Consider the following 113508-nt stretch of genomic DNA (forward strand, 5'->3'; position numbering starts at 1 on the left):
AGCACCTTGGTGATGGCGGCCGTCAGCGACGTCTTGCCGTGGTCCACGTGTCCGATCGTGCCGATGTTCACGTGGGGCTTGTTACGCTCGAACTTTTCCTTGGCCATGGCCTCTCCTCACGGGGTTGCCGGTCCAAAGCCCGGCACGTCTCGACTCGCGGAAAACAACTGCGAAGGTGCTGCGTCCTGCTCCAAACCTGCCACAACGTCAACTGAAATCGCCCGACCGGTCCACGGCCAGGCCGAAGCCACTCAGCGGTTGAGCGCCGTCTTGGGCGCGGGCGCGTAGTGACTGAACTGCATGGTGTAGGTCGCCCTTCCCTGACTGCGGCTGCGCAGGTCGGTCGAGTAGCCGAACATGGCCGCCAGGGGCACCTGCGCCTGGATGGCCTGCACACGACCGGGCCGGGGGGTCATCCCCTGCACCTTCCCGCGCCGCCCGTTCAGGTCGCCGATGACGTCGCCCATGAAGTCATCGGGCGTGACGATTTCGCAGTTCATGATGGGCTCGAGGAGCACGGGCGTGGCCGTGCGCACGGCGTCCTTGAAGGCCAGCGAGCCGGCGATCTTGAACGCCATCTCGCTGGAGTCCACGTCGTGCATGGAGCCGTCGAAGGCCTCCACCTTCACGTCCACCATGGGGTAGCCGGCCACCGGGCCGTTCTGCATGGCCTCGGCGCACCCTGCCTTCACCGCGTCGACGAACTCCTTGGAGACCACGCCGCCGGTGACCTTGTTCTCGAAGGAGAATCCCTTCCCCGGCTCATTGGGGGCCACGCGCAGCCAGATATGGCCGTACTGGCCTCGGCCACCCGTCTGGCGGATGTACTTCCCTTCCATCTCCACCTGCGTGGTGACGGTCTCGCGGTAGGCCACCTGGGGCTTGCCGATGTTCGCGTCGACCTTGAACTCACGCAGGAGGCGGTCGACGATGATTTCCAGGTGGAGTTCGCCCATGCCGGCGATGAGCGTCTGCCCCGTCTCCTCGTTGGTCCTCACGCGGAAGGACGGGTCCTCCATGGCCAGGCGCTGCAGCGACTGGAGGATCTTGTCCTGGTCCGCCGTCGACTTCGGCTCGATGGCGATGTCGATGACCGGCTCGGGGAAATCCATCCGCTCCAGGATGATGGGCTGCTTGTCGTCGCAGAGCGTGTCGCCCGTGCCGGCCAGCTTCAGGCCCACCACGGCGCAGATATCACCGGCATAGCACTCGGTGATTTCGTCCTTCTTGTCCGCGCGCATCTGCACGAGCCGGCTGATGCGCTCGCGCTTGCCCTTCACCGAGTTCCACACCGCGGAGCCCGCCTCCAGCTTGCCGGAGTACACGCGGAGAAAGGTCAGCGTCTGGGACTGGAACGCGGGGTCGTTCATGATCTTGAACGCCAGCGCGCTGAAGGGCGCGTCGTCCCGCGTCTCGCGCACGGCGTCCTCACCGTTGGGCGTCTTGCCGTGGATGGGCGGCACCTCCAGCGGGCTGGGCAGGTAGTCCACCACCGCGTCCAGCAGCGGCTGCACGCCCTTGTGCCGGAAGGCCGAACCGCAGAACACCGGGAACAGCTTCAAGCCCAGGCACCCCTTGCGGATGGCGCCACGCACCTCGTCCTCGGTCAGCTCCACGCCCTCGAGGAACTTCTCCGTCAGCGCGTCATCCTGCTCGGCCGCGGCCTCCAGCAGCTCGGCGCGGGCAGCGTCCGCCGCCTCCTTGAACTCCTCGGGGATGTCCGTCTCTTCGTAGTGGCTGCCCTGCTCCGAGTCCTGGAACACCAGGGCCTTCATCTTCAGCAGGTCGATGACGCCGCGGTGCTTGTCCTCCGCGCCCAGCGGCAGCTGCATGCGGACCGCACGCGCGCCCAGCTTCTCGCGGATGGTGCCCACGGACATCTCGAAGTCGGCGCCCACCCGGTCCATCTTGTTGATGAAGCAGATGCGGGGGACCTTGTACTTGTCCGCCTGGCGCCACACCGTCTCCGACTGCGGCTCCACGCCGTTCACGGCGTCGAACACCGTGATGGCGCCGTCCAGCACGCGCAGGCTGCGCTCCACCTCGATGGTGAAGTCCACGTGTCCCGGCGTGTCGATGATGTTGACGCGGTAGCGCTGGTCGTGCCGGGCCCAGAAGGCGGAGATGGCGGCGGACGTGATCGTGATGCCGCGCTCACGCTCCTGTACCATCCAGTCGGTGGTGGTGTTGCCTTCGTGCACCTCGCCCATCCGGTGGATGGCGCCGGTGTAGAAGAGAATGCGCTCCGTGGTCGTCGTCTTGCCGGCATCGATGTGCGCCATGATGCCGATGTTGCGGTAGCGATCGAGGGGGTACTCACGGGCCATGACTCAATACCTCTCCAGGGAGGAAGGGCGGGCCCGAGGCCTCGACACCTGCCGGCCGGACGGATTCAGAGAACCTGCTTCATCTAACAAAACCGCCCGGATGCATCCTCTGCACCCGGGCGGTAACCGCGAAGCCTCGAGGGCCTACCAGCGGTAGTGAGCGAAGGCCTTGTTGGCCTCCGCCATCTTGTGCGTGTCTTCACGCTTCTTCACCGCGTTGCCGCGGTTGTTGGCGGCGTCCATGATCTCACCGGCCAGCTTCTCCTGCATGGTCTTCTCACCACGCGCCTTGGAGTAGGTGATGATCCAACGCATGCCGAGCGCCACGCGGCGGTCCTGGCGGACCTCGACAGGCACCTGGTAGGTGGCGCCACCGACGCGGCGGCTCTTGACCTCGAGCACCGGCTTGACGTTGTCGAGGGCCTTCTTGAAGGTCTTGAGGGGATCTTCCTTCGCGCGCTCCTCGATGAGGGCGAAGGCACCGTAGCAAACGCCTTCCGCGATGGACTTCTTGCCCTTCCGCATCAGGTCGTTGACGAACTTGGTGACGAGCCGGTCCTGGAACTTCGGATCCGGAAGAATCTTGCGCTTGGCGACTACGCGACGGCGAGGCATCTCTTCTCTCTTCCCTTACGCCCCACTCCCATTGGGAGAAATCCACGGGGCTTCAAGTACTGCAGGAGGAACTTCACAAGGACGCTCCCCAGGGTGCGGGGCGATGCGTCCGGACTCTGCGCTACAGAAGGTGATCCGCGTGACGAGCGATCAGCTCGGACGCTTCGCGCCGTACTTGGAGCGGCTCTGCTTGCGACCCGCGACACCCACGGAGTCCAGCGTTCCACGGACGATGTGGTAGCGGACGCCCGGGAGGTCCTTCACACGGCCACCGCGAATCATCACCACCGAGTGCTCCTGGAGGTTGTGACCCACGCCGGGGATGTAGGACGTGACCTCGATCCCGTTCGTCAGACGAACACGGGCCACCTTGCGGAGGGCCGAGTTCGGCTTCTTCGGGGTCGTGGTGTACACGCGCGTGCAGACGCCACGCTTCTGAGGGGACTCCTTGAGCGCGGGGCTCTTGCCCTTGACGACGAGCTTCTCGCGGCCCTTGCGGACCAGCTGGCTAATGGTCGGCACTGATACCTCTTCTTCGGGTTCGTCGCCGCCAGAGACACCAGGCGGCGCATATCTACCTACAAGACAACGGAAAGGCGCGCGAGTATAGGAAGGGGCCTATCCGTGTCAAGCACGGCCTGTCCCTTGCCTACAACCGGCCAGGGCCCCAGGTCCCATTCCCCGCCTCGGCGCTTCCGCGCACGGCTGGTCTACGACGGGGCGGTCCTCTACTCCGCGTGCGGTTAGAAGTCGAGGACCATCACGACGGCGTCCTCACCCTCGTCGACGTAGTAGTTCGGCCGGATGCCGACGGGGCGGAAACCGAAGGCCCGGTAGAGCTGGAGCGCGGCCTCGTTGCTCTTGCGCACCTCCAGGGTGGCCAGGGTGCAGCGCTTGGCCCTCCCCCGCGCCAGGACCTCGTCCATGACGGCGCGCGCCACGCCCCGGCGCCGGTGCTTGGGCGCGGTGGCCACGTTCAGCACGTGCACCTCGTCATGGACGATCCAGAAGATGGCCAGGCCCAGCAGCTCCGGCCCGTCCGCCTCCCGCTCCTCCTCCACCAGGAGGATGGTGGACCATTCGTGCTGAAGCTCGCGCTTGAGCAGGTCCTGGGACCAGGGATTCTTGAACGAGGCCTGCTCCAGCAGCATGACCGCGGACAGATCCTCCGCCGTCATCTGCCGGATGATGTAGCCGTGCCGGGCCTCGGGCGCCGGCTCCTCGCGCATCCGCCTCATCGACTTGCCTCCCGGGCAAAGGGGGCCACGCGGCGCACCTGCGCCGAGGCCCGCACCTGCGCCAGCTCTTCCGCCGCCAGCGCCCCATACCGCTCCCGAACCAGCTTCTCCCGGATGGAGGCGCGCGCCGCCTCGTAGCCTTGCGGATATTCGTCCGCGTTCTGCTCGAAGTGGCGGCGGACCTCGGTCTCACCCACCTGCGCCCGGAGCCGGATGCGGCTGTCCAGGATGCGCTCGGCCCGAAGCCCCCGCGCCAACACCCGCTCCAGCCCCTGCACGTCCACGTCATGGCGGGACAGGAACCGCTTCAACGCCGCCTCCCCTCCCAGCAGCGCCTGGAATGCGTCCACCCGCGCCTGGACCTCCGCGGGCTCGGCAGGGAAGGCCTGCAGCCGGTCCGCATTCAGGACCTGGACCCGCTGGTTGATGATGAGCTCCAGGGCCCCCCGGAGCGTGTCCTCGTCGAGCGGGAGCTCCAGGGCCTGCACGCCGCCTCGCTGGAGGAGCGCGACCCGGGCCTCGAAGCGCAGCTCGCTCAGGGTGAGCACCTGGCCCTCGATGATGGCCACCACCCGGTCCGCGACCCGGCCCTCCACGGTGGCCGGCGGGGTGGCCGCAGTCCCCACGGCTGGCGCCAGCGAGAGCCAGCCCGCAAGCCACAGGGTATCCGCGCCGAGCCAGCGAGGCGGTGACATGGGCTCCCTCATCCTCCGGCGACTTTATACATCTCGCACGGTCCGGACAGTCCTTGCTGGCGCGTGCCTACCGGCTGGTTACGTTGAATCGGGTACACCACGGCGGGAACAAATGGCGGACGACTACTACCAGACCCTCGGCGTCGATCGGTCGGCCTCAGCGGAGGACGTCAAGAAGGCGTACCGCAAGCTGGCGCGCAAGTACCACCCGGACGTCAACCCGGGCAACAAGGCCGCCGAGGAGAAGTTCAAGCAGGTGAGCGCGGCGTTCGAGGTGCTTTCAGACACCCGGAAGCGCAAGCTCTACGACGAGTTCGGCCCGGACGCCGAGAAGATTGGCTTCGACGAAAAGAAGGCGGAGGCCTATCGGGCCTACAAAGCCTCGGCCGGGAGCGCCGGTGCCGGGGGCATTCCCTATGGCGCCGAAGGCTTCGACCTGGGTGACCTCTTCGGCGACCTGTTCGGAGGCCGTGGCGGTGGCGCTGCGGGCGGCGCCCCTGGGGGCTTCGACATTGGCGAGATGTTCGGGCGTCGGGCTCGCAACGCCGGGCCTGAGCGTGGAGAGGACCTGACGGTCCGCGTCCAGCTCACCCTGGCCGAAGCCGTCTCCGGCACCGAGCGCCCCCTGGCCTTCAACCGTCCAGGCCGGTGCTCCACGTGCAGTGGCCGGGGGACATCAGGACCGGTGTCCACCTGCAACGTTTGCAACGGCACCGGCCGCTCCCGGCGTTCCGGGAGCCTGTTCGGTGGCGCGGGCGCGTGCCCCAACTGCCATGGAACGGGCAAGGCCGCGCCGCCCTGCCCCCAGTGCGGGGGCTCGGGTGTCAAGGAGGAGCTGGCCCGGCTGACGGTGAAGATTCCCGCGGGCGTGCACACCGGCTCGAAGGTGCGGCTCTCCGGCCAGGGCGCGGCGGGGACACGAGGCGGCCCCCCAGGTGACCTCTATATCGAGACCGAGGTGGCCGAACATCCCCTCGTGCGTCGCGAAGGCGACGACCTGCACCTCGATCTTCCCGTGACGGTCTCCGAGGCCCTGCTGGGCGCCGACGTGCGCGTCCCCACGTTCCAGGGGGAAGTCACCGTGAAGGTGCTCCCCCACTCCCAATCCGGCCGCCGCATGCGGCTGAAGGGGCGCGGCGTTCCCTCGCTCAAGGGCGGAGCGCAGGGCGACCTGTACCTCCACCTCCAGGTGAAGGTTCCCGAGGAAACAACCGCCGAGGCTCGGGCCGCCGCCGAGGCGCTCGCCCGGGCCTACCAGGGCGACGTTCGCCGCGAGCTGACGCTCTAGCCTCTTGCCTCTTGTCCTGGGCGTCGCACCGTCATAGACGGACTGCGCCCCACCTTCTCACGCCGCCGAACCATACGGAGCACACGCGCACATGGGCCTCTTAGACATCTTCACGGGCGGATCGGGCCCCGAGAAAGCCCTCAAGCTCAAGCCCAAGGTCACCCAGAAGTACGGCGACCCCGCGACCCGGCAGAAGGCCATCCAGCAACTGGGGGAGATGAAGGTCCCCGAGGCTGTGTCCGTGCTGCTCAGCCGCTTCACCCTCACCGTGGACCCGCTCACCACGGACGCGGATGAGAAGGAGCACACGTTCGAGCTGGTGAAGAGCTTCGGCAAGGAGGTGGCCGTACCGCCCATCCTGGAGTTCCTGCGCACCAGCGAGCAGGCCGCCTCGTGGGCCCTGCGGCTGCTCGGTGAGCTGACCTCCGAAGAGGAGACCATCACCGCCTGCGTGAACGCGCTCCAGCACCTGTCCGCCCACTACACGCGCAACCCGGAGAAGAAGGTGGTGCTGCTGCACCACGTCGCCAGCAGCCAGGACCCCCGCATCCCCCCCGCGGTGGTGCCCTTCCTGGAGGACATGTCGGACGACGTGAAGATCGCCGCGCTCAAGGCGCTGGGCGTCTTCAAGTACGAGCCGGCGCGCGAGCCCATGCTGAAGCTGCTCACCGCTGACGAGACGGCTCGCCGGGTGCAGACGTCCGTACTCAGCGCGCTGGCGGAAGGTGGCTTCTCCGTGGAGGGCTACCAGGAGAAGGTGCAGCCGCTGCTGGTGGAGCCCTACGCCCTGGGCAACGACCAGCGCATCCAGCGCCGGGCCTGAGCCCTGGCTGTCGGCCAGCCGACACGGCCACTGTCCTCCGGAAGGCCTCGGAAGGCAGAGGCCGTTCACATGCGCGCGGAACTTGAGCAAGGATTCACCCCGTGCGCTCAAAGAAGAAGGGGACGCTGGCGGAAGTCGTACCGTTGCGTCCGGTTGCGAAGGCGGCCAAGAAGACTCCGAAGCGGCCCGCGAAGCCGCTCCCCTCGGTGGATGCGGATGTTGCTCACCGCGCCCTGCTGGAGATGTCTCGGCACCTGACGGACAACGCGGGGCCCACCGAAGCGCTCCGCTCCCACCTGCAGACCATCCACACGCTCCTCAAGCCGAAGGTCTGCTACGTGGCGCGCTACTTCCCATCCCGGGAGCAGCTCCACGTCGAGCACGTGCGAGGCCGCTACGACGACCGCGTCACCGCCGCCGTCCCCGGTGAGGGCGTGGTGGGCCGGGCCTTCTCCCAGAAGGCGCTGCTGCGTGATGGGGACACGGTCGCCGTGCCACTCGAGGGCCCGCAGGGCGTTGGCGGCGTCCTGGTGGTGCTGGGCTCCCGGCGCGAGCCGTCCGACACGCTGTTGCAGTCACTGGCCGCGCAGCTCACCGCCGCCTACGAGGTGGCTCGCCTGCGTGACGACAGCGCCCGCCGCAACAAGGACCTGCAGACGGCCATCGCTGGCCTCAAGAGCCTGGAGCAGAACCGCGAGGAGCTGCTGGGCAACGTCTCCCATGACTTGAAGAACCCCCTCACCACCATCAAGTCCTACCTGGCGATGATGGGCCGCGAGAAGCTGGGGCCCCTCACGGATGCCCAGCGCCGCGCGGTGCAGATCTGCGACCGGAACTCGGACCGGATGCTGCGCATGGTGAACGACCTGCTGCTCATGTCCCGGCTCCAGTCCGGGAAGATGCAGCTCAATCAGCGTCCCTTCGGCCTCAAGGCCGTGGCGGAGGAAGTGGTGCGCTCACTGGGGGCGCTCGCGGAGCACTGCAAGGTGCGCGTGGTGATTCCCCCCTGCCCCGAGGTGTTCGTCCGCGGCGACCGCGAGCGCATCGCCGAGGCCATCCACAACCTCGTGGAGAACGGCATCCACCACAGCGAGGCGGACGACACCGTCGAAGTGCGCGTCTCCGCCGAGGACGGCCTGGCGATGCTGACCGTGAAGGACAGCGGTCCGGGCATGTCCAGCGAGGCCCTGGAGCACGTTTTCGACGCCTTCTACCGCGCCACCCCGGGCATGCCCCGGCCGCCCGGTGCGGGGCTCGGGTTGCCCCTGGTGGGGAAGATTGTCGCCCTCCACGGCGGACGCATGGAGAGCGCCAGCGTCCTGGGCGAGGGCAGCACGTTCCAGATGGTGCTCCCGATGTTCGCCGGCGCCGTCAGCGCGCCGGAGATGACCCAGGCGGCGCCCAAGAGCGGCGGCATCCTGCTGGTGGAGGACGACGCCGACTGCCGCGAGGTGCTCCAGCAGGTGCTGGAGCAGGAGGGCTACCGGGTGATGGCCACGTCGGGCGCATCCGAGGCACGGTCCATTCTCTCCCACATCCGGCCAGCCATGGTCCTGCTCGACCTGCGGCTGAGCGAGGAAGATGGGCAGTCGGTGCTCCGCTACATCCGTGGCAACGAGTCGCTGGCGGACATCGTCGTGTACATCATCTCCGGAGCCACCGAGGTGGCGTCACTCACCTCGGGCCAGGGGCTGGAGCGCATCGACGGCTTCTTCGAAAAGCCCCTCAACCTGCCCAAGCTGCTGGACACCGTCTCCGCGGTGGTCCGGCCCAGCCGGCGAGCCCCCGCCGTGCCTTGATTGGGGGATTCGCCGCGGGCGCGAACAAGAGGTGGCCGGAAGCCACCTCGGTTTGTCTAGTATCCCCGCGGTCCCATGAGCACATCCGTCTACTCCCGTTACCGCGCCGCCTTCGCCCAGGCTCTTGCCACTGCCCTGGGCGTGCCGGCCGCCGACATCGAAGCCCAGGTCAAGCCCGCCGAGCCGGCGCACGGCGACCTCAGCTTCGCCACCTTCCCTCTCGCCAAGGCCCAGAAGAAGGCCCCGCCCGCCATCGCCGCCGGGCTGGCGCAGTCGCTCAGCGTCCCCGGGCTGGAAATCAAGGCCGTGGGTCCGTACGTCAACGCGCGCTTCCCCACCCTGCCCTTCACGGCGGAGGTCATCGACGCCGCGCGAGGCGCGGGCATCCGCTACGGCGGTGACGAGGACGCGGGCCGCGGCAAGACGGTGGCCATCGACTACTCGTCGCCGAACATCGCCAAGCCCATTGGCTTCCACCACATCCGCACGACGTTCCTCGGCCACTGCATCGCCAACATCTACCGGGCGCTGGGCTGGCGGGTGGAAGGCATCAACTACCTGGGCGACTGGGGCAAACAGTTCGGCCTGGTGGCCGTGGGCTTCCAGGAGTACGGCGACCCGGCCCGCATCGACGACATGGGCCACCTGGTGGAGGTGTACGTCAAGGCCAACAAGCGCGCCGAGGCCGAGCCCGAGTTCGACGAGAAGGCCCGCGCCTTCTTCCGCCGCATGGAGGCCGGTGACGCCGAGGCCCTCAAACTCTGGAACCAGTTCCGGGACACCAGCATCAAGGGCTTCAAGAAGATCTACGCGCGGATGGGCATCGAGTTCGAGCACATCGAGGGAGAGAGCCGCTACCAGGGGAAGATGGACGCGGTCATCGACCAGATTGCGAAGAAGCCCGGCGTGAAGGAGTCGCAGGGCGCGCTCATCGTCGACCTGCCCTACGCGGAGAACGAGCCGCCCATCCTGCTGAAGAAGAACGACGGCAGCACGCTGTACGCCACGCGTGACCTGGCCGCCGCCCAAGACCGGTACGAGCGCTTCCAGTTCGACAAGTCGCTCTACGTCGTCGCGCAGGACCAGGCGCTGCACTTCCGGCAGGTGTTCCGCACGCTGAAGGAGATGGACCTGCCCTGGGCGGACCGCGCCGTCCATGTCGCGTTCGGCCGCATCCACGGCATGAGCACGCGCAAGGGCCAGGTGGTTCAGCTCAACGACGTGCTGGACGAGGCGCGCGAGCGCGTCTCCGTCAAGGTGCGGGAGAACGTGGAGGCCGGCCGCATCCAGACGGATGACGCGGACGCCCTCTCCGAGCAGATCGCCCTGGGCGCCATTGCCTTCGGCGACCTCAAGCACAAGCGCGCCAGCGACTACACCTTCGACTGGGACGAGGTGCTCAGCTTCGAGGGCCACACCGGCCCCTATCTCCAGTACGCCCACGCGCGCGCCGTCAACGTGCTGCGCAAGGGCGGTGGCGCGCCGGCCAGCTACGACGCGGCCCTGCTGACGCTCCCCGAGGAGCAGGCCCTGCTGCGCGAAATCATGCGCCTGCCCGAGGTGGTCCGTGACGCGGCGGAGCAGTACGAGCCCAGCCTCGTGGCGAGACTGCTGCTCGACGTGGCCTCGGCGCTCAGCCGCTACTACACGCTGGGCAACCAGGAGCGCGACAAGCGCATCAACGTCGAAGGCAATGACGCGCTGCGTTCCGCGCGACTCGCCCTCATCGACGCCGCCCGGGTTACTCTGGCCGCGGGACTGACGCTGCTGGGCATTCCCACGCCCGACAACATGTAGCCGGGAGCATTCTTGGAGACCGCGCTGTCACCGACTGCGAATCAGGGGACGTCCACACTGAAGGACGAATTCGGCCCCATGGGCCGGGCGCTGGGAACGCGCTACCTGGAGAGCGTGCACTTCCCGCCGGAAGCGGAAACAGAGCTCCGGAATCTGCACGCCAAGGGCTTCGTGGTGCACGTCATGCGCACCACCGCCTGGGTGAACTTCCTCTACCTGACGTGGGCCATGGTGCGCCGGGCGCTGCCGCCCGTGCGCGCCGTGGTGAACCTGCGGCCATGGTTCACCAGACCCTGGCGACAGGCGAAACAGAGCGGTGACTTCACGCAGCGCTTCGAGCACGCCCGGCAGACGGGGGGCAGCGGTCTGGTCTTCCTGCGCCGCACCGCCCTGCTCCGTCCGTCAGGGAAGGAGACGCGCGAGGACCCCTTCCCCGCCCTGGTGGCCATGGCCCGCCAGTCCGACAAGCCCGTGTACCTGGTGCCGGAGTTGTTCGTCTGGGAGAAGCGCCCCGCGCGCCTGAAGCCCAACTGGGTGGACGTGGTGTTCGGCAGCCCCGAGGCACCGGGATTCCTGCACTCGATGCTGGCCTTCTTCCGCAACTACAAGCGCGCGCAGTTCCGCGTGGGCGAGCCCATCGACCTGCAGCGCTTCGTCGCGGAGAACCCTCGCGACTCGGACGAACTGCTCGCCCGCAAGGCGCGTAGCAGTCTCCACGTCCACCTCGCGCGCGAAACGCGGGCCGTGTTCGGTCCGCCGGTGAAGCCCGCCTCGCGCGTCATCGAGGAGACGCTGCGCGACAGGTCCCTGCGCAAGGTGGTGGAGGAGTGCGCGGCGGAATCCGGGCGCAAGCCGGAGAGCGTCCTGCGCGAGGCTCGCCGCAACCTGGAGGCCATCGCCGCCAAGCCCAGCCCCACCGCGCTGGCATTCACCTCCCCCGTGCTGGAGTGGGTGTTCAACCGCATCTACGACGGCATGCACGTGGACGAGGCCGGCCTCCACCGCGCGCTCAAGGCCGCGAGCCACGCGCCCATCGTCCTGTGCCCCAGCCACAAGAGCCATGTCGACTACCTGGTGATGAGCTGGGTGCTGTGGAACCGGGGCTACGCGGTGCCCCTGGTGGCCGCGGGCGCCAACCTCTCCTTCTGGCCCCTGGGCACGTTCTTCCGCCGCTGTGGCGCGTTCTTCCTCCGGCGCTCCTTCAAGGGCGACAAGGTCTACGCCGCGTCCTTCAAGGCCTACGTGCGCAAGCTGGTGCACGACGGCATCCACCAGGAGTTCTTCCCGGAAGGCGGCCGTTCGCGCACGGGCAAGCTGCTGTTGCCCAAGCTGGGCATGTTCACCTGGCAGGTGGAGTCCGTGCTGGAGGGCGCGCGCGATGACCTCATCTTCGTGCCGGTGGCCATCGACTACGAGAAGGTCGTCGAGTCCAGCAGCTACTCGAAGGAGCTGGCTGGCGGAGAGAAGAAGCCCGAGGACCTCAAGGCGCTCTTGAGCACGCCCAAGGTGCTGGCGGCGCGGTACGGCCGCATCCACCTGGGCTTCGATGAGCCCATCTCCCTGCGCGCGTTCATGCAGGCGCGTGGCATCAACCCGGACGAACCGGTGTCGGACGAGCAGAAGAAGGGGCTCGTCCGCGCGCTGGGCAACCGGGTGATGTACGGCATCAGCAAGGTGTCCACGGTGACGCCGCACGCGCTGGTCAGCACCGCCCTGCTCTCGCACCGGCGCCGCGGCCTGACGCAGCGGGAGATGGCGGACCGCATCAACATCCTGCGCCGCATCGCCGTGGAGGAGGGCTCGCCGCAGTCGGTGGAGATGCGCAACGCCCCCAGCAACCCGGAGACGATGGGCCCCATCCAGGACGCCATGCGCACGTTCATCTCCGACGAGATGGTGCGCACCCAGGAAGCGCGCGGCGAGGTCATCTACCAGGTGGAGGAGGCACGCCGCCCGGAGCTGTCCTTCTACAAGAACACGCTGATGAACCTGGTGGCCTCCCGGAGCCTCGTGGCCAACGCCATGCTGGCCAGCGGCAGCCCCGCGCCCTACGACACCGTGAAGGAGCGCGCGCTGTTCCTGTCCCGCCTCTTCAAGGTGGAGTTCATCTACCGGGTGGGCACCACGTTCGACTCCATCTTCGCGGAGACGGTGGAGCGGCTGGAGCGCATGGGCCTGGTGCTCGAGGAGAACGAGACGCTCCGCGTGGCCCCCGAGGCCCACGCGCGTCCGGACCTGGAGTTCCTGGCCGACATGCTGCGCGACTACCTGGAGGCCTACCTGTTGGCGGCCCTGACGCTCCAGGACGTGGCCACCGGCGCCGCGGAGGACCGGAAGTCCTTCGTGAAGATGGCCCTGGAAACGGGCCGCGCGGAGTACCACGCCGGCCGCATCACCGCCTCCGAGTCCCTGGCCAAGGTGACGCTGGAGAACGCGGTGGCGTTCCTCCTGGACCAGAAGCTGCTCATCGAGGCCGACAAGAAGCTGACGCTGGGCCCCGCCGCCACCGAGCAGCAGGCCCGCACACAGCTCGTGGACGACATCCGTGGGTACCTGAAGCGCGGCTGAGCGGCCCTCCTTGGCCCCGTCCGCGCCCGCCTCCGCACGGTTCGAGCCAGGCTGAAGGACATCAAGGTTCGAACACGAGAGGAATAGGAGAAAGCCCGTTGGAAGACGCCCCCCCCAGCGATGTTGCGCCCCCTCCACCAGGGCCGCCCTCTGGCACCCGCTTGAGCACGAGCCCCAAATGGCTCGCGGTGGTGAGCGCCGCGTTTGCACTCGGCGCATTCATCCTCGTGGGCGGCACCGTCCAGCTCGCGAACCCAGCCTTCGGCATCTGGTTCACCGAGCTGGTCGTGTTCCTGGGCCTGGGCTGGGTGATGCTGCGCAACGCGGGCTGGCGCCCTGTCCTCTACACGGGGCTGCGGCCGACCCCGCGAGCGGCCACCGTCTTCGGCTTCCTCCTGGGGGTGGCGAACTTCTTCGCGCTGGTGGTTCCCATCCAGTTCCTGGCCCAGTCGGTGGCGCCGGAGTGGCTGACGCGGATGTTCGACAGCTCGAAGCTGTTCGCGGATCAGACGCCGCTGGAGCTGGCCATCATCCTCACGGGTGTGTCGGTGGCCGCGCCCTTCTGCGAGGAGTTCTTCTTCCGCGGCATCTTCCAGCGAGGCCTCACCCCACCGGCACCCGCGCCCACCACCGCGCCCCTGATCATCTCCGCCGTGGTGTTCAGCGCCTTCCACCTGGACCCGGTGGGCTTCCTGGCTCGCACGGAGCTGGGCCTGCTCTTCGGGTGGCTCTACCTGCGGACCGGCTCGCTGTGGCCCGCCATTGGCGCCCACGCGGCCAACAACCTGGTGTCCTCGGTGCTCTTCCTGTCCGCCAAGGCACTGGGCACGGATGCCTCCGAAGCGACGTCTGAAGCGACAGACCCCCGCCTGGTGCTCGTGCTCGCCGCGGCGGGCTGGGCGGGCGTGAGCGCCCTGCTCACCTACGCGCGGCGGCAGCCTGGCGTCTGGGGTCCCGGCGCACGCGCCAGCGACGAGGAAGCCAAGGAGCCCGGCCCCACGCCTTCCCTGGTGCGACTGATGCTTCCCTGGGTGGTGGGGGCCACGGTGTCACTGGGTCTGCTGGTGGCCGTGGACTCGCGAGGGTTGGCCCTCAACTTCTACGACGCGCAGCACCCGCTGCCGACGCTGGAGTCCCCCCAGGCCCCCGCGCTGCATGCGGAGCGCAAGGCGCTGAGCGCGCTCCGCGCCTCGGCGCGGCGAGGGGAGCTGCCCATGGAGGCCTACTACGAGGAGCGGGAGCGGCAGATTCGCGCGCACCGCATCCAAACCGGGCCAGGGCTGAAGCCCTGACCCGCGCCATGCCGCTTCAGACGAAGCGGTACGTGCTGACGTGGAAGATGGGACCCACCATGGCGCTGGTGAGTGTGTCCCCGTCCACGCGGCCTTCGGCTTCGATGCGCTGACCGTCCTTCTTCAGCTTCCGGTCCCCGCCAGCGAGCTGGTACGTGGTGCCGTCGTCTCCCTCCAGCACCCAGACGCCCGTTTCGATGTCACGGAAGACGACGCGGCCCGTGAGCTTCATGCGTCCTCCTTCTGGAGCATCGCGCGGGCGATGACGAGGCAGATGACGGTGTTGAAGCCCAGCCAGGGCTTGGCGAGGAACGCGAAGGGCAGCCACGCCAACGCCGGCGCTCCGGCCCAGGCCGTGTAGGCCAGGAAGCCCGCGAAGCCGAGCGCCAGGCCCCCCATGGCCGACCGCAGCCCCCGCCACTTGATGGCGGGCAGCGACAGGAGCAGCGGGATGAGCGCGCTGTAGAACAGCGGGTTCACCGTCCGGCCCCGGCCGAAGATGATGCGCTCCCAGTCCGGCAGGGGCAGCGACGCCACCTGCACCACGTCTCCCGCGGCCCCCTCAGCGCCCCCGAACCAGCCGCGCAGGAAGAAGGCGCCCACCGTCGAGAGCAACAACGGGATGAGGAAGGCGGGCCGCACCAGCACGTTGAGGTAGCCCGGCCGCGCACGGCCTCGCAGCGTCAGCAGCACGAACGCCAGCAGCGCCAGCGCCCAGTACAGCGGCGGCCACTGCGCCAAGCCGCCGCCGCGCAGCGACGCGAGCGACGCCTCGGCGTTGAGCAGGCCGTGGCCGTACTGCTCGCTCCACGCCTGGTCCGCAGACTTCTTCGCGCCCGCGTAGAGGGCCTGCTCCACCTCGTCCGGTCCCTTGGCGCCGGCCGCGTAGAGCATCGCCGCCACCGCCGCGACGTGCGGCGTGGCCATGCTGGTGCCCTGGTAGGACGCGTAGACGAAGCGCGAGACGTCGCGCGGGTCGAGGGTGTTCTGGAGGATGCCCCCCTGGTCGCCCCGGCGCTTGTCACCGCCCGGCGCGGCGATGTCCAACTCCTTGCCGTAGGAGGAGTACGGCGCCAGCACACCGTCCGGCCCCACGGCCGACACCGCCACCGCGCCCGGGTACGCCGCGGGGAACTCCACCGTCGCACGCCCGCCATTGCCGGCCGCGGCCACCACGGTGACGCCCTTCTTGCGCGCGTACTCCACCGCGCTGGCCATCACCTGCGAGTACGCCCCGCCGCCCAGGGACAGGTTGATGACGTTCGCACCCTTGTCCGCCGCGAAGCGGATGGCGTCCGCGATGTCCGCCGTGTTCCCGCCACCGAAGTGGTTGAGCACCTTGACGGGCATCAGCGTCGCCTCGAAGGCCACTCCCGCCACGCCTTCGCCATTGTTGGTGGCCTGGGCGATGGTGCCCGCCACGTGCGTGCCGTGCCCGTGGTCGTCGTTGGCGTGCGCGTCGTCGTTGACGAAGTCGAAGCCCTTCACGAACTTCACGCCCTGGAGGTCCGGCGCCTGCTTGAAGTCGCCATGGTCCTCGTACGCAATGCCGGTGTCCAGCACCGCCACCACCACGCCCTTGCCCCGGTTGCGCTCCCAGGCCTTGGGCATGTCGATCATCCGCAGGTTCCACTGCTGCGCGAAGTGCGGGTCGTTCGGCGTGAAACTGGCGCGGACCTCCATCATCGGCTCGGCGGCCTCCACGGCCGGGTGCTGGCGGATGCGCTCGAGCACCCCGTCCACGTCGTCCACGCCCACCGCCACCGTGAGGGCCTCGTCGGCGCTCTCCACGGAGTTGAGCTCCAGGTCGACGCCCCAGTCGGCCTCCCAGGCGTCGAACTCCGCCTTCGTCGTGCCGTCCTTGAAGTCCACGACGATGGCGCCCGCCACCACGTCCCGCGCATCGAGCGCCCGCAGGTTCGCGGGGGGAGGCGTGTCCTGCTCACGAGAAGCGGACGCACAGGCGGCCGTCAGCGTCAGGGCCAGCGCCGCGCCACCCAGGGTCCATCGCACCTTCCGCATCAGGCCACTCCTTGAGAAACGAAACACGCGTCTGGAAGACCCCTACGAACGAACGTCACAACGATTGGGTCTGCACCGACAGTCTGGATGTCCCCTCTCCCTGCGTGCAAGGGTGGCAAGGAGGAGAAACGTGAAGAAGTACGATGGTTTGCGATACGACGGTCATCCGCCGGAGAGCCGCCGCAGCCAGGCCGCGACAGCTCGGCCGACCTGAGGAAGGTTCCGCTGGAAGGTAGGCCCGGCATCGTCGATGACCTCTAAATCGCCTCCCGTCCGAGCGACAGCGGCGGAGACGGCGGCCCGCGGCAGCCGGGTGTCCTCCTCCCCCTGTACCACCAGGAGCGGGCACGTCACCCGGGACAGGACTTCCGGCGCCACCAGGGCCGGGGCCACCAGACACAGGCCTCCCACGGCGGGGTGCTTCGCCTGGAGCGCCAGGGCCACCTGCGCGCCCCCGTGGAGTGACGCCACCGCCAGCGCGTTGGCCCCCGCGTTCTCCAGCAGCATCTGCATGGCGGCCTCCGCGTCCGCCAGCAGCTCCAGGTCCCGCCCCCGCTTGCCCTGGCTGGCCCCCACGCCCCGGTGATTGAACCGCAGCGTCGGAAAACCCGCGTTCGCCGCCGCCCAGACGAGCTCCGCCGCGATGACGTGGTCCATGCCGCCCCCTTCGTCCGGCCGGGGCGGAATCACGAGCAGCGGCGGCGCCCGGCTTCCCCGGTGCGTGGTGCCTTCCATGACCTCCGACCCCACCGGCACCAGCGTCGCGCGTTCGAGGAACTGACCTTTCTGGACCATGCCCCACCATAAACCCCTCCCCCCTCGCGCGGCCGCGCACACGCACCATCCGACAAGAACCCACACACGATTTCACATCGAATCTTCTCCAACCGGAAACTTCCTGCTGGATTCGAGGACAATGGGGAAACACCCCCAGATTCCGCAGGAGCCCCCACCCCATGACCACCATCCAGCGCGGACGGAACAGCATCGCGCAGACCTCCCTGAGCACCGCCGACCGCGTTCGTGGAAGTGGCTCGACCGCCACCAACACCGTGCAGCCTCCCGTGACGGGTGGCGCCGCTCAGCGGGGCGTCGTGGTGGATGGCTTCGACAGCCGCTCCGCGCAGACGCGCGCGGTGGGTGGCGTCTTCACCGCGCCCGCGGGCTCCAAGGACAAGGTCTTCGACGGCAAGCTGGTGGGCGCCGGCGGCCAGACGTTCGAACCGAATACGCCGCTCAACCAGGTCCCCGCCTTCGTTCCGGCGAACAACCCGAACGCCACGGCGACGGTCGTCTACGTCAACGGCATCAGCACCAACAAGGACGGTCAGGCGCGCGAGCTGCAGGCCCTCGCGAACAGCACCGGCATGCGCGCCATCGGCGTGCACAACGCCACGTCCGGAATGCTCGCCGACGTCATCCAGGCCGCGAAGGACAAGCTGAACAAGGGCAAGAACCCCGCGGTCGACTCGCTGTCGGACATCGTCTACTCCGAGCTGAAGGCGGGCCGAGACATCCACCTGATGGGCTACAGCCACGGCGGCCTCATCACCTCGCGCGCGCTGAAGGATGTCGGCAACCGGCTGCGCATCGAAGATGGGATGTCCAAGGCGCAGGTGGAGCAGCTGCTCAGCCGCGTCAACGTGGAGACCTTCGGCGCGGCGGCGACCACCTACCCGGACGGCCCCAACTACGTGCACTACGTCAACAACAAGGACGCCGTGCCTGTCATCTTCGGCCAGGGCAGCAAGGGCTGGACGCCGGGCGACCTGTTCCGCGACGCTGGCAAGGGCGCGCAGGTCCACCACTTCTCCGAGAAGGGCATGTTCAGCGGCGCCCACTCGCTGACGGAGACGTACCTGAACCACCGCGTCCCGTTCGAAGAGGGCCGCGCCGGCAACTTCTGAGTCACCCTCCCCTAACGGGAGACAGCGGAGGCCACGAGGTGATGAACCTCGTGGCCTCTTGCGTTTCAACCCGCGATTCGCGGCGGGCTACACGGACTGCAGCACGTAGAACTTGAGGTACTTCCCCTCCGGGAACTGCAAGCGCACCGGGTGGTCCGGCGGCTGATAGCGCTCCTCGACGAGCGCCAGGTCAACGCCCGCCTTGAACCCCGCCTCGCGCACCGCGCCCATGAAGTCGTCTGGGCTCACGCGCGCCGAGCACGACGCCGTCGCCAGCAGCCCACCCGGCCGGAGGATGGCGAGTGCCTGCCGGTTGAGGGAGGCGTACCCGTCAATGGCCGCCTGCACCGCGCGCTGGCTCTTCGCGAAGGCGGGCGGGTCCAGGATGATGAGGTCGAAGGTACGGCCCTCGTCCTTGAAGGACTGGATGATCTTGAAGACGTCCGCCGCCAGGAAGTCGTGCTTCTCCGCGGCAATGCCATTGCGCGTGAAGTTCTCCCGAGCCAGCGCGATGGCGTCCGGGTCCTGATCCACGGAGAAGACGCTGTTGGCCCCGCCCAGCGCCGCGTTGACGGAGAAGCCGCCGCTGAAGCTGAAGCAGTTGAGCACGTCGCGGCCCTTGCCCAGCCGCCGGATGAGGTAGCGGTTCTCCCGCTGATCCAGGAAGAACCCCGTCTTCTGCCCCTTCCAGGCGTCCACCAGGAAGGTGGCTCCGCGCTCGCGGATGGGAATCAGCTCTGGGGCCTCGTGGCCGTAGAGCATCTTCCCGGAGCCGCGTCCCTCGTCCTCGTCGACGTCGTCGCGGCCGACCTCATCACGGCCGATGATGCCCTTGAGCCCGGGCACGCCCGCCTTCAGCGCCTCGATGAGGAGCGGCCGGTACGGCGTGAGGCCCGCGGAGTACAGCTTCATCACCGCCCAGCCCGCGTACAGGTCCACCACCACGCCCGGCAGGCCGTCGCCCTCGCCATGAATCAGGCGGTAGCTGTCCGTGTCGGTGAGGTCGATGAGGGCCGTGCGCTCGGCCAGGGCCTGACGCACCCGCCGGGTGATGAAGCCCGCATCCACGGTGTCACGCGAGTCGCGCGTGAGCACCCGCACGGCGATGGCCGAGTGCGGGTCGTAATACCCGCGCGCCACGAACTTCCCGTTCTCCGTCAGGTCCACCACGCTGCCGGCCGGAATCTTCGGCACGTGCTCCAGCGCCTTGCGGAACACCCACGGGTGCCCCGCGCGCAGGTGGCGCCCCAGTCCACGCGCCAGCTCCAGCTTCACGACATTCACGGTGTCACTCCTCACGGGCCGCGCCGCGGCCCCTCCGGGCCAGGATGGCGCGAGCCAGTTCCTCGAAGCCCCGCCCCTCGGGCGCCCGGGTGATGAAAGCAGGTGGCGCCTCGATGCGGTCCAGGACGGCCCGCACGTTGGCCACGCCGACGCCCAGTCCAAAGGCGGCGAACATCGGGGCGTCGTTGAAAGAATCCCCCGCGTATACATAACGGCCGTCACGCGGGTCCAGCCGTTCGCCCCACGCCGTCCGCGCGAAGCGCCGCGTGGCGCTCAGCTTGTCGAAGCGGCCCAGCCAGCAGTTGATGTGGATCGACGAGCGCACGGCCGTCACGCCTCGCGCCACCAGCAGGGACTCGATGCGGTCCGCCCCCCCGTCCCCCAGGCGGGCCTCCTCGTTGTAGTCCACCGCCAGGTCCACTTCCGTGTACGCGCTGTCCATGGACAGCCGCGCGCCGGGCACCAGCTTGAGCACCCGGGCCACCTCGGACTGGAGCCGCCGCCGGTTCGCCCCCCGCTCCGCCGGCGCCTCCGCGTAGACCTTCCGCAGCCGGCCATGCGCGCCCTTCAGGAAGAACAGGCCACCGTTCTCCACGATGACGCCGTCCACGGGGAGCTGCCGCGCCCAGGCCTCTCCCCAGCCCGCCGGGCGGCCACTCACCAGCACCACGCGCAGACCCGCGGACGCCAGGCGCTCCAGCGCCCGCACCGTGTCCGAGCGCAGCTTGTGGCCCGTGGTCAGCGTGCCGTCCACGTCGGTGAAGACGCCCTCCACGCGGGACAGGTCGGCCTCGCGAAGCGGGCGCGGGACTCGCGCCTTCAGGAGCGCCTTCATCACATCACGTCCAGACCAGCGAGCAGGCCCTGGAAGGTGACGATGGTGGACCGCAGCTCATCGGGCGAGAGCTGGCCCACCTGGAGTTTGCGCGCCTTGCGCAGGAAGGCGTCCAGCTCCGTCGCGCGCCCGTAGAGGGACTGGCCGCTGCCGGCCGCCTCGGCCAGGGCCCGGGCCGCACCCACGGGGTCAGAGCCCACCAGCGACATGGCGCGCTCCAGCCGGACGCCGCACGACGCCCACACCTCGCGGTCATGGATGATGAGCAGCTGTCGCTGGTTCACCGCGGACAGGCCTTGGACGAAGGTGTCCAGGGCCTCCACCACCGTCACCAACTCCGCGCGGGAGGGGCTCGGGAGGATGGCCAGGCGGCCGACCTCGGCGCGCATCTCCACGATGTGCCGCTTGTCCTGCGCGCGCAGATTCCGGTAGGCGGCCGTGCGCCCGAAGGCGTCCATTTCCGTCTGGAGCTGCTGGGCATTCCACTGAACGTCCTGCGCCTCCGCATCGCGGACCTTCTTCAGGCGCGCGGTGAGGATGCGGCCCAGGTCGGCGGTGATGGCGCGGACCGTTACCGCGGCCTTCACCTCCGCCGCGTAGCCCGGCACCACCTGGGCCCGCGTTGCCTCGCCCAGGAGGCTCGCCGACTCGAACACCAGGTTGCTCATCTGCTCGCGGAACCGGGCGCGGATGCGCTGCACTTCCGCCAGCAGCGTCCACCGGTCGCTCATCACCGACGGGTTGCGCATGGCCTCGCCCAGTTGGGTGATGCCCTGGGCAATCTGGCTCATCGCCTCCTGGAGGATGCCGACGGGGGCCTGCGTGCTCGCGCCGCCCGGGGACGGCACGGGGAACTCTTCCCGGATGACGTTCAGCAGGCCGTTGACGTCCATCACCGTGTCGCGGATGACGGGCGCCATCTCTTCCCACAAGGAGAGGTCCGGCGAGGAATCCACGACGGGCGTTTCGTACCGCACCAGGTCGAGGTCGCTCAGCCGGGAGATGGCGTGCGCGGTGGCGACGTACACCTTGCGCAGGCGGCCGGCGAACGCCGGATCCGGATGGGACTGGAGGATTTCTTCGAGCCTCGCGGAGAGCGAGGCCTGGGGGGTCTCAGCGGCTTCGGACACGGGTGTCACACTCTAGCGCTCGACTTCCGCGCGGGGGAGTTCTAGCACTCGCATGCGGGCCATGCCGCTGGCTTGGGAGCGCTACGGGATGATTCAGGTCTGTCTTGTGAAGGACGGTCAACTTCTCACCGGTGGTGAAGAGCTGCTGGGCGAGGACGGCCGGAAGTGGATCGACGTCCTTCAGCCGACCGAGGAGGTGTTGGCCCGGCTGGCCGCGCAATTCGGTCTGCACAAGCTGGCCGTGGAGGACTGCCTCCACCTGGACCAACGGCCCAAGCTGGAGGAATACCCCAACCACCAATTCGTCGTCCTCCAGGGATTCACCGTCACGGGCAAGGACATCTGCGAACTGACGCTGCACGAGCACCACTTCTTCCTGGCGAAGGACTGGCTCATCAGCGTCCACGAGCTCCCCTTCGCAGGCCACGACACCGTGGTGCGCCGCGTGAAGGAGGACCCGCAGGCGACGCTCATCCGAGGGACGGACTTCGTCTTCTACATGCTCGCGGACGCGTTGGTGGATGCGCAGTTCCCCATCCTCGACGCGTTCAGTGACGAGCTCGAGGACCTGGAGATCGCCATCTTCGACAAGCCGGAGAAGTCCCACCTGCAACGCATCTTCGCCATGAAGCGGATGCTGGTGACGTTCCGGCGGGTGCTGTCGCCCCAGCGCGACGTGGTGGGCTTGCTGTCCCGGCGGGGCATCCCCCATGTCCACGAGAAGACGACGCTCTACTTCCGTGACGTGTACGACCACCTGGTACGGCTGTACGAGCAGATTGATGCCGGGCGCGACATCATCGGCAACGTGATTGACGGCTACCTGTCCATGGTGGCCAACAAGACGAACGATATCTCCAAGCAGCTCACCATCTTCGCCACCATCTTCCTGCCGCTGTCCTGCATCGTCGGCTTCTTCGGGCAGAACTTCGACCGGCTCTACACGAACGGCGCCTGGTACCTGATGTGGGCGTCGATTCTCGGGCTGCCGGTGGGGATGGTCTTCTGGTTCAAGCACAAAGAGTGGCTCTGACATTTCCGCGAGGAGAGGAAACATGCTGACCGTCACCGTGGATGGCGTCCCCCTGCACTACCGGGACGAGGGCAAGGGCCCACCCGTGCTGCTGCTGCATGCGTTTCCGCTGAATGGCAGCACCTTCGACAAACAGGTGAAGGCGCTGTCGGGGCGCTACCGCTTCATCATCCCGGACATCCGAGGCTTCGGTGAGAGCGCGCTGGGCGAAGGCCCCACGGAGATGTCCCGCATCGCGCGTGACGCGCTGTCACTGCTGGACGCGCTGAACCTGGACACCGTGGTGGTGGGTGGAGTGTCCATGGGGGGCTACGCCGCCATGGCCCTGCTGCGCGAGGACGCGGGGCGCGTCAGCGGGCTGGTGTTGATGGATACGCAGGCCACCGCGGACGACGCGGAGGGCAAGGCGCGCCGGGAGACCTCCGCGGCACAGGCGCTGGAGGTCGGCGTGGAGCCCATCATCCAAGCCATGCTTCCCAAGATGGTGGCCGCGGGACCGGACTCACCGGTGGCCCGGGAAGTGGCGGCACTGATGCGCGCGGCCGCTCCCGCGAGCGTCGCGGCCGCGCTGCGCGGCATGGCCCTGCGTCCGGACAGCAAGGACATGCTGGCGCGGTACGCGGGCCCGGCACTCGTCATCGTGGGCGAGCACGACGCCCTCACCCCGCCGGCCAAGGCGAAGGAAATCGCCGAACTCATCTCCGGAGCGAAGCTGGAGGTCATTCCGGATGCGGGGCACCTGGCCAACCAGGAACAGCCCGATCGGGTCAACGCCGTGCTGGATGCCTTCCTGTCGTCGCTTCAGGGGCCCAGCGCCTGAGTGCAGGCTGGTGGCACGCCGTGGCCCATGCGAGCATGCGGGCTGGACATTCCAGCCCGCTGCCGCCGAGGGTGCCGTGGACCGCATGCATCTGAAGGACGTCGAGGACCGCGAATCCGATGGCCACTACGGCCGGCTGATTCGCATGGCCCGAGAGGTAGGCGCTCCCGTCCCGCAAATCTGGCACCTGTTCGCGTACAAGCCGCGATTGGGCGAGGCCCTGTCCCGCTTCACCCATGAAGTCATGCGGGGCCCTTCCCCGCTGTCGCCCGGACTGCGAGAGCTGATTGCCGCGTACACGTCGCGCGGCAACCAATGCTTGTTTTGAACGGGCTCTCACGCCGCGGTCGCGGCGGAACTGCTGGGCAATCCCGACCTGGTGAAAGCGGTCCTGGAGGACGTGGCGACAGCCCCCATCTCCGAGGCCGAGAAGGCCCTCTTTGCCTTCGTGGACACCCTCAACCACCGTGCGGCGCAGGTGGGACGGGAGGACATCGCACACTTGAAGGACGCCGGGTGGACAGACGAAGCCCTCTTCGACACCGTGACGGTGTGCGCGCTCTTCAACTTCTACAATCGATGGATTGACGGCACCGGCGTGCAGGACATGCCCACGGAGATGTATCAGCGCAGCGGGCAGCGGATGGCCGCCACAGGCTATGCGCCGCCGCCACCCGCGAAGCCCGAGGAGTAACACCGCCGCGCGAGCGCTCAGCGGCGATGCTTCCGGTGGGCGGCTTCGAGGACGGAAGAGGCTCCCGGCCAAGAAACCGTGGAAGTCAGCCCAGTCCTGGCGCATGCGGAGCACCTCGTTGCGCAAGTCCTCCAAGCTGGACACCCGAGCGTCATCCAGGGTGAGCCCCAATTCGGGCGCGTCCCCCAGGAATCCATACTGGAGCAGCAGGTCGCCAGAGAAGTCCTCCACCAATGTCCTGTGGAGCGCGCGGTAGTCGTCCGGGTGCGCGACGACGAGGGGCCTGACACCCCGGCCAGCGCCAACCTCAGGGCTGGCACGTCACCTGGCTATTTTCCACCGTGCAGGCGGAGCAGGTTGCCGTCTCCGTCAACACGCCCTGGCGGCACTCCAACACGGCCTGGCCGTCCGCGCGGCACAGCCCCGTGCCCTCGGCGCTGGAGGCACAGGCGTCTCCCGCGACGTTGTTGGACGTGTCACACCGCACGGCCTCCGACGTTTCACTGCAGCCCAGAGGCCCCCGGCAGGGCAGCTCACGCCAGGTGCCGCCCCGGCACTCCAGCGCCAGCACCCGCTCCTGACAGACGAAGCCGCCTCCGTCGCAGTCGCCTCCCGCGCTCGGGCCACAACCAGCGAGGAGCAAAGAGCCAACCAACGGGACGAGTGCGAAAAGTGAGCGGTTCATGGGCACCAGCCAATATTTCGAGCGTCCCGCCGCCGGTCAACCACCCAATGTCTCCTGGAAGAAACGACGGAAGTTTCCACCCATGACGCGTTCCACCCAGGACGGTGGATGGCGGCGCAACAGCGCCTCGGTGAGCAAAGGCAACCCGGTGACATCCTTCATGCCACGGGGAAGCGGCACCATTCCGTCGTAGTCGGAGCCCAACCCCACCCCGCCCTCCCCCATGACGTCCACGGCGTGCTCGATGTGCCGGACCACGTCATCCACGGTGTCACCGCCCAGATAGACGGGGGCGAAGATGATGCCCACCACCCCGCCCCGGTCTGCGATGAAGCGCAGGGATTCGTCGGAGAGGTTGCGCCAGCCGCCGCCCGCCGCGCGAACGCCCGTGTGCGAGCAGAAGAACCGGACCGAGGGGTGGGTGAAGAGGTCCTTGAGGGTGGACTCCGAGGCATGCGCCACATCCACGCTCATGCCCAACCGGGCCATTTCCTCCATGACATCCCGGCCCAGCGGTGTGAGGCCCCGGTTGCCCATCATCGGAAAGGAAGAGCCACCGAGGTCGTTGTTGGACAGGTGGGTGAGGCCCATGAAGCGCACCCCACGCTGGTGAAGCTCCGACAGGCGCGCCACCTGGCCTTCGATGGCGTGTCCCCCTTCCACGCCCAGCACCGCGGACAGCCGCCCCTGCGCGAGGTTGTCCTCCAGCATGGCGCCGGTCGTGGTGATGCGGGCGGCATCCCCGGAGCGCGCACAGAAGGACGCCATCTGCTCAATCTGCCAGAGCGCCCGGGTCCACTCGCTCGCCCGGGCCTCCCGGGGCCACCCACGCCACGCTGCGAACACCGGGAAGCCTCCGATGAAAGGGAAGCCCCGGGTGACGATGGTGAAGCACTGGAGCTTCACCCCCGCCTCCCGCAGGCGGGGGAAGTCCACATGGCCATCTTCAGAGCGTTCACACAGGTCGCGGTTCCACATGAGGGAATCCGCATGGCCGTCCGCGATGCACCACCGCTGGTGGAACTCTTTCACGTCACCCATGCGCGCAAGTCTGCCCACCCGCGTGCGCGAAACAAGCACCACCCGCGTCCCGGTGCTCACTCAAGGTCCCTGCCCCGCCCCCGTTGCCCCGCCGTCACTCAAGGCCCCGACCCGGATGTCGTGCGCGGCGGGGCCTCTGGACGGACGGAGTCCTCCCAGCGCAGCACATCCGCCATCTGCCGGCGGCAGCGGGCATCGCGGCGGACCTGGGTGGCCTCCCGCATGGCTTCCGCCGGTCCGTAGGCGTACCCCTGACCGGCCAACACGGCGCGCAGGGCGTCCGCCAGTTCCTGCCCGGACTGGAAGCGCTCTGAGGGCTCCCGGCGCAAGAGCCGGCCGAGGATGGCCCGCATGGCCGGGGACAATCCCTGGGTGGCGCGTTCCACATGCGCCGGAGCCAGACACGCCATGCGCGCGGCCATCAAGGGCGCGGGCAGCCAGCTGGGCACCTCCGCCAGCAGCACCTCCGCGTCAGGCAGCGGCCCCGCGGCAAGCGCGGCCCGCTCCACGTCCTCCAGATCCAACAGGTGCAAGCCGGTGAGCACCTCCAGCAGCACCACGCCCAAGGAGAACAGGTCGGCGCGTCCGTCCACCGGCATTCGCGCCAGCGCTTCCGGTGAGGCGTAGGCCAGGTCGCCCCGGACGACATGGGTCTCCGTGACGATGCGCCCAGGCAGCTTCGCCCATGCCATGGCGAAGTCAGACAGCTTCACATGGCCCCGCGCGTCCAGACGCAGGCTCCGCGGCGACACATCCCGGTGGACGATGCCCAATGGACGGCCCCGGGCGTCTTCCAGCGTGTGGGCATGATGCAGCGCATCCGCCACTTCCGCGCCCACGTAGGCGGCGAACGCTTCCGAGAAGGGCCGGCGCCGCAGGGCCGCGTAGCTGATGAGCGTCTCCAGGGACTTTCCGTCCACGTGCTCCATGACCAGGTGGGGCAATCCTTCATGCACCCGCACCAGGAACACCTGCACGATGGCCGGGTGGCTGAGCCGCATCAGCAGCTTGACCTCTTCGCGCAGGCGCGCGCGACCCTGCGCGTCTCCGACGTCCTGCAAACGTTTGATGAGCACGAGGTCGCCGGGGACGCCCGCATAGTGCCGCCGGGCGAGCAACAGCTCACCGGCGCCCCGTGCCCCGAGGTAGCGGATCAACTCATACGCCGTGGCCCCGGTGGTGAAGAGAATGAATGGCTTTGAAGCGGGCGGCTCTGGGGGGTGAGTGGACATCTCGGGTGATGCCTCCTGGGCAGGAAGTCCTCCCCTGGGTTGGGAAGGCGTGAGAAAACCTCACGCATCCCTCCTACCACCCACGTCCGACACACCCTTCCAACCTCCCAGAACGGATTCAGGGAAAAAAGGAAACGGCCCCCGCCGAAGCGGAGGCCGTCTCTGAGCGGTCCGTGAGGAAACGAGCCGCCCGCTGCGCTCGACGCGTTGACGACTACTTCTTCTTCTGCACCGGCTGCGTCACGGTCAGCTCGCGCACCACCATGTCCTTACCGTCCCGGACATACGAGGCGCGGACCTGGGCACCCTCTTCGATGTCATCCAGCTTCAGCGGCTGGTTGTTGTGCAGGATGCGCGTCTGGTCGTTCGTCTTCAGCTCGAGCTGCTTGTTGTTGCTGGTGTCGACCACGGTCAGCTCATCGTTGCCAGTGGAGAGCACGCGGCCGCTGACGCTGCTCGCGGCAGCGGTGGCACCCGCCGCGCCGGAGCCACCCAGGGCCATGTCGTCATTCAGGTCCGTCCGGCGCTCAGCCTCGGCCTCGGCCAGGTCCTGGCGCTCGTCCTGGACGTCCTGCTGCGCGCTGGCGATCTCTTCGGCGGCCTCACGCTGCGTCCCAGCGATGTCCTCCTGGGCCTCCATTTGCGTGCTGGCGATGTCCTCCCGCGCGTCCTGACGAATCTCCGCCGTCTCCTGCTGCGCCTCCACCTGAGCCTCGGCGACGTCCTGGCGCTGCGACTCGACGTTGTCGCGCTTGCTGCAGCCAGTGACGACCAACGACATACCCGCAACCGCAGTGACCGCCATCATGAGCTTGCGCATTTGTTCCTGCTCCTTTCACGTGGAATCGGGAGAAGGTTTCCCCCTCACTCACTTGCGGCCGAGAGAGCGTTTCCCCCGGCGTTGGGCAGAAACTGGGTGCTTCCCCCTCCCTTGAACAGGGGTTGTCTGGCGCACACGGATGCCTTAGGGGCACACGGCGGACCACGGAACGCATGGCCGCCTGCCTGCCCTACCAGGGAACAAGGGCAGAAAACGGAGATACCGGGCCCAGCCGCAAGAACGGCTAGAGACCGCCGTCCACGCCACCGTCACCGGGCACCTCTTCGGTGCCAGCGTCCGCGCACAGCGGCGCGCCTTCTCGGGCCCACCGCGCGATGCGCTCGCGCTCCTGTGCCGTCGGCATGGGTACCGGACGCCACGGCGGCGGCATGTCCTGGAACACGTACGCGCGCGCCTGGATTCGCGCCGCCATCGCGTGCGCGCCTGGGATACCGCCATCCTCGGGCGCGTAGTAGTCCAGGCGGAACGACGTCACGCCGCTGTCGCTCGCATCGGCGCCGTGGCACGAACTCACGCAGCTCGCCGCCATGATGGCCTGGATGTCCTCGCACCACGTGGGCACGGGCCCCGCGTCACCGCCGTCCGGCACTCCCGGCAGTCCCAGCACTTCACAGGTGCGCCCTTCCCCTGGCCTCGCCGCGACACAGACGTACGGCCGCGGGCAATCCCGTGCGTCCTCGCACGTCTTGCCCGTGAAATCGATGGCGTCCGGCGTGCACGCCATGGCCACGCAGACGGACAAGGATGCGCTCGCGAGAAGTCTCTTCATGGGGCGTGTCGTCGGAATCTCAATTCCCTCCGTCCGTGCCGCACCACGCCCCCGTCATCCCGGGAGGCGCCGCCCACATCCGCCCCGCCGTCCAGCGAACGCGCACTCCCCCCGAGTATACCGGTGACGGTAGCGGGCGTACGGGCCAGCGAGCGCGTTGACAGCGCGGAGTCACCCTTGTAGTGCGTGCCCAGGTCCCGTCGTCGCAAGGAGCCGTGAGGCCATGCAGGTCTGGGTCAACGGAGAGACGCACGAGGTGCCGGAAGGCACCACCCTTTCGGCGCTGCTGGAGTCGCTTCAAGTGGGCGGCCCCGGCGTCGCCGTGGAAGTGAACGCGGAGGTGGTGCGCCGCGCCCGCCACCCCGAACACCACCTCCAGGCGGGAGACCGCGTGGAAATCGTCACCTTCGTCGGCGGCGGCTAGCCAGGAGTCCGCACATGAGCATCCAGGACAAGCCTTTCACCATCGCCGGAGTGACGTTCAGCTCCCGGCTCATCCTCGGCACGGGGAAGTATCCCAGCCACGACATCATGCAGCGCTGCCACGAATCCTCCGGCACGGAGATGGTGACCGTGGCGGTGCGCCGCCTGGACCTCAAGGCCACGGGCGAGGCGTCGCTGATGAACTGGATTGACCGCAACCGCCTGCGCCTGCTCCCCAACACGGCGCTCTGCTACACGGCGGATGACGCGGTCCGCACCTGCCGGCTCGCCGAGGAGCTGGGCATGAGCAAGTGGGTGAAGCTCGAGGTGCTCGGCGACGAGAAGACGCTGTACCCGGACGTCGAGGAGACGGTGAAGGCGGCCCGCATCCTGGTGAAGGAGGGCTTCACCGTGCTGCCCTACACCAGCGACGACCCCATCACCGCCCGCAAGCTGGAGGACGCGGGCTGCGCGGCCGTGATGCCGCTGGCGGCGCCCATCGGCAGCGGCCTGGGCATCCGCAATCCGCACAACATCCGCCTCATCCTGGAGACGGTGAAGGTCCCCGTCATCGTGGACGCGGGCGTGGGCACCGCGTCCGACGCGGCCATCGCCATGGAGCTGGGCGTGGAGGCGGTGCTGATGAACACCGCCATCGCCGGCGCGCAGGACCCGGTGCGCATGGCCGTGGCCATGAAGAAGGCGGTGGAGGCCGGCCGCGACGCGTACCTGGCGGGCCGCATCCCGCGAAAAGCCTACGGCTCCGCGTCCAGCCCGATTGACGGGCTCGTCCACCACTGACGGCCGGGGGCGCACGGTGGTGCCTTCCACCCTTCCCCGGCTCGTCGTCATCACCGACTGGCGCCTGCCGTCCGAACGGCTGAGGTGGGCGCTCGCCCGGGCGCTCGACGCCGGGCCCGAAGTGGCCGTCCAGCACCGCCACCCCGAGGCCACCGGGCGCCGCTTCCTCGACGAAGCGCGGGAGCTGGCCGCGTTGTGCCACCCACGTGGCAACCCGCTCTTCATCAATGGGCGTGTCGACGTGGCGCTGCTCGTCGGCGCCCATGTCCACCTTCCCGCCCATGGCCCTTCTCCCATGGACGTCCGCCCGCACCTTCCCGCCGGGAGGTGGATCAGCTCCGCCGTGCATGACGTGGCGGAGGCCCACGCGGCCCGAGGCGCGGACCTCGCCTTGGTGAGCCCGGTGTTCGCTCCCGGTTCCAAGCCGGGAGACACACGGCCTGCCCTCGGGCCGGAGGGGTTCAGCGCCCTGGCCGCGACGTTGCCCTGCCCCGCGCTGGCCCTGGGCGGAATCACCCCCGCGCGCGCGGTGACGCTGCCGGCCGCGGCGGGCTTCGCGGTCATCTCGTCCGTCCTGGAGGCCGACGACCCGACGGCGGCGGCACGGAGCCTGCTGGCCGCGTGCGCTGGGCGGGATATGCTGCGCACCCCGTGAGCTCCACTCCCGCTGCCGCCGCGCTGCGCCCCCTCGCCATGGGGGAGATGATTGACCGTGCCGCCACCTTCTGGCGCTCCCACCTGAAGCCCCTCTTCCTGCTGAGCTTCGGCTTCACGCTGGTGAACTACATCGCGACCAAGGCGACGTTGGTGATTGGCCAGCGGTTGGCGCCACTGCTCTACATGGGAGACGCGGAGTCGCGCGCCCAACTGGACCCGGCGGTCATGCTGCCGCAAGCGAGCATCACCATCGCGCTGTGGATGGGCCTGTTCCTGTTCCTCGTCTGGATGTACTGGCTGGCCACCCTGGCCGCGTCCCGCTACGTCCTCACCTCCCAGTTGGGAGAGCCGGTCCGTCCCGCGGATGCACTGCGCCGGAGCTTCTCGCGGCTGGGCACGCTGACCGGGGTGTACCTGCTGTCGCTCGGCTGGTCCACGCTGGTGACGATGGCGCTCATGCTGCCCGGGCTCATCCTCGCGGTCATCGGCATCGTCGTCGGAGTGACCTCGGGTTCCAACACCCTGGCCGTCGTGCTGGGCGTGGTCGGTGCGTTGCTCGCAAGCCTGGGACTGCTGGCCGCGGCGCTCTGGTACATGCTGCGCTTCCTGCTGGTGCCCCCGGTGCTGGCCATGGAGGACCTGGGCGCCTGGGAGACGTTCCGGCGCTCCGGCCAACTCCTGTCGGGCCGCGTGGAGCCGGGCTTCATGGGACGGGTGATGGTGCGGGCGATGATTCTCTTCACCGTGGTGAGCCTCATCCTCATCTCCGTTCAGCTCGTCTCCGGGTTGCCCTCGTGGCTGGCGATGATGCCCTACGGCAGCCCCTTCGACCCGGGAACCATGGCCCGCACGCCGCAGTTGCTGCTCGTCCCGGTGGAGCTGCTGCAGACGGTGGCGCAGTCCTTCTTCACGCCCATCAACTTCGTCTTCTGCGCGCTCTTCTACCTGGACATGCGCGTGCGCCGCGAAGCCCTGGACCTGGAGCACCAGCTCAACACGATGACGCCCGCCATTTGACGGCGCCCCCTGGACTCCACCGTGCCGAGCCTGCCCCTCCTCCTGCTGCTGGCCTCCCTGCCCTGCGCCGAGCGCGAGGACATCACGCTGGACCTGCGCGAGACGGCCGAACACCGCCCGGCCGGATTCGGCGATGAAGTGAGCACGCTGTCAGCACGCCTGGGCGGAGTCCCGCTGCCTCCGGCCCAGGACGGGGACACCGCCCCCGAGCGCGCGGAGCAGCTCGCGCGCTTCCTGAAGGAGGCCTGCGACGTCCAGACGTTGGCGAACAGCCCCAGCGCCGTCCCGCCCCCACCGACAGAACCCGAGCGGCTGGAGGCCATCCTCGACCGGCCCGAGTTCGCCCGCGCGCGCCAACGGCACGGCGATGCGTTGAAGCGCATCATGCGGGAGGTGACGGCGTGGCTGGAGGGCCTCTTCGAATCCCGGGAAGCCCAGGGCTTCGCGGTGGCCACGCGCGCGGTGATGCTGGGGCTGGCGCTCGCGCTCATCCTGTGGAGCGTGCTCCGGCTCCGCGCGCGGCGTGGACGCAAGGCGGCGCATGGCTCCGCCTCCTCCGGGGCGAACGCGGAGCCGTTGGTCCTGGACTCTCCGGCCGAACACCTGCGCAGGGCCCGGGCGGCGCTCTCCACGGATGCACGCGAAGCCATCCGGGAAGGGTTGTTGAGCCTGCTGTCCTCACTGGAGGAGCGGCGGCTGGCCCGGCCAGACCGTGTGCGAACCAACCGTGAGCTGGCGGCGGAGCTGCCCGGCCGCGGCGCGTCCGCGACGCTGGTGCGCGAGGTGGAGCGGCTGATGGGCTGGTACGACCGGACCTTCTATTCGCTCGCGCCAGTGGCGCCGGAGGAAGCCGCCCGCTTCGTCACCGAGGTCGAGTCGCTGAATGGAACCCTGGCCACGGAGGGCGCACGGTGACGAACACCCGGGCCGTCGTCTTCTTCGGAGTGCTCATCGCGCTGGCCCTGGCGGTGGGCCTGTCCACCCGCACGGACGCGCCTGACTCACCAGTGCCCACTGTGGAGAACACGGCGCCGCAGGGTGCTCGCGCGCTCTATCTGTACCTCCGCGAGGGGGGCCGGGCCGTGGGCACGCAGCTGACGCCGCTCGAAGCCATTCCCCCTGACACGCGCACCCTGGTGCTCGCGGCCCCCGAGGGCCGGCCCGTGACGACGGAAGAAGTCACCGCGCTGGAACGCTTCGTTCAGGAAGGCGGGACGCTCGTGTACCTGTCGCCCCGCGAGCTGGGGAAACATCAAGCGGCACTCGAAGGATGGCTGCATCTGGAGTCCGGGCTGATGCTACCCGCCAGCAGCCGCGGCCTGGACTCGACGCTGTCCGACGTGGGCGGGACCACCGTGGACGTATGGCTGCCGGTGGGTCCCCTCCACGGACTCTCCCAGCTTCGAGTCTCCCAGGACCGGGGCCTCCGCATGGGCCACGATGACGCCGTGCCCGTCGCCGGCATGGGCGGCGCGGTGGCGGTGTGGCGCAGGGCCCTGGGCAAGGGCGAGGTGTACGTGCTGGCCGGCTCGGACCTGCTGGAGAACCGGCGCCTGGAGCTGCTGGACAACCTGCGCTTCTGGGAAGCGCTAGCTGCCCGCGGGCCCCTGCTGTTCGACGAGTACCACCACCAGCTCGCGCCGCCGCCCCCCTTCTCCCGTGGAATCTGGGTCTTCACGGCGCAGGTGCTGGCGGTGGGTCTGCTCTACGTCGTGTCGCGAGGCACGCGCTTCGGAGCGCCGCGCCCGCTGCGCGTGGAGCGCCACCGGTCCGCGCTGGAGTACGTGCGCAGCATGGGCTGGCTGATGCGCCGCGCGAAGGTGGAGAAGGAGTTGCTACCCGAGCTGGACCAGGCCCTGCGCCAGCAGATGCAGGAGCGCCTGGGCATCCCCGTGGGCCTGTCGGACGAGGACGCCGCGCGCCTGATGGAACAGGACGGAGGCGTCTCCGCCACCGAGTACCTGGAGGCGAAGGCCGACCTTACGCGGACTCACGCGCAGCCCACCGTGGCACCGGCGGACTATGCGCGGGTGGCCCGCCGCTACGCCCACCTGGAGCGGGCGCTGGCGGGCCGCGAAGCCCGCGCCTAGGTAGGGTACGTCAGAGCGCCTTGCCGTCCGCCATGAGCGCCGCGCCCACGTGGTGGCGAATCTCATCCACGCGCGCGTCCCAGCTTTCACCAAAGATGCGCTCGGCGCGCTCGCGGTTCGGACCGGGTTTGTCCGCCAGACACTCGTCCACCTTGCGCACGAAGTCCTTGGTGTCCTTGGCAATCTTGCAGAGCCCCACCTTGCGGACCTCCGGCAGGTCCGTGGACACCACGGGCAGGCCGGACGCCAGGTACTCACGCACTTTGAGCGGATTGGCGTTGAGCGTCAGCTCGCTGACCTTGAACGGCATCAGCGCCACGTCGAATGCCTTGCTGTAGCCGGGCAGGTCCGCGTACGGCTTGCGGCCCAGCATGTGGATGTTCGGCTCGGCGCGCAGCGCGGAGTCGTCACAGTCCGGCGTCGTCTTGCCGATGATGACCACCGAGCCTTCCGGGTGGGCGCGGGCCGTGGCGATGATGGCCTCCTGGTCCACCCAGTCCGCCACCAGCCCGAAGAAGCCGATGATGGGCTTGGGCAGACGGGCGATGTCCGCGGGAATCGTCGTGGCCGGGTCGCACGCCTTCACGAAGTGGGTGAAGTCGGTGCCATGCCGCACCAGCACCGTGCGCGGATTGACGCGGGCCTTGTTCTCACGCAGCCGCTCGGCGGAGGTGATGCAAAGGTCGGCGCGCTTGAGTAGCCGCGCCTCCAGCTCCGCGATGTGGCGGCCATTGGTGTCGCTGAAGGCGGCGAACTCGTCCACACAGTGGTAGATGACGAACGCCTCGCCCAGCGTGCCGGACACCGGCGCGGACGCGGGCAGGAAGCTCCACGAGATGGGCTTCTGGAAGCCCAGCTTCTTCATCGCCCGCAGCACCTGGAGCCGCAGCAACTGCCGGTTGGCGCCGCGCACCAGCTCCGAGCCATAGAAGGGAATGGCCAGCGGCGACAGGACGTGGATGTTGGGCTCCACCTCGCGGACGCCTTCGGTGAAGCGGCCCAGCTTGTCGAAGATGCGCTTCACGTCATGCGCGTTGGCCTTCGGCGCGCGGTTGCCAATGCTGTTCACCCAGAGGATGCGGTTCTCCCGGGAGAGAATCCGCATGATGTGGACCTTCGACAGCGGGTCCCCATCCCAGTCGTTGGAGAACACCACCAGGTCACGTCCGCGCAATGCCCTGCGCGCGAGGTCCAGCTCATCACTGCGCCGCATGTCTCGTCTCCCCCAGGCCTGAACCTTGTTCGTGTGACGACTTCAAACCGTTGTTGGAGGACAGCTCCCCGTACAGCGAGAGCAGCTCCGGCCCTGCATCCACCTGCGGCACATGCATGGGCCCTGCCGCCACCGCCTCGCGAATCACCCGCGCCAGCTCCCCGGCATTGCCCGCAGCGAACACGCGGGTGGGCGCGGGCCGGGCGCAGACATCGCTGGCCACGCAGGGAACTCCCAGCGTCAGCGCCTCGCGCACGGAGATGGAGTCCCCGTCATGTGTGGTGGGCCGAACGAAAGCGTCGCTGCGCGCGATGAGCCCCAGCGCAGCGGAGTGCTCGAGCTCCCCCAGCACCTCCAGGTGGCCCGCCACGCGCGCTTCGCGGACGTCGCGGATGAACGCCTCGGATTCCAGGCCCGGACCGAAGAGCGCCAAGCCCACGTCCGGCCACGTCTGCGCCAGCTCGCGCAGGGCCCGGAACATCAGCGCGCGCCCGTAGACGGGCGATGGATGGTGCGCCATGGACAGCAGCACCCGCCGCCGGGAGCGCGCGGCCTCCGCCGCCGATGGAACGGGCCCCGGCCGCACCTGTGAGGCGCAGAAGGCCGGGAGCACGTCGATTTTCTCCGCGGGCACGCCGCAGCCCACCAGCGCGGACTTCACCGCGTCGGACACGGCGACCACCCGCGCGTAGCCCGCAAGCGCCACGCGCGCGAAGTTCCGACGCGCGTCGGACGCGGCGAGGTAGTCCGGCAACAGTCCGGAGTGGAGGGTGATGACCCGGGGAGACTTCGGCCCGGGCAGGCTTCCCACCATCCCCGCCAGCACCCAGGACTTCGGGTTGTTTCCGCTGGTGTGGACGTGGATCGTCCACCCGGTGGCAACGTGCCGCGCGAGCCACAGGGCGAACGGAGCGGCGCCGCGAGCCGGGATGACATCCGGAGCCGGCCGGCCCCCCTTCCCGATATCGAGCACCTTCACGTCGACCCCGCAGCCGCGCAGGTAGCCATGAAGCTGTTGAACATGAACCGCGACGCCACCATGCGGCGGCGGGTAATCCCCGACGAGGAGCACGCGCATCGATGTGACTCCCGCGGACTACTGGCGCAGCGTGGAAGACGACGGCACGGACACCAGCGACACACGGGGCGGCAGCTCCCCCATCTCGCGCTGGTACGTCCCGAGTGGATCCGGGTCCTGCCGGATGACCCGCGCGGGCACCCCGGCCACCACCGTGCCCGGAGCCACGTCCTTCACCACCACCGCGTTGGCGCCAATGACGGCGAAGTCACCGATGTGGATGTTGCCCAGGATCTTCGCGCCCGCGCCCATGCGCACGTAGTCACCAATGACGGGAGCGCCCTCGATGCCCGAGCGCCCGCCGATGGTCACCTGCTGCGAGATGAGGCAGTTGCGTCCAATCCGCGAGGCCTTGTGGATGACCACGCCAATGCCGCCGTAGCCCAGCTGTGTCCCCTCGCCGATCTCCGCGTCCTCGGGGATGTATGAACTGTGCAGATAGTAGATGGCCTTGCGCAGCACGGCTGGCAGCAGGGGCACGCCCCGCTTCTTCAGCCCGCGCGCGAGCCGGTAGAACGTCATCGCGTCGACACCCATCACGCCTCCCAATCCCCTTGTTCCAACCCGCACCAAACTAGGTACCGCCCCGCAGGGAGGGAAGTGCGCTACCCCACCCTTCGGGCTCGCAGCCCCGCGATCAGGCTGAGCGGGCGCACCCCCGTGAAGTGCAGCACCACCAGATATCCGATGAAGAACAGTGCCCCGGCCACCGCCAGAGGCAGCACGCGCCACAGGAAGCCCGTGGGCAGGTGCGCCCAGGCCCCGTGGGCCCCAGCCCGCAGGACGAACACCGCCGCCGCCGCCGCGCACGCCGCCAGCGTGGCCTTGCCCAGCGACTGCCAGGGAATCACGTCCGCCACGCCCAGCTTCCGCTCCGGCGTGGACAGCGCCGCGGGCACCCGGGCCAGCAGCATGGCCTTGCCCACCACCTCCGCCACCGCCCACGAGCCGATGCCGCCCATCAGCCCGAAGTGCTTCACCCCCAGCCACACCAGCGGCACTGTCACCGCCGCCTTCACCGCGTAGGACGCGAAGATGGCCCGCGTCTGCCCCCGGGCGCGCAGCGTCCCGTCCATGGGGAGGATGGAGAGCACCACGCCCAGCACGCTGATGCGGAAGACAGGCACCGCGGGCAGGAACTTCTCACCGAACATCGCCCCGATGAACTCCGGCGCCGCCGAGAAGAGGAACGCCGCGAAAGGCAGGAAGAAGTAGGCCAGCTTCCCGGCCGCTTCGCGGAAGGCCTCCACGCCCTCTTCCAGGCGGCCCTCGCGCTCCAGCTCGCCCAGCCGCACCATCAGCACCTCGCTGGTGGGCGTGTACAAGAGGTCCACCACCGGCAGCTGGAAGCAGCCGACGCGATAGAGCGCGTACAGCGCCGGCGCCACCGCGCCCGCCACCGCGTACAGGTGCGCGTTCTGCTGGGGAATGGCGAGCAGCATCGCCGCGCCGAAGGGCGCCGCGTAGGTCAGTTGCTCGCGGAAGCGCTGGCGGTCCACCAAGGGCCCGGTGGCGCCGCGCAGCGACACCACCCACGTCGCCAGGTAGCGAAGCGCCGCGAAGGCCGCCACCGCCATCATCATCCCGTAGAGCGAGGCGCCCAGGAGTGGCGGCACCACCATCACCGAGGCCCGCACCGCGTCCGATACCAGGTACACGACCGCGGACGCCTTCGTGCGGCCCTGCGAGGTGAGGGACACCTCCAGCGGGAAGCTCCCCAGGAGAAAGGCGGTGTACGCGGCCAGCGGCAGGCGGTACTCGGCCAGCGCGGGGTTGGAGAACCAGCCCGCCACATACCCGAGCAGCGCCCACACCGCTCCCGCGCCCACCAGGCCCATGGCGGACATGAACAGCAGCGTCTGCCCCAGGAAGGGCCGCTTCGCGTCCGCGCGAGGCAGGAAGTAGTAGAGGCTCTGCACCACGCCGAACGGCAGGACGTAGTAGAGCGTCGTGGCGATGAGGAACAGCTGGTAGTACGTCCCGTAGTCGTCCAGGTTCAGCACCCGGGCGAGCACGAGGGGAATGGACAGCGTCAGCCCGGCGGTGAACAGCCGGGCCAACACCAAGGGGCCGGCGCGCCCGAGGAACGAGCCCCCGGACGCGGCCGACGTGGAACCTCCGCTCACGGAGCCTCCTGGAGGGTCGTGGCGGTCTCCGGCCCCACCACGAGTTCGTTACTGGTCGCTGGCTTGGGGCTCACCCGCACCGGGGCACTGCTCAACTGGTTTCCCACGGTGGGGGCGCTGATGAAATGGGGGCGCTTCCCCGGCACCGGGCTGCTCATGCCCAGCACCCCGAAGCAGTCATCCAGCTGGCAGCCGGTGAGCGCCGACGAATAGTCGCCGAGCATGCCCAGGCTGAAGTTCTCCCACAGCACCTTGCGCTTGAGGGTGAACGGGTCACCGCCAATGCGGTTGGGCATGTCCTCCGTGGTGACACCGGAACGGAAGCCGTTGGCCGACAGCACGCGGATGACCTCGTCCGAGTACCAGCCGTTGCAGTAGGCGAAGTCGCGCACGGTGATGCCCACCTCGCGCTCGATGGCGCGCTTGGACTCCAGGATTTCGCGCTCCACCACGTCCTGCGGCTCCAGCGTCAGCACCGTGTGGCCCAGCGTGTGCGCGCCGAACTCGAAGCCGTCGCGCGCCATGCGGCGCACCTCGTCCCAGTTCATGATGTCGCCCTGCTCCGGCACCAGGTCCGCGCCGCCGCCGAGCTGCTGCTCCAACGCGTCGATGATCTCCGTCAACACACGCGTGGGGTGCTCGCCGATGAAGTCGTCCAGCGACGCCGACACCGTCTTCTGCCCGGAGAGGATGGGCCCCAGCAGTTGCAGCGCGGGCGCGGGCAGCGAGTCGTAGAACGGCCGGAAGCGGCGCTCCTGGACCCGGCGAAGCAGGTGGAACAGCCGGTCGTGGTTGAAGCGCTTGTCGGTGCTGATGAACGCCGTGGGCAGATAGGTGATGGCCGGAACGCCCATCTCCTTGAGCACCGGATAGGCGTACCGGTAGACGTCGCGGTAGCCGTCGTCGAACGTGACGACGCACAAGTCCTTCTTCGCCACCCGGCGGCCATTCATGACGTCCACCGCGTCACCGATGGAGGCCAGCTCGAAGCCCGCCGCGTGCGCCTCCTCCAGGTGCCGGCGGAAGGTCTCCTGGGAGATGAGCAGCCCGGGAATCGAGCGCTGCAGCTCCCCGGTGAAGTCGCTCACCACGCGGTGGTAGCTCACGATGAGGATGCGCCTCCCGCCAGACTGGGAGCGCCGATACGCGGCCATTGCCCGCCGCATCCCGCTGTAATGGATCATCCCCGCCGCCGCCGCCTTGACCGCTCTACGCAACACCTTGCCCGTCGCCATTCACGCCCTCCGCGCGGATCAGCTGAGTCCGCCTCGCATGCCCGCGCACCGTTGCAGGGGAGGTGCCAGGAGGGAGGTTGGGCACCCGGGACCGGGCAGTCGAGAGGGCCAGCCGTCCGAACGGGTCGCGTGGTGAGCAGTGGACGTTCCCCTCCGTGGAACCCCGGGGCCCCCCGGCGGGCACCTCCGACCACATGGGGAGGAAAACCTTTCCTCCCGACGGGCTCGCCCTTTCTCCGTCCAGGCCACCATCTTGGGTTTCACTGGTGGACGTTCTGGTTTCCGGATACGAACGCCCCCGCCGATGCTTCCCCTCTCCGCCGCCCCCGCGCTTGCCCTGCATGACGTCAGCAAGCGGTATGGCCGCCGGTGGGCCCTGGCGCGTCTCACGTACGCGCTCCCCGCCGGACGCTCGCTGCTGCTCACCGGCCACAATGGTTCCGGGAAGACGACCCTGTTGCGCCTGCTGGCCACCGCCCTGAGCCCCACCGCGGGCCGGGTGGAAGTGCTCGGCCGCGACGCGGTGGCGGAGCGCGACGCAGTGCGCCGTGACGTGGCGCTGCTGTCGCACGCCAGCTTCCTCTATGAGGACCTCACCGCGCACCAGAACCTCACGGTGCTGGCCCGGCTTCTGGGGCTGCCCTCGCCCGCGGACGCCGCAAGCGACGAACTGGCCCGGGTGGGGCTCAGCCGCCGCTCCGACAGCCCGGTCCGCAGCTTCAGCGCCGGCATGCGCAAGCGCCTGGCGATTGCCCGCCTGCTGCTCAAGGCGCCGTCCATCGCGCTGCTCGACGAGCCCTTCGGCGAGCTGGACCCCGCGGGCATCCGCGACATGGAGGCCATCATCGCGGAGCTCAAGGCCAGCGGCGTCACCGTCATCCTGGCCACCCACCTCATCGAGCAAGGCCTGACGCTGTGTGAAGAACGTCTTCACCTGCAGGAAGGCCGGGCGGTGGCGGCATGAGCACCTCGCGTCCCCGCCCCATCGGCCTCTTGACGGCGACCCTGGCGCTGCTGCGCAAGGACCTGCTCATCGAGTGGCGCACCCGCGCGCGCCTCAACGCCATCATCTTCTTCGCGCTGGCCACGCTGCTGATGTTCTCCTTCGCGCTGGGCCCCGACACGAAGCTGCTGGAGAAGAACGCCGGCGGTTACTTCTGGTTGGCCATCCTCTTCGCCAGCGTGCTCGCCCTGGGCGAGTCGTTCCGCGTCGAGTCAGAGAACGCGTGCATGGACGGCATCCGGCTGGCGCCCGCCGACGCCCGCGCCATCTTCCTGTCCAAGGCCCTGGGCAACACCCTGCTGCTGACGGCCCTGGGCGCCCTGCTGGTGCCCGTCATGGTGGCCCTGTACGGGGTGCGCATCGTCACCAGCGTGGTGGACCTGGGGCTCATCCTCCTGCTCGGCAGCCTGGCCTTGAGCGCCCCAGGAACCGTCTACGCTGCGATTTCAAGCAATGCCCGGGCACGGGATGTGCTCCTGCCGTTGCTATTGTTCCCGCTGGTCATCCCCGCCCTCCTCTCCGCGGCCAAGGCGACCACGCTCGTACTTCAGGGAGACCCCATGCGTCAGTTTGACTCATGGGCGGGGCTTTTGGGCGGATTCAATCTGATTTATTGGGGCGTAGGCTTCTTGCTGTTCCCGCGGATCATCGAGGACTGACGGATGGGTAAGTTCATCAAGTGGGGCCTGCCGGCGCTGGCGCTGGTCGTTCTCGCCGCGGGGTGGTGGCTGGGACTGGCGTGGGCGCCGCCGGACCGTGAGATGGGTGACGTGCAGCGCATCATGTACGTCCACGTCCCGCTCCAGTGGGTGGCCATGGTGGCCATGGCCATCAACTTCGTGGTGGCCATCAGCTACCTCATGAAGGCGAGCTGGAAGCTGGATGCCGCCGCCGAAGCGTCCGCGGAGATTGGCCTGGTGCTGGGCACCGCGGGGATGATTACCGGCGCCATCTGGGGCCGGCCGACCTGGGGCGTCTACTGGTCGTGGGACCCGCGCCTGACCTCGCAGGCCATCATGCTGGTGACGTACACCGGCTACCTGGTGCTGCGGCGCTTCGTGGAGGACCCGGAGAAGCGCGCCACGTGGAGTTCGGTGGTGGCCATCATCGGCGCCATCAACCTGCCCATCGTCTGGTTCTCCGTGCGCTGGTGGCGCAGCCTGCACCAGGTGCAGTCCACGCCGAAGACGGTGGACCCGGAGATGACGCTGGCCCTGCGCGTGTCGGCCTTCGGCATGCTGTTCCTCACCATCTGGTTCCTGGTGCTGCGCTACCGCCAGGCCCTGGCCGAGCGCCAGGCGGAGGTGGCCCTCCCGGATGCGCTGCCGTCGGACCTCGCCGCCGCGGGTGGCGCCAACTCCTCCAGGGTGGCCTGAACATGATGACGCTTTCCACGCAGATGCTGTGGATCCTCGCGGCGGCGCCCGGACAGGTGGGCAGCGGCCGCATCGTTGGCGGCTGGGGCTATGTCTGGGCCTGCTACGGCATTACAGTCGCGATGCTCGTTCTCTACGCTGTGTCCCTGTGGGTTCGTCGGCCCAAAGCCCCCACCGACGCCAAGGAGTGAGTTGCCATGTCCCCCGTCGCTCGCAACCGTCTGATTGCCCTCGGGGCCCTGCTCGTCGCGGGGGCCGGCCTGGGCTTCGTGGCCTTCGGCAACATCGGTGAGAACCTCGTCTACTACTGGAGCCCGTCGGAGATGCTGGGCCAGGGTGACAAGGCGTACTCGGCCACCATCCGCCTGGGTGGCGTGGTGGAGGCAGGCAGCATCCAGTGGAACGCCGAGCACACCACCCTGCAATTCCGCGTGGCGGATGACGTCAAGGAAGGCGCGCCCAGCGTGCTGGTGCGCGCCACGGAGACGCCGCCGCAGATGTTCCGCGACAAGATTGGCGTCGTCGTGGAAGGCACCTACGACAAGTCCGGCGTCTTCAGCTCCAACCGGCTGATGGTGAACCACTCCAACGAGTACCGCGCCCCCAAGGAGGGTGAGGATCCTCGTCAGTGGCGGGAGACGCTCTCCGACGCCACCGCCATGGGTGCGAAGTGAACGGAACCGTTGGCTACGGCCTCGTGCTCGGAGGGCTCGCGTTCGCGACCTTCGGCGCGCTCGTGGGCCTGGTGAGCGGCCTGCGTCGAAGTGACGCAGGCTTCCCGTGGGTGCTGCGCGCGGTGTGGGGCTTCGCCGCCTGCATGGTGGGCTCCAACCTGGTGATGGTCCACGCGCTCGTCACGCACGACTTCAGCGTGCGCTACGTGGCGCAGGTGGGCAGCCGGGCCACGCCGCTGGTCTACACCATCGTCTCGCTGTGGAGCGCCCTGGAGGGGTCCATCCTCTTCTGGGGCCTCATCATGGGCGGCTACATCGCCATCTTCGCCTACATCCACCGGCGCGAGCACGCGCGGTACATGCAGCTGGCGCTGGGCACCATGCTGGCGGTGGGCGTCTTCTTCGCCTTCCTCATCGCGGGCCCGGCCAACCCCTGGGGCGCGGTGTCCCCCGTGCCTGCGGACGGCCCCGGCCCCAACCCGCTGCTGCAGAACCACATCCTGATGGTCATCCACCCGCCCATGCTCTACCTGGGCTACGTCGGCATGACGGTGCCCTTCGGCGTCGCGGTGGCGGGCCTGCTGCGAGGCGAGATTGGCGAAGCGTGGATGGCGCCCCTCCGGCGCTGGACGCTGGTGGCGTGGCTCTTCCTGTCCATTGGCATCATCCTGGGCGCCTGGTGGGCCTATGCCGTGCTGGGCTGGGGCGGCTACTGGGCGTGGGATCCGGTGGAGAACGCGTCCTTCCTGCCCTGGCTGACGGCGACGGCGTTCATGCACTCCACCATGGTGCAGGAGCGCAAGCGGATGCTGAAGCTGTGGACGCTGAGCCTCGCGCTCGCGTCCTTCGTGCTCACCATCCTGGGCACGTTCATGACGCGCTCGGGCATCTTCAACTCGGTGCACTCGTTCACCCAGTCCGACATCGGGCCCACCTTCCTGGTGTTCCTGGGCTTCCTGCTGGTGCTGTGCGTGGGCCTGCTGGCGGTGCGCGGCCCGCTGCTGGTGCCGGAAGGCCAGCTGGCCTCGCCGCTGTCTCGCGAGGCGAGCATCCTGGTGAACAACCTGGTGTTCGTCGCCATCACCTTCACGGTGCTGCTGGGCACGCTGTACCCGCTCATCTCCGAGGCGGTCCGCGGCGTGCGCGTGAGCGTGGGCGAGCCGTACTTCAACAAGATGGCGGTGCCGGGCGGCATCGCGGTGCTCTTCCTGATGGGCGTGGGCCCGGTGCTTCCCTGGGGCAAGCCGGATCCGGCCACGCTGCGCCGGCAGTTCATCATCCCCTCCGTGGTGGGGCTGGTGGTGACGGCGGCGTGCTTCGCGGTGGGCCTGCGCGGCGTGTACCCGCTGATGACCTTCGGGCTGGCGGGCTTCGTCACCGTCATCACCGTGCGGGAGTTGGTGGCACCGGTGCGGGTGCGCATGTCCGAGCGCAAGGAAGGCTTCGTCGCCGCGCTGACCACCAGCGCGCTCAAGGCCCAGCGCCGCTTCGGCGGCTACGTGGTGCACCTGGGCATCGTGCTCATCATCGTCGCGGTGGCCGCGTCCTCCGCGTACGTGAAGCACACCTCCGGCACGCTGAAGAAGGGGCAGGTCATCGAGCTGGGCGGCTACCAGATGAAGTACCTGGGCCTGGTCAGCGGCGAGGAGCCCCACCGCACCTACGTGGCGGCGCGCATTGAAGTGACGTCCCCGGGCGGAAAGGTCTCTGAACTGAAGCCGCGGCTCAACTACTACGAGCGCAGCACGGACCCCATTGGCACCCCCGGTGTCCGGGAGACGCCGGCCGAGGACCTCTACGTGTCGCTGATGGCCTTCTCCGAGCAGGCCGGCACGGCGAGCATCAACATCTGGGTCTTCCCGCTCGTCGGGTGGATCTGGTGGAGCATCCCCCTGCTGGTGCTGGGCACCCTCATCGCGCTGTGGCCGCGCCGGAAGACCGCCGTGGCCATGGCGGGCGCGCCGGCCGTGGGCGCGTCCCCGCTCACGGGTGGTGACGCCGAGCGAGGGGCCGCCTAATGAAGGGCTGGCGCTACACGCTGGGCTTCGTGGTCCTCTGCGCGGGCCTGCTCTTCGTGTTGTTCAAGGGCTTCGGGCGCAATCCGCACGAAGTGCCCTTCATGATGAAGGGCAAGCCGGCCCCCGACTTCGCGCTGCGCGCGCTGGACAGCGGAGAGAAGGTGAGCCTGGCGGACCTGAAGGGCCGGCCGGTGGTCATCAATTTCTGGGCGTCCTGGTGCGGCCCGTGCCGCGTCGAACACCCCGTGCTGGAGTGGGGCGCGCGGCAGTATGGCTCGCAGGCGGTGTTCCTGGGCGTGGTGTTCCAGGACACCGACGACAACGCGCGCGGCTTCCTCCAGCAGTACGGCGCCAGCTTCCCGCAGCTGGTGGATCCACGCTCGCGGATGGCGCTGGACTACGGCGTGGCGGGCGTGCCGGAGACGTACTTCATCGACCCCAACGGCATCATCCGGGGCAAGCATGTGGGCCCTATCGACCCGCAGACGCTGGCCCTGCGCATCCAGGAGCTGTCCACGCCCTCCGCCCCCACCGAGGCGGCGCGGAAGTAGCCCCTGTCGTCCCAACGAGGTGGCGGTATGCGGTGCCTGGAGTGTGGTGAAGACTCCAATTCCCGGTTGCGGTACTGCGAGAACTGCGGGGCGACCATGCCCGAGCCGCCCAAGGGAACGAGCGCCCGGGCCGCGCTCCGCCCCTCGCGGCCTCAGCGCGACCTGGCGGAGCCCGCCTATGCGGCGGACATTCTCGAGGAGGCGGATGAGCACTCGCGGCCCTATGTCGTGGGTGACGCGCCCGAGCTTCCGCCCGAGGACAAGACGGACCCGGGCCAGTCCGCCCCGACCTACGACGGGCCGAAGTGGCTGGCGCACGTGCCGGCCCACTCGCCCACGGTGCTGGGCGTCATCGTGGTGGGCTGCGCCGTCTTCCTGTCCGCCCTGCTCTCCTCCGCTGGCGTGGGCCTCCTCGGGACGCTGCTGGCGGTGGTGAGTGGCACGGTGCTGGTCGCACGCGAGCTGCGCGCCGCGGAGCAGTCGCCTGGCTTCACCGAGCGGATGCCGGCGGTGCTGATGACGCCGGAGGCCGCCGCCGCCGCCACCGCGGTGATGGGGGCGCTGGCGCTGCGCTCACTCAGCCTGGGCGTGCTACCGCTCCTGATGGTGGCGGGCGTGGGGCTGGTGGCCCATGACCAGTACCGCAAGGTCATCGCGGGAGAGGACGGCGTGGGCGTGTACTTCGAGCCCCGGCAGCTCCTGGCGATGCCCCAGTTGGTGGGCCTGGGTGGCGTGGCGGTGTGCCTGCTGGCGCTGTTCGCGCCGTGGGGCACGGCGAAGCTGGACCTGGGCCTGCCGGACAACGCACCGGTGCCCCAGGGCCCGCCCGAGCTGCGCGTCATCGCCACGCAGCGGCCCACCGACGACATGCTCTACAGCTACGGTGGCGGCGTCACCCACCTGCGGGGCTGGGATTTGCCGGCGTCGGTAGTGGTGGAGCTGGCGCTGCTGGCCGTGCTCGCCCTGCTGGCGCTGCGGCCGGAGGTGGAGCGCCCGTCCTGGACGCGCTACCTGCCCGCGGGCGCGGTGGCCCTGTCGCTCGCGTTCGCGGGGCTCAACATGCGCCTGCTCCCCGGGCCCTTCGTCTTCGTCTTCGGCCTGGGTGCGGTGGGCTTCCTCGCGGTGCAGCACCTGCGCGCGGCTCGCGCCGCCGAGCTGCCCCTGCGGCAGTACGAAGAAGCCGTCGAAGAGGAAGGCTGAGCCGGGTCAGCCCGCGAAGGGCACCGGCGCTACGCCGCGGACATCTGGTGTCAGCTCGAAGAGCCCACCGGCCAGCGGCTGGGCCTCGAGCTCCTCCGCGCTGAGCCCCTCCCGCCCGGTGGTGACGAACAGCCGGTCCAACGCGGCCCCCGCGAAGGCGACACTGGTCGTCTTCGCCACGGGCAGCCGGTACTCGGCCAGCCACGCGCCGTCCGGAGAGAAGCGGCGCACGCAGCCCCCTCCGTAGAAGGCAATCCACAATCCGCCCTCCGCGTCGGCCGTCATTCCGTCGGGGAAGCCGTGCGCCTCCTCGAAGCGGAGGAACTCCCGGCGACCAGAGGCCGCGCCGTCCGGGCTCAGGTCGAAGGCGTAGGTGACGCGCCGGGGCGAGTCGTTCACATAGAGGGTCCGCCCATCGGGGCTGAAGGCGGGGCCGTTCGTCACGGTGTAGCCCCCATCGATTCGGGCGAGGTGCCCCTGCGCGTCGAACCGATAGAGGCCGCCGGTGGGCGCCTCCTCGTGGTCATCCATGGTGCCCACCCAGAAGCGGCCTTGCGGGTCCACCTTCCCGTCATTGCAGCGGTTGTGGGGGTGCTCAGGCTCCGGGTCCAGCAGCCGCTCCAGGCGCGCGCTCCGGGGCTCGTAGAAGGCCAGGCCCCGCTCCGTCCCCGCGATGAAGCCTCCACTCCGCCGGGGCGCGAGCGAGGCGATACGCAATGGGGTGTCCCAGCTCGCCTGGGCACCGCTCTGGAGGTCCAGCCGGTGCACCTTGCGGCCCGGGATGTCGAGCCAGTAGAGCGCGCCCTCGGTGGCCATCCAGAAGGGGCCCTCGCCGAGCACGGCTCGTGCGGGCCAGATGCACCTGGCTTCGTCGTGCCTGACAACGTCCGTGGTGCGCATGCGTGGCTCCTCCAAGAAAGCGAGACTCAACGTCCGTGGCCAAAATAGACACGCCGCACGCGCTGGGCATGCACGCGGCGGCGGACATGGCCTCGTCACACAGCGATCACTCCGGCTCGCCCGGCTGGCCATGCATGCGTCCTCTGACTGACCCACCAGGTTGAGGTCCGTTAACCCGACGCACAGAACAGGGTTATCCCAGAACTTCCGGTGATAGAGGGCGCTCCGGGTTCCCGTACCTTGGGCAGGCCTTCAACGATGCACAGACACCATCGCGAATCCAGGCACGGGGGGAGCGCGGCATGGTCAGTCCGAGGACGGCACCAATCCGGACAGGAAACACCAGTACCTTCATCTTGAAGCAGCGACGGCTGCACCTGGTCCTGTTGGATCCACAGGAAGTGCCCTACGCGGATACGGAGTATGTACTCACGGTCGGCCGCACCGAGCACTGCGGCAGGACGGCGGCGGATGGCTCGCTGAGCCACGAAGTCCCGGGCCTCGCCGCGGGTGAGTTGCTGGTGAAGCTGTCCAAGCCGCCAGCGCCGCCGCCCCGCCGGAGCGCGCCTCACGCCACCGCCAAGGGCACGCCACCGCCCTACCCACCCGCCGTCACCGATGAGGACTTTCCGGACGCCACGCCTGCCGCCGCGTCCGAGCCGGTGACGCTCCGCTGGGCGCTGCAACTCCAGTCGCTCCCGGGATTCGAGTCCGACGCCCTCCGGGCCGCGCAGGAGCGGTTGCACAACCTGGGTTACGCCATTGAAGGCGAGCGCGGGTCGCCCGGAGCCTCGACGAAGTCCGCCGTGCGAGCGTTCCAGCGCCGCCATGGCCTGCCGGAAACGGGACAGCTCGCGGACATCTCCCGCGAGCTCATCCGCCTGCACGACGCCTGAGGCCTCCACCCATGGCACGCATCTCACTGACGGCCAGTGTCGCCCTCGCTGCGCCCGGAGGACGCAACCGCAACCGCCTCCGTCCCGCCAGCCATGGCGTCGCGGACTTCCGGCTCCGCAGCCCTGGAGGCCCCCAATCCCGCTGCCACCGCCCCGCGCCCTTCCCCGCGCTGACAGGGGGTGATGATGGCTTCCACTTCGCGCCCGAAGTCGAGCCAGTGGAGTTGACGTGGCGCCTGCTCAACACAGGCGGGCTGGTGCGCGCCGGAAAGCTGGAGCTCTTCACGCGCTATCGCAAGGCTCCACTGTGGTCGCGCGAGCTGAGCCGCGAGGAGCTCCTCCAAGGCGAGCACCGGTGGGCATGGGATGGCCGCGTGCCCAAGTCGGAGACCTTCCCGGATGGCGTCGTCACGGTGGAGCACTCGCCGTACAAGCTGAAGCTGACGCTCCAAGGCAGTGGACTGGCGCAGGCGCCCGTGGCGTGGACGTTCTTCCACGTCCTGGTGGCGGGCGTTGACCTGGAGTTGGGTGAGCCCCGGGTGCTCTCGCGACCACGCGACCGTGAGCTGACCCAGTCCTTGAAGCGGCTCCCAGCCCCCGGCGAGAAGGCCGAAATCCGGCTGGTCGGGAACGTCTTCAAGACCAAGCCGTCGGAGATGTCCGATGACACGGACCACCAACTGCACCGCAAGCACTGGGGTAGCGGACCGGAGCTTCCGCTGTTCGCCCGAGCCTGGCTGAAGGACTCGCGCGGCAACCGGGTAGATGCGCCGAAGGCCCTGGGCCGCGTGCGCTTCCTCTGGGACTGGGAGGACGAGACAGAGGCCATCGAACACCATGCCCCCACGGCCCGGGCCTTCCTCAAACACGCGCTGGACCGTCACTGTTCGACGTCACAACCCAAGGGCGACAACGCGCACCGGGACGTGGGCGGCAAGCGCGGTGCGCCGTCGTTGGCGGTGTTTCCCAGACAGGCCGGCTACGCGCCGCAGGCCGAGCCCCGTGACGGCGCCTTCCCCTTCCGCGTCACGCCCTGCAACAAGCGCGGTTGGGCGGCCTACAGCCAGGCCTGGACCACAGGGGCTTTCGCGGGACGCACGGGCGTGGTGTTCCAGCCCTCCAGCATCGCGGGAGACGCATGGCGAGTCACCGTGCAGCTTGCCTATGACCGCCGCAGGGATGGCGGCGTGGTGCTGGATGTGGACGATGATGGACCGCTGCCCGCCGCCGTGCGCGCCGCCACCGGCATCTTCGAATCCTGGCGCGAGGTCCACATCTCCCGCCTCTTGTGCAAGGACACGGGCGCCTCCGGGTTCTCGCTCTCCACCGTGCAGGGCCATTTCAAACAGGCCTTTCTGAGCCTGGAGGACCGCACGGGTGGCGTCTCGGGATGGTGCGCTCGGGAATACAACGCGTGCATCGCCGCGGCCGTGGCGGAGTCCCGGCACTGGGAGCTCCGAGCGGCCATCGACCCTGCGGTGGACCAGTTCGCCGCAGGCGGCCACGCGCTCACCTTCCGCACCCACGCGGAGTTCCTGGCCGAGGTGAAGCGCGTGAAGCACTGCGGCGACGCGGACCTCGCCCGGTGGCTGGCGCCCACGCGAGAGCGCAGGCTGCCCCTGCTGGAGGCTCGCGAGTACCACCGGCAGTGCAAGGACTGGGCAAAGGCGCTGCTCACCCGGGCGCTGGACTCGGCGCTGGGAACGGCTGCGGGCATCGCGCTCTTCCAGTTCTCCGGGCTCTACAACCTGGAGACGACGGTCGGCGGCATTCGCGTGAACGGTTTCGCGTCGGAGTTCCCCTCGCGCAAGCGGGACCGCTGCGCCGTCATCCAGTGCGCCGCGCCAGGCAACTACCGAAACAGCTTCAACTCGCTGGAACAAACGCTGGCGCATGAAATCGGGCACCAGCTCTTCCTGCCGCATGCCCCCTTCCCCGCGCACCGCGAGATTGGCGGCGCCCAGGCGAACCGCCACGACGTCGACGGGAAGGACTGCCTGATGGGCTACGACTTCACGACGGAGCGGCGCTTCTGTGGGCTCTGTCTCCTGCGCCTGCGGGGATGGAACACCCACGCCCTGGACCGCGACGGTGCCCGGAACGCGCGGCCATGAGCGCCTCCGTCCTCTCCGGGCCGTGGCTGCTCGTGCTGACCCTGTCGGCGGCGAACCCCGTCCCGACGCCGTCCCAGGTCAAGACGGCACCGTCCCCACCCTCTGGAGGTGCGCCCATGCGCATCCAACTCAGATTGTCCAAGGCGCAGCTCGTCACTTCAGAAGACATGGACGTGCGCATCGCCCTGTCCAATGAGAGCGCCACACCCCTGGAGTTTCCAGACCCCTTCCGGCACTCGGACCAATCCCTGACGTACACCGTCACGGGCCCCGAGTACCCGAAGGGCCATGCCGTCAATCACTACACAGTCATCGAGCGTGAGGGCACGCAGCCGCTCGGTGGCGTCGTCGCGCCCCAGGTCCGGCTGGGCTCGGGACGCGTGCTCGAGTCCGTCGTGCCGCTCCAGGAATGGGCGCCCATCCGCCAGCCCGGCCGTTACCGGCTGACCGCGAGACTTCAGGCCGCGGGTATCGACACGGTGTCCGCGCCGGTCGAATTCGACGTCGTGACAGGACGGCCAGACTCCGCGTCGGCGGGTGTGATGATTGGAGGCGGGCCGTACTCCGGGGTTGGCACCGTGTGGCTCCAGCACCTGGAGGGGCAGACCCTGCTGATGCAGGCCGTCTTCGTGGACGAGACGGACGAGGCCGGACGCGGCGTCTCCCGGCGGACCTCGAAGGTCCTGGGAGCGGTGGCGCCAGATGCGTCCGACGCGCTGGCGCCGTGGACGAACGATGCGCCGGGCGGTGAGGCCGTGAGCTGGGTCCTGTGGCGCCAGGGCGCGTCGATTCTCGCCCTGGCTCCGCCCGCGACGCTCACAGCGCCCTTCCGCTTCGACCTGGAGGCCCCGCCAGAGAGGCTCATCCGTCCGCCCTTGGAGACACACGCTGGAGAACTCTTCGTCCCCATCGTGGAGGCTGGGGGAAGAGGGCTCCGACTCCTGCGATTTCAGTCGAGCATGGATGCCCCCAAAGTCACCCCCGGAAAGGAAGTGGGGCGCGTGAGACTCCCATCCGTGCCCCTGAGCGCTCGCGCCACGCTGCAGCCCGGGTCCGTGGGAAATGGCATCAGCATCGTGCTCGTGAGCGAGGCCGCAGGAGGGCTGGAAGTCCAGCACGTACGAGCCACAAGCGCTGGCCGCCTGAGCCGAGTGGCGAGCACGCTCCTCCGAGGGCTGAGCGCGCTTCCTGAGTCCGAGCCGGGCGTCTGGACTGATGATTCGGGCCACGTCCATGCGGCCCTGGTGGCGGCGTCACTGAAGAACCCTCGACAGCCCATGCTGGCGGAAGTCCGCTTCCGTTCCGACGGAAGGCTCGTAGCGCCCCCAAGCATGACGCCGCTGCCCGAGCTCCCCACGAGTGCACGCGCCGCGGTGGCGCGACACTGCCATCTCCCCCACTCCGACAGAGCAGGCGAAGTGCGCTGGGCCATTCTCCTGGAAGACGGGAGGTTGATGCATTCAGGGCAACGAGGTCCCCCCTCGTCACCGAAGCAGCCTGTGGCGAGCCCACTGGAGTTGATCGAAATGCTCCAGGGCACGTTCATCCTCACCACGGACCCCATTCGGGGCCCTGAGTTTGAATGGCTTTAGGGCGCGGGGGGCGATTCCTGCACCTGCCCGAAGAGGCAGCCACGATTGTCTGTCCTGACGTTCCTCACGTGAAACGTCTACTGTGAGCGTTTGCCTCAACGGCGCGCATCCACCGGTGAGTTCCTCCGGTACTTTTGGAATGGAAGCGACGGGGACTGTCCACACGCTCAAAGCATCTGACGCGACGAGCCCCGCCTCGACGTCACGCAACGGCGGCACCCGGGAAGGAGTCACGTGCCGTGAATGCACCAGAGCCCCCACCGGCTGGGCTACAGGATGTAATGCTCGATCCGCGAATGCGCTGGCGCATTGTCCGCAGCGCAAGACGAATCATTTCCACGAGCTCGGCGCTCTATCTGTTGGCGCTCGTGTTCATGACCACCAGCGCAGTCTGCGCCCGAGAGAGCGTCAGCCAAGTCTTCCAGAACCTGAAGGACATCAACTTCGAAATCGACAACCACCTTCGCTACCATCCAGACGTGGACAAGCATGAGCCGGATGACCCGGGGATCCTCTCATTCACCTTCGACGCCGCCCAAGTCTCCCCTGACAGAGAATCGACCGCCAGAGCCCGTGGTCTCGCCCGGCGTATTGAGGATGCCTTCAGTTCCGTGGTCCAAGACATGGTGGCCGCCGAAGACCCTGGCTGCTCAAACGGCTCCCCCCTTCCGAGATCAGTCAAGCTGCTCGGCAAGAGCCTTCCCGACACCATGAATCCGAAGCAATCAACACAGTGGGAAGAAGCTCTCTCAGAACAAATCTGCAACTACCGCAAATGTCCCTACGCCGATTCCATTCGGTACTGCCCAGAGGAGAAACACCCTCCTCGTCCGGACACATTCGCGTCCGACCCACTGGGCTGCGACTTGACCCCTGAACTGAAAACCCGCCTCTTCGTCCCCACGACGCTCGACAACTGCCTTTCCGAGCAAGTTTGCACGCCCCAGCACAAATGTTCGGACAAACGAAAATGCCAGAAAAAGCCCAAGTGCCCAGACATCCTCAACCCGAACGACAAGTGCGGCGCAAATTGCTTCTCTTGCAGGTCGCACGAGGCTGCCACGATCTCTCGTCCCCTCGACATCGTGATCCATGCCTTCGCGAACCAACAGTGCGAGTTCGCTGAAGATGAATCATCATTGACCTCTGTCTATTTCACGACCCCAGAGGGCATCATCCGACAATGGAGTTGCACACCCGCCCCGGGTCCACCCGCCATCCACTTCTCCGAGTTCGCGGCTCAGGCAAGCTATGTTCGCCGGCTGTTCAAGCCTACCACCATGAGCGACTACGAAACGGACATCTACCTCGACTCCAACGGCTTCGGGCCGATACGCACTCGCTGTGTCCGCATCGAAAAGCCCCATGCCCAACAACTGTTAGGCGTACTCTGCTTCGACTTCACGGTGTCGCTCAACCAGTTCCTTGAGCCGCTCATTCGGAGCAATGTCATCGCGATCGACGAGGCGCGGGTCATCATGCCTGATGCAGGAGACGACATCACCGTCACCGGCCACTGGACCTTTGTCGTCCCAGAGACACAACTCATCCCAATCCACATGGCGCGCAAGAAGGTTGCCTCGGACGAAGCCACACGAGGCTCTTTCGAGCAGGACCTGCAACACACTTTCGACCAAATCACTTCTCGAGAAGATAATGCCTCCACGACACTTCGACGGTTCGAACGTTCGGTTACTCAGCTTTCCAGCGTGGCCGACCCAGCGCGCCTCCATGATGGCCGTTATCTCATCCCGGGCGGATGGAGCGCCGACGGTCGCAGCCGCAAGCTCCTCATCGTGCGGCCCGCGGTGACGACACTGCGCGGTGCCAAGGTGTTTGGCGGTGTGGCGGTTGCATTTTTCCTGCTGACCCTTCTCACCGTATGGCGGGGAAGCTATTGGACTCGACGCATGTCGGAGAACGAACTCGTCGTCGAACTCCTCCGAAAGCTTGGCATCGGAATCATGTTGGTGGACGAAGACGGAATGGTCATGGCGGCGAACGACGCGGCTGAGGACATCGTGCGCCTGTTTCTTCCCCGGCTAAACACCTGGCGACTTCGAATCAACGAAGGGTTTCGGCAGAAGCGGCTGCCTTCCGACCCAGCGGTCAGGATGGCCGATTTCATCGACCCGGATGTCATACTGGCACAAGACATGAGCAAAGTTCCCTACAAGGATGTCTGGGAACAGCGACTTCGCGGACAGCCCGCTACCTTCTATGCCCGAATGAAGAAACACAACGGCAATCCCAACTGGGTAAAAGTCACTGCCGCTCCCGTCGTCATCAAGAGAGCCGGGAAAAAGACACGCACCACGTCCTTGTCCGTCGTCGAATCAATCCCCAGCATCAACGCCCCGCTCCTGGGCAAGCTGAACAACATCATGCCGCCAGTGAGACCCCAATGACATGGTCGGACGCCCTGAAACTCCTGATACCAGCAGTCCCCATACTTCTACTGCTACTATTGATTCAGTCAGTCATCCGGACACACATTCACATCCACATCAGTGGACACCCCAGCGAAAAGAAATACCGCATCCATCTCGAAAACATGGATGACGTCGCATCACTCGACGAAATCCGCCTGGAGCTTCGAATTCGAGGACAAGGCTCCTTCTCTGCCAAGTGCACTCAGCCTCTGGGGTTTGACCCGTGGCCAACGGCATTCACATCAAAATTCGATGAGCGCACCGCGGTGCTCACCGCGACGGGCCTGCGACGCGGCGAGCGCTGGCTTTTTGAAATCTTCACGGACGGGGACGAACAAGGCGTCGAAGTGAAGTGCGGTGTCGGGCGCAGAGAACTCCCGACCATCTCCAGTGACGCAGTGAATGAGTTCGCCGACAATCCAAGCACCTCCTCCCTCAATCGTTGGCTTGGAATTCCGCTCGCGGCCATGCTCTACCTGTTTTGCACGATAGGACTTCGACTGTGGCAAGAGCGGACGCCAATCTTTCGGTGGAAGGATGCCGGGATCAGCATCCTGGTCATGCTTGTCGGCCTGCTCATCCACTGGTTCATGCTGAAGCCACATCAAACCACCGTCGCATTTCCCACCAGCCGCCCAGCATTCCCTCGCAGTCCCCACCCTGCGCAACATTGCTCACCCACTTCGAAGATAGAATCTCCAGACTTCGAGCGCTCTGAAATCGAAGCAGGTCCATATTCGATTTAGATCGCGGCAGCATCGGATCAAAAACAGAACTTTCAGGGCGCGCCGGAAGCGGCGTAGGTCCCGAACGCGCTGGCAACTCCGCAGTTTTCTGAGAAGATCTCCTCGTTGACCAGTACGGTCCGACGCAGCTGACATCGAGGAGCGCGGCATCGAGGAGTTGCTCTTAAATGGACTCGACGGCCCGGCCCTTGAGAACTACCAGCGCCCACTCGAGCCACCGCCTGACGAACGCCCGCCGCTCGAAGAGCTACTCCCGCTGAATGAGCTCGACGACGTGGACCGCGTGAGCTTCGGCGTCGCGTGACGGGAAGTCGCGGTGTGGTGACAGTTCGTGCAACGCACCGTGACCTCGATTTCTCCGCCAGAGGCGTACGTCGCGCTGCGAATCGTCCGGCTCGTCTTATTCGCGGTCACATAACGGCACTTCTTGCACCGGACATGACGCGTGAAGAGCGTTCCATAGCGCTCCACCACCGCGTCCTGGCACGGCTCGCACCACCACACGTCGTAATCCACCGAGCCCAACTGCTCCTCACGAACCTGCCCCGGCATCAGGTGGGCATCGTCGGCATCCTCATCGAGCCGCGCTCTCGGGTTGCGGCACTTCTGGCACCGGCGCGGTCTGCGACGAAGCAGCGCCCGGCCCGCAACGCCCACGGCCCCCACGAACCCCGCCCCTCCCGCCAGGGCTGGAACATTCAGGTCACCTTCGGGCTCACTCGGTCCTTCAGACACGATGGTGACGGCGGAGTCCTCCGACCATGCGGACTCCTCGAGCCTGGGATCCCATGCCAATGCGGCCTCCTGGGCGTTGCGAGGCTGATTGAGCTCCGAGGTCACGATGAGCTGATGCAGCCCGCGTGCGCCTTCGAGCACCGCGTCGTCCGGACTGCCCCGTTTGAAGGCGGGAACCACGTCGTTCGCCATGATGGCGTCACTGCGCGCCTGCTCATTCGGGCCATCCACGCCATCACCCAGGATGATCTCCGCCGCGCGGTCGTCGAGCGCGATGAAGAGCAGCGCGCCGTCGTCACGACCGGCCGTGCCCAGCCCCCACCGATTGAAGAGCTCCAGCGCGAAGGCGCGCGGCGGCTGGCGTCCCGTCGTGTCGACCACCACCACCGCGAGCTGGCCTTGGCCATCACGGACCAAGGCATTGCCGAGCTGGTCCACCTCCGCCAGCGTCTGCGGCGTGAGTGTCCTGGTCGTGTCCACGGACCATGCGTTGACCGCGAGCCGTGGCACTTCCTTCACGGTGACCCCCAGGGCTGGAACGCCAAGGGCCCAACAAGCCAGGAACACCCAGCACATCCCAGTGCGCATGGGTGTCGACGCTAGCCCATTCAGGCTCTACGCGCCCGTGCCCGTCGCCGCCGTCTCAACCAGCATCGGCACGAAGCCGCCGTGGGACCTGCGGCCCTCGTCATAGGGCATGCTGCCCGGGTGCATGCGCGGATCGGCCATGGCCTTCCCCCACCCGGCGTCGCGCGCCTCCTTCGACGGCCACTCAATCCAAGCGAAGACGACCTGCTCATCCGCGGTGGCCTTCACCGCGCCCTTGAAGTCAGTGACCTTCCCGTCGGGGACGTCGTCTCCCCATGCGTCGACGACGCGCATGGCGCCATGCTCCAGCAGCACCGCCGCGAGACGGGACGCGATGGCATGGTAGGCCTCCTTGTTTCCAACCGGCACCGGCACGAGGGAGCCATCGACATAGCCGGGCCTGCCCGCTCCGCCCTCATGGATGCTGGGAACGAAGCCGCCGAAGATCATCCGCTTCCCATCGAAGGGCATGTTCGCGCCCATCTCCTCCATCCTTGGGTCACGCATGGCCTTCGCGTTCGCTTCGTCGCGCACCGCCTTGCTGGGATACTCAATCCAGGAGAAGACGATGACCTCATCCGGCTCGGCCTTCACCGCGCGCCGCAGGTCGGTGACCTTGCCTTCAGGGACATCGTCCCCCCAGTTCTCAACGAAGCGCGTCGCACCAAACTCCTTGAACAGCGGCGCGGCGGCGCTAGCGGCCTGCCGGTACGCCTCCTTGTTCGCCGAGGGGACTGCGCACACGAATCCATCGATGTAGGCCATGGCAACTCTCCAGCTGGGGTACTCTTGCTTTGACAAGAAAGGTTGATATCAACATAATCACCCTTGTCAATGTCCAGAGCCGTCTCATTCGCCACGACGCTTCACGTCCGTGACCACTGCCTGTGCCTGGTGGTCCAGCAGGCCGCGCGCGCCCTGGCGCGGCGCTTCGATGAAGCCCTGCGCCCCGTGGGCCTCACGCATGGACAGTTCTCACTGCTGATGTCGCTCAATCGCCCCCAGCCGCCGTCCATCGGCCCCGTCGCGGAGCTCCTGGCGATGGACCGGACCACGCTGACAGCCAACCTGAAGCCGCTCGAAAGGCGCGGGCTGGTGAAGACCACCGTCGACCCGGCCGACCGCCGCGGGCGATTGCTGACGCTGACGGACGCAGGGCTCCAACTCCTTCAATCCGCGCTGCCCCACTGGGAGAGGATGAACGAGGAGACGGAGCAACTGCTGGCGCAAACCGATGTCGACGCCCTTCGGGCTGGGCTGCGGGCGCTCTCCTGAGTCCTCTTCCAGCCTCCGGAACGATGATGCGCCCGGAGGCAGCGGCTCCAGACTCGTTCGCCTGCGCCAGGGTGCCCTGGCGCCGGCAGCGTGCGCCGCACGTTCTGCTATAGGGGGCCCGTGAGCATCGCGACCCACGAAGAAGGCCCGCTGCGAGGACCGAGCTTCTTTTTCAGCCGCACGGCGCTCCGCGCGCTCGCGCTGGCCCATCGCGCCAGCTACGGCGCGGCGCGGCCTCACCCCCACGCCGTCATCGATGGCTTCCTGGGGAAGCCGCTTGCGTCCGAACTGGCGGGGGTCTTCCCGGGCGCGACCGAGGCGAATTGGAAGCGACGCGACCACCCCGAACAGGCGGCTCGACTGGGACAGCTTCAGCGCAAGGCATTCGAAGACGTCCCCGGAGCGCTCCGGCACCTGCTTTCGGAGTTCTCCGGCATGGCGTTCATCGACTTCCTGGAGTCACTCACCGGGGTGCAAGGGCTCATCCCGGATCCGCATTTCCGAGGCGCCGGGCTGCACCTCACGTTGCGTGGGGGGCATCTGGCGCTGCACGCCGACTTCAACCGCGATCGCTTCCGCGCGCTCTCCCGCCGGCTCACCGTCCTCTACTACCTGAACCCCGGCTGGGAACCCGCCTGGGGAGGGGACCTCGAGCTGTGGAGCGCGGACCTCTCCCAGTGCGAGACGCGAATCGCCCCCCTCCTGGATCGCCTGGTTGTGATGGCCCACGGCGACGACCACTGGCACGGACACCCCACCGCGCTGGCGTGTCCCGAGGGACGAGGGCGCGCCGCGGTCGCGGCCTACTTCTACACCGCGGAGGAAGCCCCCAACGCGCCGGAGCCCCACAGCGCTATCTGGGCACCACCGCGCTCGTAGCTGGCACCTCATTCGCGGTACGGCGCTCGCCCGCGCTGGCGCCAGCCCTCAAGCCGTGGGAGCCACGGCCTTCCCCGCGGCTTCCGGATGCGTGAATCGGTCCTTGAGACGCAGCAAGGGCTTCTCGAAGAAGCGCCACGAAACGAGCGTGAGCGCCAGCAGCACCGCGTACTCGAACAGGATGCCCACCGCGGTAGCGACAAACGTCGAAGGAATGAAGCGGTAGAACAGCGGCCGCGTGTAATGGCCGCCGGCGGGGATGACGAGCGCATGGAACAGGTAGAGCCCGTAGCTCACCTGCCCGACGAAGCGCAGGGGCCGCCATTGCAACACAGCCTGGAGCACCCGCGCGCGCCCGGAGAGCACCCACCCCAGCAGGCTGGCGAAGCCCACCGCCCAAAGCGTGTACAGGCCCGCAACCAGCAGCACGCGGACCTGCGGGCCGCCCGGCCCCGTAAGCGCCGTTGCCATGTGAATGGCGGCGCCCTGGCCGAAGAAGACGAGGGACAACCCGCAGGCCACGAGCAACGCGGGCACCGCGAGCCGCGCGCCCCACCGTGACAGGCCGTCCGCCGTGGCGCGGCCATCCACCACGCCCAGCGCCAACAATCCACCGAGCGCCAATCCATCCAGACGGAACAGCGTGAAGGTGTAGACCTGGATGGGCGCCGCGCCCTCCCACAGGGCCGCGAGGCGCGCCACGGGGGACAGCAGCACGCACGCCCACAGGAGCGCGCGGAGCTGCCCGTTCCGGAGGAAGAACACGAGCAGCGGCCACACCAGGTAGAACTGCTCCTCGATGGCCAGGGACCACGTCACGTTGATGGGCGCGGGACCGAAGTCCGTCATCCAAAGGTTCTGGAGGTACAGCGCGTAGGTCACCCAGGGATAGCGCTGGGTATCGAAGGCCAGGGCCGGCAGCAGCCGCCCCATGACGCCAAAGGAGAAGGCCAGCACCAGGAAGTACAGGGGCCAGATGCGCAGCGCCCGCCGCGCGTAGAAGGTACGGAAGTAGCCTCCACGCTCACGCGTCTGCACGAGGATGCGCGTAATCAGGAAGCCAGAGAGGACGAAGAAGAGGTCCACGCCCGCCCAGCCCACCTGGAAGAGTGAGCCCAGCGACGCGCTGCGCAGCCCTGTCAGTGAGTGATAGGCAACCACCATCAGCACCGCCACGCCGCGCAGCCCGTCCAACGCGGGAAGGTACTCCGGCAGGTGCAGCGGCTCCGAGGGTTCGGTCGTCATCTCGGGGCGGACCATAGCCGGAAACGGTGGAGGCGCCCCACCGAGCCTTTCAGGACCTGTTCACCGAGGAAAATCCTCGCACGTCGCGGCAGGCAAGCACGTCAGGCCATGACCTTGCAGTCGTCGTGGCACTTCCCATATGAAGCGCGCGCTCATGCTCCGATTCGTGGCAATCATTGCCCTCCTGACCACCACTCCTACGCTCGCGAACGAAGAGGCGGAAAGCCCCGCCCCCATCGCCGAGAGCGGCCCAACCCTCAGCCGAGAAGAAGCGCTGGAGCAATATGAGCTCCGGCACATCGGGTTCGATGAATACATCGCCGTGACGCTGTCGTATTCGCCACTGGCCGTCAGGAGCCCGCCGAGCCGATGGACCGTCCCGTATGAGGGGAAATACAAGAAGCCACTGGAGGGCGAGGCGTTCTATCAGAAGCTCGGCCGAGACGACCTCGTTGCGGAGTATCAGTCGAGAAGCGCCACCAAGCTCGCCCTGAAGATCGTCGGGGGAGTCGTGATGGTTGGCGGGCTCGTCTACGGCATCGCCACACCAGGCGCTCAGTCCGAAGACTGCGAGCTCGGCCCCGACTTCTCGGCCTGCATCGACCGCAACTTCGCGGCTGGCGACCGGAAGCGGAACATGTTCCTCGTGGGAATGGGCGTGAGCCTGGTGGGAGCAGGGTTGCTGGGGTGGGGCATCTTCTACAACCCCCATCCCATCGCCTCCAGCGAGGCCCGCGAACTGGCGGATGGCCACAACAAACGCCTTCGCCAGGAATTGGGCCTGTCGGATGTCCCCGCGCCAGCCCCAGGCCCACGAAAGCGGCCATACGTCATCCAGGCCCGCCTGACGCCTGTCTTCGGCCCGAACTCCGGGGGACTGCTGGTGGACGGGCGCTTCTGATTCCCGGCCGCGATGTCAGGAAGCGTGCCCAGGCCGGGTCGGGGCGCCTCACGCATGGCTCGCCGGAGCCCGTCTCCCCGGCGGCCGTGCTCCCCCTCAAGTCGTGGCCCGCGCGGCCAGCGTGATGACCGTGCAGGCCTGAAAGGACGCCCTGGATGCCCTCCGCCCCGAACGATGCCCCCCAGCTTGTCGAGCTCGCCGGCAACCACGGACTGAAGCTCAAACCCGACACCCTGTCGGTCAACGAGGCCGGACTGGACTATCGCGTCGTGATGGCGCGCGACGTCGAAGACACTCCGTGGGTCCTCCGCATCCCCCGGCGTGAAGACGTCTCCGCGAAGCTCCCGGACGAGAAGAAGATTCTCGACTTCATCGGTCCTCGGCTCGGCGTGGCGGTGCCCAGGTGGCAGGTCGCCCACCGGGACCTCATCGCCTATCCGGCGCTACCGGGCAGGCCCGGGCTGACGCTGGACCCCGCCTCGGGTGAGCCCGTGTGGCACTTCGACCGCGAGTCCCCCGTCTATGCCCGCCAGTTCGGCCAGCTCCTGGCCCGGATGCATGCCATCGACGTCGAGGATGCCCGGCGAGCGGGCCTCATCGTCGAGACGCCCGACCAGGTCCGCGCCAACTGGGCCTCCGACATCGCCCGCATCAAGCAGGCCTTCGACGTGGCGCCCGCCCTCCTCCAGCGTTGGGAGCGCTGGTTGGGCGACGACTCCTACTGGCCCCGCTTCGTCACGCTGACGCATGGGGAGATGTACCCCGCCCATGTCCTGCTGGCGCCGGACGACACCATCACCGGCGTCCTCGATTGGACGACCGCGAAGGTAGGAGACCCGGCGCGCGACTTCGTCTTCCAGAAGATGCTCGGCGTGGACGCCGTGTTCGAGGCCACCGTGGACGCCTATGTGAAGGCGGGCGGGCAAGTCCCAGACCGCCTGGGCGACCACTGTGTGGAACTGCTCGCGGCTTCACCCGCCGGCTACGCCCTCTTCGCGCTGACCACCGGCCTGCCAGAGCACCGGGCAGCCGCCCAGGCGCAGTTGAACCCCAAAGCGGCCATGTAGGCACAGCGGGCCGGGCGGCGGGCCAGCCCCTCGCCGCTCAGGTTTCACTGTCCAATCACGGCCTGGGGCGCTAGGTAGGGACGGCTCGATGGAGCTTCGATGACCGCTGCCCTCCTGTCCCTGTCCCTCGCCTTCACGCTCGTCACCGGCCAGTTCGCGCCCCAGCAGGCGGGAAGTGACCCGCTCGCGCCGGAGCTGGAGGCGCGTGCCCAGACGCTGGGCAAGCAGCTCCGGTGCGCCGTGTGCCAGGGACTGTCCGTGGCGGACAGCCCGTCCTCCATGGCGCGTGCCCAGCTCGACATGATTCGCGAGCTCGTCTCCGAGGGGAAGAGCGACGCCGAAATCGTCGAGTACTTCGTCGCCCGCTACGGTGAGTGGGTGCTGCTGTCCCCCCGCGCGGAAGGCTTCAACTGGTTCGTGTGGCTGGGCCCGGTGGGGCTCGTCGCCGTGGGCGCCTTCGTCATCTGGCGGCAGCTCCAGCGCGGCGCGGGCACCCCGGAGCAGGCCCCGCCCGCGGCCACGACTTCGGAAGAAACGGCGGCCCCGGCCGCGCCCGCTGGAACGCCTCCAGTGGATGAAGAAGACCCGTACCTCCAGGCCGTGCGCCGGGAGCTCGAGCGCTAGGAGCGCCAGGCCATGCAGCCGCAGACGACGAATTGGTTGCCCGGAATCATCGTGCTCGCCGTCACCTTCGTGTTGGCGGCGGGCTGGATCCTCTTTCAGCGCCGCAAGGGCTCCCTGGCGTCGGCCGAGCCCCGCGACGGCGTGCTCGATGACCTGACCCAGCGCGCGCAGTCCCTCATCGACCAGCTCCGCGCGCTGGAAGCGGAGAAGCACAACCAGAGCGCCGAGCAGTATGCCGCCGAGAAGTCCCGCCTGGAGCGCGAAGCCGCCGGGGCGCTGCGCGCGAAGGACGAGCACCTCAAGCGCAAGGCCTCCAGCGAGGGCGTCCGCCCCCGCCCCCAGGCTCCGGTCCCCACCGGGTGGGCGTCTCGCAATCCGCAGTTGGTGGGCGCGCTGTGGGGCGCGGGCATCGTGGTGTTCTTTGGTGGGCTGGGCTACCTGCTCGTCTCCGAGCAGCAGACGCGCACCGACGGCATGGAGGCCACCGGCCGCATGCCCCCGGGCGGCGCCGCCGCGCAGCAGCAGGGCGCGGGCATGGACGAGCAGATGCAGGAAGGCCCGGAGATGCAGGAGGCTCGCGCGCGGCTGAACGCCAACGCCGGGGATGTGGACGCGGCGGCGCTGCTGAGCCACGAGCTCATCCGCCGTCAGCAGTTCGACGAGGCCGTGAAGGTCACCGCGAAGGGCCTGGCGGCGGACCCCTTCAACGTCGAGCTGAAGGTCCACCGCGGCGTGCTTCGCGCCACCCAGGGCGACATGGCCGGCGCCGAGGCGGAGCTGACGGAACTGGTGGACACCTGGCCGGACGCACAGGAGGCGCTCATCTTCCTGGGCAGCCTCGCCCTGCGCCGCGGCGACAAGGCCGCCGCGCTGGCCCACTTCGAGCGCTTCTCCGTGGAGGTGCCGCGCAACATGCAGCCGCCGCAGCTCGGCCCTGCGATTGCCCAGCTTCGCGCGGAGGTCGCTGGCGGCATGCCCTGACGCCCAGCCCCCTGCCCTCACCGGCGGCGCCGCCCCAACCACCCGGAGTGGTCGAGGCAGGCGCCGCTGGCGTTTTCGATGCTCAGTGCACCGCGGCCCGCCGACGGCGGAAGCGCCGTACCTTCTCCACCAGCGTGTCCGGCATCGCCGCCTTGGCGCCGTTGCGCAGCAGGCGCGCCAGGGATTCGGACTGGGAGAACCAGCGTCCCTCCCACGTCCCGGCATGGACCCGCACGGACAGCGTGCGCCGCTGCTTGGATACCCAATCGGACTTGTACGTCTCGGTGCCCCGGAGGAAGTCGTACTCCGTCAGGCCGGCCTCCATCGCGTCGCGGAACGTCTCGCCCACCAGCACCAGGCCCACGCTGCGATTGCGCCACGCCGGGTCATAACCGGACTGGAAGTACACGAAGGTGTCGCGGTGGAGGATGCCGTACACCGACGCCACGGCCTGGCCGCCCACCTTCATCGTGTAGAGGCGCAGCCGGCCCCGCTCCGCCAGGAACTGCGTGGCATCTCGGTGGAACGCCTCCACGCCCGAGCCCTTGATGCCCTGCGAGCCCCCATCCGCGGCCCACCGCGCCGAGTGCAGGCGGAAGAAGTCCGTCAGCGGCGCCGCCAGCTCGCCCGGGGCGTCCGTGCGCTCGATGCGGTAGCCCTCCTGCTTCGCCAGCCACTTGCGCCGCCGCAGGAAGTTGTCGCGGCGTCCGGTGCGCTTGAGGAACGCGTCGAAGGGCTCGCCCGGCGTCAGCGTGTCATACGGGCACACGTAGCGCGGCGCCACGCGGACGTCCGGCCTGGCGAAGGTCTCCCGGAGCACGTCCACGGTGGGCGAGTCCTCGCGCAGGTCCGACAAATCCAACACGTCCCATTCGTCGCGCAGCGCGTGCAGCATCCGCGCGAAGGCGCCGGCCACCTCGCGCTCACGGCCCCGCCGCGCCACGACGTCCAGGTAGTCGCTGCCGACGTGTGTCTCCCCCAGGAAGCTCAGCCGCCGCACCGGGATGCCAGTGACGCCCAGGTACTCGACGCCCAGCGGCATCAGGCCCACCAGCGTGCCCGCCGCGTCGCGCGCGGTCAGCACCAGCGGGCGCCGGCCCGTGGCGATGCGCCGGCACCACGGGTACACCCACTCCCAGGCGTTGAAGGGCCCCGCGTCGCTCGCATCCATCAGCGCGGCCCATTCCTCCCGCATCCCCGCCAGCGTGGAGAGGCTGCCCACGGCGCCTACCTCCAACGGGTGCGCGGCCCACGCTCCCTGCGACAGCTCATCCTCCCGAATCAACGCCCGTCCTCCCGGAGGGGCAGCCGCCCCTCCCTGTTCCCCGAATGAACTTCACCCCGCGCGCTTCTTCGACCGGTGGTCCGACTTCACGGCCTCGCGCACCGCCTGCGCCACGTCCGCCATGACCTCCGGCGTCAGGTCCTGGTGGCACGGAATCTCCACGATGGAGCGACGCAGCTGCGCCACCTCCGGGAAGGCCGATGCGTCACAGGCCGGGTGGAAGCGCTTCCAGAAGTCGATGGCGTCGATGCCCTGCACGCGCAGCCGCGCCAGCACCTCCGCCTTGTCCTGCACCACCAGCGGGTAGAATAGCGGGCACGCGCCCGGCGGAAGCTGGTTGAACAGCGGCGCGGAGATGTCGCGCAGCCGGCCCAGCAGGAAGAAGTAGTTGCGGCGCCGCTGCTCGACGATGGATTCCAGGTCCTGGGCCAGGGCAATCCGCTTCGTCAGCGGGCTCATGCCCAGGTCCACGTGCTTGCGGTCGAAGTGCTGCGTCCCCGTGGCCACGCGCTCGATGCTGGCCGCCTTCACGGTGCCATGCCCCAGCGCGCGCACGGCGCTGCGCAGGGCCCGGCCGGCCAGGCCGCCGCGCAGCTCCAGGTTCTGCAGCAGCGCGGACACCGTGTGGCTGAAGGTGGACACGGACGGCGGCGCGGGCGGCTCCGGAAGGCTGTACTGGCGCGGGCCGTTGACGACCAGCGCGCCCCCATTGGGAACCGGAAGCGTCTTGTAGAGGCAGAAAATGCCCACGTCTCCCGTCGTCCCCAGGGGCACCGTTCCGTCGGAGGACAGCAGCGACAGCGCGCAGTCCTCGATGAGGATGAGGCCGTGCTGGTCCGCCAGCTTGCGCATCTCCGCGACGGGGCCCGGGAAGCCCGCGTAGTGCGTCAGGTACAGGGCCCGCGTCTTCGGGCCGATGCGCCGGGCCACGTCGTCCAGGTCCACGTCCCAGCGGCTGCCCACGCGGTAGAAGCGCGGCGTGGCGCCGGCGTCCACCAGGGCCTCCACCTCCACGCCGTGGTGGTAGGCGGGCATCAACACCTCGCCCGAATCCAGCCCCAGCATCTTCACCGTCAGCCAGATGGCGTTGCGGGCGAAGTAGAAGTAGCGGACGTTGGGCGAGGAGAACGGCGGCAGCGCGCCGGGCTTCGGCCGAGACAGCAGCATGTGCGGCCACAGCGTGGGCAGTGACGGCACGAACAGCCGGCCAGAGTGCTTCATCGTCTCCATCGCGACACCACCTCTTTCACCGCGGGCCCCCACCGGAACTTGGCCGCACACAGCGCCTGGCCGAAGGGGGAGTCATTGAACACGTAGAGCCAGGTGTGGCGCCGGACCTCGTTCGTCCAGTCGCGCTTCCACACCATGTCGGGCCCCAGGAAGTCGAACTCGTGCAGGCCCCGGTCGATGCAGGCCCCGATGACCTCATCCACCAGGAGCTGGCCCGGGCTGCACTCACGCAGGCTTTCGTCGTAACCGGGCTTCAGCAGGAAGTAGCGCCCGCCGTATTCCAGGCCGTACTGGAACGCCACCGGCCGGCCGTCCAGCCGCAGGAAATACAGCGCCAGCCGCTGGCGATAGGCGGAGTCCCGCGCCAGCTCCGTGTAGAAGCCGCGCGTGCGCGCATCCTGCGCCATGGCCGTGCCGCGCGCGCCCTTCCAGCCGCTCTGCTCCAGCAGGAAGCCTTCCTCCAGCGCGCCCTCCAGGCCGAGCCCGCTGTCCACCCGCTCGAAGGTGAGCTGGCCCTTCTCCTCCAGCTTGCGGCGGCGGCGACGGCAGTTGGCCTTGAACTTCGACTGCAATGTCTTCTGCAAGGCATCGCGGGACGCCGGCAGCGGCACATACGGGGAGCGCAGGGACTCCCACTCGCCCACGGGCAGGCCGGACTCGCGCGCCACCGCATGCAGCCGCCAGGCGGCCCCACCGTCGGGGACATCCGTGAGCCGCAGCACATCCCAGCCGCCGGCCGAGCGCAGGTGGGACACGAAGGCCGCCGCGGCGACCTCCGGTTCCTTCGCCACCAGGTCGAATCGGCAGGAGTGGGCGTTGGCCGCCGCGGACAGCTGCCGCGCCGGTACACCCAGCAGTGTCGTGCGCTCCTCCCACAGCGGGAGCACCGCGCCAAGGCTCCCATCCGCGTCCCGCAGCGTCAGCACGCGCGGATTCACACCGGGTACGAAGTTGTCCATCCAGATGCGGATGAACTCATGCCGGTAGAACAGCTCGTTGGAGGTGGCCTCCACGAGCGCGTTCCACTCGGACTCCAGGGACATGAAGGCCGCGCGTCCCGTCACTTCGGTGACGCGCGGCGAGGCAGAAAGGTCTCTTGCTTCCATGAGGTGTCGGGTGCCCAAGGTGGTGATGGAGGTTCGCGGCTACAACCCGCTGCGGGCCATCTTCAGCAGGCAGGCGGCGACCTTGCGGCTGTCATGTCGAATCCTGGACCCTGCCTTGAGCAGGTCCGCCTGCACCGGCACCACGCCCGCGCCAATCAAGTCCCGCGGGTTGGCTGACACCACGAACGAGCCGCGACGGGCATAGCGCCGGTTCGCCTCTTCCGTGGGCAGCGTGCCGTTGACGAGCACCGCGTCCAGCACCGGCCCCACGTGGTCCGTGACGGCCTGCACGTGGTCCAGACAGGACATGCCGTCCGTCTCCCCCGGCTGAGTCATCAGGTTGGCCACCATGATTTTCAGCGCGCGCGTCTCCTTGAGCGCCTGGGCCACGCCGTCCACCAGCAGGTTGGGCAGCACGCTCGAGTACAGCGAGCCCGGGCCGATGGCGATGAGGTCCGCCGTGTAGATGGCCTCCAGCAGGCCCTCGGTGGGCGGCGGCGAGCGAGGACTCAGCGTGACGCGGCGCACCCGGCCGTGCGCGCGGCAGATGTTGCGCTCCCCCACCACCTCCGTGTCGTCATGCATCTGCGCCACCAGCTGCACGGACGCCAGCGTGGAAGGCAGCACGTGGCCCCGGGCGCCCAGCAGCTCCCCGGACATGCGCACCGCCTCCATGAAGTCCCCCTTCAGCTCCGCGAGCGCGGCGATGAGCAGGTTGCCCACCGCGTGGCCCGCCAGGCCGCGCGCTCCGCCGAAGCGGAACTGGAAGACGTCCTTGAGCGCGTTCTTTCCACCCGCCAGCGCCACCAGGCAGTTGCGGATGTCGCCCGGAGGCAGCGCGCCGTGTTGGCGCCGCAGACGGCCCGAACTGCCGCCGTCGTCGCTCATGGCCACCACCGCGGTGATGTCGATGCCCGGCTCCCGGGCCTTCGGTGTCGCGCGCCGGGCCAGGCCGCGCAGCACCATGGGCAACCCCGTGCCTCCGCCGATGGCGACGATGCGCGTCGGCCGGTCCACCTGCCCCTGCAGCACCTCGTTGCCCTGGCGCTCCAGCTCCAGCCTGCGACGGGCCTCCGCCCACTCCGCGGGCAGCGGCGCTTCCATGTCCATTCCCACCATGACGCTTACCCCCATCCACGACGCCCCAGCCCGCCTCCCCAGGCGAGCCCCCCTCCCGGCCTCCCACAGCGGAAGCCGGGAAAGCGAAATGCCCTACCGCGCCCCACGACCGAGAAGCACATGCCTCACGGTGTGGAAGATGATTCCCACGTCCAGGAACAGCGAACCGTTCTTCACGTAGTACAGGTCGAACTCCAGCTTGTTCCGCGCATCCTCCACCGACGCGCCGTAGGGGTAGCGAATCTGAGCCCACCCCGTCAGGCCTGGCTTGACGGCCTCCCGCAGGCCGTAGAACGGAATCTGCTGCTTCAACTGCTCGACGAACACTGGCCTCTCGGGGCGGGGCCCCACGAAACTCATGTCTCCCGTCAGGATGTTGAAGACCTGGGGAATCTCGTCGATGCGCGCGCGGCGGATGAAGCGGCCCACCCGCGTGACACGGTCATCGTTCGCCTTCGCCCACACCGCGCCATGCTTCTCCGCGTCCGTGCGCATGCTGCGGAACTTCCACAGGTGATACGTGCTCCCGAACAGCCCGGTCCTTTCCTGCCGGTAGAAGATGGGTCCCTTCGAATCCAGCTTGATGGCCACCGCGACCAGCAACAGGAAGGGCGCGGACAGGATTAGCAGGAGGGATGCCACCGCGATGTCGAAGCCCCGCTTCAGCGTGCGGCGCAGCGGGGACACGGTGAGCTCGTCCGCGAAGGCGAAGTCGCTCGCCCTCAGGAACTGCACCGGAATCCGGCGCAGCACCCGCTCGCAGAAGCCCGTGGCCTCATACACCCGCCGGCCCTGGAGCCGGCAGCGCAGCAGGCCGTCCACCCAGTTGGCCCCGCGCATGTCATCCGCGGCCTGCACCACATAGGCCGCGTTCAGCCGGGCCGCCGTCTGCTCCAGCGCCTCGCCCGAGGTGCGAGGGTCCGTCAGGCCCACGATGCGGTAGGTGCCCTCCCCGCCCGCTTCAATCGCGCTGGCCACCGCGCGCGCCTTGGGCCCTTCTCCGACGATGAGCACCGAGTGCGGCGCTCCCACCAGGGCGCGGATGGACACCCGCACCATCAACGTCCCGGCCAGGGCCCCCATGGCTCCGCCCAGCAGCGTGCCGGGCGGAAGCTGCATCGGCACCACCAGCGGGGTGACGAGCATGACGCCGCCCGCCACCATCGCCGTGACCCCCGCGGCCTTGAGGAACCGGTATCCCCGCACCCGGTCCTCCGCGGCCACACGGAGGTCATACAAATCCAACAGATACAGCGTGAACTGGAAGGTGATGACGAACGCCGCGCCCATCCACAGCAGCGTGGGCCACAGCTGCGACAGCGGCGTGTGTGTCCCTTCAGGCGCGAAGAGTGCCGCGCAGGCCGCCGCGCCCATCACGCAGGCCAACGCGATTGCCGAACTCTCGGCGAGGAAGAACGTCAGTTTCTTTGCAGAGAAATAATGGTGAAAAACGCGGAGCACGTGCCCCTCCAACCTACCCGCCCGACCCTCTTCCACCACCGGCCCCGCCCCCCTGTCACCCGGAGGCGGGAACCGGAACCAAAGCCCCCCGCCGCTACCGCTTCTCGTAGTTCTTCAGATACGGCGCCGAGTGGACCTCCGCGCCATTCAGCACACACCCGACGATGGGCGCGCCGCCCAGGCTCTCCACCGCCTGGTGCACCGCCTTGCCCGACGTCACGTTGGCGCGAATGACCATCAGCACGCCGTCCGCCTGATGGCCCAGGATGGCCGCGTCCGCGAAGGGCAGCGTGGGCGGCATGTCGACGTAGACCTCGTCGAAGCCCTCACGCACCGCCTTGAGGAACTGCTTCATCCGGCCGCTCGCCAGCACCTGCGCGGTGTCCTCGGGCGTGACGCCCGCGGGGATGAGGGCCAGGCGCGTGGAGTTGAACCGCCGCACCACGTCCCGCACCTCACAGTCCCCCGCCAGCAGCTCCGCCAGGCCCGTCTTGTTGCGCATGCCCAGCGTGGCCGCCACGCCGCCCCGGCGCAGGTCCGCATCCACCAGCAGGATGCGGCGCTCCGGGTTCGCCCGGGCCGCGGCGAGCGCCAGGTTGACGCTCGTCACCGTCTTGCCTTCCCCGGGCATCGCCGAGGTGAGCGCGACGACCTTCATCGGCCGCAGGTCCCGCATCCGCTCGAGCCTGTAATAAAGGCTCCGGTATTGCTCCGCCGCGGCCGATGCCGGCGCCGTCAGCGTCACCACCCGGCGGTCCACCGCGTTGCCGCCCGTCGGGTTGTCATCCACTCGGGGGAGGAAGTTGCCCGCCCGCTCCATCGTCTGATCCATGTCCGTCCTCCGTCCTTTTCCGGCGCGACTCAGTTCAACGACGTGGGGTTAGACACGCTGTTTCGAGCCCCCGAAGCCGGCATCAGAATCCGCCGCTCCGTCTTGCCCTGCATTTCCGGGACCACCGCGAGCACCGGCAGCGTCAGGCGCTGGCGAACCTCGGTGCCATCGCGAAGGCTGTCGTCGCGCATCTCCAGCACCGCCCCCGTCAGCACACCCAAGCCCAGGGCCAGGAGGAAGACGATGAGCATGCCCGCCATGCGGTCCGGCCGGGCCGGGGTCGCCGGCACGCCCGCCGGGGAGATGACGTTGAACAGGCTCTTGGCGCTCTTGGCCTCCAGCTCCTGCGCGATCTCCGCCTCCACCTTGCGGCTCACCACGCTCTGGTACTTGGTGCGCGCGATTTCGTAGTCGCGGTTCATCACCGCCAGCTCGTGCGCCCAGCGCGGGGTGTTGTTCAGCCGGCCCTGGTACGCCTCGGCCTGCTTCTGGAGGTCCTGAATCTCCTGCTGGATGTTGCCAATCAGCGTGGCCACGCGGGTGCGCTCGGCGCGCTCGGCCCACAGCCGCCCTTCGGCCTCCTTGCGGCGAGCCGTCATGCCGTCCAGCTCCGTCTGAAGTCGCTTCACCTCCGGGTGGTCCTCCGTCCAGGTGGTGCGAGCGTTGACCAGGGAACGGGTGAGCCCGTTCTCCGCGGCCTCGAGCCGGCCGGCCTCGCTGTCCACCGCGTTGCGCGCGCGGGCCAGGTCGGAGCGGCGGCCCTCGGCGACACGCAGCTCCTCCGACTTCGTCTGGAGCTGGTGCGACACGCGCTCCAGGCCGCGCATGTTCATCTCCATCTGCTCGGGCAGCTCGCCCAGGTGGTCCACCTTGAACTGGGAGATCTTCGCCTCCCAGTTGCTGACCGCCTTGCCCAGCTGAACCATCTCCTCGTTGAAGAGGTCGGTGGCGCGCGCCGCCTGCGCCTGACGAATCTTCAGCGTCTCATCGGAGAAGATGGTCGGCAGGCGGTTGGCCACCTGCGCCGCCACCTGCGGGTCGCGGTTGGCGTAGGTGAGCTCGAAGGCCGTCTCACCCTCCACGCGCACCGTGAGGTCCTTGCGCATCTGTGCGACGGCGGACTCCATGCCCTTCTCCGAAACGATGTCCGGATAGAGGTTCATCTCCTCGATGGCCTTCTGAAGCACCGGACGCGCCAGCAGCTCCTGGCGAACGGTGAGCAGCCGCTGCTCGATGATTTCGCTCACCGTGCGCTGCACCATCTCCTCACCCGGCCGCTGCGGCTCCACGCGGACCACCACTGAAGCCTCGTACATGCTCGGCCGGGTCATCACGATGGCTGCGCCCACCACGAAGACCACTGCTGCGATGGCACCGACCAGGGCCTTGCGCCGCCACAGGGCTCCCAGAAGCTGGTCTGCCGTCATCCCTCGCTCCATGTTCCGCTCCTCCTCCATCCCACGCGCTGTAGCTACCAAGGCGTCACCACCAATCGGACGGCGAACACATTGCGCGTCAGGTCCACCGCGCTCGCCGAATCCGCCAGCCCAACCTGAGCGATTCGATCCACCGCACCCTGCGCCGACAGGCGCCGGTCCATGCGGTACTCCACACCACCACTCACCGCGTAGCCCTGCGACACCCGCGGCGCTCCTCTGAACACGGCCCAGTCCAGCGACGGGGCCTGCCCGTTGCGGAAGAAGCTGGCCGCGCCAAAAAGCGAGAACTTCTGGGTGAACCGGCGCGCCAACATCACCGACGCGTAGTCCGCCCACAGCGCGTTGGTGAAGCCGTTCGCGCCCACCAGGTCGTGTCCCATCGACACGCCCACGTCGAACATCTCCCCTTCGCGCTGCAGCTCCACGTTCACGCGCGGAACCCAGCCACCCTGCTGGCCCACCGGCGCCAGGTACCGCACGGGGCCCGCCCGGACGGTGAAGGTGGTAGGCCGCGTCAGCCGATACCGCAACCCCAGCGCCGCGCCGTGCGACTGGCTCAGCGCCCCCTCATAGAGGAAGCCCTGGTACCGGTACTCCAAACCCAGGCTGAGCCGGCGCGTGGCGCGGTACCAGCCTTCGATGGAGGGCGTGTGCGCGTACCCCGCGCGCTGCCCCACGTCGATGATGCGCACCGCCTCGAAGCGGTAGCCCGCGCGCACGTCCAGCCGCTCCGCCACGCGGTTCGTCACGCCCAGCGTCGCCTGCGTGAAGAACGTGGGCAGCGTGGAGCGCGCCAGGCCGTCACGCGGCAGCGAGCTGGGGTCCGTGACGCGGAACACCCGAATCGCCGTGTCCAGCCGCAGGCGACGCGTCACCTGGTGCCGGGCCTCCAGACCGCCCCGGTGGTCCAGCGTCGTCCTGCCCGACCCATGCCGCATCAGCAGGTCGGCCGCGTAGAAGCTGTCCAGCGTGAGCCGCGCGTCCTTCGCCTCCAGCCCCAGCCGCGGCGTCACCTTCGTCATCAGCTGGCCGGCGCCGCCACCGCCCAGTCGCAGGTCATCGTCGAACCGCTCCTCGGCCGTCAGCCGAAGCCGGGGCTCCCATACCGTCGCGGCCTGCGCGGCAGGCGCACCGAACAGGAGGCCCGCGAGTAGCCACTTCTTCCAGTTGCCCTTCACCGTCGCCCTCCGTCCCGCACGCCCACCACCGCCCACGTCCACGACGCCCACTGCGTCACCACCCCTCACGGAACGACGACGGTGTCACCCGGCCGGAGCATGACCTCGTGTCCACCATCCGGAGAGATGAGGTCGCTGTAGCGCACCGGAATCTGTCCGCCCTTGCTGTCGGTGCGGATGACCACGATGCCGTCCGAGTTGGCGAAGTCCGTGAAGCCGCCCGCCAGCGCGATGGCCTGCAGCAGTGACACGCGGCCGCGCAGCGGATAGGCGCCCGGGTGGGCCACTTCGCCGGTGACGAACACGCGGCTGCTGTTCACCTCGCGGACAATCACCGTCACGCGCGGCTCCTGCACATACGGCTGGAAGGCCTCCTTCAGGGATTCGGCCAGCTCCGTGGGCGTCTTGCCCGCGGCGTGGACCTCGCCCACCATGGGCATGGAGATGTAGCCATCCGGACGAACCGGCAGCGTCCGGGACAGCTCCGCGTCACGCCACACCGCGATGTCCAGCACGTCCTCGCGGCCAATCCGGTAGGGCTGCTCCGTGTTGTCCACCGTCACCTTCGGCTGGTGCGCGCAGCCCCCCAGGAGCATCACGCCCAACACCGTCCAGAACCCCGCGCTCGTCTTGCCCATCGTCAGCTCTCCCTCAAAAGCGTGTGTCGCGCTCCCGGCCCTACCGCAGCCGGACGTTGCTTCCGGCGGCGTTGCCTTAGCAGCGCGTGTGCCACGTACTGGAGGGAGGGAAAGCCCTTGGATCGCAGTGGGTTACGAAGTGCCCTCCTGGGAGACCCCATGGGGTTCAGGAAATTTTTCCGGCATCGTACCCGCGTCGCACCCGGTGCTTTCTTCAGGCATTGCTCTGAACAGGGAACGACTTTGCCCTCCGCGGCCCCTCCCGCTTCCCACTTCCCGGGGCTGGAGGCTGGCACGCGTCTTGGATTGAAGTTCGCGCGAGGCAATGAATTCCACAACGCGTGATGTGTTCGCGAGAACGGGGGAGGGTCGGATGAGGAAGGCGGCTGGGGCGGTGGCGGCGTCGTTCGCGATGGGCACGGGCGCCATGACCCTGATGGGCGTGGCCTTCGCAACGCAGATGGAGGCCGCGGTGGTCGCGGTGGTGGGCCTTGCGTTGTACGCGAGCAGCGCGCTGCTCACGAACAAGGCGCCGGCGACGGCGGCCACCAGCGTCGCGAAGCAGGCGTAGTCCGGATGTAACGAAAGAGGCCGGGCGCCCGCGCGTGGCGCCGGCCTCTTTCCTTTGGCGCGCGCGGTTTCGGACAATAAGGTGCGCCGCCATGGCCAAGCCACAGTACTGGCTCATCAAGAGCGAGCCCTCCGTCTACGCCTACGCCCAACTGGAGAAGGACGGGAAGACGGAGTGGACCGGCGTGCGCAACTTCGAGGCGCGCAACAACATCCGGGCGATGAAGCCCGGGGACCTCTGCCTCTACTACCACTCCAATGAGGACAAGGCCGTGGTGGGTGTGGCCCAGGTGCTCACGCCGCCGGGACCAGACTCCACCGTGCCCGATGAGGACTGGGCCGCCACCTTCATGGGGCCTGTCGTCCCCTTCACGCAGCCGGTGGACCTGGCCACCATCAAGGCCACCGCCGCACTGAAGGATTTTCCGCTCGTCACCCGCGGCCGGCTGAGCGTGGCCCCCGTCACCGCCACGCACTTCAAGCAGGTGTTGAAGATGGGGAAGACAGTGCTACCGAAGTAGTACGGTGACGCTGGTGGGGCGCCACCCCCGAAGGCATACTCCGGCGCCGTGAGTGCCACTGACATCCGCAAGATTCCGGCTCAGGAGACGCGCGGCCTCCGCCACGCCATCCTCCGTCCCAACCAGCCTCTGGAGATGGCCGTCTATCCCGGGGATGACGACGCGGACACGCTCCACCTGGGCGTCTATACGGAGGGCCGCCTGGTGGGCGTGGCCTCCCTGTATCGGGAGCCGCCGCCGGACGCGCTGCGCGCCACCACGGCCTGGCGCCTGCGAGGCATGGCGGTGGACGCCACCCTGCGTGGGCACGGCCATGGCGCCGCCCTCCTGCAGGCCTGCATGGAGCATGCGGCGCGGCAGGGCGGTTCCCAGGTGTGGTGCAACGCGCGGATGACGGCCTCCGGATTCTACCGCGCGCAGGGCTTCGCGCAGCGAGGCGAGCCCTTCGACCTGCCCGGCATCGGCCCGCACCACCTCATGTGGCGCAACCTCGGAACCTCCTGATGACCACCCTCCCCGACCTCGACCTCATCCGGACCTCCATCGAGCGCATCGACGAGGAGATCCTCGATGCCCTCCGCCGCCGGATGGCGCTGGCGGACGACGTCGCCCGGGCGAAGCTGGCCGCCGCCGCGCCCTTCCGGGACCAGCGCCGCGAGGACCTGCTCCTGCGCCGCATCCGCACCCGCGCCGCGGAGCACGGCCTGGACCCGCACGAGGTGGAGCGCATCTGGCGGCTCTTCATCGACATGTCCGTGGCCCGGCAGCACGAGCTCGTCACCCGCCTGGACACCACGCCCCTGCGCGTGGCCTACCCTGGCGTGGAGGGCTCCTACAGCCACCTGGCCGCGCGCCGCCGCTATGGGGACCGCGCGGGCGGCGTGCTGCTGTCCGGCTTCGACCATGCGCGCGAGGCCGTGGAGGCGCTCCGCCGCGGCGAGCAGGACCTGGTGCTGCTGCCCATCGAGAACACCACCGCGGGCAGCATGAACGAGACGTATGACCTGCTCGCCGAGGGCGGCGTGGTCATCACCGCGGAGCTGGTCAGCCAGGTGGACCACCGCCTGCTGGGCCTGCCGGGTGCGAAGCTGGAAGGCCTGCGGGAGGTGCTGTCCCATCCGCAGGCGCTGGCGCAGTGCGAGACGTTCCTCCGGGAGAAGGTGCCCTGGGCCCGCGCGGTGCCGGACGTGGACACCGGCGGCGCGGCGCAGAAGGTCCGCGAGCGCAACGACGCGTCGGTGGCGGCCATCGCCAGCGAGACGGCGGCGCAGCGCTTCGGCCTGGAGGTGCTCGCGAGCGATTTGCAGCCGGCCTTCGACTACACGCGCTTCGTGGAGGTGGGCCGAGAGGCCACGCCCCTGGCGCCCGGCGTGCCGTGCAAGACGTCCCTGCTGGTGGTGCTGGAGCACAAGCCCGGTACGTTGGGAGAGATGCTCCAGCGGCTCACCCTGCGCGGCGTGAACCTGAGCAAGCTGGAGTCGCGTCCCATCCCAGGGCAGCCGTGGCAGTACCGCTTCTACCTGGACGTGGAGGGCCACGCCGCCTCCGCGGCGGTGACGGCGGCGCTGGACGACATCCGTCCGCTCACCTCGTCGCTGCGCGTGCTGGGCACGTATGCGCGCGCGGAGGCGCCTCATGCCTGAGTCGCCGCGTCGCATCGCCTTCCAGGGCGAGCCTGGCGCCTACGGAGAAGAGGCCCTGCGCGCGCTGCATGGCGCCGACGTGGATGCCGTCCCCTGCCTCACCTTCCGCGCCGTCTTCGAAGCCGTGGCCGAAGGCCGCGTGCACGGCGGCGTCGTGCCGGTGGAAAGCTCGCTGGGCGGACCCGTGGCGGAGACGGTGGACCTGCTGCTGGAGCATGACGTACCGGCGTCGGGCGAACTGTCCCTGCGCATCCGCCACTGCCTGCTGGCCCCACCGGGCCTGGCACTGGACGACGTCCAGCAGGCCCTCTCCCACCCGCAGGCCCTGGCGCAGTGCGCGGGCTACCTGCGCCGGCGGGGCATCACACCGCTGCCGGAGGCGAACACCGCCATCGCCGCGCGGAAGGTGGCGGAGGAGAGGCCTCCACACACGGCTGCCATCGCCAGCCGCATGTCCGCGGACCTGTACGGCCTGGCCGTGCTGGAGGAAGGCGTGGAGGACTCGCCGGACAACTTCACGCGCTTCATCGCCCTGGGGCCCGCGCCCGAACGGACGTGGACGCGGCGGAAGACGGCGCTGGCCTTCACCGTGGAGAACGGGCCGGGCGCGCTGTTCCGCGTGATGAGCGCCTTCTCCTCGCGCGGCCTCAACGTGGCGCGGCTGGAGTCCCGTCCGCAGCGCCGCGCCTGGGAGTACGTGTGGTGCCTGGACGTGGACGGCGCGCTGGAGGACCCGCGGGTACGCGAGGCGGTGGCCGCGGCCCAGGCCGCCTGCGTCACCCTGCGGGTGCTCGGAAGCTACGGCGTGGTGTGAGGCTCGCTCAGGCGCTGGTGCCCTGGAGCCCGTCGCCGCTCTGCACGGCCGTCTCGTACGCGGAGCGCACCAGTTGGACGTAGCGCTGCAACGCGGGGAGCTGCTCCATGCGCAGGGCCTGGGGGCCGTCACACAGGGCGGCCTCCGGGTGCGGGTGGAAGTCCACCAGCACCATGGACGCGCCCGCGATGAGCCCCTGGCCAATGGCGTGGAAGATGTCCGGCAGTCCGTCCGGCGGCGGCGCGGCCTGGCCAATGGCATGCGAAGGGTCCACGCACACCGGCAGGCGCGTCAGCCGGCGCACCACGGGCACGTGGGCGAAGTCCACCATGTTGCGGTGCGGGTCACCCAGGTGCGTCTTCACGCCGCGGAGGCAGAAGATGATTTTCGGGTTGCCCTCGCTCGCCACGTACTCACACGCGTTGAGCGACTCCTCCAGGGTGATGCCCATGCCGCGCTTGAAGAGCACCGGGAAGACACGCTGCTGGCCAATGCTCTTGAGCAGCTCGAAGTTCTGCGCGTTGCGCGTGCCCACCTGGAGCATGACGCCCGTGGCGTTGCCGGAGCGCTCCAGCGCGTCGCGAATCTCGTCGATGTGACGCGGATGCGTCACCTCCATCGCGATGACCTTGATGCCGTGCTTGCCCGCTGACTCGAACACCCAGGGCAGGCAGGCGGCGCCCAGGCCCTGGAACTCGTAGGGGTTGGTGCGGGGCTTGTAGGCGCCCATGCGCGTGGTGCGGATGCCCAAGCGGGCAAGCGCCGCCATCATCGTGTCCACGTTCTCCGGGTTGTCCACGGCACACAGGCCGGCGAACACATTCACGGAGCGCTCGTCGAAGGTGACGCCGTTGTATTCGAAGCCGGCGGACGTCCGCTGGCCCTTGTGCCGGCCGATGACGCGGTACTTCTGCGACACGCGCACCACCTGCCGCACGCCGGGAATCTGTTCGAAGGGCTCCACGGGCACCTGCGCGGTGGAACCCAGCAGGTAGACCTCCGTAATCGTGTACTCGGAGCCACCGATGACGTGCGTCCGCGGCGTCACTCCCTTGTACTGGGAAGCAACCTGGAGGACGGCGGACACCACGGACTCAGGCGAGTCCGGCTCGAGCATGACGATCATCTTCAGTTCTCCCGGGCGGCGTTGTCGTACTACACGCGAATTGCGTGAAGCGTTGCGGAAAATGGCCGCGGCAGATGTAACACTTCGAACCGCTTTGCCGCGTCCGGACTTGAAACCGGAAGGGGGCTGCGTCCCGTCCAGGCCCCGGCGGGCCGCCTGCTAGGCCGGCACGGGGCGGAGCCGGGTGGCGAGCTGGGCGTAGTGATCTCTCTGAGCGGGGTCGCCCAGGTGCTCCCACACGTCTGCCAGGGCCCGGGCGCACTCGGCGAAGCCAGGAGACAGCGTCAGCGCCAGTTCGAAGACGTGGCGGGCCTGGCGGTAGCGGGCCTTGTCCGGGCGACGGGAGCCCCGCGTCAGCAGCGCGTTGCCCAGGGCGTAGATTTGAACGGCGGCGGACTCGCGGTAGCCCGGCGTGGGGTTGAGCTGCGTGGCGCGCTGGAGCAGCTGCGCGGCGGCCTCCGGCTCCCCCAGCTCCAGCTGGCAGAGTGCCGCGTCGCGGTGGGCCTCGGCCTCGGTGGGGTCCACTTCGATGGCGCGCTCGAAGCAGCGCAGCGCCTCCTCGAAGCGCTCCAGCGTGGCCAGTGACGCGCCCTTCGCGGTGAGCGCCGGGACGTGCTTGGGGTCCACGGCGAGCACCTTGTCGAAAGCGAGGATGGCCGCCTCGTGGTTGCCCGCCATGGACAGGCTCACGCCGTCATTGAAGGCCGCGAACAGCAACTTGGACATCTCTCCCCCTGCTCAAGGGTGACACCGGCCACGCTCCTGGGCCGGAGGGTCAGCCTCTCACCGGAGAAGTCCCCATGGAAAGACGTCATTCCTGGGCGCGCTTTCGTCCCGCTGATGGGAGCCATTGGTCCCTACTTCAGATGCGCAGGCCCACCTGTACACCGGGCCACAGGAGCACGCCCCCCGCGTCCAGGTTCGACAGACGGCTCAGGTTCGATACGGGCTCGCCGTTGGAGTCATGCAACACGTTGAGCGTGGGCCCGCCGATGATGGCCAGGTTCCGCGCCACCTGGACCCCCGCCACCAGCCGGAGCTGGTGCAGGCGGCGGTCGCCTTCGAAGGACAGGTTCCAGCCGTAGAGGGTGTTCGTCACCGCGTCCACGTCCAGGAAGAAGCGCTCGGAGATGGGGATGTGCGCGCCGAGCCCCAGGCCCAGCGACCAGTGGCTGGGGCCACGCGCGCCCTCCATGGTGCCCATGCCCAACACGAGCGTCGTGTAGAGGTAGCGGCTGCCCACCTTGATGGCGGTGTTGGCGTAGTTGAAGTCATTACCGAAGGCCTCGACGTGGAACTGGCCGTTGCGCGCGATGCTCACCAGGCCCACCGGAACACCGGACTCCAGCTCCCGCGACACGTTCACGAGCCCCAGCTGGAGGCCGCTCATCCGCCCCGCCACGTTGACGATGCCCACCTGCGCGCCCTTCACGTCACCGCCCACATTGACGAGGGACAGCTGCGCGCCCCGGGCCTCCGCCGCCCAGTTCAGGCCCACGGCCACCTGGAGGCCCGTCACCCGGTCCCGCGCATGGTTGAACGCCACCGCGCCCTGCACACCGTCGACGTTCCCCGCCGTCCAGTTGCCGCCCACGGCCAGCTGCGCCCCCACCAGCGACGTGCCGGACACGTTGGCGCCTACCGCGAGCTGCCCGAGCGAGCCGCTGGACCGCGCCACATTGAGCCCGATCGCGGCCTGGATGCCCTCCGCCTTTCCGTGCGCCCAGTTGCCGCCCACGGCCAGTTGCGTGCCCGACATGTCGCCCCGCACCACGTTGGCGCCCAGGGCCAACTGCAACCCGTCCACCTTGTCCGTGGCCACGTTCGCGCCCAGGGCCATCGCCACGCCGTCCAGCCGCGCCATGCGGGACACGCCCATGGACACGGAGAGATGGTTGTCCACCGGCTCGCCGGCGTTCATCAGGTCATTCGTCTGGAGGCCGGGGAACAAGCCCACGTTGAAGAAGCGCGAGCGGTGCCCGCTGCCCGCCGCTGCGACGTCCGCCACGCCGGCGCCGGCGCCCGACGAAAGACTCGCCGGCAGGGGCCCACCGCCGCGCATGGCCGTCAGCTCCCCCTGCACCGCGCGGAAGGCGGAGGCCGCCAGCACGGTCCGGCCGCCCTCCCCCAGCTCGAACTCCGCCTGCGAGGTCTGGTCCAGCACCTTGCGCATCACCGAGTAACGGCCCTTCTGCAGCCCCAGCTCGGTGGTGCGGCCCGCGTACTTCTTCAGCTCCACCACCAGGCGTCCCTGGGAATCACGGACGTAGAGCCGCCCGTCCACCAGGTCCCCCAGGACGAGCACCGCGGCGGTGGAGCGCAGGTCCGTCATCACCAGGTCGCCCGTGCCCGCCAGCTCGATGTCATACGCGGGGTGCTGCGCCCCGGCCCGCGTCTCTTCCGTGCGGGCCAGCGTCTCGTGGAAGGCGAACTGGTAGGCCTCGTGCAGCGTCACCCGGCCGTCCCCTGAGACGTCCGCCGCGCCGCGCAGGCCGGACACCAGGTTGTGGGTGAAGAACGAGCCGCCGATGCGGTCGGACTCCTGGGACACCTCATCCTCGGAAGACGACGTGAGGATGGCATGGCCTCGCACCGCGGAGGACGCATCCACCATGAAGGCCGGACGCCGCACTCCGCCCTTCTGGCGGGCCAACGTGCCGGACGCGCACGAGTCCAGGATGGCGATGCGCACGTCGGCGGGAAGCGACTCCAGCGCCTTGCGCAGCTCGCGGTAGCCGAAGCGGTCCTTCTGGAGGAGCAGCCCCTGCTCGTCGGAGTGGCCCGAATAGTAGACGAGCGCCTCGATGCGCGTGCCCGGCGTGGTCGCCGCCGCCAGCATCGCCTTGAAGCGGACCAGGGCGGCCTCCAGCGCCGCGCGGTCGCCCTCCATCAGCAGCAGCTTGTCCTTCGGCTGCACCCCTCCGAGTTCCTCCAGCACGTCGCCGAACGAGCGCGCATCGGTGACGGCGTACCGGAGCCGGGCACGGCCCTCGCCCCCGTCGTTGACGCCCACCAGCAGCGCGAAGCGGCGCACCGACGCCTGCGGCGCCGAGGCCGAGGGCGCCGCGGCGGCCAGGGCGGGCACGAGCAGGAGCGAAAACAGGAGGGACCGCGTCATCACCGCACCTTTTCCAACGTGAAGGACGTCTGGCCCAGGGTATCCGGAAGTGGCAGCGGCAGGGTGCGCGCGTCGGTGGGCCGCCGGGCAAGCGCGCGCGCCGCCTCCAGGACCGACGCCACCTCCAGGGGGGCATCGGACGTCACGAAGAGGAAGCGCTCGAAGTCCGGCGCGTCATCGAGCTCGTAGGCATGGGTCAGCGGCACCGCCTCGCCGGGGCCCAGCTCCGTGCTTCCCGACAGCGTCGAGGGATGGTGCAGCGTCACGGCGCCGCGCCCATCCACCGACACCACGACACCATGGCGGCTTCCACCCGACACGTAGCTGAGTTGCAGGACGTCACCGCTGCGCGCCCGCGCCTGTTCACCGAGCAACTCCGGCTCGCCCGCGCCCTGCCGGTGGACCCGCAGGCGCGGCCCACCCTTGATGCGCACGGTGTCCAGCATCACGATGAGCGGCACCGGTGAATTGGACGGCTCCGGCTGCTCCTCCGGCGCGGACATGAAGAGCAGCGCCAGCGAGGCGGCCACGGGGACGCTGAGTGACAGCCCATGCCACCCTTGCGAGTTGCCGCGCCGCACCGTCTCCGTGCGGCCCTGGGACTCGCGCTCGCGCCGGGCCACCTCGGCGGCGACTTCGGCGGGCGGATGACGCGCCAGCGTCTGGCGGGAGTCCGCTTCCAGCCGAGCCAGCCTCGCGGCGCCACCGGGCTCGCGCTCGAGCCGGGCTCGCGCGGCGGACAGCGCCTCTGGCGGCAGTTCGCGCAGGATGATTCGCTCCAGAAGCCAGTCAGGGGTGCCAGGGGCCATGCGCAGTGCGTCTCCAGCGCGGCGAAAAGCCCTCGGTCCCGTGTCCTGCCGCCTCCGGCCTCGCGCGTCTCCTGGAACACCAGCCCCTCAAGAATCTGTCACCCGCCTCCGCTCACAGGGTGAGGACCATCAACTCCTCATCGAGGAACGTCTCCCCCACCTTCAGCGCGTTGGGCTCCACGCCATAGGTCCGGAACCCCAGTGAGCGGTACAGGGCGTGCGCGGGCGCGTTCCCCACCGAGACTGCGAGCAGCAGGCACTTGAGGCCGCCCATCTTCCGCGCCTCGTCGATGAGCGAGGTCAGCAACCGCCGGCCCACGCCTCGCGAGCGGACCTCCGGCGCCACGTACATGCCCCACACCACCGCCTTGTGCGCCAGCCGGGCCCGGGACTCGCGCTTCAGCCCCAACGCGCCCACGAGCTGCCCACCGTCGAAGGCGCCCAGGACACACTGAGACGCCCCCACCAGCCAGCCACGCACGGTCTCCAAGGACAGCGCCGCCTCCTCCTCCACCGAGGCCGCGAAGGACTCCGGGTTGTCCCGCAGCCCCCGCAGCCGCAGCGCCTTGAACGCCTCCGCGTCCTCCGCCACCAGCCTGCGGATGACGAGCTGCGTCGGTCCGGCGCCGTGGCCCTCCGCCTTCAGGAGCGCCGTGTACCCCGAGATGAAGTCCGGGTAGCGCGGCGCCCAGCCCAGCGATTTCAGGCGCGCGTTGGAGATGTCGCGGTCACCTCTCACCGTCTCGTTGAGCTGCTCCAGGGGAATGCGGGGCGGCATCGGCACGCCCAGGCGCTGGCTGAGCCAGGCCACTGGCTCCTCGGTGGGCGCGGAGCGGTCATCCGCGACGCAGTACAAGGCGCCGGGCTCGCCGCGCGTCAGCACCACGCGAATGGACTCCACCAGGTCATCGACGTAGATGCGGGAGATGCGTCCGCCGCCGCCTTCCGGCAGCCGGAGCGACCCCGACAGCAGGCGCGTGTGAATGCCGCGCCCGGGCCCGTAGATGCCGGCGATGCGCATCACCATGGCGCCCAGCGGCAGGTAACGCGACTCCGCCTCGATGCGCTCGCGCGACGACGGCGTGGACAGCTCCACCGGGGTTTCCTCGTCCACGTGGCCCCGCGCACGGCCATAGACGCCGGTGGAGGACAAGTAGACGAGCCGCGCTGGAACCTGGTCGGCCAGCGCCGAGGCGATGCGCGTGTCCAACCCCGCGTCGGGCGGCACCGAGACGACGACGTGAGCCCCCGCCGTGCGCGTCAGCGCATCTTCCAGGTCGGTGACGCGGGCCCCGGCGCGCTCCAGCTCGGCGCGGCGCGCGGCGTCGCGCGTGGCCGCCAACACGTCGCGCCCTGCGCGGGCCTCCGCCACGGCGAGCCGCGTGAGCGTGTACCCAGACCCCAGGAGGACGAGAGGAGGCATCATGTCCCCGCGATAGCGAGACCGCGGGGACAGTGCAAGCGACGGTTACGGCGCGCCTACAGCTCCGCGCTCGCGCGCGGGTCGATGATGCCGCACTCCTTGATTTTGTAGAGGAGCGCCTTGTAGCTGATGCGCAGCTTGGTGGCCGCGCGCCGCTTGTTCCACGCCGTGCGTTGGAGCATGGCGAGAATCGCCTCGCGCTCGGCCAGCATCGCCGCCCGCTTGCCGATGTCCTTCAGCGACAGCTCCCCGGTGGGCGCGGGCGGCGGCGGCGGCTGCGGCACGTCGAAGGGATTGACGTAGCGCGGCGCGGGCACCACCGCGTTCGCGGACTCCATCACCATGGGCGCGTGCGCGGGCGGAGCCAGCGGCGCGACGGACGCCAGGCCGAAGGCGGCGCCGCGCGACGGCATCTCCAGCACCTGCACGGCGGGCGGCGGCGTGCGGAAGCCCTCGTCGTGCGCGCGGCCAAAGGGGCCACCGTCGTCACCCGCGTAGGACGTGGGCAGGGACGGCGCGCTCGCGGGAGCGCGGACCGCGGCCCGCAGCTCGTCGAGCACCAGCGTCGGGTCCTTCAGCACGCACAACCGGCGGACCATGTTCTCCAGCTCGCGCACGTTGCCCGGCCAGTCGTAGTCCGCGAAGGCGTGCAGCACCTCCGTGGGCAGCTCGGACACGCCGCTGAGGTAGCCGCGGCCGTACTTCTTGAGGAAGTGGTCCGTCAGCGGAACCACGTCCTCGCGGCGCTCGCGCAGCGCCGGCAGGCGGATGGCCACCACGTTGAGGCGATAGAAGAGGTCCTCGCGGAAGTTGCCCAGCGCGATTTCCTTCTCCAGGTCGCGGTTGGTGGCCACGACGACGCGGCTGTCCACGCGCACGCTCTTCTTGCCACCGACGCGGAAGAACTCCTCGTCCTGGAGCACCTGGAGCAGCTTGGCCTGGAGCCGGATGGCCATTTCGCCAATCTCGTCCAGGAAGATGGTGCCCTGGTCGGCCAGCTCGAACTTGCCGGGCTTCTCCGCGGTGGCGCCGGTGAAGGCGCCGCGCTCGTGGCCGAACAGCTCGCTCTCCAGCAGCTCGCCGGGCAGCGCCGCGCAGTTCACCTTGATGAACGGACGGTTGCGCCGCTGGCTGCGCGCGTGGATCTCCCGCGCGATGACCTCCTTGCCCGTGCCGGACTCCCCCAGCAGCAACACGGGGACGTCCGTGTCGGCGATGCGCTCCACCAGCGCACGCGCGCGGCGCATGGCCGGCGAGGTGGAGATGAGGACGCGCTGCTCCTGCGCCGAATCCACCACCGGAATCACCGTGCGCGAGGGCAAGATGGGCGCCACGGCCTGACGCTCCGGCGCCCGCGTCCCCAGGGCCCGGGCCAGCGCGTCCTGGAGCTCGTCGTTGCCGAACGGCTTGGCCAGGTAGTCGCTGGCGCCCATCTTCATCGCCCGAACGGCGTCGTCCGCCCCCGCCAGCGCGCTGAGCACGATGACGGGCGCGCCGCCGCCCATGGACTGGTAACGGCGCAGCACTTCCAGGCCGCTCATCTCGGGCATCACCACGTCCAGCAACACCGCGTCGAAGGAGCCCCCTGAGAGCATCTCCAGCGCCTGGGTGCCACTCGCGGCACAGCGCACCTGGTACCCCGCACTTCCGAGCAGCTCGGACAGAAACGTGCGCACCGCCTCTTCGTCATCCACCACCAGCACCGCGATCCGGTCCATCCCCTCGCCTCCACTCGCCCGCTGCATCGAAGTCCTACCCACCCTCACACCGACAGCCGGGACGTGCTCCCGACCATCCGGCGATACTCACGCGCGCGTCGCATGTCCTGCTGCGCCGCGCTCAACAGCTGCGTGGGCGTGCCCACCGAATCCGGGAAGCTCACCGTTCCCAGCTCCAGTGACGTGCGCACCACCTTCCCCTCCACCTGGAAGCGGGCCGTGTCGAAGCGCGCCGCCACGCGGGATACCACCTCCTGAACCGACTCCGCGGGCGTTCCCGGGAGCATCAGCGCGAATTGACAGTCACCCACCCGTGCCACCGCGTCCGCGTCGCGCACCGTCTGCCCCAACACCACCGCGCTGTACACCAGCAGACGCTCCGCCATGCCGCGTCCAAACTCCTTGCGAAAGGCCGACCAGCCCCCCACTTCCGCCGCCACCACGGAGAATCCACCGCCGTAGCGCTCCGCCCGCCGCGCTTCCAGGCTGATGAGCTCCAGCAGGAAGGGCCGGTTGTAGAGCCCCGTCACCGGGTCATGAAGCGCCTGGGCCGTGCCGGCCTCCTCCCCCGCGGCGGCCCGCAGCACCGCGTCCTTCAGCTTCAGTTGCGCGTGAAGCTTCGTCGCCAGCTCCGAGCCACTGCCCGAACGAGGCACCAGGTCCACGCACTGCCCCCGCTCCAGGCAGTACCGCCGGGCCTCGGCGTCCCGCTCATCCACCAGGTAGAGCAGCGGCACCGCGCCATGGCTGAGCTGCCGCAACCGGCGCGCGACCTGGACGGCCGCGAAGTCAGGCGCCTGCGCGGCCAGCAGCACCGCGGCTGGTCGGATGACCTCGAAGAGTGGCACCGCCGCGTCGAAGCGCGTCACGGGCACCACCCGGAAGCCGGCCTCCGCCAGGAGCAGCCGGGTCTGTTCCAGGTCTGCCGCTCGTGGCTCGACGACGAGCACGGTGGGCGGCTGTCCGGCCTTGCCCACTCGCTTCCTTCGCACACCCACCGTTCCACCTTCCCGCGTGAACTTTTCTCCGCCGCTTTTCGAGGCCCACCCCGGATTTACAGCCTCGAACCCCATCCTGACTTCCACATCCCCTCGAATTTACTAGAGAAGGGAAGCGGGCTACCCATTCTGGGCAGCGGATTTAGCAATGGTTGTGCCACCTTTGACCTCATGCAGCCGCGCCTCGAACTCCGCGGCGTCCACGCGGTGCTTGAAGGCAGGCACCCCTTCGATGACGACCACGGGGATGTCGTAACGCCAGGCGGTGAAGGCCTCCGCATCCTCCAGGATGGAGATGATCCGCAGCTCGAAGGGGATGCGAGCGCGCACGGACTCCACGACGGCGGCCGCCTTGTCACAGAGGGAGCAATTGGGTTTCGAGTAGATATCGACGCGCATGCGGGGCAGGATGAACGGTTAATGCGTGGCTTGTCTGGCGACTTCTCGACGATGCCTCTCAAGGACCTCGTCGTCTATCTTGGGAACCGGCGAGCGACGGGGTCCCTGAAGGTGGAGCGTGGGGACGTGCGCAAGCAACTCGAACTGCGCGAAGGCCATGTGGTCAGCGCCAGTTCCAACCAGCCGCGCGAGTTCTTCGGTCAGTTCCTCATCAATATGGGGCACCTGACCGAGGACCAGCTGGAGAAGGCGTTTTCGACCCAGGCGCAGACGCGCATCTTCCTGGGGAAGATCCTGGTGATGACGGGGCTGGTGCCGGAAGCCACCGTTCGCGGCACGCTCAGCCACAAGTTCCGGGAGATGATTCTCGACGCCTTCCATTGGGAGGACGGCGACTTCCTCTTCGAGGCGGCGGACACGGCGCCAGAGGTCGCGGGACTGGAAGTCAGCGTGGACCTGCTGGACGTCCACCGCGAGGGCGAGTTCCGGGAGACGGCCTGGCAGGCCATCCACGCCGTCTTCCCCTCCGGCGCGGTCCGGCTCTCGGTGGACGAGCGCAAGCTGCCCGAGCGAAAGCCCGGGAGCATGGACGAGCGCATCGTCCAGCTCATCAAGGAAGGCCTCACCATCGACGGCATCGCGCTGGCGCTGCACGCCACGGACTTCTTCCTCTACCAGCGGCTGTATGCGCTCTATCGCCTGGACGCGGTGAAGGTGTCCGACGAGCCGCCCGAGTCCGAGATGTCCGTGGTGGAGGAGGAGAACGGAGAGCGGGGCATCATCGGCTCGGAGACGTCGTCGGACGAGGTGCTCCAGGCCGCGCAGCTCTTCCTCGACGCGGGCAACGCGCGGGACGGCGAGGCGCTGGCGCGGCGAGCGCACGAGATGTCGCCCTCCCCTCGCACGGCGGAGTTCGTCAAGGCGGCCCAGGAGAAGCTCCTGGAGCACCTGCGCCGGGAGCTGGCCGACCCGCCCAGGGTCCCCACGCTTCAGGTCGCGCCCGGGCACCTGAAGACGCTCCAGCTCTCCGCGCCGGAGCGCTACCTGCTGTCACGCATCGATGGACGGCGCGACGTGGCCGCCATCGTCCACGTGTCGCCGCTGCAGGAGCTGGATGCGCTGAAGTACTTCGCCGGCTTCGTGGACGCGGCGCTGGTGAAGCTGGCGCCGCGCTGACGGCAGCGTCAGTGCTTGCCAGCGGCGGAGGCCGGGGCCGTCATCTCCACCGGCGCGGGCATCCGCTCCAAGCCCAGGCGGAGCGCCTCGCGGCCCAGCCAGGTGCCCCGGATGCGCCACTTCGGGTCATTGACGATGATGGCGGCCACGGCGACACGCGGGTTGTCCTTGGGCGCGAAGCCCACGAACCACGAGTAGTCGCGGAAGGGCTCGCGATCCGCCAGTGAGCCCGTCTTGCCCACGGCGTCATCCACGCGGAAGCCACGCTCGCGGAACACGGCGCGCGCGGTGCCGCTGGTGACAGTCTCTTCCAGCATCGCCGTGAGGTCCTTCGCGACCTCCGGCGTGAGGACGGGCTCGCCTTCCACCGGGAGCAGCGGCGCCGGGCCCTCGGGCTCGAAGAGGATGGGGTCCACCCAGCGGCCCTCGTTGGCGGCCACCGCGGCGACGAGCGCGCCGTGCAGCGGGGACAGGTACACGTCCCCGAAACCCGCGCCCGTGTTGGCCAGGCTGAACGTCTCCTCGGGGATGGCGGCGAGCGACACATCCGTCGGCACGGGGAACTCAATCTCACGGTTGAAACGGAAGCGGGCCGCCATGCGGCGCAGCGAGTCCACCGTGAGGTGCTTGTTCGTCAGCTTGGCGAAGATGACGTTGGCGCTCTTGCCCATGGCCAGCGCCAGCGAATAGCAGGAGCTGTCCCGCTCGCTGTCCTGCAGGTGCTTCTCGGAGATGCGCCGCTTGCCGCCGTGGAAGCACTCTTCGGTATCCGGCGTGACGCCGGCCTCCAGCAGCGCGCCGCCGGTGATGACCTTGAAGATGCTGGCCGCGGGGAACACCGCGCGAACCGGCAGCCCTCGCAGCTCCGGCCTCGCCGCCGAATGCTCCGCCAACGCCAGCACCCGTCCGGTGGACGGCTCCAGCACCACGGCCGCGCCGTAGGGCGTCTCGTAGTTGCGGAGGATCTGCGTCAGCGACGCTTGCAGCACCGGGTCGATGGTGAGCTGCTTCTTCTTGCCGCCCTTCTCCTTCACCACCAGCTTCCCGCCCTCCAGCGTCGCGCGCCCCATGAGGTCCGCGGACTTGGGAAGCGGCTTCACCGTGGCGATGGGCGGCGCCTTCTCGCGCGAGGGCACGGGCACGGGGGGCACCATCCCCGGCTCCGCGGCGAGCGCCGCCAGTCCGCCGTCCGGCGACTCGCCCCCGAGCACCGCTGCGGCGGAGACGGCGGCGGATCCGGAAGTCCCCGCATCAGGCTGGGCGCCCTGGGACGCCGTGGCGGCCCCGGACGTCCCCGCGTCCGCCTGGGCGGCCTGCGACGCCGTGCCAGGGGCGGCGACCACCACCCCACCGTCTTCGGAGACACCGGCGGACGCGGGCTGCTCCGGCTCGGTCGCTCCAATGACGAGGACCAGGGGGAGCAGCGCGGCGGCGGACAGGAGACGGCGGTGGAAGCGCATTGCTACGAGGGGCTCCGGGGGGTGAGCGACGGCTGGATCCTACCGGCTGGGGGCGCGCTGTCCACGGATGCCTCCCTGGTCGCTTCCGTCCCTCGGTGAAATCAGAAACTTGGCGGAGGGGTGTGCAACTCCGCTAGGTTCGCCCACACTTTGGACGGATTGAAAGAAACGGTGGTCATCTGGAGCGCCGAGCTCCGCCGGGCCGTGCGCAGTGGCCGGACGGTGGTGCTGCTCGGCCTCTACAGCATGTTCTCCGCGTTGGTGCTGCTGGTGGTCGGCTGGCTCGCGGGCGAAGTCCGCAGCGCCGTCGCCAAGCAGTTGGAAGGCGCGGGCGCGGATGCGAGCGCCTCCGTGCAGCTCAACGAGGAGATGCGCAAGGGCGTGCTGGGATTCCTCACCAGCAACGACTCCGCGATGATCGAGGCCCTGGCGCAGGTGCCGCTGGAGGTGTTGATCGTCTTCAAGATCACCCTCTTCTTCCTGCCCGCGTACATCGCGCTGATGGGCTTCGATCAGATCAGCGGTGAAGTGGGCCCACGCTCCATGCGCTACCTCACGGTGCGCGCGCGACGCTCGTCGGTGCTGCTGGGCAAGTTCCTGACGCAGGCGACGCTGCTGCTCGGCCTGGTGCTCATCATCGACCTGGCCATCTTCATCTACGCCCGCGTGGCCAACCCGGACTTCAGCTTCCCCGCCGTGGCGCTCAACCTGCTGAAGTTCTGGCTGGCGGCCATCGTCTTCTCGCTGGCCTACGTGGCCCTCACGACGCTGTGCTCCAGCCTGTTCCGCTCGCCAGCGGTGAGCCTGGTCTTCAACTTCATCCTGCTGTTCGTCTTCTGGCTGATGGACACCATCGGCCGGGCCTCGGGTGACACGGGCAACCTGCGCTTCCTGCGCTACCTGTCCCCGTCGTACTACGCCGGCGACCTGCTGCATCCGGGCCTGGCGCAGTTCGGCGCGAGCGGAGCCGCCTACGCGGTCTTCGCGTTCGTCTTCCTGATGGCGGCCTACGGCATCCTGCGCGCGAGGGACCTGTGAGCGACGTGGCCATTGAACTGTTCGGCGTCTCCAAGCGCTTCGGCCCCAAGGTCGCCGTCAACGGCGTCAGCTTCTCCGTGCCCAAGGGCGCGGTGTACGGGCTCATCGGCCCCAACGGCGCCGGCAAGACGACCACCTTCTCCATGATGTGCGGCTACCTCTACCCGTCCGAGGGCTCGCTCAAGGTCATGGATGTGGACCCCACCACCCCGGGCGCCCTCAAGGGCCGCCTGGGCGCGCTGCCGCAGGACGCGGTGCTGCCGCCCGGCTGGGAAGTGGGCGCGCTGCTGACGTACTGGGCGCGGCTGTCCGCCCTGGCCGAGCCGGAGCGTGAGGCGCGCGAGGCCCTGGACAAGGTGGGCCTCATGGAGGCCTGGAACGTCCAGACGCAGGCGCTCAGCCACGGCATGGCCAAGCGCGCCGCCATGGCCCAGGCCCTCATGGGCAGCCCGCCGTTGGTGCTGCTGGACGAGCCCACCGCCGGGTTGGATCCGCGCGTCGCCGCCCAGGTGCGCCAGGTCATCCGCGACATGAAGGGCCGGCAGACGGTGGTGGTCTCCAGCCACAACCTCCAGGAGCTGGAGGAGCTGTGTGACGCGGCCGCCATCCTCGACAAGGGCACGCTCGCCCAGGCGGGGAGCATGAATGAGCTCACCGGCCAGGGCGCCGAGTTCCGCGTCCAGATTGCTCGCGGCAGCGTCATCATCCCGGAGCTCACGGTGATGCCCCACGTCACGGACGCGCGCATGGAGAGCGACACCGTGCTGCGCGTGCGCTTCAGCGGCGGCGTGGCGCCCGAAGAGGTCATCAGCCAGGTGGTGCGTCACCTGCTGCAGCACGACGTGCTCATCCTGGGCGTCAGCCGCGGCCAGCGCCTGGAAGATCGCGTCCTGCAGATGCTCTGAAGCAAGGCGTGGGCTGGCGGCAGGCGGCTCAACCCGCCTTGCGCACCCAGCCCACGTAGAGGCGCTCCCGGCGCTCCATGCGGACCAGTGGATTCCCCGTAGCCTCGCACCATGCGGGAAGGTCCGCCTCCAACCCGCGATCCGTGGAGACGAGCTCCACGAGCGTCCCTGGCGCCAGGGCTCTCATGGCCTTGGCGAGCTCCAGGATGGGCATGGGGCACAAGGCCCCTCGAGTGTCGATGCGCACGGCGGCGTCCATGATCGGGACTCTGACGGAATTTTTCCGAAGTCTCCCGAGTTTTGGGGCCCCTGAGGGGGCGCGGCTCCCTGGAAGGCCAGAGCGGCTTGCTTGCGCGTCTGGAATTCCCTCTGTTAAGACCGCCGCCCTCTGCCCTCGTTGAAAACCCGCTCGGGCCCACAATGCCGGCCCCATGGCGAAGGAGCAAGACCCACTCATGAAGCCCAATGTCATCGTGGCCCTGCTGGTCGGCCTGGTGCTCGGGTTCGTTGGCGGCCGCGTCACCACTGGCCCGTCCACGAAGTCCGAAGTCGCCAAGGCCGCACCGAACTCTCCCGCCGCCCCGGCGCCGGGTGGACGCCGTCCGGTGGATCCCACCGTGTTCAAGGTGCCCATCGAGAACTCGCCGACCCACGGCAGCGCCGACGCGCTCGTCACCGTGGTGGAGTTCTCCGACTACGAGTGCCCCTTCTGCAGCCGGGCGAACGTCACCATCGAGAAGCTCCAGGAGCAGTACGGCAAGAAGCTCCGCGTGGTGATGAAGCAGAACCCCCTCTCCTTCCACCCGCGCGCCAAGCCCGCGGCCATCGCCGCGATGGCGGCTGGCGAGCAGGGCAAGTACTGGGAGTACCACGCCAAGCTCTTCGCCAATCAGAAGAAGCTGGATGACGCGTCCCTGGAGCAGTACGCCAAGGAGCTGGGCCTGAACCTGGACAAGTGGAAGGCCGAGCTGAACAACCCCAAGTTCCAGGACATCATCACCCGCGACCAGGCCCTGGCCGGCCAGCTGGGCGCCAGCGGTACCCCGGCCTTCTTCATCAACGGCCGCTTCCTGTCGGGCGCGCAGCCCATCGCCAACTTCCAGGCCCTCATCGACGAGGAGCTGGTCAAGGCGGAGAACCTGGTGAAGAGCGGCGTGCCCGCCTCGCAGGTGTACGCGAAGATCATCGAGAAGGGCTCCGAGCGTGCCGCGCCCAAGGCGCAGCCGCAGCAGCCCGCCGCCGCGGTCCGCAAGGTGGAGATCCCCTCGGACTCGCCCTCCTTCGGCCCGGCCACCGCCAAGGTGACCATCGTCGAGTGGTCTGACTTCGAGTGCCCCTTCTGCAGCCGCGTGGGCCCCACCCTGTCGAAGATCAAGGAGAGCTACGCCAAGGACGTGCGCGTGGTGTTCCGTCACCAGCCGCTGCCCTTCCACCCGAACGCGAAGCTGGCCGCCGAGGCCTCGCACGCCGCGCACGAGCAGGGCAAGTTCTGGGAGTACCACGACAAGCTCTTCGCCAATCAGAAGGCCATGGATCGCGCCTCGCTGGAGAAGTACGCGCAGGAGCTGGGCCTGAACCTCGCCAAGTTCAAGGCCGCCCTGGATTCGGGCAAGTTCAAGGCGAAGGTCGAGGCCGACATGGCCGCCGGCAACGCCCTGGGCGCCAACGGCACCCCGACCTTCTTCATCAACGGCCGTGAGTTCGTCGGCGCGCAGCCCTTCGAGGCCTTCAAGCGCGTCATCGACGAGGAGATTGGCAAGGCGGACAAGCTGCTCGCCGCCGGCACCAAGCCCGAGGAGCTCTACGCCAAGCTGAACGCGGAGAACGTCGCCAACGCCCCGACGGCGCCCGCCGCGGCCCCTGGCGCTCCGGCCGAGCCCCCGGTCCAGAAGGTGGACGTGGGCAACGCCCCGGTGAAGGGCGACAAGAACGCGCCCGTCACCATCGTCGCCTTCTCCGACTTCGAGTGCCCCTTCTGCAGCCGCGTGGTGCCCACGCTGAAGCAGTTGGAGGACCAGTACGGAGGGAAGATCAAGGTCGCCTTCAAGAACCAGCCGCTGCCCTTCCACGCCAACGCCAAGCTGGCCGCCGCCGCCGCGCTGGCCGCGCACGAGCAGGGCAAGTTCTGGGAGTACCACGACAAGCTCTTCGCCAATCAGCGCGCGCTGGACCGCGCCTCGCTGGAGAAGTACGCGCAGGAGCTGGGCCTGAACGTGGACAAGTTCAAGGCCGCGCTGGACCAGGGCAAGTTCAACGCGCAGATCGAGGCCGACATGGCGCAGGCCAGCCAGCTGGGCGCCAACGGCACCCCGACGTTCTTCATCAATGGCCGCACGCTCGTGGGCGCCGTGCCCGTGGACGCGTTCAAGCGCGTCATCGACGAGGAGCTGAAGAAGCTCGGCGGCGCGGTGGCCGACTCGAAGTAGTTCCCGCCGGGGCCCGGGTGCCCTGACGCGACAAAGGCCGTCGGACTCCTCTGAGTCCGGCGGCCTTCGTCTTTCCAGCCCTGGCTTCAGGAGACGGCGATGGCGTCAATCTCCACCTTGGAGCCACGCGGCAGCGCGGACACCTGCACGGTGGCGCGGGCCGGCGGCGCGCCGGTGAAGTAGCGGCCATAGACTTCGTTCACCCGGGCGAAGTCGCCCAGATCGGTGAGGAAGATGGTGCAGCGCACGACGTGGGAGAAGTCCAGCCCGCTGGCGGCGAGCACGGCCTTCAGATTCTCCATCACCCGCTCCGCCTGCACGACGACGTCGCCCTGCACCATCTCCATGGTGGCGGGGTCGAGCGGAATCTGGCCGGAGAGGAAGGTCATCTTCCCGGCGTCCACCTGCACCGCCTGGGAATACGGGCCAATGGCCTTGGGGGCCTGGTCGGAGTGGATTGCCTTGCGAGCCATGCGGCGCACCTCGGGGTGAGAGCGGCCCGAATCGGGCCGCCGGGGTTTCCGGGCGCTCTACCACGAAAGGCGAAGGCGGTTAGATGCGCTCGACCGAGTAGACGCCCTGGAGCCGCTCGATGGTTCGCATCAGGTCGGTGAGCTGCTTGAGGTCGGAGATGATGACCTCGAAAGTGTTCACCGCCCGGTCATCTCCGGTGGCCCGGCAGTTGGCCTGGGAGATGTTGACGCCCTTCTTGGAGAAGGTGTTGGTGATGTCCGCCAGCAGGCCCGGCCGGTCCGCGGTGAGGACGCGCAGGGTGACGGGGCGCTTGAAGTCGCCCCGGACGTCCCACGACACGTCCACGCGCCGCTCGGGGTCCGTGGCCAGTGCCTTTTCACAGCCGACCGTGTGCACCGTGACGCCCCGCCCCCGGGTGATGAAGCCCGCGATGGGATCTCCGGGGACGGGGTTGCAACACCGCCCGAAGCGCACGAGGACATCGTCCACGCCGCCAATCTGCACGCCGCTGCGGTTGCTGCGGCCCACCAGCCGCTTCGCCAGGTCGGTGACCCGGGACAGGCCCGGCAGCACCGAGTTGCCGGTTCCACCCGAGGTTGTCGCGGCGGCGGGGTTGGCGTCCCCACGCCCCCCGGCCTCCGCGGCGTTGAGCTTCTCCTGGGGAACGAGCCGGTGCGACAGCTGCTGCGGCGTCACCTTGCCGTAGCCAATGGCCACCAGCATGTCGTCTTCCACGCGGAAGCCCAGGTCCACGGCGGCCTTCTTCATCTCGCCGGACTTGACCAACCGGTTGAAGTTGAGCTGGAAGCGCTTGAGCTCGCGGTCCGCCAGCTCGCGCCCCAGTTGGAGGCTCTTCTCGCGCTGCTGCTGCTTGATGAAGCCGCGGATGCGCTGCTGCGCCCGGCTCGTCTTGACGAAGGTGAGCCAGTCCTTGGACGGGTGCTGCTGGGGGCTGGTGAGCACCTCCACCGTGTCCCCGTTCTTCATCTTGTAGCGGAGCGGGACGATCTTCCCGTTCACCTTGGCGCCCACGCACCGGTTGCCCACGTCCGAATGGATGGCGTAGGCGAAGTCCACCGGCGTGGCGCCGCGAGGCAGCGAGCGCACGTCGCCCTTGGGCGTGAAGACGAAGACCTCATCGGTGAAGAGGTCCACCTTCACCGTCTCCAGGAACTCCTTCGGGTCCTTCAGGTCCTGCTGCCACTCCATCAGCTGCCGCAGCCAGGCGAACTTCTCGTCATCCTTGGAGATGACGGCCTTGCCCTCCTTGTACTTCCAGTGCGCGGCGATGCCTTCCTCGGCGATCTTGTGCATCTCCAAGGTGCGGATCTGCACCTCCACGCGCTCGCTGAGCGGACCGATGATGGTCGTGTGCAGCGACTGGTACATGTTGGGCTTCGGAATCGCGATGAAGTCCTTGAAGCGCCCCGGCACCGGCTTCCACATCTCGTGCACGAGCCCCAGCGCCTCGTAACAGGAGGGCGCGGTGGGCGCGATGATGCGAAAGGCGATGATGTCGTGGATCTGATCGAAGTCGATGCCCTGTGACTTGATCTTCTTGTAGATGCTGTAGACGTGCTTGAAGCGGCCGCTCACCTCGCCCTTCAGCCCGCGCTCGGCCAGCTTGGAGCGGATGACGTCGCACGTGTCCTCGATGTACTTCTCCCGCTCCTTCTTGCGCTTGTTCAGCTTCGCCTGGAGCGCGAAGAACTCCTGCGGTTTGACGTAGCGGAAGCTCAGGTCCTCCAGCTCCGTCTTGATCCACGAAATGCCCAGCCGGTTGGCCAGCGGCGCGTAGATGTCGAGCGTCTCCTGCGCGATGCGGGCCTGCTTCTCCTCCGACATGTGGTCCAACGTCCGCATGTTGTGCGTGCGGTCCGCCAGCTTCACCAGGATGACGCGGATGTCCTGCGCCATCGCGATGATCATCTTCCGGAAGTTCTCCGCCTGCTTCTCCTCCTGCGACAGGCTGGCGGATGCGGAGAACTTGGACAGCTTGGTGACGCCGTCTACCAGGTGGGCCACTTCCGAACCGAAGAGCTCCGTCAGCTCCTCCTCGGTGGCCAGCGTGTCCTCAATGGTGTCGTGAAGGAGTCCGGTGACGATGGACGCCTCGTCCAGCTTGAGCTCGCCCAGGATGCCGGCGACCTCGAGCGGATGGACGAGGTAGGGCTCGCCTGACTTCCGGAGTTGACCCTGATGGACCTTGGCCGAATAGACGTAGGCCTTCTTGATGATGTCCAGGTCGGGGTCGGGGTGGTACTGGGAAACCCGTTGGAGGATGTCGTTCAGGCGAATCATCGAATGAGGAGCAATCGTAACTTTGCACCAACGGAGGGGCAACGTTGCCCCACACCTGGACGTCACCTCCCTCTGGGACACCCCAGTTGGTGCGTTCGCTTTCGTTGACCCGGTGTTTTACGGCCCCGTAGATTCGCCTCCGCACATGTCACAGCTCCTGCTGTCCTCCCTCGCCGTGGTCTGCCCGAACTGTGACGGGTACAACTCGCCTCGCTCGGCTGCATGTGTGCTCTGCGGCCAGGCGCTGGGCGAGCCCGCTGCCGCGCCCCGCCCCGCCGCCACGAAGCCGCCCCTCGCCGTCCCCCGGCCTGGTACGCCGCCCGGCAGCCGGCCGGTCGCGGTGTCCAATTTCCCCGGCGGCAAGGTGGCGGAGCCGGTGATTCCACCCGCTCCCAGCGCCATTCCACCGGGCCTGCGCCCCTCTGCCCGGACGCCGCCCCCCACCGCCGCGGGCCTGACCGTGGAACGGCCGCAGCAGCGCACCCCCACGGCGCCCCCGGGCATCATGGCCCGCACGGGCGGCGCCTCAGGCCCGGCCACCACCCGTCCGCCCCCGCCAGTTCCGGACAGCGCGATGCCCAGCCGGGCCGGCGTGGCGACCACGGCGCCGCGCCCCGCCCCTCCGGCCGCCTCCCGGTTCGGGCTCGCGGTCATCGCGGGCTCCGCCCGGGGCCAGCGCTACAAGCTGCCTGTCACCGGTTGCGTCGTGGGCCGCCAGCGCGGCGCCATCCTGTTCGCGGACGACGCCTTCGTGTCGCCCCTACACGCCACCTTCCTGGTGAAGGATGGCGCGCTGTACGTGCGGGACGAGTCCAGCGCCTCGGGCGTCTTCGTCACGGTGGGGGGCACGGAAGCCCTCACCCCGCGCACCCACTTCAGCGCGGGCCAGCGCCTGTTCCGTTTCACGGGCCGACTGGAGCCCCAGCCCCCCGTGACGGGACGGCCCGCCATCTACGGCGCCCCGGTGCCACTGGGGCAGGCCGTCTACGGTGTGGAGGAGATGCTCGTCGGTGGCCGGGCGGGACGCGCGGTGGTGACGGCGGCGCCGCTGCTCACCATCGGCCTGGCCCACTGTGACTTGAGCTTCCCAGGCGACGAGGGCCTCGCGGGCCGCCACTGCGAGCTGTCCCCAACGCCCACCGGTGCCCTGCTGAGGGACTTGTCCGGGGGCCTGGGCACCTATGTGCGCCTCGCGAGCGGCGTCGAGCGTCCGCTGCGCCCGGGAGACCGCGTCCGCCTGGGACAGCATGTGCTTCAGGTGGAGACGCTGGGCTGACGCGAGGCAGGCTGTGCCGTGGGGCATGCGCCCCGGTGCCCCTGAAGCTTCGTGTCCCGGGGCGGCAAGCCGACACCGCCCCTCGTGACGCCCCCCTCAGGGCGACGCGGGCTGCGCCACGGTGCCGCTCAGGCGCTGCTCGATGAGGGCACGCGCCTTGGAGGCGGGCTGCTCGCGCAGGTGACGATTCCACCAGCCCCGGGCCTCTTCCTTGTCCGGGTTCTGCCGGTGCCAGTAGACCTCGCCCAGCTTCAGGGCCAGCTCCGGGTCACCACTGCGGCTGAAGGCCTCGCGGTACTTCGTCGCCGCCAGCCCCACGTCCGCGCGCTGCAGTGCCTTGTCACCCTCTCGCGCCAGCTCCAGCGCGCGCTCGACGTTGCGCGCGCCCGAGACAATGGCCCGGTCGTAGAGCGGCACGTCGGGGCTCGCGCCCACGGCGGAGTTGTTGGCCCCCGCCGGCACCGGCGCATTCGTGGGCAGCGCATAGGGCAGGTCCTGCGCGCCCCCGCTGCCCGCGCCCATGAAGAAGTAGTAGGCGAAGAAGCCCAGCGCGGCGACCACCAGCAGGATGGTCAGCGACTTGAAGAAGAACGCCACCCCGCTGCTGCCGCCGGCCCCCGGCTGCGTGTGGACCAGCGAGTCCGTGTGCTCACGCGTGGCGGCCATCGCGTCGGCGTTCGCGGGCAACGGCTCCAGCACACCCGGCAGGGCGCGCACCGTGGCCTCCATGGTCACTTCGTTGCCCCACCCGGGGAGTGTGGCATCCCGGACATCACTCTGCGGACTGGCGGCGGACTTGCGCGGCAACGGCGCCAGTACCGCCGACGAGGCGGCCGAGCGCCGCGGCGCCGACTCCATGCGGCGGCGTTCCTTGTCCACGGCCTGCAGTTCGGCCTTGAAGGCCTCGGCGCTGGCGGGCCGGTCCGCCGGGTTCTTGGACAGCGCCCGGAGGATGAGCCGCTCCATGGCCGGAGAGATGCGCGCATCCGGCCGGCGGCGCGTGGGCGGCGGCGGCTCCTCGGTCAGGTGCTTGGTGGCGAAGCCCACCGCCGAGTCCGACTCGAAGGGCAGCAGGCCCGTCATCAACTGGTAGAGGATGACGCCCACCGCGTACAGGTCCGAGCGGTGGTCGAGCTGTGAGCCCCGCGCCTGCTCGGGCGACATGTATTCGGGGGTGCCGCACACGAAGCCCGCGCGGGTGAGCGCCGGACCGTCGTCCGTGGAGTCGGTGATCTTCGCGATGCCGAAGTCCAGCACCTTGACGAAGTCGGGCTCGTTGCGTCGCGGCTCCACCATGATGTTCTCTGGCTTGAGGTCGCGGTGGATGACGCCGGCGCCGTGCGCGTCCGACAGCGCGCTCAGCACCTGACTGACGATGCGGACCACGCGCCCCTCGTTCAGGGGCCACTCGCGGCTGAGAATCTGGTGCAGGTCCTGCCCCGCCACGTACTCCATGGCGATGAACAAGGCCCCGTCCTCGGCCTGGCCGAAGTCGAGCACGCTGATGGAGTTGGGGTGGTTGAGGCGGCTGGCGGCCTTGGCCTCGCGCTGGAAGCGCGCCACGGTGCGCTCGTCCGACAGGAGCGTATGCCGCAGCACCTTCAGCACCACCACCTTGTCCAGGGAGAGCTGCCGGGCGCGGAACACCTTGCCCATGCCGCCCTCGCCAATGAGGGCTTCGACCCGGTACTTGTAGGCAATCGTCTTGCCGACGTACTCGTCCGTATCGGGCGTGCGCACGAGGGTCGCGCCACAGGCGGGACAGAAACGGGAAGATTCTTGGGCGTCAGCGCCGCAGGAGGGGCAGTGCAAGGAAACGATCCCCAAAGGGGTGGGACACCGACTTCATCACGTCGCTCGGGTGGGGGGCAAGCCGCGTGCAACGCAAGTCGAGCAACCGAGCCCCGGCCCTGGTACAACCCCTAGCCCTCCATGGACGCGATGGAATACTGCCCCCGCTGTGACACCGAAAATCCTCGGGACGCCTCCGTCTGCCGCGCTTGCGGCTCGCCGCTGCGCTCCGGAACGATGGTGATGGCCGTCGCCAGCGTCGCTTCGCGCCCGCAGGTCTCCATCCGCGTGGTGCGCGCCGATGGCGGCCCCGAGTCCGTCGTCCGCATGCAGCGAGACACCCTCACCTGCGGCCAGCAGGCGGACATCTCGCTCACGGACGACCCCTTCATCATGCCGCTCCAGGTCCGCTTCTTCTTCTCCGGCGTCCGGCTGGCCGTGGAAGACGTGGGCGGCGCCAACGGCGTCTTCGTCCGCCTGCGCCAGGAGCGAGAGCTGCCCCCCGGCGGCGAGCTGCGCCTGGGGCGCCAGCGGTTGGTGCTGGAGCCCATTCCCACCGCGGCCACGGGACCGGGTGGAACCCAGGTCTGGGGTTCACAGGATCCCGGCTACCGGCTGCGGCTGGTGCAGCTGCTGGAGGGAGGCCTGCGAGGCGGCGCCTTCCCCCTGCGCGAAGGCGACAATCTCCTGGGCCGCGAGCAAGGTGACCTCACCTTCCCCACGGACGGCTTCGTGTCCGGGCGGCACGCCGTGCTGCAGGTGCGGCAGGACCGGCTGCAGGTCCGGGACGTGGGCTCGTCCAACGGCACCTTCATCCGCCTGTCGGGCCCGACCTTCGTGGACAACGGGGACCACTTCCTCATTGGCCGTCAGCTGCTGCGCGTGGAAATCCAAGCGCCCACGTCCTGAAATGCCAAGGGCCGCACGGGGGTATCCCCCGCGCGGCCCTCACTGCCTCGGTGCTCAGCCGTAGGATTTCTCCTTCTTCTCCTGCTCTTCCTTGCAGCGGATGCAAAGCGTCGTCACCGGGCGCGCATCCAGGCGCTTGGGCGAGATGTCCTCTTCACACCGCTCGCAGACGCCGAAGGTGCCGTCCTCGATGCGGACCAGCGCCTTTTCGATCTTCTGCAACAGGAACTTCTCCCGGTCCCGCAGACGGAAGACCATTGACTGCGCATACTCGGAAGACGCCAGGTCGATCTCATCGGGAAGGTCGTCCGTGTCGAAACTGGACTCCTCCACCAGGGTCTTCTTGGCGCTCTCGAGCAGGCTCGCCTTGCTGTCCTCGAGCATCTTCTTGTAACGCTTGAGATCTTTCTGGTTCACAGCCTTCGCTCCAGTTCAGCGAGGTTTTGGGGCCCTGCACCCCAAAAAAAGGGCCCGAAAGCTTCATTCATGAGGTCTTCAGTGTCAAGCTGACGTGGGTATGACCAAGGGTGAAGGGAGGGGCGTTTGACCGAGAACACGAAGTTTGATCGGGAGTTCCTGCGCTCGGCTCTCTCGTTGGCCGGCAAGAACGAAGTCGATCACTTCCTATATATCTGCGACACGCCCATTCCCGCCGAAGAGTTTCGCGGCCGGCCTGCGCGCAAGAAGCTCGTCTACGCCGTCACGATGCCCAAGCTCGCGGAGGAGCACCTCGCCAAGAAGGTCCGCGCGCTCGTCATCCCCGCGTACGACTACTCCCGCACCGAGCGCGTCAAAGTGGCGCTCGTGTCCGCGCTGTCCCAGGGAGCGTTCAAGGAAGGTGACCTGGTCCTGTGCATGACGGGCAAGGTGGGCCGCGCGCCGGACACGCTGATGCAGATGCGCATCGGCGGCTCGCTCGATGACCGCGTCGCCATCGAAGGTGTGAAGCTGGGCGATGAGTTCAACTCCCAGGTGGTGGACGCCCTCATCCAACTGGCGCTGCAGATTGGCCAGGAAGGTTTCGAGGGCCACCCCATTGGCACCATCATCACCATTGGCGCCCACAACACCGTGATGGAGAAGAGCCGGCAGATGACCATCAACCCGTTCCAGGGCCTCTCCGAGGCGGAACGGAACGTGCTCGACCCGAAGATTCGCGAGGCCATCAAGAACTTCTCCGTGCTCGACGGCGCCTTCGTCATCCGCGAGGACGGTGTCGTCCTGGCCGCGGGGCGCTACCTGTCCGCGGCGGATGAGGCCGTGAAGATTCCGCTCGGTCTGGGCGCGCGGCACGCTGCCGCCGCCGGCATGACGTCCACCACGGGCTGCATCGCCCTGGTCGTGAGCCAGACGTCCGGCGCGGTGCGGCTCTTCAAGGGCGGCAACATCGTCCTGGAGCTGCACCAGACAGCGCGCCGGACCTGAAGGCCGCGCTCATTCCTCCTGCGACTTCTCCTCGCGGTAGATGTCCGCCAGTGCGTGCGCGCGCTCGATTTCATCCCGAGCCGCGTCCACCACCAGCGCCTGGTCGAAACGGGCCACGCGCTCGCGCAGGGACTCGGTGACGAGCCCGCCCATGGTGAGCCGCGCGGACGCGCTCTCCCGCTCGTGGCGCAGCTCCGCCACGCGATCGCCCAGCTCGCTCGCGGCCTCCAGCAACAACCGCCCGTCCGACTCGGCCCGCTCCAGCGAATCACGCGTGCTGGCCAGGAGGTCCTCCGCCTGCGCCTGGTCCTTCTCCAGCACGCGCACCGCCCGAGCGTCACCGCGCTCCTTCGCGGTGGCACGCCGCGAGGTGAGCTCCAGCAACCGGCGCGCGTAGCGCTCCTCCGCGCGCACCAGGTCCGCCTTGAGCGCCAGCAGCGTGGCCGCGGACTTGCGGACCTCGGCGGCCTGTCGCTCCAGGTTTTCGATGAGCTGGTCGAAAGCAGCCAGCGGGTCCGCTGGGCGCGACGGCTCCTTCTTTCGTCTCCTCAGCAGGCCGAAGAACATGGGCGTGGGCGCAGCCTACCCGAAGGGCCGGCACAACAGCCGCACGCGCTGCAATGCCTCCTGCGTGGCCTGCCCACCCGCGGACAACGCGGACAGGTAGCGCGCCGGGGTCAATCCGTACACACCCAGCAGGTGTTGAAGCAGCAGCAAGCTCTCCGCCGCGCGCCGGTCCGCGGGGGCCAGCGACGCCGCCTCCACCAGCGCGCCCAGGATGTCCGCGACACGGTGCGTGACGTCCTTGCCAGTCGGCTCGGCTCCGGGGGGCAGCGTGGGCTTCTCCGGGAAGAGCGCATCGAACGAAGCGTCCACCGCCACGGTCCGCGGAGCGGCCCGCCCTGCGGCGACCGCCTCCAGCGCCTCCAGGTGCGGCGTGAGCTGCTCCAGCGCATCACCGGACGCCGGCACGTCACGCGGCAGCAACGTGCGCCAGGGCGTGTCGAACTCCGTGCGCGCCCACAGAATCTCCTCGTCGGAGAGGTGGTGGTAGAAGGCGCGGCCTCCGGCGGCCCGCTGCTCCCGGACGAGGAGGCGGAGGTCCGGGTTCTCCTCGCCCAGGGACACGAAGCTCAACGCGATGTCCAGCGCGTCCATGGGTGCGCGGGTGCGGCGGATGAGCTCCAGGTCCACGCGGTCCTCGCCGTCAGTGACGAGCACCACGGTGGCCCGAGCGAGGTACGGGTCCCTCCCCTGCGCGGCGCGGATGGAGTCGAACGCGGACATCAGCGCGAGCGTGATGTCCGTCTGCCCCTCCGCGGGTGACTCGCGGAAGAGCTTCTCCAACTGCCGGGTGGCCTCCAGCGCGGAGTCCACTCGCGCCAGCTCGGTGGGCACGTCATTGAAGAAGCTGAAGTACAGCGGGTCGAAGTGCTCGCCCCGGCGGGCCTTGACGCGCAGGTTGTTGAGCTCCGCGATGACAATGGCGTCCCGGAAACGGGCTCGCGCGCCGTGCATGGAGCCCGACGCGTCGCAGACGTAGACCCGCACCGCGGTGCGCTTCACCTTCCGGGGCCGCGGGGGCGGCTCGTCGTCCAGGTACGCGCGCACCAACTGGTGACTGGCGGCCAGGTCGCGCAGCAGCATCCGCGGGTCCGTCAGGACGAAGTTGTTCACCTCGTGGAGGCTGCCCGTCGTCTCGTAGGTCATCGTCTGCGTCGGGTACGGGACACGCCGGGACACCGCCCGCGCGGTGCGCGTATCCGCCAGGACGATTTCCTCCGACAACGCGTCCTCCACGTCGAAGTAGCGGGCACAGCCCGCCGCCAGCTCGAACGTGGAGAGCTGCTCGGGATCCAGGGAGAAGGCCAGGTCCGTCAGCAGCTCATCGGCCTTCGGAGGGCCCGGAACTTCGTCAGGCGCCGTGGGCGCTTCGCCGAACCAGTGCGACAGGCCATCGAGCTCCGCGCGCTCCATCAGCGACGACAGCTGAGAAGGTGCCGGCAACATCGGTGTCAGCGCCGCCCGGGCCGCGTCCGCCAGCGCCGCGTCCCCTGCCTCCAAGGCCCGCTCGTAGAGCCCCTTCAACGAGCGGTAGGCCACCTGGGGCTCGCGCCGGGCCGTGTGACGCACGTGCCGCAGCAACTCCTCCATGGAGCGCACGGCTGGAACGGCCCGCACCCGCTCGCGGGCCTCGGCCACCTGGCGCCGCAGCACCATGCCTCGCTCGCGGTCGTGGTCCGCGCCCAGGCGGATGAGCAGCTCGTGCGCCAGGTCCAGGTCCCGGCGCTTCTGCATGACGTCCGTGGGGTTGGCCCGGGCCCGCTCCGCGAAGAACTCCGCCACCGCCAGACGCGCACTGGTGGGCGCAAGACGCGGGGTGCTCCCATCGATGCGCCCGTAGATTTCCAGCGCCGCGTCGTCCTCCTCCGGCTCCGACGGAGGACGGGCGAAGAGGTCCGCCACCTTCACCACGCGCGCCAGCTGGATGAAGCCCTTCTCCAACACCGCGACCGCGCCGGGAAGCGACTCTCCCTTGCGCCAGGCCCGCTCCACGAGCACCAGGCACTCCTCCACCTCCTCGAGTGCTTGATGGGCCCTGTCGAGCAGCCCCTGCGCCAGTGCCCCCGCCCTGCCCTTCCGCAGACCCAGCTCCTTGAGGAGCCGTGCGTCCGCCGACGTGTGCACGCCCACCCGGTCCAGGTCCCGGTCCAGCGAGGCCAGCATTGGCAGCGCGACATCCTCGGGCCCGCGAGCACGTCGCCCCAGCAGCGTCCACGCCCGCCAACCGCCGCGAGCAGGCGCGGGCTGGTGGAGCGCATCCAGCCGCTGCCGGAGATCCGCGAGGCGCCGGGCCAACACGCTCAGCGCCCCCTCTCCGCTTCAACCAGTCGCCCGCGGGAGCGCCGGGTCATGGTGTGGACCGCCGCGCCAGCACCTGCCTGCTGAAGCGCCCGAAGTCCTCGTCGATGCCGCGCAGCTGCCCCTCCAGACGCCGAGCCCCCTCGCCCAGGTCACCGGGCATGGTCCCCAGCAACGCGAGGACACCCCGCAGCCGAACCAGCTCGCCTTCCTTCAACGCGAGCATCGGGAAGCGGCTGCGCACCAGCCGGTCCACGGTGCGTTCGGCATCCGTGCGCTCCGTCATGGATTCAGGCGGTGGGAGCGACGTGAGCAGCTGGGTCAGCCAGCTCCGCAGGTATTTGACGCGCGTCTGGACGAACCCGAGCTCTGCCTGGGCCACCGCCGAACGCACGGCCTCCGACAGGAAGCCGGGCGAGGCAGCGCCGTGGTTCGCGGCCAGCTGTCCATCCAACCCCAGCAGCGCGGCCAGCTCTCCATCAGGCGCCTTCGCCGCGAAGTCGCCCCGGTAGAAGACGTAGGCGTCCCCGTTGAGCACCGACGTGGACGCGGGCGGCGGGCTGGGCACATCGCGCGTGAGGAGATGGGCATGCTCGCGCAGCCGGGACTCGATAATCTCCCGGCACTCGGCGAACACCGCGTCGACGGACACCCCCTCACGCCGGAGGTTCTCCGCCACCGACTGCACCGCGCGACCGTACTGCTCGATGCGTTCGAAGGGCGTGGAGGACAGCACCTCCCGGGCGTAGGCAATGCCCAGTGGGAGCAGCAGCTCCTGTTTGAGGCCCTGTTGCGTGGGGTCCAGGACAGCCAGGGCGTTCTCCAGCTGCGTCAGGCGGCGCGAATCTCCCGCCAGCGCTTCGAGCGGCTCCCGACGTCCCCGGGCCAGGTTGCCCTGGAACGAGAACACAGCGCGCCGGCGCAGCGCGGACACGACCCGGCTCCGGACCTCAGCCTCGGCCGTGAGCAGGCGCTCCGATGCGGCGGGCGCGCCGTCCGACAGCTGTCCCGCCAGCTCTCCCGTCTGGGAAAGCTCCTCCTCCAGGTTGTCCGCCAGCCCGACCAGGCCCTCCAGCTTGAGCCCGTCCTCGAAGTCCACGCTCTCCGCGGACAGGGCGATCATCTCCTGGGCACCTTCCAGAAAGCGGGCCGTTGCCTCGCACAACGCCCCGTAGCCCGGCCGCAGCTCGGGGACGCCGCGACAGAGCGTCAGCACGTCGCCGAACGACACCAGCAGTGCGATGCCGCCCCGCCCCTCACCGTGCCCCGCCATGCCACGCGCCAGCCGCTGCTCCTGCGCCGCCACCAGGGCCCGCGCCGCCGCCACCAACGGGATCCGGTTCTGCGCGTGGCGCGGCCCGGGCACCAGCTTGGTCAACAAGGCCCGCGCCGTGGTGGAGACAACGCCCGGCTGCCAGTTGCGGCTCACGGACTCGACGGAGCTCACCTCTTCGGAGGACCCGAGCGCTTGCGCCTCGCGCTCCACGCCGCCCCCCAGCTCCCGCTGTATCTTGGCCAGCGCTTCGTCGAAGGCGCGCTGTTCCAGGCGGACGATTTCGAGCTGCGCCCGCTCCCGAGGGTCCACCACGGACTTGAGCAGCGCCTCCGTCTCCTCCGCTGGCGGTCCTCCCAGGAGGAAGAACCAGCGCAGCGAATCCAGGTCCTCGACGGTGGCCTCCAACGCCCGCTCGGGGCGCCGGTAGATTTGATCCCGCACCACCGCGGCCTTCAGCGCCCACAGCGCCTTCACCACGGAGCGCTGGGAGAAGTACTTCGTCGGCACGTAGTCCGGCAGCTTCGCCACCTGGGCCGCGAGCGCGCGCTCTAGCGCATCCGCCAGCAACTCCACGCCTTCCATGACGTGGCTGGGCACCACCACCTTCGTCACGGCGTCCTGCAGCAGGTCCACCTGCTGCAACGACAGCTGCGCGCGCAGGTCCGGCCGGGCGAAATGGGAGAAGCGTTGCAGCATGGCCGCCCGGCTCTCCCGGCGCGCGAACGACTTGGGCACGAAGCAGATGAAGCTCAGCCGGTCCGCGAAGGCCAAGAGCAGCTCCGGCGAGCGCGCCAGCACCTCGGAGAGATACCGGTTGCTCGTCATGACGACGCACTCGATACGCCCCGTCGTCACCCGGCGGCCGTGCTTGAGCTCCCGCTCATGCAGCACGTTGAGGATGGAGCGCAGCAGCATGTCCCGGCCGTCGAAGATCTCGTCCAGGAAGGCGTGCTCGGAGCCCAGCATGCCTTCGTCGGTGAGGTACTCGGTGCGTCCCGTCTCCGTGAGCACCTTGAAGTCCACCGGGCCGATGAGGTCCGTCTGCACGGTGGACTCGGCCAGCTGCTTGGAGAAGAGCGACGGCAAGCCCGTGCGCTCGTCAATGATGCGCCCCAGGACGGCGCTGGCGATGGCGCTCTTGGCCGTTCCAGGGGGGCCCACCACCAGCACGTGCTCGCGCCCCAGGAGCGCCAGCTCCAGCTGCGTGAAGAGTGTCTCTCGCTCCAGGTAGGCATCCCGGAGCTCGGTGAAGAAGTGCCGGAAGGCGCGCGCGGCCTGGAGGTATGTGGACGGTGGAGATTGCACGGACGAACCCGAGGTGGCGGGGAACCGCCATGCTATCCGCCACGCGCGTCCTATTTGAAGTGGACCACGCACGCTCCGTCTGGGCATTGACGTCCCGCGATGCGGAAGCGATGGCGGGCCACGACGCGGTAGAGCGCATCCAGGAGCTGCCGCAGGCCCGGCACGTAGTACACACGGAGCAGCCGTCCCAGCGGCCGTCGGCCCAGCGCCAGGACAATGGCCTCCAGCCCCTCCACCACGGCCCCATCCGGGAGGACCAGTTGCAGGGCCCGCTCACAGCGGTCCGCCGTGACACCCGGGAAGGATGCCAGCACCCCGTCCTCTCGAAACGAGCGCAGGCGCGTCCCCGTCCCGCCCAGCAGCCGCTGGAGCTGCCGGGCCGCCCCACCGCACAGGCGGCAGTGCCCGTCATAGAGAATCACGTCATGCCCGGGAGGTGTCGTCCGCAGCACGGGCGCCATCAGCGAGGCCTCAGCGTGTCATGCAGGTGCGCATGCACCGCGCGCCAGATGTCGTGCTGCCGCTCGATGGGGTCCATCAGCGTCATGCCCACCGACGTCGCGGGCGAGCTGCCCTGGAAGGCCGAGTACTGACGCACCTGCGTGCCCCCCGCGCCGTCCTCGGCGAAGACGAAGCGATTCGTGCCGCGCAGCGGGTGCCCATCCAGCGTGGTGATGTGCAGCGTGTTCGCGCCCGGCTCCAGGCGCACGGTGATGGGCGCCCACACGGGCGGAAATCCCGTCTCCTCCAGGAACAATTTCGCGCCATCCACCAGCGCCGCCGTCGCCGGCCGGACGCGGATGCCGGCGGCCTCGAACACCGCCGATGGGTGACGGACGAAGTAGGCGTAGGCCTGGGCGGGCGCCACGTCCGGAATGCTGCTGGTGTAGTCCGTCAAGGACGTGGGCGCGCCGAGGATGGGCGGACTGGGCTTCAGGTGGTCCAGGTGGATGCGCGCATAGCCATCCACGGCGGCACCATCCCCCATCAACCGGCTGGCAGCCGCGGCTTCGGATTGAGCGGCCGTGAGCGCCCCCTGCCGCACCTGCTCCATCAGGTTGCCCGTAGGCCTGGGTGGAAACGCGCCGCCCACGCCGAAGTCGAACTGGTTGTCGGCGCCCGTGCGAGGCCCCGAGCGCGGCCCGGGCACAGACAGCGCCGGTGGACGCCCCAAGGAAGGCCCCCGGTAGGGCTCCGCCGTCGACGACGCCACGGCGGAGGCCGGCCGGCACTGCGCCGTGCGAGTGGGAGGAGGAACGACCGCCGGCGCAGCGGCGCCCTCGGAGGGAGCGGTACCGGGCGGAAGGAAGGACGGTGACGACTGGATGCGGGACATGGAACGCCAGCCCCTGCATCCCTGCCGCCAGTCCTTGCCCCAGTCCCATCAACCCCTTGGCACGGCCCGACGTCCCGCTTCCCGTACGCCCATCCTCCCTTTCGGAACACCCCTCCACCCCGCAAAGCAGAAGGGCCGGCCCCACACTCGCGTGGGAGCACCGGCCCTCTGCGTTACTTCAGCGGCTCACCGCTTCCGAACTAGGACTGGCGGAACTCGGCGTCCACCACGTCGTCCTTCTTGGGGCTGGCCTGCGAGCCCGGCGCCGCGGAAGGACCAGCACCCGGAGCACCCTCGGCGCCCGGCGCGCCGCCCGTGGCGCGGTACATCTCCTCGGCGGCCTTGTAGCTGGCGGCCTGGAGCGCATCGAGCGCCGTCTTGATGGCGTCCTTGTCCTGGCCGTCGCGGACCTTGTTGATCTCCGCCACCGCGTCCTCGAGCGCCTTCGCCGTGTCCGCGGACAGCTTGTCCTTGTTCTCCTTCAGCAGCTTCTCGGCCGCGTAGGACTGGCTCTCCGCCTGGTTCTTCATCTCCACCAGCTCGCGGCGGGTCTTGTCGGCCGCCTCGTTGGAGCGGGCGTCGGCGACCATCTTCTCCACCTCGTCCTTCGCCAGACCGGACGAGTGGGTGATGGTGACCTTCTGCTCCTTGCCCGTGGCCTTGTCCTTGGCGCTGACGTTGAGGATGCCGTTCGCGTCGATGTCGAACGTCACCTCGATCTGCGGCACGCCACGCGGCGCCGGCGGCATGCCCGTCAGGTGGAAGCGGCCGAGGCTGCGGTTGTCGCCCGCCATCTCACGCTCGCCCTGGAGCACGTGGATCTCCACCTGCGTCTGGCCGTCCGCGGCCGTGGAGAAGGTCTCCGACTTGCGCGTGGGGATGGTGGTGTTGCGCTCGATGAGCTTCGTCATCACCCCGCCCAGCGTCTCCACGCCCAGGCTCAGCGGCGTCACGTCCAGCAGGAGGATGTCCTTCACCTCGCCGGAGAGCACGCCGGCCTGCACCGCGGCGCCCACCGCGACGACTTCGTCCGGGTTCACCGAGCGGTTCGGCTCCTTGCCGAACAGGCGCTTCACGGCCTCCTGCACCTTCGGGATGCGCGTGGTGCCGCCGACGAGGACGATCTCGTTGAGGTCCTTCGGCTCCACGCCCGCGTCCTTGAGACACTTGCGGCAGGGCTCCAGCGAGCGCTCGATGAGGTCGTCGATCATCGCCTCGAACTTGGCGCGCGTGAGCTTGACGTTGAGGTGCTTCGGGCCCGTCGCGTCCGCGGTGAGGAACGGCAGGTTGACGTCCGTCTCCATCGCGGCGGACAGCTCGATCTTCGCCTTCTCCGCGGCCTCCTTCAGGCGCTGGAGGACCATCTTGTCCTTGCTGACGTCGAGCCCCGTGTCCTTCTTGAACTCGGTGATCAGCCAGTCCATGATCCGCAGGTCGATGTTGTCACCGCCCAGGTGCGTGTCACCGTTGGTCGCGAGCACGTCGACCACGTTCTCGCCCACCTCGAGGATGGACACGTCGAACGTGCCACCGCCGAAGTCGTAGACGGCGATCTTCTCGTCCTTCTTCTTGTCCAGACCGTACGCGAGCGCCGCGGCGGTCGGCTCGTTCACGATGCGGCGCACGGTGAGGCCCGCGATTTCACCCGCGTCCTTGGTGGCCTGGCGCTGGGCGTCGTTGAAGTACGCGGGGACGGTGATGACCGCCTCCGTCACCTTCTCACCCAGGTAGTTCTCCGCCGCGCGCTTCAGCTTCAGCAGCACCTGCGCGCTGATCTCCGGCGCGCTGTACTGCTTGCCGTCGATGTCCACGCGCGCATCGCCGTTGGGCCCCCGGGCGACCTTGTAGGGGACCAGCGTGGCCTCCTCGGACACCTCGTCGTGCCGCCGGCCCATGAAGCGCTTGCTGGAGTAGATGGTCCGCTCCGGGTTGGTGATGGCCTGGCGCTTCGCCACCTGACCGACCAGACGCTCCCCGTCCTTCGTGAACGCGACCACCGAGGGCGTGATGCGGCTGCCTTCCTCGTTGACGATCACCTTGGGCTCGCGACCCTCCATGATCGCGACCACACTGTTCGTGGTGCCCAGGTCGATCCCGATAATCTTGCCCACGGTTCCTATCCTTTGGAAAAGACTGCGTTTTTTCTGAAAACTTCTGATGTACGCCCAACGTAACCACCCACCCCTCGCTGTCAAACGAGAGGGGCCACCGGGCCGCACACCTGAAGGTGGCACTCCCCGCTGCGTAGCGCAGTGCGCAGGCCCACACGCACCGCGTCACAGCCGTGCCACCCGCACGCCACGGGTGCGTAACGCGCTCTACACCGCCGTCACCCCGAGGTAGCAACCGGCCGGGCTTCTGGGCACCAGGGAACGATTCAACCCCTTGGAATCTCAAGCCCCCTCGCCTGCTAACGCATTGCATCATGGCTTGGCGAGGATTGTGCACTGGGTACGGGTGTCGCCGCCCGGTCCCCCACCGGCGCAACCTTCGGAGCCGCCCTCATGCTGGTCCAGCCCCTCCGCTCTCCCGATCTCCGCCGTGCGCCCACATCGGACGTCACCGCCGAGCCCAAGGTCGCGGTCCTGCTGAACGCCAACGCCCGGAAGGTCGACGCTCGGGTGGTGAAGTCCCTGTCCCACGTGGTGCCGGAGCAGGACCTGTTCCTCTCCCGCTCGCCGCTGGACGCCCGCCGCATCATCCAGACGGTGCTGGAGCGTGGCTACCCCATGTTGTTCACGGGCGGCGGTGACGGCACCTTCATGGGCTTCGTGAACGAGGTCCTCCATCAAGTGGGTCCGCGCGGCCGTTTCGCGGGGAAGACGGCGCCTCGCTTCGGCATCCTCAAGCTGGGCACCGGCAATGGCCTGGCCGCCTACGTCAACGCCTCCGGCACCCGGAGCGACGGCATCCTCAATGACGTGCTGCGCGCCCGCACGGGCGAGGTTCCGGGCTACCGCCCCATGGACCTGCTGATGGTGGACGGGCAGCGCGCGCCCTTCGCCGGGCTGGGCGTGGATGGCAAGGTGCTCAACGACTACATCTGGGTGAAGGAGCACCTGGGCAAGGGCTTCTTCAAGAGCGTCCTCAGCGGCAGCGGCGGGTACTTCTCCGCGGTGGCCTGCAAGACGGTGCCTCACTATCTCACCCACTCCCACTGGGTGGAGTGTGAGGTCGTCAATGGCGCCTCCGAGGCCTACCGGCTGGGGCCAGATGGCGGCGCGATGGGCGAGCCGCTGGCCCCGGGCGCCACCCTCTTCCGCGGCCGGCTGATGATGGCGGCGGCGGGCACCATGCCCTTCTACGGTTACGGCTTCCGCATGTTCCCCTTCGCGGGTCAGCGCCCGGGCTTCATGCAGCTGCGACTGGGGCAGGTGACGCCCACGCAGGTGCTCACCCACCTGCCCAAGCTATGGAACGGCCGCTGGTTCCCCGAAGGCCTGATGGACTTCCACGCCCGCGAGGTCACCATCCGCTTCGCCAACCCCATGCCCTTCCAAGTGGGTGGCGACGCGGCCGGCTACCGCGAGCAGGTCACCATGTCCGTGGCTCCGGAGTCCGTCGAACTGGTGGACTTCACCGGCGCGATGAACTGAGCGCCCGCCGGGTGCCGCTCCTGGCTACCCGCGGTCGCGGGACGCTGGGGGCTTCTCGCCCTGCTCCTTGCGGCGGCCCACCACGAAGGCGTAGCTGACGCTGGCCTTGCCGTTGCTCTCGCGGTGCAGCGCCAGCTCCTCACGGAGCGCGGCGGGCTGCGAGCCAGGGACGGACGACAGGAACGTCTCGATGTCCCGGTAGTGCGCGTCCAGCTCCGCGTCATGGAGCGATTCGGCGGACTCGGGCTCGTAGCCGGCGCCCTCCACCACCTGCAGCAGCTCGCGCGGCAGCAGCAGCGGCCCGGCGACGCGGCGCTCCCAAAAGTCGATCGCCGCCTTGGGAGCAAAGCGCCCCACCCGCGCGGGGAACGTGAAGCCCAGCCGCCCGCGCTTCGACAGCAGATCGCGCATGTTCGCCAGCGTGGCCTTCAACGGGTAGAGCACACGGCCCTGGATGAGGATGCCGTTGAACTCCCCGTCGGCCAGGCCCAGCGCGTCCAGCGACACGCGGCGGACTTCAATCTGCTCCGCCAGCCCCTGCGCCCGCACGCGCTCACGCACCGGGTTGAGGAGGGCGTCGTCGGTGTCGGCCGCGACGACGGTACAGCCCATCTCCCGGGCCAACAGCAGCGCGGCGCTTCCATCGGGACCACAGCCGAGCACCAGCACGCGCGAGCCGGGCTCCAGCTGGGCCACCTTCGCGAAGCGCCGCGTTGCGTCATCCGAGCTGAAGGCGCGCCGGACATCCGCGGGGTGATACAGCGGGAAGGGCTCAGGCGGGCTCATGGATCCCCATATACCCGCCTCCTCCAGAGACTTCCAGCCACGGCCCCCTACAAGTAGTAGATGACCCGCTCGTCCTTGTGGAGCCCATCGTAGATGGCGCGCCGCTGCTCCTCGGACAGCAGGTACACGGACACGCTCAGGGAGACGTACTTGCCCTTGCTGCTGGGTTGCTCGTGGATGGAGTCCGGCGAGAGCTCCGTGCCCAGGAACCGCTTGAACAGCTCACGGACATGCTCCACGAAGCCGGCCCCCTGCGCGCCCATCACCTTGAAGGTGTAGACGGAGGGGTACTCGATGAGGGGCTTCTTCTCCCCGTCGCCGGTGGGAGGACTTCCTGCGTCTTCCTTCGTCATGTCTCGTACCAGAGGCTACAGCAGGTTGGCGGCGAGCTCGGCCAGGGCGCTGCGCTCACCCTTGGACATGGTGATGTGCGCCGCGATCTTCTCGCTCTTGAAGCGGTTGACCACGTGGACCAGGCCATTGTTCGTCGCGTCCACGTACGGGTTGTCGATCTGGAACGGGTCTCCCGTGAGGATGATCTTCGTGTTGTCGCCCACGCGGGTGATG

The 113508-nt window shown here is 68.8% G+C and carries 107 protein-coding genes and 1 pseudogene (1 of these 108 only partly in view); 49 read left to right on the forward strand and 59 right to left on the reverse strand.

What is annotated here, in order from left to right; genetic code table 11:
* The 6 genes from BLU09_RS33850 to BLU09_RS33875 form a co-directional block, all read right to left on the reverse strand.
* The coding region (locus tag BLU09_RS33850) for a GTP-binding protein (RefSeq protein WP_208610780.1) at positions 1–107 on the reverse strand (107 nt) is incomplete at its 3' end.
* 144 nt (positions 108–251) lie between these two features.
* Positions 252–2327: an elongation factor G gene (fusA, locus tag BLU09_RS33855; RefSeq protein ID WP_090494990.1), complete on the reverse strand. Its 2076-nt coding sequence runs from the start codon at positions 2325–2327 to the stop codon at positions 252–254.
* A 144-nt stretch (positions 2328–2471) separates the two neighbouring features.
* The gene (rpsG, locus tag BLU09_RS33860) at positions 2472–2942 is read right to left on the reverse strand and encodes a 30S ribosomal protein S7 (protein ID WP_011553340.1); all 471 of its coding nucleotides are present in this window, start codon (positions 2940–2942) and stop codon (positions 2472–2474) included.
* Positions 2943–3092: 150 nt separating this feature from the next.
* The gene (gene rpsL / locus BLU09_RS33865) at positions 3093–3464 is read right to left on the reverse strand and encodes a 30S ribosomal protein S12 (protein WP_002637381.1); all 372 of its coding nucleotides are present in this window, start codon (positions 3462–3464) and stop codon (positions 3093–3095) included.
* 221 nt (positions 3465–3685) lie between these two features.
* Positions 3686–4180, reverse strand: a complete 495-nt coding sequence (gene rimI, locus BLU09_RS33870) for a ribosomal protein S18-alanine N-acetyltransferase (protein WP_090494991.1) — start codon at positions 4178–4180, stop codon at positions 3686–3688.
* Complete coding sequence (locus tag BLU09_RS33875; RefSeq protein ID WP_244172271.1) at positions 4177–4875, reverse strand: hypothetical protein; 699 nt, start codon at positions 4873–4875, stop codon at positions 4177–4179. Before BLU09_RS33875 ends, rimI begins: the two co-directional genes overlap by 4 nt.
* Before the next feature lie 112 nt (positions 4876–4987).
* Here BLU09_RS33875 and BLU09_RS33880 point away from each other — a divergent pair, with 112 nt between their 5' ends.
* The 6 genes from BLU09_RS33880 (at position 4988) to BLU09_RS33905 (ending at position 14442) form a co-directional block, all read left to right on the forward strand.
* Complete coding sequence (locus BLU09_RS33880) at positions 4988–6163, forward strand: DnaJ C-terminal domain-containing protein (protein ID WP_090494993.1); 1176 nt, start codon at positions 4988–4990, stop codon at positions 6161–6163.
* Positions 6164–6254: 91 nt separating this feature from the next.
* Complete coding sequence (locus tag BLU09_RS33885) at positions 6255–6986, forward strand: HEAT repeat domain-containing protein (protein WP_090494994.1); 732 nt, start codon at positions 6255–6257, stop codon at positions 6984–6986.
* 101 nt (positions 6987–7087) lie between these two features.
* Positions 7088–8785, forward strand: coding sequence for an ATP-binding response regulator (locus BLU09_RS33890; RefSeq protein WP_090494996.1), 1698 nt, complete (start codon positions 7088–7090; stop codon positions 8783–8785).
* Positions 8786–8860: 75 nt separating this feature from the next.
* Complete coding sequence (gene argS, locus BLU09_RS33895) at positions 8861–10582, forward strand: arginine--tRNA ligase (protein ID WP_090494998.1); 1722 nt, start codon at positions 8861–8863, stop codon at positions 10580–10582.
* Between the two features lie 12 nt (positions 10583–10594).
* On the forward strand, positions 10595–13150 hold the full coding sequence (locus BLU09_RS33900) for a 1-acyl-sn-glycerol-3-phosphate acyltransferase (RefSeq protein WP_090495000.1): 2556 nt from the start codon (positions 10595–10597) through the stop codon (positions 13148–13150).
* A gap of 98 nt (positions 13151–13248) precedes the next feature.
* The gene (locus BLU09_RS33905; protein ID WP_279627383.1) at positions 13249–14442 is read left to right on the forward strand and encodes a type II CAAX endopeptidase family protein; all 1194 of its coding nucleotides are present in this window, start codon (positions 13249–13251) and stop codon (positions 14440–14442) included.
* A 16-nt stretch (positions 14443–14458) separates the two neighbouring features.
* On the opposite strand, the gene BLU09_RS33910 is transcribed toward BLU09_RS33905, so the two are convergent.
* From BLU09_RS33910 to BLU09_RS33920, 3 genes are all read right to left on the reverse strand, one after another.
* Positions 14459–14674: a DUF5818 domain-containing protein gene (locus tag BLU09_RS33910; RefSeq protein ID WP_011553331.1), complete on the reverse strand. Its 216-nt coding sequence runs from the start codon at positions 14672–14674 to the stop codon at positions 14459–14461.
* Positions 14671–16464 (reverse strand): S8 family serine peptidase, encoded by a 1794-nt coding sequence (locus BLU09_RS33915; RefSeq protein ID WP_090495006.1) that lies wholly within the window; start codon positions 16462–16464, stop codon positions 14671–14673. Before BLU09_RS33915 ends, BLU09_RS33910 begins: the two co-directional genes overlap by 4 nt.
* 162 nt (positions 16465–16626) lie before the next feature.
* The gene (locus BLU09_RS33920; RefSeq protein ID WP_090495009.1) at positions 16627–17259 is read right to left on the reverse strand and encodes an alpha/beta hydrolase; all 633 of its coding nucleotides are present in this window, start codon (positions 17257–17259) and stop codon (positions 16627–16629) included.
* A gap of 161 nt (positions 17260–17420) precedes the next feature.
* Between BLU09_RS33920 and BLU09_RS33925 the strand changes: the two genes are divergently transcribed.
* On the forward strand, positions 17421–18371 hold the full coding sequence (locus BLU09_RS33925; protein ID WP_090495012.1) for a hypothetical protein: 951 nt from the start codon (positions 17421–17423) through the stop codon (positions 18369–18371).
* 87 nt (positions 18372–18458) lie between these two features.
* Here BLU09_RS33925 and BLU09_RS33930 read toward each other — a convergent pair whose 3' ends face one another.
* The 3 genes from BLU09_RS33930 to BLU09_RS33940 are packed head-to-tail and all read right to left on the reverse strand — an operon-like array spanning position 18459 to position 21629.
* Entirely contained in the window at positions 18459–19655 is a 1197-nt protein-coding gene (locus BLU09_RS33930; protein ID WP_090495014.1) for a class I SAM-dependent rRNA methyltransferase, read from the reverse strand.
* 4 nt (positions 19656–19659) lie between these two features.
* Positions 19660–20490: an HAD-IIB family hydrolase gene (locus BLU09_RS33935; RefSeq protein ID WP_186817895.1), complete on the reverse strand. Its 831-nt coding sequence runs from the start codon at positions 20488–20490 to the stop codon at positions 19660–19662.
* The gene (locus BLU09_RS33940; protein WP_090495021.1) at positions 20490–21629 is read right to left on the reverse strand and encodes a hypothetical protein; all 1140 of its coding nucleotides are present in this window, start codon (positions 21627–21629) and stop codon (positions 20490–20492) included. The genes BLU09_RS33935 and BLU09_RS33940 overlap by 1 nt, the downstream gene beginning before the upstream one ends.
* A gap of 43 nt (positions 21630–21672) precedes the next feature.
* Between BLU09_RS33940 and BLU09_RS33945 the strand changes: the two genes are divergently transcribed.
* From BLU09_RS33945 to BLU09_RS33960, 4 genes are all read left to right on the forward strand, one after another.
* Positions 21673–22653, forward strand: a complete 981-nt coding sequence (locus tag BLU09_RS33945; protein WP_090495024.1) for a magnesium transporter CorA family protein — start codon at positions 21673–21675, stop codon at positions 22651–22653.
* Between the two features lie 22 nt (positions 22654–22675).
* The gene (locus tag BLU09_RS33950) at positions 22676–23473 is read left to right on the forward strand and encodes an alpha/beta fold hydrolase (RefSeq protein ID WP_090495027.1); all 798 of its coding nucleotides are present in this window, start codon (positions 22676–22678) and stop codon (positions 23471–23473) included.
* Positions 23474–23558: 85 nt separating this feature from the next.
* Complete coding sequence (locus BLU09_RS33955) at positions 23559–23801, forward strand: carboxymuconolactone decarboxylase family protein (protein WP_237079488.1); 243 nt, start codon at positions 23559–23561, stop codon at positions 23799–23801.
* A 72-nt stretch (positions 23802–23873) separates the two neighbouring features.
* Positions 23874–24167 (forward strand): carboxymuconolactone decarboxylase family protein, encoded by a 294-nt coding sequence (locus BLU09_RS33960; protein WP_244172273.1) that lies wholly within the window; start codon positions 23874–23876, stop codon positions 24165–24167.
* Between the two features lie 57 nt (positions 24168–24224).
* Here the strand turns inward: BLU09_RS33960 and BLU09_RS40155 are convergent.
* The 6 genes and pseudogenes from BLU09_RS40155 to BLU09_RS33990 all read right to left on the reverse strand — a co-directional run.
* Positions 24225–24434: pseudogene (locus BLU09_RS40155) on the reverse strand (ARPP-2 domain-containing protein); the annotation flags it as partial.
* A gap of 40 nt (positions 24435–24474) precedes the next feature.
* On the reverse strand, positions 24475–24852 hold the full coding sequence (locus BLU09_RS33970; RefSeq protein ID WP_244172274.1) for a hypothetical protein: 378 nt from the start codon (positions 24850–24852) through the stop codon (positions 24475–24477).
* 36 nt (positions 24853–24888) lie between these two features.
* Entirely contained in the window at positions 24889–25893 is a 1005-nt protein-coding gene (locus BLU09_RS33975; RefSeq protein ID WP_090495035.1) for a dipeptidase, read from the reverse strand.
* 98 nt (positions 25894–25991) lie between these two features.
* A complete protein-coding gene (locus BLU09_RS33980) occupies positions 25992–27125 on the reverse strand; it encodes a serine/threonine-protein kinase (RefSeq protein WP_090495037.1) in 1134 nt (377 codons plus the stop codon).
* Between the two features lie 214 nt (positions 27126–27339).
* Positions 27340–27945, reverse strand: coding sequence for a hypothetical protein (locus tag BLU09_RS33985; protein ID WP_090495040.1), 606 nt, complete (start codon positions 27943–27945; stop codon positions 27340–27342).
* Positions 27946–28189: 244 nt separating this feature from the next.
* The gene (locus BLU09_RS33990) at positions 28190–28735 is read right to left on the reverse strand and encodes a hypothetical protein (protein WP_090495043.1); all 546 of its coding nucleotides are present in this window, start codon (positions 28733–28735) and stop codon (positions 28190–28192) included.
* A 223-nt stretch (positions 28736–28958) separates the two neighbouring features.
* Between BLU09_RS33990 and thiS the strand changes: the two genes are divergently transcribed.
* From thiS to BLU09_RS34020, 6 genes are read left to right on the forward strand one after another with little or no spacing between them, the layout of a single operon-like run.
* Positions 28959–29159, forward strand: a complete 201-nt coding sequence (gene thiS / locus BLU09_RS33995) for a sulfur carrier protein ThiS (protein ID WP_026114303.1) — start codon at positions 28959–28961, stop codon at positions 29157–29159.
* Between the two features lie 14 nt (positions 29160–29173).
* Entirely contained in the window at positions 29174–29959 is a 786-nt protein-coding gene (locus BLU09_RS34000; protein ID WP_090495046.1) for a thiazole synthase, read from the forward strand.
* A gap of 16 nt (positions 29960–29975) precedes the next feature.
* Positions 29976–30614, forward strand: a complete 639-nt coding sequence (locus BLU09_RS34005; protein ID WP_090495233.1) for a thiamine phosphate synthase — start codon at positions 29976–29978, stop codon at positions 30612–30614.
* On the forward strand, positions 30611–31633 hold the full coding sequence (locus BLU09_RS34010) for a hypothetical protein (RefSeq protein WP_090495050.1): 1023 nt from the start codon (positions 30611–30613) through the stop codon (positions 31631–31633). Before BLU09_RS34005 ends, BLU09_RS34010 begins: the two co-directional genes overlap by 4 nt.
* A gap of 21 nt (positions 31634–31654) precedes the next feature.
* Positions 31655–32548: a DUF4129 domain-containing protein gene (locus BLU09_RS34015; RefSeq protein ID WP_090495052.1), complete on the forward strand. Its 894-nt coding sequence runs from the start codon at positions 31655–31657 to the stop codon at positions 32546–32548.
* On the forward strand, positions 32545–33723 hold the full coding sequence (locus BLU09_RS34020) for a DUF4350 domain-containing protein (RefSeq protein ID WP_090495054.1): 1179 nt from the start codon (positions 32545–32547) through the stop codon (positions 33721–33723). The genes BLU09_RS34015 and BLU09_RS34020 overlap by 4 nt, the downstream gene beginning before the upstream one ends.
* Positions 33724–33733: 10 nt before the next feature.
* On the opposite strand, the gene exoP is transcribed toward BLU09_RS34020, so the two are convergent.
* The 5 genes from exoP to exoL form a co-directional block, all read right to left on the reverse strand.
* Complete coding sequence (gene exoP / locus BLU09_RS34025) at positions 33734–34936, reverse strand: spore coat polysaccharide biosynthesis glycosyltransferase ExoP (protein ID WP_090495058.1); 1203 nt, start codon at positions 34934–34936, stop codon at positions 33734–33736.
* Positions 34923–36014 (reverse strand): spore coat polysaccharide biosynthesis glycosyltransferase ExoO, encoded by a 1092-nt coding sequence (exoO, locus tag BLU09_RS34030; RefSeq protein WP_090495060.1) that lies wholly within the window; start codon positions 36012–36014, stop codon positions 34923–34925. The genes exoP and exoO overlap by 14 nt, the downstream gene beginning before the upstream one ends.
* A gap of 18 nt (positions 36015–36032) precedes the next feature.
* Positions 36033–36551: a serine O-acetyltransferase gene (locus tag BLU09_RS34035; RefSeq protein ID WP_090495063.1), complete on the reverse strand. Its 519-nt coding sequence runs from the start codon at positions 36549–36551 to the stop codon at positions 36033–36035.
* A gap of 68 nt (positions 36552–36619) precedes the next feature.
* On the reverse strand, positions 36620–38140 hold the full coding sequence (gene exoM / locus BLU09_RS34040; protein ID WP_090495065.1) for a spore coat polysaccharide flippase ExoM: 1521 nt from the start codon (positions 38138–38140) through the stop codon (positions 36620–36622).
* On the reverse strand, positions 38137–39294 hold the full coding sequence (gene exoL / locus BLU09_RS34045) for a spore coat polysaccharide deacetylase ExoL (RefSeq protein ID WP_090495067.1): 1158 nt from the start codon (positions 39292–39294) through the stop codon (positions 38137–38139). Before exoL ends, exoM begins: the two co-directional genes overlap by 4 nt.
* A 385-nt stretch (positions 39295–39679) precedes the next feature.
* On the opposite strand from exoL, the gene ccmA reads away from it, so the two are divergent.
* The 8 genes from ccmA to BLU09_RS34085 all read left to right on the forward strand — a co-directional run bounded on the left by ccmA (position 39680) and on the right by BLU09_RS34085 (position 46197).
* Positions 39680–40339, forward strand: a complete 660-nt coding sequence (ccmA, locus tag BLU09_RS34050) for a heme ABC exporter ATP-binding protein CcmA (RefSeq protein WP_090495069.1) — start codon at positions 39680–39682, stop codon at positions 40337–40339.
* On the forward strand, positions 40336–41037 hold the full coding sequence (locus BLU09_RS34055; RefSeq protein ID WP_090495072.1) for a heme exporter protein CcmB: 702 nt from the start codon (positions 40336–40338) through the stop codon (positions 41035–41037). The genes ccmA and BLU09_RS34055 overlap by 4 nt, the downstream gene beginning before the upstream one ends.
* Positions 41038–41040: 3 nt before the next feature.
* Positions 41041–41754 carry a cytochrome c biogenesis protein CcsA gene (ccsA, locus tag BLU09_RS34060; protein WP_090495075.1) on the forward strand — a complete coding sequence of 238 codons (714 nt, stop codon included), beginning with the start codon at positions 41041–41043 and terminating at the stop codon, positions 41752–41754.
* A gap of 2 nt (positions 41755–41756) precedes the next feature.
* Positions 41757–41945 carry a heme exporter protein CcmD gene (locus BLU09_RS34065; protein WP_011553300.1) on the forward strand — a complete coding sequence of 63 codons (189 nt, stop codon included), beginning with the start codon at positions 41757–41759 and terminating at the stop codon, positions 41943–41945.
* Between the two features lie 6 nt (positions 41946–41951).
* Positions 41952–42428 carry a cytochrome c maturation protein CcmE gene (locus BLU09_RS34070; protein WP_090495078.1) on the forward strand — a complete coding sequence of 159 codons (477 nt, stop codon included), beginning with the start codon at positions 41952–41954 and terminating at the stop codon, positions 42426–42428.
* Entirely contained in the window at positions 42425–44446 is a 2022-nt protein-coding gene (locus BLU09_RS34075) for a heme lyase CcmF/NrfE family subunit (protein ID WP_090495080.1), read from the forward strand. The genes BLU09_RS34070 and BLU09_RS34075 overlap by 4 nt, the downstream gene beginning before the upstream one ends.
* Positions 44446–44997 carry a TlpA family protein disulfide reductase gene (locus BLU09_RS34080; RefSeq protein WP_090495082.1) on the forward strand — a complete coding sequence of 184 codons (552 nt, stop codon included), beginning with the start codon at positions 44446–44448 and terminating at the stop codon, positions 44995–44997. The genes BLU09_RS34075 and BLU09_RS34080 overlap by 1 nt, the downstream gene beginning before the upstream one ends.
* A 96-nt stretch (positions 44998–45093) precedes the next feature.
* Positions 45094–46197 (forward strand): zinc ribbon domain-containing protein, encoded by a 1104-nt coding sequence (locus BLU09_RS34085; RefSeq protein WP_244172275.1) that lies wholly within the window; start codon positions 45094–45096, stop codon positions 46195–46197.
* 6 nt (positions 46198–46203) lie between these two features.
* Here BLU09_RS34085 and BLU09_RS34090 read toward each other — a convergent pair whose 3' ends face one another.
* Positions 46204–47097: an SMP-30/gluconolactonase/LRE family protein gene (locus tag BLU09_RS34090; RefSeq protein ID WP_090495087.1), complete on the reverse strand. Its 894-nt coding sequence runs from the start codon at positions 47095–47097 to the stop codon at positions 46204–46206.
* Positions 47098–47453: 356 nt separating this feature from the next.
* Between BLU09_RS34090 and BLU09_RS34095 the strand changes: the two genes are divergently transcribed.
* From BLU09_RS34095 to BLU09_RS38510, 5 genes are all read left to right on the forward strand, one after another.
* Positions 47454–47993, forward strand: coding sequence for a peptidoglycan-binding domain-containing protein (locus BLU09_RS34095; protein ID WP_244172276.1), 540 nt, complete (start codon positions 47454–47456; stop codon positions 47991–47993).
* A gap of 11 nt (positions 47994–48004) precedes the next feature.
* A complete protein-coding gene (locus BLU09_RS34100; protein WP_090495090.1) occupies positions 48005–50107 on the forward strand; it encodes a hypothetical protein in 2103 nt (700 codons plus the stop codon).
* Positions 50104–51699 (forward strand): hypothetical protein, encoded by a 1596-nt coding sequence (locus BLU09_RS34105; protein ID WP_090495094.1) that lies wholly within the window; start codon positions 50104–50106, stop codon positions 51697–51699. The genes BLU09_RS34100 and BLU09_RS34105 overlap by 4 nt, the downstream gene beginning before the upstream one ends.
* A gap of 281 nt (positions 51700–51980) precedes the next feature.
* Positions 51981–54107 (forward strand): hypothetical protein, encoded by a 2127-nt coding sequence (locus tag BLU09_RS34110; RefSeq protein WP_090495096.1) that lies wholly within the window; start codon positions 51981–51983, stop codon positions 54105–54107.
* Positions 54108–54253: 146 nt separating this feature from the next.
* Positions 54254–54877 carry a hypothetical protein gene (locus BLU09_RS38510; RefSeq protein ID WP_143043246.1) on the forward strand — a complete coding sequence of 208 codons (624 nt, stop codon included), beginning with the start codon at positions 54254–54256 and terminating at the stop codon, positions 54875–54877.
* Positions 54878–55072: 195 nt separating this feature from the next.
* Here BLU09_RS38510 and BLU09_RS34115 read toward each other — a convergent pair whose 3' ends face one another.
* On the reverse strand, positions 55073–56131 hold the full coding sequence (locus BLU09_RS34115; protein WP_244172277.1) for a TPM domain-containing protein: 1059 nt from the start codon (positions 56129–56131) through the stop codon (positions 55073–55075).
* Between the two features lie 96 nt (positions 56132–56227).
* Positions 56228–56965, reverse strand: coding sequence for a DUF1428 domain-containing protein (locus BLU09_RS34120; RefSeq protein WP_090495101.1), 738 nt, complete (start codon positions 56963–56965; stop codon positions 56228–56230).
* 69 nt (positions 56966–57034) lie between these two features.
* On the opposite strand from BLU09_RS34120, the gene BLU09_RS34125 reads away from it, so the two are divergent.
* Both BLU09_RS34125 and BLU09_RS34130 read left to right on the forward strand, forming a co-directional pair.
* Positions 57035–57475, forward strand: coding sequence for a MarR family winged helix-turn-helix transcriptional regulator (locus BLU09_RS34125; RefSeq protein WP_090495103.1), 441 nt, complete (start codon positions 57035–57037; stop codon positions 57473–57475).
* 120 nt (positions 57476–57595) lie between these two features.
* On the forward strand, positions 57596–58354 hold the full coding sequence (locus BLU09_RS34130) for a 2OG-Fe(II) oxygenase (protein ID WP_090495105.1): 759 nt from the start codon (positions 57596–57598) through the stop codon (positions 58352–58354).
* Between the two features lie 48 nt (positions 58355–58402).
* Here the strand turns inward: BLU09_RS34130 and BLU09_RS34135 are convergent, their stop codons facing one another.
* Positions 58403–59599, reverse strand: a complete 1197-nt coding sequence (locus tag BLU09_RS34135) for an acyltransferase family protein (RefSeq protein ID WP_244172278.1) — start codon at positions 59597–59599, stop codon at positions 58403–58405.
* 139 nt (positions 59600–59738) lie between these two features.
* On the opposite strand from BLU09_RS34135, the gene BLU09_RS34140 reads away from it, so the two are divergent.
* From BLU09_RS34140 to BLU09_RS34155, 4 genes are all read left to right on the forward strand, one after another.
* On the forward strand, positions 59739–60500 hold the full coding sequence (locus BLU09_RS34140) for a hypothetical protein (RefSeq protein WP_090495110.1): 762 nt from the start codon (positions 59739–59741) through the stop codon (positions 60498–60500).
* Between the two features lie 155 nt (positions 60501–60655).
* The gene (locus tag BLU09_RS34145) at positions 60656–61567 is read left to right on the forward strand and encodes a macrolide 2'-phosphotransferase (protein ID WP_090495112.1); all 912 of its coding nucleotides are present in this window, start codon (positions 60656–60658) and stop codon (positions 61565–61567) included.
* 99 nt (positions 61568–61666) lie between these two features.
* On the forward strand, positions 61667–62191 hold the full coding sequence (locus BLU09_RS34150; RefSeq protein ID WP_090495115.1) for a cytochrome c-type biogenesis protein: 525 nt from the start codon (positions 61667–61669) through the stop codon (positions 62189–62191).
* 12 nt (positions 62192–62203) lie between these two features.
* Positions 62204–63172, forward strand: coding sequence for a tetratricopeptide repeat protein (locus BLU09_RS34155; RefSeq protein ID WP_090495117.1), 969 nt, complete (start codon positions 62204–62206; stop codon positions 63170–63172).
* Positions 63173–63254: 82 nt separating this feature from the next.
* Here BLU09_RS34155 and BLU09_RS34160 read toward each other — a convergent pair whose 3' ends face one another.
* The 9 genes from BLU09_RS34160 to BLU09_RS34200 all read right to left on the reverse strand — a co-directional run bounded on the left by BLU09_RS34160 (position 63255) and on the right by BLU09_RS34200 (position 73460).
* On the reverse strand, positions 63255–64457 hold the full coding sequence (locus BLU09_RS34160; protein WP_090495120.1) for a GNAT family N-acetyltransferase: 1203 nt from the start codon (positions 64455–64457) through the stop codon (positions 63255–63257).
* 51 nt (positions 64458–64508) lie between these two features.
* Complete coding sequence (locus BLU09_RS34165) at positions 64509–65678, reverse strand: DegT/DnrJ/EryC1/StrS family aminotransferase (RefSeq protein ID WP_090495122.1); 1170 nt, start codon at positions 65676–65678, stop codon at positions 64509–64511.
* Positions 65675–66793 (reverse strand): GNAT family N-acetyltransferase, encoded by a 1119-nt coding sequence (locus BLU09_RS34170; RefSeq protein WP_167371218.1) that lies wholly within the window; start codon positions 66791–66793, stop codon positions 65675–65677. Before BLU09_RS34170 ends, BLU09_RS34165 begins: the two co-directional genes overlap by 4 nt.
* A gap of 39 nt (positions 66794–66832) precedes the next feature.
* Positions 66833–67912, reverse strand: coding sequence for a gluconeogenesis factor YvcK family protein (locus BLU09_RS34175; protein WP_090495127.1), 1080 nt, complete (start codon positions 67910–67912; stop codon positions 66833–66835).
* Positions 67913–68005: 93 nt separating this feature from the next.
* Positions 68006–69373 (reverse strand): polyisoprenyl-phosphate hexose-1-phosphate transferase ExoE, encoded by a 1368-nt coding sequence (gene exoE / locus BLU09_RS34180; RefSeq protein ID WP_090495235.1) that lies wholly within the window; start codon positions 69371–69373, stop codon positions 68006–68008.
* A gap of 94 nt (positions 69374–69467) precedes the next feature.
* A complete protein-coding gene (locus BLU09_RS34185) occupies positions 69468–70205 on the reverse strand; it encodes a CpsD/CapB family tyrosine-protein kinase (RefSeq protein WP_090495130.1) in 738 nt (245 codons plus the stop codon).
* Between the two features lie 29 nt (positions 70206–70234).
* Positions 70235–71662, reverse strand: coding sequence for a GumC family protein (locus BLU09_RS34190; RefSeq protein WP_090495133.1), 1428 nt, complete (start codon positions 71660–71662; stop codon positions 70235–70237).
* A 14-nt stretch (positions 71663–71676) separates the two neighbouring features.
* A complete protein-coding gene (locus BLU09_RS34195; protein ID WP_244172279.1) occupies positions 71677–72873 on the reverse strand; it encodes a porin family protein in 1197 nt (398 codons plus the stop codon).
* Positions 72874–72887: 14 nt separating this feature from the next.
* The gene (locus BLU09_RS34200; protein WP_090495137.1) at positions 72888–73460 is read right to left on the reverse strand and encodes a polysaccharide biosynthesis/export family protein; all 573 of its coding nucleotides are present in this window, start codon (positions 73458–73460) and stop codon (positions 72888–72890) included.
* A gap of 373 nt (positions 73461–73833) precedes the next feature.
* Between BLU09_RS34200 and BLU09_RS34205 the strand changes: the two genes are divergently transcribed.
* From BLU09_RS34205 to pheA, 5 genes are all read left to right on the forward strand, one after another.
* On the forward strand, positions 73834–74031 hold the full coding sequence (locus tag BLU09_RS34205; protein ID WP_225888882.1) for a hypothetical protein: 198 nt from the start codon (positions 73834–73836) through the stop codon (positions 74029–74031).
* Between the two features lie 91 nt (positions 74032–74122).
* Entirely contained in the window at positions 74123–74551 is a 429-nt protein-coding gene (locus BLU09_RS34210) for an EVE domain-containing protein (protein ID WP_011553268.1), read from the forward strand.
* A gap of 48 nt (positions 74552–74599) precedes the next feature.
* Positions 74600–75055, forward strand: coding sequence for a GNAT family N-acetyltransferase (locus tag BLU09_RS34215; protein ID WP_090495143.1), 456 nt, complete (start codon positions 74600–74602; stop codon positions 75053–75055).
* On the forward strand, positions 75055–76194 hold the full coding sequence (locus tag BLU09_RS34220; RefSeq protein WP_090495146.1) for a bifunctional chorismate mutase/prephenate dehydratase: 1140 nt from the start codon (positions 75055–75057) through the stop codon (positions 76192–76194). The genes BLU09_RS34215 and BLU09_RS34220 overlap by 1 nt, the downstream gene beginning before the upstream one ends.
* The gene (gene pheA, locus BLU09_RS34225; RefSeq protein ID WP_090495149.1) at positions 76187–77008 is read left to right on the forward strand and encodes a prephenate dehydratase; all 822 of its coding nucleotides are present in this window, start codon (positions 76187–76189) and stop codon (positions 77006–77008) included. The genes BLU09_RS34220 and pheA overlap by 8 nt, the downstream gene beginning before the upstream one ends.
* 7 nt (positions 77009–77015) lie before the next feature.
* Here the strand turns inward: pheA and BLU09_RS34230 are convergent, their stop codons facing one another.
* The 8 genes from BLU09_RS34230 to BLU09_RS34265 all read right to left on the reverse strand — a co-directional run bounded on the left by BLU09_RS34230 (position 77016) and on the right by BLU09_RS34265 (position 86599).
* Positions 77016–78134, reverse strand: a complete 1119-nt coding sequence (locus tag BLU09_RS34230; protein ID WP_090495150.1) for a hypothetical protein — start codon at positions 78132–78134, stop codon at positions 77016–77018.
* Positions 78135–78293: 159 nt separating this feature from the next.
* The gene (locus BLU09_RS34235) at positions 78294–78860 is read right to left on the reverse strand and encodes a tetratricopeptide repeat protein (protein ID WP_090495153.1); all 567 of its coding nucleotides are present in this window, start codon (positions 78858–78860) and stop codon (positions 78294–78296) included.
* 136 nt (positions 78861–78996) lie between these two features.
* Positions 78997–81252, reverse strand: coding sequence for a caspase family protein (locus tag BLU09_RS34240; protein ID WP_090495156.1), 2256 nt, complete (start codon positions 81250–81252; stop codon positions 78997–78999).
* The gene (locus tag BLU09_RS34245) at positions 81252–82061 is read right to left on the reverse strand and encodes an ActD protein (protein ID WP_090495158.1); all 810 of its coding nucleotides are present in this window, start codon (positions 82059–82061) and stop codon (positions 81252–81254) included. The genes BLU09_RS34240 and BLU09_RS34245 overlap by 1 nt, the downstream gene beginning before the upstream one ends.
* Positions 82062–82173: 112 nt before the next feature.
* Positions 82174–83487, reverse strand: coding sequence for a GNAT family N-acetyltransferase (locus BLU09_RS34250; RefSeq protein ID WP_090495159.1), 1314 nt, complete (start codon positions 83485–83487; stop codon positions 82174–82176).
* 53 nt (positions 83488–83540) lie between these two features.
* Positions 83541–85202: a sigma-54-dependent transcriptional regulator gene (locus BLU09_RS34255; RefSeq protein WP_090495161.1), complete on the reverse strand. Its 1662-nt coding sequence runs from the start codon at positions 85200–85202 to the stop codon at positions 83541–83543.
* Between the two features lie 44 nt (positions 85203–85246).
* Complete coding sequence (locus tag BLU09_RS34260; protein ID WP_090495163.1) at positions 85247–86275, reverse strand: GGDEF domain-containing protein; 1029 nt, start codon at positions 86273–86275, stop codon at positions 85247–85249.
* 45 nt (positions 86276–86320) lie between these two features.
* On the reverse strand, positions 86321–86599 hold the full coding sequence (locus BLU09_RS34265) for a glutaredoxin family protein (RefSeq protein ID WP_090495165.1): 279 nt from the start codon (positions 86597–86599) through the stop codon (positions 86321–86323).
* Between the two features lie 21 nt (positions 86600–86620).
* Here BLU09_RS34265 and BLU09_RS34270 point away from each other — a divergent pair, with 21 nt between their 5' ends.
* Positions 86621–87775 (forward strand): DUF4388 domain-containing protein, encoded by a 1155-nt coding sequence (locus tag BLU09_RS34270; protein ID WP_090495167.1) that lies wholly within the window; start codon positions 86621–86623, stop codon positions 87773–87775.
* A gap of 8 nt (positions 87776–87783) precedes the next feature.
* Here BLU09_RS34270 and BLU09_RS34275 read toward each other — a convergent pair whose 3' ends face one another.
* A complete protein-coding gene (locus BLU09_RS34275) occupies positions 87784–89235 on the reverse strand; it encodes a penicillin-binding transpeptidase domain-containing protein (RefSeq protein ID WP_090495169.1) in 1452 nt (483 codons plus the stop codon).
* Positions 89236–89355: 120 nt separating this feature from the next.
* On the opposite strand from BLU09_RS34275, the gene BLU09_RS34280 reads away from it, so the two are divergent.
* Both BLU09_RS34280 and BLU09_RS34285 read left to right on the forward strand, forming a co-directional pair.
* The gene (locus tag BLU09_RS34280) at positions 89356–90273 is read left to right on the forward strand and encodes an ABC transporter permease (RefSeq protein ID WP_090495171.1); all 918 of its coding nucleotides are present in this window, start codon (positions 89356–89358) and stop codon (positions 90271–90273) included.
* Positions 90270–91178: an ABC transporter ATP-binding protein gene (locus BLU09_RS34285; RefSeq protein WP_090495174.1), complete on the forward strand. Its 909-nt coding sequence runs from the start codon at positions 90270–90272 to the stop codon at positions 91176–91178. Before BLU09_RS34280 ends, BLU09_RS34285 begins: the two co-directional genes overlap by 4 nt.
* A gap of 28 nt (positions 91179–91206) precedes the next feature.
* Here BLU09_RS34285 and BLU09_RS34290 read toward each other — a convergent pair whose 3' ends face one another.
* Positions 91207–91437 carry a sulfurtransferase TusA family protein gene (locus tag BLU09_RS34290; protein WP_090495178.1) on the reverse strand — a complete coding sequence of 77 codons (231 nt, stop codon included), beginning with the start codon at positions 91435–91437 and terminating at the stop codon, positions 91207–91209.
* A gap of 196 nt (positions 91438–91633) precedes the next feature.
* On the opposite strand from BLU09_RS34290, the gene BLU09_RS34295 reads away from it, so the two are divergent.
* Complete coding sequence (locus BLU09_RS34295; protein WP_090495238.1) at positions 91634–93604, forward strand: DsbA family protein; 1971 nt, start codon at positions 91634–91636, stop codon at positions 93602–93604.
* A gap of 86 nt (positions 93605–93690) precedes the next feature.
* On the opposite strand, the gene BLU09_RS34300 is transcribed toward BLU09_RS34295, so the two are convergent.
* Together BLU09_RS34300 and BLU09_RS34305 are read right to left on the reverse strand one after the other, a co-directional pair.
* Positions 93691–94086, reverse strand: coding sequence for a RidA family protein (locus BLU09_RS34300; protein ID WP_174256994.1), 396 nt, complete (start codon positions 94084–94086; stop codon positions 93691–93693).
* A 70-nt stretch (positions 94087–94156) separates the two neighbouring features.
* The gene (locus tag BLU09_RS34305) at positions 94157–96379 is read right to left on the reverse strand and encodes a RelA/SpoT family protein (protein WP_090495184.1); all 2223 of its coding nucleotides are present in this window, start codon (positions 96377–96379) and stop codon (positions 94157–94159) included.
* A 145-nt stretch (positions 96380–96524) separates the two neighbouring features.
* On the opposite strand from BLU09_RS34305, the gene BLU09_RS34310 reads away from it, so the two are divergent.
* The gene (locus BLU09_RS34310; protein WP_244172280.1) at positions 96525–97655 is read left to right on the forward strand and encodes an FHA domain-containing protein; all 1131 of its coding nucleotides are present in this window, start codon (positions 96525–96527) and stop codon (positions 97653–97655) included.
* Between the two features lie 96 nt (positions 97656–97751).
* On the opposite strand, the gene BLU09_RS34315 is transcribed toward BLU09_RS34310, so the two are convergent.
* Complete coding sequence (locus BLU09_RS34315) at positions 97752–99467, reverse strand: serine/threonine-protein kinase (protein ID WP_143043247.1); 1716 nt, start codon at positions 99465–99467, stop codon at positions 97752–97754.
* Between the two features lie 120 nt (positions 99468–99587).
* Here BLU09_RS34315 and BLU09_RS34320 point away from each other — a divergent pair, with 120 nt between their 5' ends.
* Positions 99588–100355 carry an FHA domain-containing protein gene (locus BLU09_RS34320; protein ID WP_090495192.1) on the forward strand — a complete coding sequence of 256 codons (768 nt, stop codon included), beginning with the start codon at positions 99588–99590 and terminating at the stop codon, positions 100353–100355.
* 54 nt (positions 100356–100409) lie between these two features.
* Here BLU09_RS34320 and BLU09_RS34325 read toward each other — a convergent pair whose 3' ends face one another.
* A complete protein-coding gene (locus BLU09_RS34325; RefSeq protein WP_011553247.1) occupies positions 100410–100772 on the reverse strand; it encodes a TraR/DksA family transcriptional regulator in 363 nt (120 codons plus the stop codon).
* 126 nt (positions 100773–100898) lie between these two features.
* Here BLU09_RS34325 and BLU09_RS34330 point away from each other — a divergent pair, with 126 nt between their 5' ends.
* A complete protein-coding gene (locus BLU09_RS34330; protein WP_090495195.1) occupies positions 100899–101780 on the forward strand; it encodes a DNA integrity scanning protein DisA nucleotide-binding domain protein in 882 nt (293 codons plus the stop codon).
* A 9-nt stretch (positions 101781–101789) separates the two neighbouring features.
* Here the strand turns inward: BLU09_RS34330 and BLU09_RS34335 are convergent, their stop codons facing one another.
* The 6 genes from BLU09_RS34335 to dnaK form a co-directional block, all read right to left on the reverse strand.
* Entirely contained in the window at positions 101790–102347 is a 558-nt protein-coding gene (locus BLU09_RS34335; RefSeq protein ID WP_090495198.1) for a PspA/IM30 family protein, read from the reverse strand.
* Between the two features lie 15 nt (positions 102348–102362).
* Positions 102363–104642, reverse strand: a complete 2280-nt coding sequence (locus BLU09_RS34340; RefSeq protein ID WP_090495200.1) for a vWA domain-containing protein — start codon at positions 104640–104642, stop codon at positions 102363–102365.
* 49 nt (positions 104643–104691) lie between these two features.
* Positions 104692–107223 (reverse strand): AAA family ATPase, encoded by a 2532-nt coding sequence (locus BLU09_RS34345; RefSeq protein ID WP_090495203.1) that lies wholly within the window; start codon positions 107221–107223, stop codon positions 104692–104694.
* Positions 107224–107273: 50 nt separating this feature from the next.
* Positions 107274–107684 carry a thiol-disulfide oxidoreductase DCC family protein gene (locus tag BLU09_RS34350; protein WP_090495206.1) on the reverse strand — a complete coding sequence of 137 codons (411 nt, stop codon included), beginning with the start codon at positions 107682–107684 and terminating at the stop codon, positions 107274–107276.
* Positions 107684–108559, reverse strand: coding sequence for a hypothetical protein (locus BLU09_RS34355; RefSeq protein WP_090495209.1), 876 nt, complete (start codon positions 108557–108559; stop codon positions 107684–107686). The genes BLU09_RS34350 and BLU09_RS34355 overlap by 1 nt, the downstream gene beginning before the upstream one ends.
* Before the next feature lie 200 nt (positions 108560–108759).
* Positions 108760–110670, reverse strand: coding sequence for a molecular chaperone DnaK (gene dnaK / locus BLU09_RS34360; RefSeq protein WP_090495211.1), 1911 nt, complete (start codon positions 110668–110670; stop codon positions 108760–108762).
* A gap of 393 nt (positions 110671–111063) precedes the next feature.
* Between dnaK and BLU09_RS34365 the strand changes: the two genes are divergently transcribed.
* Positions 111064–112155, forward strand: a complete 1092-nt coding sequence (locus tag BLU09_RS34365) for a diacylglycerol/lipid kinase family protein (protein WP_090495213.1) — start codon at positions 111064–111066, stop codon at positions 112153–112155.
* Positions 112156–112179: 24 nt separating this feature from the next.
* Here the strand turns inward: BLU09_RS34365 and BLU09_RS34370 are convergent, their stop codons facing one another.
* The 3 genes in view from BLU09_RS34370 to BLU09_RS34380 are tightly spaced (at most 47 nt apart) and all read right to left on the reverse strand, a layout consistent with a single transcriptional unit that may run on beyond the window.
* Complete coding sequence (locus tag BLU09_RS34370; RefSeq protein ID WP_090495216.1) at positions 112180–112941, reverse strand: SAM-dependent methyltransferase; 762 nt, start codon at positions 112939–112941, stop codon at positions 112180–112182.
* Between the two features lie 47 nt (positions 112942–112988).
* Positions 112989–113294, reverse strand: a complete 306-nt coding sequence (locus tag BLU09_RS34375) for an HP0495 family protein (protein ID WP_090495218.1) — start codon at positions 113292–113294, stop codon at positions 112989–112991.
* Between the two features lie 15 nt (positions 113295–113309).
* Positions 113310–113508 carry the 3' portion of a PhoH family protein gene (locus tag BLU09_RS34380; RefSeq protein WP_090495220.1) on the reverse strand. The gene runs 1121 nt beyond the window's last position, so only the last 199 of its 1320 coding nucleotides appear in the window; its start codon lies beyond the right edge, outside the window; it ends in the stop codon at positions 113310–113312.

The organism is Myxococcus virescens, from assembly GCF_900101905.1.
Classification (GTDB): Bacteria; Myxococcota; Myxococcia; order Myxococcales; family Myxococcaceae; genus Myxococcus; species Myxococcus virescens.

Excerpts from the sequence above, each read along its gene's own strand:
- BLU09_RS34350 (WP_090495206.1), bottom strand. The coding sequence starts at position 107,684 with ATGGCGCCCGTGCTGCGGACGACACCTCCCGGGCATGACGTGATTCTC.
- BLU09_RS34135 (WP_244172278.1), bottom strand. The coding sequence starts at position 59,599 with ATGACGACCGAACCCTCGGAGCCGCTGCACCTGCCGGAGTACCTTCCC.
- BLU09_RS34265 (WP_090495165.1), bottom strand. The coding sequence starts at position 86,599 with ATGCGCGTCGATATCTACTCGAAACCCAATTGCTCCCTCTGTGACAAG.
- BLU09_RS34150 (WP_090495115.1), top strand. The coding sequence starts at position 61,667 with ATGACCGCTGCCCTCCTGTCCCTGTCCCTCGCCTTCACGCTCGTCACC.
- BLU09_RS33990 (WP_090495043.1), bottom strand. The coding sequence starts at position 28,735 with ATGAAGAGACTTCTCGCGAGCGCATCCTTGTCCGTCTGCGTGGCCATG.
- BLU09_RS33885 (WP_090494994.1), top strand. The coding sequence starts at position 6,255 with ATGGGCCTCTTAGACATCTTCACGGGCGGATCGGGCCCCGAGAAAGCC.
- BLU09_RS34000 (WP_090495046.1), top strand. The coding sequence starts at position 29,174 with ATGAGCATCCAGGACAAGCCTTTCACCATCGCCGGAGTGACGTTCAGC.
- BLU09_RS34230 (WP_090495150.1), bottom strand. The coding sequence starts at position 78,134 with ATGATCGTCATGCTCGAGCCGGACTCGCCTGAGTCCGTGGTGTCCGCC.
- BLU09_RS33875 (WP_244172271.1), bottom strand. The coding sequence starts at position 4,875 with ATGTCACCGCCTCGCTGGCTCGGCGCGGATACCCTGTGGCTTGCGGGC.
- BLU09_RS34290 (WP_090495178.1), bottom strand. The coding sequence starts at position 91,437 with ATGGACGCCGCCGTGCGCATCGACACTCGAGGGGCCTTGTGCCCCATG.
- BLU09_RS34055 (WP_090495072.1), top strand. The coding sequence starts at position 40,336 with ATGAGCACCTCGCGTCCCCGCCCCATCGGCCTCTTGACGGCGACCCTG.
- BLU09_RS33880 (WP_090494993.1), top strand. The coding sequence starts at position 4,988 with ATGGCGGACGACTACTACCAGACCCTCGGCGTCGATCGGTCGGCCTCA.
- BLU09_RS34335 (WP_090495198.1), bottom strand. The coding sequence starts at position 102,347 with ATGTTCTTCGGCCTGCTGAGGAGACGAAAGAAGGAGCCGTCGCGCCCA.
- BLU09_RS34255 (WP_090495161.1), bottom strand. The coding sequence starts at position 85,202 with ATGGACCGGATCGCGGTGCTGGTGGTGGATGACGAAGAGGCGGTGCGC.
- BLU09_RS34155 (WP_090495117.1), top strand. The coding sequence starts at position 62,204 with ATGCAGCCGCAGACGACGAATTGGTTGCCCGGAATCATCGTGCTCGCC.
- BLU09_RS33920 (WP_090495009.1), bottom strand. The coding sequence starts at position 17,259 with ATGGTCCAGAAAGGTCAGTTCCTCGAACGCGCGACGCTGGTGCCGGTG.
- fusA (WP_090494990.1), bottom strand. The coding sequence starts at position 2,327 with ATGGCCCGTGAGTACCCCCTCGATCGCTACCGCAACATCGGCATCATG.
- BLU09_RS33910 (WP_011553331.1), bottom strand. The coding sequence starts at position 14,674 with ATGAAGCTCACGGGCCGCGTCGTCTTCCGTGACATCGAAACGGGCGTC.
- BLU09_RS34375 (WP_090495218.1), bottom strand. The coding sequence starts at position 113,294 with ATGACGAAGGAAGACGCAGGAAGTCCTCCCACCGGCGACGGGGAGAAG.
- BLU09_RS34035 (WP_090495063.1), bottom strand. The coding sequence starts at position 36,551 with ATGGGTGTCGACGCGATGACGTTCTACCGGCTCGCGCGCGGGCTGAAG.
- BLU09_RS34085 (WP_244172275.1), top strand. The coding sequence starts at position 45,094 with ATGCCCGAGCCGCCCAAGGGAACGAGCGCCCGGGCCGCGCTCCGCCCC.
- ccsA (WP_090495075.1), top strand. The coding sequence starts at position 41,041 with ATGGGTAAGTTCATCAAGTGGGGCCTGCCGGCGCTGGCGCTGGTCGTT.
- BLU09_RS34120 (WP_090495101.1), bottom strand. The coding sequence starts at position 56,965 with ATGGCCTACATCGATGGATTCGTGTGCGCAGTCCCCTCGGCGAACAAG.
- BLU09_RS34355 (WP_090495209.1), bottom strand. The coding sequence starts at position 108,559 with ATGTCCCGCATCCAGTCGTCACCGTCCTTCCTTCCGCCCGGTACCGCT.
- BLU09_RS33980 (WP_090495037.1), bottom strand. The coding sequence starts at position 27,125 with ATGTCCACTCACCCCCCAGAGCCGCCCGCTTCAAAGCCATTCATTCTC.
- exoP (WP_090495058.1), bottom strand. The coding sequence starts at position 34,936 with ATGCGGCGCAGTGATGAGCTGGACCTCGCGCGCAGGGCATTGCGCGGA.
- BLU09_RS34145 (WP_090495112.1), top strand. The coding sequence starts at position 60,656 with ATGCCCTCCGCCCCGAACGATGCCCCCCAGCTTGTCGAGCTCGCCGGC.
- pheA (WP_090495149.1), top strand. The coding sequence starts at position 76,187 with ATGCCTGAGTCGCCGCGTCGCATCGCCTTCCAGGGCGAGCCTGGCGCC.
- BLU09_RS34235 (WP_090495153.1), bottom strand. The coding sequence starts at position 78,860 with ATGTCCAAGTTGCTGTTCGCGGCCTTCAATGACGGCGTGAGCCTGTCC.
- BLU09_RS34260 (WP_090495163.1), bottom strand. The coding sequence starts at position 86,275 with ATGGGGTTCGAGGCTGTAAATCCGGGGTGGGCCTCGAAAAGCGGCGGA.
- BLU09_RS33950 (WP_090495027.1), top strand. The coding sequence starts at position 22,676 with ATGCTGACCGTCACCGTGGATGGCGTCCCCCTGCACTACCGGGACGAG.
- BLU09_RS34105 (WP_090495094.1), top strand. The coding sequence starts at position 50,104 with ATGAGCGCCTCCGTCCTCTCCGGGCCGTGGCTGCTCGTGCTGACCCTG.
- BLU09_RS34250 (WP_090495159.1), bottom strand. The coding sequence starts at position 83,487 with ATGATGCCTCCTCTCGTCCTCCTGGGGTCTGGGTACACGCTCACGCGG.
- BLU09_RS34245 (WP_090495158.1), bottom strand. The coding sequence starts at position 82,061 with ATGGCCCCTGGCACCCCTGACTGGCTTCTGGAGCGAATCATCCTGCGC.
- BLU09_RS34305 (WP_090495184.1), bottom strand. The coding sequence starts at position 96,379 with ATGATTCGCCTGAACGACATCCTCCAACGGGTTTCCCAGTACCACCCC.
- BLU09_RS34165 (WP_090495122.1), bottom strand. The coding sequence starts at position 65,678 with ATGAAGCACTCTGGCCGGCTGTTCGTGCCGTCACTGCCCACGCTGTGG.
- BLU09_RS33925 (WP_090495012.1), top strand. The coding sequence starts at position 17,421 with ATGACCACCATCCAGCGCGGACGGAACAGCATCGCGCAGACCTCCCTG.
- BLU09_RS34175 (WP_090495127.1), bottom strand. The coding sequence starts at position 67,912 with ATGGTGGGAATGGACATGGAAGCGCCGCTGCCCGCGGAGTGGGCGGAG.
- BLU09_RS34270 (WP_090495167.1), top strand. The coding sequence starts at position 86,621 with ATGCGTGGCTTGTCTGGCGACTTCTCGACGATGCCTCTCAAGGACCTC.
- BLU09_RS34275 (WP_090495169.1), bottom strand. The coding sequence starts at position 89,235 with ATGCGCTTCCACCGCCGTCTCCTGTCCGCCGCCGCGCTGCTCCCCCTG.
- BLU09_RS33955 (WP_237079488.1), top strand. The coding sequence starts at position 23,559 with ATGCATCTGAAGGACGTCGAGGACCGCGAATCCGATGGCCACTACGGC.
- BLU09_RS34295 (WP_090495238.1), top strand. The coding sequence starts at position 91,634 with ATGAAGCCCAATGTCATCGTGGCCCTGCTGGTCGGCCTGGTGCTCGGG.
- BLU09_RS38510 (WP_143043246.1), top strand. The coding sequence starts at position 54,254 with ATGGATGACGTCGCATCACTCGACGAAATCCGCCTGGAGCTTCGAATT.
- BLU09_RS34205 (WP_225888882.1), top strand. The coding sequence starts at position 73,834 with ATGAGGAAGGCGGCTGGGGCGGTGGCGGCGTCGTTCGCGATGGGCACG.
- BLU09_RS34100 (WP_090495090.1), top strand. The coding sequence starts at position 48,005 with ATGGCACGCATCTCACTGACGGCCAGTGTCGCCCTCGCTGCGCCCGGA.
- BLU09_RS33935 (WP_186817895.1), bottom strand. The coding sequence starts at position 20,490 with ATGAAGGCGCTCCTGAAGGCGCGAGTCCCGCGCCCGCTTCGCGAGGCC.
- BLU09_RS34320 (WP_090495192.1), top strand. The coding sequence starts at position 99,588 with ATGGACGCGATGGAATACTGCCCCCGCTGTGACACCGAAAATCCTCGG.
- BLU09_RS34140 (WP_090495110.1), top strand. The coding sequence starts at position 59,739 with ATGAAGCGCGCGCTCATGCTCCGATTCGTGGCAATCATTGCCCTCCTG.
- BLU09_RS34065 (WP_011553300.1), top strand. The coding sequence starts at position 41,757 with ATGATGACGCTTTCCACGCAGATGCTGTGGATCCTCGCGGCGGCGCCC.
- BLU09_RS34090 (WP_090495087.1), bottom strand. The coding sequence starts at position 47,097 with ATGCGCACCACGGACGTTGTCAGGCACGACGAAGCCAGGTGCATCTGG.
- BLU09_RS34240 (WP_090495156.1), bottom strand. The coding sequence starts at position 81,252 with ATGACGCGGTCCCTCCTGTTTTCGCTCCTGCTCGTGCCCGCCCTGGCC.
- ccmA (WP_090495069.1), top strand. The coding sequence starts at position 39,680 with ATGCTTCCCCTCTCCGCCGCCCCCGCGCTTGCCCTGCATGACGTCAGC.
- BLU09_RS34170 (WP_167371218.1), bottom strand. The coding sequence starts at position 66,793 with ATGGAAGCAAGAGACCTTTCTGCCTCGCCGCGCGTCACCGAAGTGACG.
- rpsG (WP_011553340.1), bottom strand. The coding sequence starts at position 2,942 with ATGCCTCGCCGTCGCGTAGTCGCCAAGCGCAAGATTCTTCCGGATCCG.
- BLU09_RS33975 (WP_090495035.1), bottom strand. The coding sequence starts at position 25,893 with ATGGGTGACGTGAAAGAGTTCCACCAGCGGTGGTGCATCGCGGACGGC.
- BLU09_RS34370 (WP_090495216.1), bottom strand. The coding sequence starts at position 112,941 with ATGAGCCCGCCTGAGCCCTTCCCGCTGTATCACCCCGCGGATGTCCGG.
- BLU09_RS34210 (WP_011553268.1), top strand. The coding sequence starts at position 74,123 with ATGGCCAAGCCACAGTACTGGCTCATCAAGAGCGAGCCCTCCGTCTAC.
- thiS (WP_026114303.1), top strand. The coding sequence starts at position 28,959 with ATGCAGGTCTGGGTCAACGGAGAGACGCACGAGGTGCCGGAAGGCACC.
- BLU09_RS34070 (WP_090495078.1), top strand. The coding sequence starts at position 41,952 with ATGTCCCCCGTCGCTCGCAACCGTCTGATTGCCCTCGGGGCCCTGCTC.
- BLU09_RS34080 (WP_090495082.1), top strand. The coding sequence starts at position 44,446 with ATGAAGGGCTGGCGCTACACGCTGGGCTTCGTGGTCCTCTGCGCGGGC.
- BLU09_RS34365 (WP_090495213.1), top strand. The coding sequence starts at position 111,064 with ATGCTGGTCCAGCCCCTCCGCTCTCCCGATCTCCGCCGTGCGCCCACA.
- BLU09_RS34220 (WP_090495146.1), top strand. The coding sequence starts at position 75,055 with ATGACCACCCTCCCCGACCTCGACCTCATCCGGACCTCCATCGAGCGC.
- BLU09_RS34110 (WP_090495096.1), top strand. The coding sequence starts at position 51,981 with ATGCTCGATCCGCGAATGCGCTGGCGCATTGTCCGCAGCGCAAGACGA.
- BLU09_RS33985 (WP_090495040.1), bottom strand. The coding sequence starts at position 27,945 with ATGCGCAAGCTCATGATGGCGGTCACTGCGGTTGCGGGTATGTCGTTG.
- BLU09_RS34200 (WP_090495137.1), bottom strand. The coding sequence starts at position 73,460 with ATGGGCAAGACGAGCGCGGGGTTCTGGACGGTGTTGGGCGTGATGCTC.
- BLU09_RS34190 (WP_090495133.1), bottom strand. The coding sequence starts at position 71,662 with ATGGAGGAGGAGCGGAACATGGAGCGAGGGATGACGGCAGACCAGCTT.
- BLU09_RS33945 (WP_090495024.1), top strand. The coding sequence starts at position 21,673 with ATGCGGGCCATGCCGCTGGCTTGGGAGCGCTACGGGATGATTCAGGTC.
- exoO (WP_090495060.1), bottom strand. The coding sequence starts at position 36,014 with ATGCGCGTGCTCCTCGTCGGGGATTACCCGCCGCCGCATGGTGGCGTC.
- BLU09_RS34185 (WP_090495130.1), bottom strand. The coding sequence starts at position 70,205 with ATGGATCAGACGATGGAGCGGGCGGGCAACTTCCTCCCCCGAGTGGAT.
- BLU09_RS34125 (WP_090495103.1), top strand. The coding sequence starts at position 57,035 with ATGTCCAGAGCCGTCTCATTCGCCACGACGCTTCACGTCCGTGACCAC.
- argS (WP_090494998.1), top strand. The coding sequence starts at position 8,861 with ATGAGCACATCCGTCTACTCCCGTTACCGCGCCGCCTTCGCCCAGGCT.
- rimI (WP_090494991.1), bottom strand. The coding sequence starts at position 4,180 with ATGAGGCGGATGCGCGAGGAGCCGGCGCCCGAGGCCCGGCACGGCTAC.
- exoL (WP_090495067.1), bottom strand. The coding sequence starts at position 39,294 with ATGGCCGCGTATCGGCGCTCCCAGTCTGGCGGGAGGCGCATCCTCATC.
- BLU09_RS33915 (WP_090495006.1), bottom strand. The coding sequence starts at position 16,464 with ATGCGGAAGGTGCGATGGACCCTGGGTGGCGCGGCGCTGGCCCTGACG.
- BLU09_RS33970 (WP_244172274.1), bottom strand. The coding sequence starts at position 24,852 with ATGAACCGCTCACTTTTCGCACTCGTCCCGTTGGTTGGCTCTTTGCTC.
- BLU09_RS34310 (WP_244172280.1), top strand. The coding sequence starts at position 96,525 with ATGTCACAGCTCCTGCTGTCCTCCCTCGCCGTGGTCTGCCCGAACTGT.